The sequence below is a fragment of the Pseudomonas sp. LLC-1 genome, assembly GCF_002992185.1.
Classification (GTDB): Bacteria; Pseudomonadota; Gammaproteobacteria; order Pseudomonadales; family Pseudomonadaceae; genus Aquipseudomonas; species Aquipseudomonas monteilii.
In genome coordinates this window covers 55,520-168,278 of sequence record NZ_LUVY01000014.1, presented here as the reverse complement: position 1 = coordinate 168,278, position 112,759 = coordinate 55,520, and the positions used below count along the sequence as shown (strand labels likewise).

Sequence of the window (112,759 nt, the reverse complement as noted above, 5' to 3'; positions counted from 1 at the left end):
TGCGAGCAGCGCAGCATTGCGGGCTTTCTTGCTGAACATGGGCAGCCTTACAGGTAATTGGCGTTGGCAGCGTCCAGGGTACCCTGGGCCTGCATGATCAGTTCGCAGAATTCACGGGCCGCACCTTCGCCGCCGCGTGCCTGGGTCACGCCGTGGGCGTGCTGGCGAACGAACGGCGCGGCGTTGGCCACGGCCATGCCCAATGCTACCCGACGAATGACCGGCAGGTCCGGCAGGTCGTCGCCCAGGTAGGCTACTTGATCATAGCTTAGGCCCAGTTCGGCGAGCAGGCCGTCAAGCACGACCAATTTGTCCTCGCGGCCCTGGTACAGGTGCGGGATGCCGAGGTTTCTGGCGCGGCGCTCGACCACCGGGGTCTTGCGGCCGCTGATGATCGCGGTGGTCACGCCCGAATTCATGAGCATCTTGATGCCCTGGCCGTCGAGGGTGTTGAAGGTCTTGAATTCGCTGCCGTCTTCGAGGAAGTACAGGCGCCCGTCGGTGAGCACGCCGTCCACGTCGAACACTGCCAGCTTGATGTGCTTGCCGCGTTGCATGAGGTCCTGGTTCATTCCATCGCTCCTTACATTACGCCGGCGCGCAGCAGGTCGTGCATGTTCAGGGCACCGGTGGGGCGGTCTTCGCGATCCACCACAACCAGGGCACCGATCTTGTGGTCTTCCATGATCTTCAGGGCTTCGGCGGCAAGCATTTCGGCACGTGCCGTCTTGCCATGCACGGTCATGACCTGATCGATCAGGGTGGTGTGTACGTCGATGTTGCGGTCCAGGCTGCGGCGCAGGTCGCCATCGGTGAAGATTCCGGCCAGCTTGCCGTCAGCTTCGACAATCACGGTCATGCCCAAACCTTTGCGGGACATTTCAAGGAGCGCGTCCTTGAGCAGGGTGCCGCGCGGTACCTGAGGCAGTTCGTCGCCGGCATGCATCACGTTTTCGACCTTGAGCAGCAGGCGTCGGCCCAGTGCGCCGCCCGGGTGCGAGAAGGCAAAGTCCTCGGCGGTGAAGCCTCGGGCTTCGAGCAGGGCGATGGCCAGGCAGTCACCCAATACCAGCGATGCCGTGGTAGAGGAGGTGGGCGCCAGGTTCAGCGGGCAGGCCTCTTGCTCGACGCGGGCATCAAGGTTGACCTCGGCGGCCTGGGCCAGCGGCGAATCCGGGTTGCCGGTGAGGCTGATCAGCTTGATGCCCAGGCGCTTGATCAGGGGCAGCAAGGTGACGATCTCTGCGGTGCTGCCGGAATTCGACAGGGCAAGGATGACATCCTCGCGGGTGATCATGCCCATGTCGCCATGGCTGGCTTCGGCCGGGTGCACGAAAAATGCCGGGGTGCCGGTGCTGGCCAGGGTGGCGGCGATCTTGTTGCCGATGTGCCCGGACTTGCCCATGCCGACCACGACAACCCGGCCCTTGCAGGCCTGGATCAGTTCGCAGGCCTTGACGAAATTGTCGTCGATGCGCGCCAGCAGGGCCTCTACGGCCTCGAGTTCCAGGCGCAGGGTGCGTTGGGCGGATTGGATCAGCTCGCTGGATTGGCTCATGTCGAAAAAGCAATGCCTGATGAAAAGGCCGCGATTATACGCGCAATGACAAAAACCCTCACCCTTTCGATTGCTGTAGCGAATGTCATCAAAGCCTGTCTCAGGGCTGAACGACTCGTTGCCCGGCCTTGGGGCGGCGCTGTCAGCGGTGCTATAGTTCGCCGCTATTCGGCCTGCCAGGGGTGCGTGTGCCTTCCTGATGGAGGCCGGCGTCCATTAGGACGAGGCTGCACTAGCAAGGAGTCTAGATGAGTGTGGATAGCGCCTACGCGGTCGAGTTGAAGGGGGTTACCTTCAAACGCGGTTCGCGCAGCATTTTCAGCAACGTCGACATTCGCATCCCGCGCGGCAAGGTCACCGGCATCATGGGGCCATCGGGTTGCGGCAAGACCACGTTGCTCCGCCTGATGGGCGCGCAGCTGCGCCCCTCCAGCGGTGAGGTATGGGTTGCCGGGCAAAACCTGCCGACGCTGTCGCGCAGCGACCTGTTCGACGCCCGCAAGCAGATGGGTGTGCTGTTCCAGAGCGGCGCGCTGTTCACCGACCTCGATGTGTTCGAGAACGTCGCGTTCCCGCTGCGCGTGCACACCCAGCTGTCGGACGAGATGATCCGTGACATCGTGTTGATGAAGCTGCAGGCCGTGGGGCTGCGCGGTGCCATCGACCTGATGCCCGACGAGCTGTCTGGCGGTATGAAGCGCCGTGTGGCGCTGGCCCGGGCCATTGCCCTGGACCCGCAGATCCTCATGTACGACGAACCGTTCGTCGGCCAGGACCCGATCGCCATGGGCGTACTGGTGCGCCTGATCCGCCTGCTCAACGATGCGTTAGGCATCACCAGCATCGTCGTGTCCCACGATCTGGCAGAAACCGCCAGCATTGCCGACTACATCTATGTGGTGGGGGACGGCCAGGTGTTGGGCCAGGGCACGCCCGATGAGCTGATGGGGTCGGACAACCCACGGATTCGCCAGTTCATGAAGGGCGACCCGGACGGCCCGGTTCCCTTCCACTTTCCTGCGCCTGATTACCGCGCCGACCTGCTGGGGGCGCGTTGATGCGCAGAAGATCCTTACTTGAACGTGTCCGCCTGCTGGGTCGCTCGGCGATCGACGTGCTGGCGGTACTGGGGCGTTCCTGCCTGTTCCTGTTCCATGCACTGATCGGCCGCGGCGGCATCGGCGGCGGTTTCCAGTTGCTGACCAAACAGCTGTACTCGGTAGGCGTGCTGTCGCTGGCGATCATCGTCGTGTCCGGGGTGTTCATCGGCATGGTGCTGGCGCTGCAGGGCTACAGCATCCTGACCAAATACGGTTCGGAGCAGGCGGTGGGGCAGATGGTCGCCCTGACCCTGCTGCGCGAGCTTGGTCCGGTGGTGACGGCGTTGCTGTTCGCTGGCCGTGCAGGCTCCGCACTGACCGCTGAAATTGGCAACATGAAGTCCACCGAGCAGCTGTCGAGCCTGGAAATGATCGGCGTCGACCCGCTCAAGTACATCGTCGCGCCACGCCTTTGGGCCGGTTTCATCTCGCTGCCGCTGCTGGCGCTGATCTTCAGCGTGGTCGGCATCTGGGGTGGCTCGTGGGTGGCCGTGGACTGGCTGGGTGTATACGAGGGCTCGTTCTGGGCCAACATGCAGAACAGTGTTTCCTTTACCGACGACGTGCTCAACGGGTTGATCAAGAGCCTGGTGTTCGCCTTCGTCACGACCTGGATCGCCGTATTCCAGGGGTACGACTGTGAGCCCACCTCAGAAGGGATCAGCCGTGCCACCACCAAGACCGTGGTTTATGCCTCGTTGGCAGTGCTGGGTCTGGACTTTATTCTGACCGCCTTGATGTTTGGAGATTTCTGATGCAAAACCGCACCCTGGAAATCGGTGTCGGCCTGTTCCTCCTGGCCGGGATCCTGGCGCTGCTGCTGCTGGCCCTGCGTGTCAGCGGGCTGTCGGCCAGCCCGAGCAGCGATACCTATAAAGTTTATGCCTACTTCGACAATATCGCCGGTTTGACGGTCAGAGCTAAAGTGACCATGGCCGGTGTGACGATCGGCAAGGTTACCGCCATCGATCTGGACCGTGATTCCTACACCGGTCGGGTGACGCTGCAGCTGGACAAGTCGGTGGACAACCTGCCGACCGACTCCACTGCCTCGATCCTGACCGCCGGCTTGCTTGGCGAGAAGTACATCGGCATCAGCGTGGGCGGCGAAGACCAGGTGCTCAAGGACGGTGCGACCATCCACGACACCCAGTCGGCGCTGGTGCTGGAAGATCTGATTGGCAAGTTCCTGCTCAACTCCGTTGGCAAGGAACCGAAAGAAGCGCAACCGGCTAATTAAGGAGTTTCCATGATTTCGATCCTGCGACGTGGCCTGCTGGTCCTGCTGGCGGCTTTCCCTCTGATGGCCCTGGCCGCGCAGTCGCCGCACGACGTGGTGCAGAGCACCACCACCGAGCTGTTGGGTGAGCTCAAGGCCAACAAGGAGCAGTACAAGTCCAACCCGCAAGCTTTCTACGACACCCTTGACCGGATCCTCGCGCCGGTGGTCGATGCCGACGGTATTTCCAAAAGCATCATGACCGTCAAGTACTCGCGCAAGGCCACGCCCGAACAGATGCAGCGCTTCCAGGAAAACTTCAAGCGCAGCCTGTTCCAGTTCTACGGTAACGCGCTCCTGGAGTACAACAACCAGGGCATCGTCGTAGACCCGGCCAAAGCCGATGACGGCAAGCGCGCTTCCGTAGGTATGAAGGTCACCGGCAACAATGGCGCCGTATACCCAGTGCAGTACACCCTGGAAAACCTGGGTGGCGAATGGAAAGTGCGTAACGTCATCGTCAACGGCATCAACATCGGCAAGCTGTTCCGCGACCAGTTCGCCGATGCCATGCAGCGCAACGGCAACGACCTGGACAAGACCATCGATGGCTGGGCCGGTGAAGTGGCCAAGGCCAAGCAGGCTGCCGACAGCTCGCCAGAGAAGACCGTCAAATGAGTGAGGCCGCTGTAAGCATGGCCGAGCCGGGCGTGCTGCGCCTGGCCGGCGTGCTGGATTACCGTAGCGGCCCGGTCCTGCGCAAGCAGGGCAAGGCACTGATCGCGGCTTGCCGCGAGGCGCAGCTGGTGCTGGATTGCTCGGCGGTGCAGCACTCCACCAGCGTAGGTCTGTCGCTGTTGCTGGCATTCATGCGCGACGCCCAGGCCGCTGGCAAAGGCTGCCAGGTGCGCAGCATGCCCGACGACATGCGGGAAATTGCCGGGGTCTATGACCTCGATGAAGTGCTGGCAACCTGATGGCCCAGCGCGGATGATGGCCCCTCGGTCAGCGAAACCCTCGTTGGGCTTCGCAGGCGAGGGGCTTTTTTGTATGATGGCCGACCCGTGCGCATCGGGCGCCGATTGAGGTTGAGCATGCAGGCCGTAGAAGTTAAAAGCTTCCTTGAAGAGAAATTGCCGGGTTCCCGGGTCGAAGTTGAAGGCGAAGGCTGCAACTTCCAGTTGAACGTGATCAGCGACGAGTTGGCTGGCCTGAGCCCGGTCAAACGCCAGCAGGCGATCTATGCTCACCTGAATCCGTGGATTGCCAATGGCAGCATCCATGCGGTAACCATGAAATTTTTCAGCAGCGCAGCCTGGGCTGAGCGCACCTGAGCCAACTTGGCGGCGAGATTCCAATGGACAAACTGATTATTACTGGCGGCGCTCGCCTTGACGGCGAGATCCGCATTTCGGGCGCGAAGAACGCAGCCCTGCCAATTCTGGCGGCTACCCTGCTGGCTGACGGCCCGGTCACCGTGGGCAACCTGCCGCACCTGCACGACATCACCACCATGATCGAGCTGTTCGGCCGCATGGGCATCGAGCCTGTGATCGACGAAAAGCTGGCGGTGGAGATCGACCCACGCACCATCAAGACCCTGGTCGCGCCTTACGAGCTGGTCAAGACCATGCGTGCCTCGATCCTGGTGCTGGGGCCGATGGTTGCCCGTTTCGGCGAAGCCGAAGTGGCCCTGCCTGGCGGTTGCGCCATTGGCTCACGCCCGGTCGACCTGCACATCCGTGGCCTCGAAGCCATGGGCGCGAAAATCGAAGTGGAAGGCGGCTACATCAAGGCCAAGGCGCCTGAGGGTGGCCTGCGCGGTGCGCACTTCTTCTTCGACACCGTCAGCGTGACCGGTACCGAGAACATCATGATGGCCGCTGCCCTGGCCAAAGGCCGCAGCGTGCTGCAGAACGCCGCGCGTGAGCCGGAAGTGGTCGATCTGGCCAACTTCATCAATGCCATGGGTGGCAACGTCCAGGGCGCTGGCACCGACACCATCACCATCGATGGCGTCGAGCGCCTGCACTCGGCCAACTACCGCGTGATGCCGGACCGCATCGAGACCGGTACCTACCTGGTCGCTGCTGCCGTGACCGGCGGCCGTGTCAAGGTCAAGGACACCGACCCGACCATCCTTGAAGCCGTACTGGAAAAGCTCAAGGAAGCCGGCGCCGACATCAACACCGGCGAAGACTGGATCGAGCTGGACATGCACGGCAAGCGGCCGAAAGCCGTCAACCTGCGTACCGCTCCGTACCCGGCGTTCCCGACCGACATGCAGGCGCAGTTCATCTCGCTGAACGCCATTGCCGAAGGCACGGGTGCGGTGATCGAGACCATCTTCGAAAACCGTTTCATGCATGTATACGAAATGCACCGCATGGGCGCGCAGATCCAGGTCGAAGGCAACACTGCCATCGTCACTGGCGTAAAAGCGCTGAAGGGTGCCCCGGTCATGGCCACCGACCTGCGTGCTTCCGCCAGCCTGGTGCTGTCGGCGCTGGTTGCCGAAGGCGATACCCTGATCGATCGCATCTACCACATCGACCGTGGTTACGAGTGCATCGAAGAGAAACTGCAGATGCTCGGCGCGAAAATCCGCCGCGTACCGGGCTAGTAGCCCGAAGGTGCATGGACGCACCCTTTGAATTGAATGCGGCCAGGTCGATGACCTGGCCGGCAGCAGCCGCTTAAGGACCGACGTTCCAATGTTGACCATCGCGCTTTCCAAAGGCCGTATTCTCGACGATACCCTGCCGTTGCTGGCCGAGGCCGGTATCGTGCCGACCGAGAACCCGGACAAGAGCCGCAAACTGATCATCCCCACCACGCAGGACGACGTGCGCCTGCTGATCGTGCGTGCTACCGACGTGCCGACCTATGTCGAGCATGGTGCCGCCGACCTGGGTGTGGCCGGCAAGGACGTGCTGATGGAGTACGGCGGCCAGGGCCTGTATGAGCCCCTGGACCTGCAGATTGCCCAGTGCAAGCTGATGACGGCTGGCGCGGTTGGCGCTCCTGAGCCCAAGGGCCGCCTGCGCGTGGCCACCAAGTTCGTCAACGTAGCCAAGCGTTACTACGCCGAACAGGGGCGTCAGGTCGACATCATCAAACTGTACGGCTCGATGGAGCTGGCACCGCTGATCAACCTCGCCGACAAGATCATCGACGTGGTCGACACCGGCAACACCCTGCGTGCCAACGGCCTGGAACCCCAGGAACTGATCGCCACGATCAGCTCGCGCCTGGTGGTCAACAAGGCCTCCATGAAAATGCAGCACGCCCGTATCCAGAGCCTGATCGACACGCTTCGTCAAGCGGTCGAATCGCGACACCGCGGCTGACTCCTGCGCGCGGCCTTCGCTGTCGCGCCCGTCTATCCGCGTCATAGCCATTTTTCTCGGGTGCCCGCGCGGATGGACTGGTAGCCTAGGGCGCCTGAGCATTCGCTAATAATCGAGGCCCTCGCCATGACCGTGTCCACTGCAATTGCCCGTCTCAACGCCGCTGATCCGGATTTCGCCCGACATCTGGATCATCTGCTGAGCTGGGAAAGTGTGTCCGATGACGCGGTCAACCAGCGCGTGCTCGACATCATCAAGGCCGTGCGTGAGCGCGGTGATGCGGCGCTGGTCGAGTTCACCCAGCGCTTTGATGGCGTAGATGCCAAGTCGATTGACGACCTGATCCTCAATCGTGAACGCCTGGAACTGGCGCTGACCCGCATCACCCCGGCCCAGCGCGAAGCCCTGGAGACAGCCGCCAATCGCGTGCGCATGTACCACGAGCGGCAGAAGCAGGATTCCTGGCAGTACACCGAGGCCGACGGCACTGTGCTTGGCCAGAAGGTCACCCCGCTGGACCGTGCTGGCCTGTATGTGCCAGGCGGCAAGGCGTCGTACCCGTCGTCGGTGCTGATGAACGCCATCCCGGCCAAGGTTGCCGGCGTGGCCGAAGTGGTCATGGTGGTACCGACCCCGCGTGGTGAGGTCAACGAGCTGGTGCTGGCGGCCGCGTGCATTGCGGGTGTCGACCGCGTGTTCACCGTCGGCGGAGCCCAGGCTGTTGCCGCGCTGGCCTACGGTACCGAAAGCGTGCCGCAGGTGGACAAGATCGTCGGCCCTGGCAACATCTACGTTGCCACTGCCAAGCGCCATGTGTTCGGCCAGGTGGGTATCGACATGATCGCCGGCCCGTCGGAAATTCTTGTGGTGTGCGATGGCCAGACCGACCCCGACTGGATCGCCATGGACCTGTTCTCCCAGGCCGAGCACGACGAAGACGCCCAGGCCATTCTGGTCAGCCCGGATGCCGCCTTCCTCGACCGCGTTGCCGCCAGCATCGACAAGCTGATGCCGACCATGGAGCGTGCCGAAATCATCGAGAAGTCGATCAACGGCCGTGGTGCACTGATTCAGGTGCGTGACATGCAACAGGCAATGGAGGTGGCCAACCGCATTGCGCCGGAACACCTGGAACTGTCGGTGGCCGACCCGCAAGCCTGGTTGCCGCACATTCGCCACGCTGGCGCGATCTTCATGGGCCGCCACACCAGCGAAGCGCTGGGCGATTACTGTGCCGGTCCCAACCACGTGTTGCCGACCTCCGGCACCGCACGTTTCTCGTCGCCGCTGGGGGTGTATGACTTCCAGAAGCGTTCGTCGATCATTTTCTGCTCCGAGCAGGGTGCGTCCGAGCTGGGCCACACCGCGTCGATCCTGGCCCGTGGCGAGTCGCTGACCGCCCACGCCCGCAGCGCTGAATACCGTATCCTGACCCAAGAGAAGGGGAACTGAGCATGAGTCGATTCTGGAGCCCCTTCGTCAAGGACCTGGTGCCTTATGTGCCGGGCGAGCAGCCCAAGCTGGCCCGTCTGGTCAAGCTCAACACCAACGAAAACCCCTATGGCCCATCGCCCAAGGCGCTGGAGGCCATGCGCGGTGAGTTGAACGATAACCTGCGCCTTTACCCGGACCCGAACGGTGACCGCCTCAAGCAAGCGGTGGCCGACTACTACGGCGTAACCCCGGCGCAAGTGTTTGTCGGCAACGGCTCGGATGAGGTGTTGGCGCACATCTTCCACGGCCTGTTCCAGCACGATGCACCGTTGTTGTTCCCGGACATCAGCTACAGCTTCTACCCGGTCTACTGTGGCCTCTACGGTATTGCCTTCGAGCAGGTGGCGCTGGACGAGCAGTTCCAGATCCGCATCGAGGACTACAACAAGCCCAACGCCGGCATCATCTTCCCCAACCCCAACGCGCCGACAGGTTGCCTGATGCCGCTGCAGGCAGTGGAGCAGTTGCTGCAGGCCAACCGTGACTCGGTGGTGGTGGTGGATGAGGCTTACATCGATTTCGGCGGCGAGACGGCCATCAGCCTGGTGGACCGCTACGACAACCTGCTGGTCACCCAGACGCTGTCGAAGTCGCGCTCGCTGGCTGGCCTGCGGGTTGGCCTGGCGGTGGGGCATCCGGACCTGATCGAGGCACTGGAGCGGATCAAGAACAGCTTCAACTCCTACCCGCTGGACCGAGCGGCGATCGTAGGTGCTGCGGTGGCGTTCGAAGACCGTGAGTACTTCGAAGAAACCTGCCGTAAAGTGATCGACAGCCGCGAAGCCTTGGTCGGGCAGTTGCAAGCCAAGGGCTTTGAAGTGTTGCCTTCGGCCGCCAACTTCATCTTTGCCCGTCACCCTCAGCAGGATGCTGCCGAGCTGGCGGCACGCCTGCGCGAGCAGGGTGTGATCGTGCGTCATTTCAAGCAGCAACGTATTGCCCAGTTCCTGCGCATTACCATCGGCACGCCAGAGATGAACCAGGCGTTGCTTGATGCGTTGAACTGACCTGTCTGGGGCTGCTTTGCAGCCCATCGCCGGCAAGCCAGCTCCCACAGGTACAGTGCAGAACTTCAGCATTGCGCGGGCCATGTGGGAGCTGGCTTGCCGGCGATGGGCCGCAACGCGCCCCCAAAGGCCTAATAGCTACTCTCTTCAATGGCAAACGCCTTGCCCGCCGGCCGATTGCGCACCGCTGCCGGGGTGCCATCGAGCACCAGCACATAGTCGTTCTCCTGCCCCATGCCTTCCGGGTCGGTCCATTGCCCGTCCTTGGCCGGTACTTGCGCAACCACATGCCCGTTCTTGAGTATCGTCAGGTAGCCGCGCGCATTGCTGTTCCAGCGTACCCGCCCTTTGTTTTCGTCGACGCGTATCTTGCGCACGCCGGTATCACCCAGCAAGGGTGTGCCATCCAGTAGCCATTCCGGCAGCAGTTTCAGGCCCATGTGACGTAACACGGTGGGGGCGACCGAGGTTTGCGCGGGCAGGCTGTACAAGTGGTTCGGCCCAGGGTTTTCCGCTGGAATGCCGGGTTGCGAAAGCTCCTGGTTCAACGGCTTGTTACTGGCAATGAAAATGGTTTTTTCCTGCTCCGAAATGCCGCCATGCGCTTTGCCCCAGTAATCCCGCCCATGGTCCGTACTGACGATCACCAGCCAGTCTTCCTGCGGGTTCAGGCGTTGGCGCTCATCGACCTTGTCCAGCAAATGGCCGATCTGGCTGTCGAGGGTGCGCAACGACTGTTGATAGCGTTTGCCAAAGCCGCTGTCGTGGCCAGCCTGGTCCGCTTCATCGAGTTGAATGAAGGTGAAGTCGGCGGGTGTATTGTCCAGGATCTGCAGCGTTCGCTCGATGACTCGTGCATCTGATAAACCACTCTCACGTACATCCGCGCCATGGGCGTCTTCCAGCAGGTAGGCCGTGTTCAGCGGTGACCAGCCGACCACGCTGGACAGGTAGGCATTCGGCATGGCCAGTCGCAGCCGTTTGAACAGGCTGGGAAACGACGGGTCTACCCGCAATGACTCGGCATTGTTGCTGACGCCGTGCTTGTTGCTCCAGACACCCGTCAGCAACGTGACCCATCCCGGGCCGCTCAAGGTCAGTTGCTCGCTGGCCTTGCCGTTGATGCCACCCGTATAGGCCTTGCCGTAATACAGCCGCTGCCTCAGGTTGGTCGCGTCGCCCAATTGCAGGTAGCGATCAAGCTGCACCCCGTCGAGGCCGATTAACAAGGCCTTGGGGCGGCTTGGGTGTCGGGTCGGTTCGCAACCCGGGAGTATGGCCAGAAGCAGCAGTAACAGCAGGCTAGTGAGTCGCATGTCAGGACGCCCTTGAAAGTACACCGCGAGCGTTGCAACAACGGGGTTTGTTCACAACTGGCAGAAATGTCAGGTGGTTTGCGGCGTCGACTGCCCTCCAGTAAGCTGTGCAAATTCATCGGATGATTGGTTGAGTGCAATGAATACAGAGCTGACCAAACGTTCCCTGGTTGAGCTTGCCGTAGATCGCATGCGTGAGCGCATCGTGCTGGGCGACTGGCAGGTCGGCCAGCGACTGCCTACCGAGCCGGAGTTGGCCCTGCAACTGGGCATCAGCCGCAATACCGTGCGCGAAGCCATGCGTGTGCTGGCGTTCAGTGGCCTGGTGGAAATTCGCCAAGGTGACGGTAGCTACCTGCGCACGGCCCTGGACCCGCTGCAGGCGGTGCAGGCGATGTCTCGCTGCACCGCTGAGCAGGCCCGGGAAACCCGTCACATCCTCGAAGCCGAAGCCATCGGCTTGGCGGCGCTGCGCCGTACCGATGCCGATCTGCAGGCGCTGCGCGATGCGCTGGCCAGCAGCGCCGGGCACTTTCATGGGGATGTCGATGCTTATGTGGCCTGCGACCTGGTGTTCCACCAGCGGTTGGTCGATGCCGCCCACAACCCGGCGTTAAGCGAGCTGTATCGCTACTTTTCCGGGGTGGTGGCTGCCGCGCTGCAACGCAACATGGCGACTGTTCCGCGCTGCCAGGCCACGTTCGACCTGCACGGGCAGATCCTCGAAGCCATCGAACAACGCGACGCGGAGCGGGCCAAGCGCCTGAGCCGTACCCTCATCGAATCCTGACACCGAGAAGGCCATGGCTGAATCCATCACCCGCAATACCCCGCCGAACGAGCGGGACCTCGATGAGCTGCTGATCGATGCCGAGGCTGACGACGAGCAGGTGCAGCAGCAGCCTGTAGTGTTGCGGCGGCCCTGGCTGTTGCTGCTGGGCCTGGTGCTGGTGGCCCTGAACCTGCGCCCGGCGTTGTCGAGCATGGCGCCGGTGCTGGGGGGGGTGTCTGAAGGGCTGGGGCTGAGTGCCTCGCAGGCCGGCTTGCTGACCACCTTGCCGGTGCTGTGCCTGGGGCTGTTCGCCCCGCTGGCACCCGTGCTGGCGCGGCGTTTTGGCAGTGAGCGGGTGATCCTCGGCATTCTTGTCACGTTGGCGCTGGGTATCGGGGTGCGAAGCGCCTTCGGCGCCGTTGGCGTGTTCCTCGGCAGCCTGATGGCGGGGGCCAGCATTGGCATTATCGGCGTGCTGCTGCCGGGTATCGTCAAGCGCGACTTCCCGCAGCACGCTGGCACGCTGACCGGCGTGTACACCATGGCGTTGTGCCTGGGCGCCGCCATGGCGGCGGGGGCTACCGTACCGTTGGCCCAGCATTTTGGCGGTAGCTGGGCACTTGGGCTGGGCTTCTGGGTGCTGCCGGCCTTGCTGGCCATGCTGGTGTGGCTGCCACAGGCCCGCCAGGGGCATGGCCTGCACAAGGTGGCTTATCGTGTACGGGGTCTGTGGCGCGATCCGCTGGCCTGGCAGGTGACCTTGTACATGGGCTTGCAGTCATCACTGGCTTACATCGTGTTCGGTTGGTTGCCATCGATCCTGATAGGCCGTGGCCTGAGCCCGACCGAGGCTGGGCTGGTGCTGTCGGGGTCGGTGATCGTGCAGTTGATTAGCTCGCTGAGTGCGCCTTGGCTGGCCACCCGTGGCAAGGACCAACGCCTGGCGATCGTGCTGGTCATGTTGATTACCCTGGCGGGCCTGTTCGGTTGCCTGTATGCGCCGGTTTCGGGGCTGTGGGGATGGGCCGTGGTGCTGGGCCTGGGGCAGGGCGGTACTTTTGCCCTGGCGCTGACCCTGATTGTGCTGCGTTCGAAAGACGCGCATGTAGCGGCGAACCTGTCGAGCATGGCGCAGGGCGTGGGTTACACCCTGGCGTCGATGGGGCCGTTTGCGGTGGGGCTGGTACATGACCTGACCGGGGGCTGGGCGGCGCTGGGCTGGATTTTTGCGGTATTGGGGATTGGTGCCATCGTGTTCGGGCTGGGTGCCGGGCGGGCGTTGCATGTGCAGGTGACTAGCGAAAAAGTCTGAAGCCACTGTTGGCAACACTGGCCCTATCGCCGGCAAGCCAGCTCCCACAGGTATAGCGCATGCCTTGAAACCTGCGCCGTACCTGTGGGAGCTGGCTTGCCGGCGATAGGGCCGGTACTGGCATAAGCCATCGGGGCAGATTATCGTGCTGGTTTCGACCCCAGGACGGACCTGCCCCATGAGCGACGCCAACCGCGACCTGATCACCCGCTTCTACCAGGCCTTCCAGCGCCTGGACGCCGAGGCCATGGTAGCCTGCTACAGCGACGATATTGTTTTCAGCGACCCGGTCTTCGGTACCCTGCGCGGCAAGGATGCAGGCGATATGTGGCGTATGCTCACCCGCCGCGCCAAGAACTTCACCCTGACGTTCGACGGCGTCCGCGCCGATGAGCGCAGTGGCAGCGCGCACTGGGTGGCCACCTACCTGTTCACCCAGACCGACCGTGTTGTGGTCAACGACATCCAGGCGCGTTTTGTCATTCGTGATGGGCTGATCTGCCAGCATGACGACACCTTCGACCTGTGGCGCTGGTCGCGGCAGGCCTTGGGTATGCCTGGCGTATTGCTGGGCTGGTCGCCCCTGGTGCAGAACAAGGTTCGCCTGCAGGCATTCAAGGGACTGCGCGCATTCCAGCAGGCCCAAGGTGAGTGAAACCGTCGAATCCGTTGTTGGCAAACCCTGGTATGTCTATCTGGTAAGGGCCGCCAACGGCTCGCTGTACTGCGGCATCAGCGATGACCCTCAGCGGCGTTTTGCGGCGCACCAGAAGGGGCAGGGCGCCCGCTACTTCAAGACCAGTCCGGCCAAGGCACTGGTGTATGTGGAGCAATGGCCGGATAAAGGCGAGGCTTTGCGCCAGGAGCGGCTGGTAAAGCGGCTGCGCAAATCGGCAAAGGAGGCACTGGTGGCCTCCTTTACCGGCTTTGAGGGGATTAGTCTTTGCGCCGCTTCAACTGATCCACCAGCGTTGTCGGCAGCCCCTTGATGATCAGGGTGCCTGCCGCCTCGTCATACTCCACTTTGTCGCCCAGCAAGTGTGCCTCGAAGCTGATCGACAGGCCCTCGGCACGCCCGGTGAAGCGGCGGAACTGGTTGAGGGTGCGCTTGTCCGCCGGGATTTCTGGCGACAGGCCATAGTCCTTGTTGCGGATGTGGTCGTAGAACGCTTTGGGCCGGTCTTCGTCGATCAGGCTGGACAGCTCTTCCAGCGTTACCGGCTCGCCCAGCTTGGTCTGGGTGGTGGCGTACTCGACCAGGGTCTGGGTCTTTTCGCGGGCGGACTCTTCCGGCAGGTCTTCGCTCTCGACGAAGTCACTGAAGGCTTTGAGCAGGGTACGGGTTTCGCCCGGGCCGTCTACACCCTCCTGGCAGCCGATGAAGTCGCGGAAGTAATCCGACACTTTCTTGCCGTTCTTGCCCTTGATGAACGAGATGTACTGCTTGGAGTTCTGGTTGTTCTTCCACTCCGACAGGTTGATGCGTGCCGCCAGGTGCAACTGGCCAAGGTCGAGGTGGCGCGAAGGCATCACGTCGAGTTCGGCGTTCACCGCTACCCCTTCGCTGTGGTGCAGCAGGGCAATGGCCAGATATTCGGTCATGCCTTGCTGGTAATGGGCGAACAGGATATGGCCGCCAGTGGACAGGTTGGACTCTTCCATCAGCTTCTGCAGGTGTTCCACGGCAATGCGGCTGAAGGCGGTAAAGTCCTTTTCTTCGTCCAGATACTGCTTCAGCCAGCCGCTCAGTGGGTAGGCGCCCGACTCACCGTGGAAAAAGCCCCAGGCCTTGCCTTGCTTGGCGTTGTAGCTGTCATTGAGGTCGGCCAGCAGGTTCTCGATGGCATCGGAGGCGGCCAGTTCGGAGTCGCGAGCATGCAGCACCGCGGGGCTGCCATCAGGCTTTTTGTCGATCAGGTGAACGATGCAATGACGGATTGGCATGGGATTCTCGGCGAGCTGCAAAAGTTGCCAAGTTTACCCTAGACGCAAGGTGATGCAGTGGCCGTATGTTGGCAGATATGTCGGTTGTTCGTTTTTTGTTCAATTTTGTGCGTTTTAAGCTAAAACCCCCGAAAAACCTGCATTAAATCGAAGTGCGCAGCGGATATTTATCTGCTCCTGTGGTAGTTTTGCGCGGTCTTGTGCCCCTCGTGTGGCGCATTGCTGGCAGCGTGCTGTCGTCGTGTCGAACCAAACGCCGATTTACGTATCTACATACGCGATTGGCGCGGCCCTCCACTTTCAGGGGCTGGCCCGATAACGTCGTAGTTCGCTGCATAACCATCGAATTTGATAGGGAAGGAACACCACCATGGCATTGACCAAAGACCAACTGATTGCCGACATCGCCGAATCGATCGCCGCGCCAAAAGCCACCGCCAAGAACGCTCTGGAGCAACTGGGCCAGATCGTTGCCGACCAACTGGAAAACGGCGCTGAAATCACCCTGCCAGGCATCGGCAAGCTGAAAGTCTCCGAGCGTCCTGCCCGTACCGGCCGCAACCCTTCGACTGGCGCTGCCATCGAAATCGCTGCCAAGAAAGTCGTCAAGTTCGTTCCAGCCAAAGTGCTGACCGACGCCATCAACAAGTAATTGTTGAAGTGTTGACGAAACCGCGCCCGGCTTGCCCGGGCGCGGTTTTTTCATGCCTGTGATTTACGCTGGGCGTGCCAGGCCTGGCGCGTGGCATCGTCAAGGAAGCTCCAGGCGACCATGCGGCTCTGTTTCTGCCCCTGGCCCATTTCGATGATGCGTACGGCCTTGGCGCCTGCCTTCTTCAGTGCGGTCTCGATGCCCGGCAAGTTACTGGCCTTGGACACCAGGCTGGTGAACCACAGCACCCGCTCGGCGTATTGCACGCTCTCGCCGACCAGTTGGGTAACAAAGCGGATTTCGCCGCCCTCGCACCACAGTTCATTGTTCTGGCCACCGAAGTTGAGCACAGGCAGCTTGCGCTTGGGGTCTTGCTTGCCCAGGTTCTTCCACTTGCGCTGGCTGCCACGGGTGGCTTCTTCGCGTGAGGCATGGAAGGGCGGGTTGCACAGTGTCAGGTCGAAGCGTTCGTCATCCTGCAGCAGGCCGCTGAGGATGTGCGTGCGGTTGGCCTGCTGGCGCAGGGTGATGGCCTTGCCCAGCCCATTGGCCTGCACGATGGCCTTGGCCGATGCCAGGGCCACGGGGTCGATGTCCGAGCCGAGGAAGCGCCAGCGGTAGTCGCTGTGGCCTAGCAACGGGTAGATGCAGTTGGCACCCACGCCGATGTCCAGCGCACGCACCTGGGCGCCCTTGGGGATCTCGCCGGCATTGTCGTCGGCCAGCAGGTCGGCGGCCACATGGATGTAGTCGGCGCGGCCGGGAATCGGCGGGCACAGGTAGTCGGCGGGGATATCCCAGTGCTGGATGCCGTACTGGGCCTTGAGCAGGGCACGGTTGAACACTCGCACGGCTTCAGGGTTGGCGAAGTCGATGCTGGGTTTGCCGTGAGGGTTGGTGATGGTGAAGCGCGCGAGGTCCGGATGGGCCTTGATCAAGCTGGGGAAGTCGTAGCGGCCCTGGTGGCGATTACGCGGGTGCAGGGTGGGTTTCTGAGTCATGGTGGGGTCCTGAAAAGCATCGCCGGCAAGCCAGCTCCCACAGGTACGGTGCATTCCTGTGGGAGCTGGCTTGCCGGCGATGGGCTGCAAAGCAGCCCGCTATGGCTTCACTTTTGATTACAGCGCAGCGATGCGCGCATGCTGCTCGGTGAAGTTGGCCAGGGCCTGTTCAGATTCGGCCAGCTTGGCACGTTCCTTCTCGATCACCGCAGGCGGAGCCTTGTCGACGAAGGCGGCGTTGGACAGCTTGCCACCCACGCGTGCCACTTCGCCTTGCAGGCGCTGGATTTCCTTGTTCAGGCGCGCCAGCTCGGCATCCTTGTCAATCAGGCCGGCCATTGGCACCAGCACTTGCAGGTCACCGACCAGGGCGGTGGCCGACAGCGGCGCTTCATCGGCATCGCCGAGCACGGTGAACGACTCCACCTTGGCCAGCTTCTTCAGCAGCGCTTCGTTTTCCAGCAGGCGGCGCTGGTCGTCGGCGTTGGCGTTCTTCAGGAACAGCGGCAACGGTTTGCCTGGGCCGATGTTCATTTCGGCGCGGATGTTGCGCAGGCCGACCATCAGTTCCTTGAGCCACTCGATGTCACCTTCAGCGGCGGCGTCGATGCGGGCTTCATTGGCCACCGGCCACGGCTGCAGCATGATGGTCTTGCCTTCGATGCCGGCCAGCGGCGCGATGCGCTGCCAGATTTCTTCGGTAATGAACGGCATGAACGGGTGCGCCAGGCGCAGCGCCACTTCCAGCACGCGCACCAGGGTGCGGCGGGTGCCACGGGCGCGCTCGACCGGGGCGTTTTCGTCCCACAGTACCGGCTTGGACAGCTCCAGGTACCAGTCGCAGTACTGGTTCCAGATGAACTCGTACAGCGCCTGGCTGGCCAGGTCGAAGCGGAACTGCTCCAGCTGGCGGGTCACTTCGGCTTCGGTGCGCTGCAGTTGCGAGATGATCCAGCGGTCAGCCAGCGACAGTTCGTAAGCTTCGCCGTTCTGGCCACAGTCCTCGCCCTTGTCCAGCACGTAGCGGGCGGCGTTCCAGATCTTGTTGCAGAAGTTGCGGTAGCCTTCGACGCGGCCCATGTCGAACTTGATGTCGCGGCCTGTGGAGGCCAGCGAGCAGAAGGTGAAGCGCAGGGCGTCGGTGCCGTAGCTGGCGATACCTTCAGGGAACTCGGCCTTGGTCTGCTTGGCGATCTTCTCGGCCAGCTTGGGCTGCATCATGCCGCTGGTGCGTTTTTCCAGCAGGGCGTCGAGGGTGATGCCGTCGACGATGTCCAGCGGGTCCAGTACGTTGCCCTTGGACTTGGACATCTTCTGGCCCTGGCCGTCACGCACCAGACCGTGTACGTAAACGGTCTTGAACGGTACTTGCGGGGTGCCGTCCTCGTTCTTGATCAGGTGCATGGTCAGCATGATCATGCGCGCAACCCAGAAGAAGATGATGTCGAAGCCGGTTACCAGTACATCGGTGGAGTGGAACTTCTTGAGGAACTCGGTCTGTTCCGGCCAGCCCAGGGTGGAGAAGGTCCACAGGCCCGAGCTGAACCAGGTGTCGAGTACGTCGTCGTCCTGGCGCAGGACCACATCGGCGCCCAGGTTGTGTTTGGCGCGCACTTCTTCCTCGTTGCGGCCAACGTAGACCTGGCCGGCCTCGTCGTACCACGCCGGGATGCGGTGGCCCCACCACAGCTGGCGGCTGATGCACCAGTCCTGGATGTCACGCATCCAGGAGAAGTACATGTTCTCGTACTGCTTGGGCACGAACTGGATACGGCCATCTTCCACGGCGGCGATGGCAGGTTCTGCCAGCGGCTTGGTGGAAACGTACCACTGGTCGGTCAGCCACGGCTCGATCACGGTGCCCGAACGGTCGCCTTTCGGCACCTTCAGAGCGTGGTCGTCGATGCTCACCAGCAGGCCCTGGGCATCCAGGTCGGCAACGATCTGCTTGCGTGCGACGAAGCGGTCGAGGTTGGCGTACTGGGCTGGCAGTCGGGTATCAACCTGCTCGTTGATGCTGCCGTCGAGGTTGAAGGCCTGGGCGCTGGCCAGCACGAAGGCGTTCTTGTCGAAGATGTTCAGCAGCGGCAGGTTGTGGCGTTTGCCGACTTCGTAGTCGTTGAAGTCGTGGGCCGGAGTGATCTTCACGCAGCCGGTACCGAACGCAGGGTCGCAGTAGTCGTCGGCGATGATCGGGATGCGGCGGCCTACCAGTGGCAGTTCGACGAACTTGCCGATCAGTGCCTGGTAGCGTTCGTCATTCGGGTTGACCGCAACGGCCGCGTCACCCAGCAGGGTTTCCGGACGGGTGGTGGCAACCACCAGGTAGTCGTTGCCTTCGGCGGTCTTGGCGCCGTCGGCCAGCGGGTAGCGCAGGTTCCACAGGTGGCCCTTCTCGTCGTGGTTTTCCACTTCGAGGTCGGAGATGGCCGTGTGCAGCTTGGTATCCCAGTTGACCAGGCGCTTGCCACGGTAGATGAGGCCGTCTTCATGCAGGCGCACGAACGCTTCTTTAACGGCTTCGGAGAGGCCGTCGTCCATGGTGAAGCGCTCGCGGCTCCAGTCTACCGAAGAGCCCAGGCGGCGGATCTGGCGGCTGATGTTGCCACCGGACTGGTCCTTCCATTCCCAGACCTTTTCCAGAAACTTCTCGCGGCCCAGGTCATGACGGTTCTGGCCTTTGGCTTCGAGCTGGCGCTCGACCAGCATCTGCGTGGCGATACCGGCGTGGTCGGTGCCTGGCTGCCACAGGGTGTCGCGGCCTTGCATGCGGCGGAAACGGATCAGGGCGTCCATGATCGCGTTGTTGAACCCATGGCCCATGTGCAGGCTGCCGGTCACGTTCGGCGGCGGGATCATGATGGTGTAGGACTCGCCTGCACCTTGTGGGGCGAAATAGTTCTCGGACTCCCAGGTGTTGTACCAGGAAGTTTCGATGGCGTGCGGCTGGTAGGTCTTATCCATGCGCGGCGGGACCCTGTGCATTTATTCGGGAAAGCCGGGAAGTATAACCAAGGTGGGGGCCGCAGGCGACAAGCTGCTGCTATCTGGCAGTGCGTCGGCGTCTGCTTCGCGGGCAAGCCCGCTCCCACAGGATCACCACAGCCTTCAAGACTTGTGGCGACCCTGTGGGAGCGGGCTTGCCCGCGAAGCAGGCACCGCCGAAATTCAGGCTTACTCCGAACGCTTGATCAACCGCTCGATCCGCGCATCCAGCCGGCGCTTGATCTCGTTCTCGATGTGCGGGGTGAAGTCGTTGATCACGTCCTGCATGATCATCTGCGCCGCGGCACGCAGTTCGCTCTCCAGGTGCAGCAGGGTGTCCTGGCGGCGGGTTTGCGGGTCGTCCTCGGGTTCGGCAGCCACCGGTTCGGCAACCGGTGCTGGGTTGCCGGCAGGCTCTTCCAGCAGCAACGGAATCTGCTCCACCGTTTCGGTCAGCAGCGGCGGTTGCAGATCGGCGTCGCCAAGCAGCTGGCGGATCGACTCGAGGTCATCGAGCAGATGGGCGGAGTCGGGCAAAGGGGAGGGCTTGTCCATCGTCGTCAAAGTCGCTGTAAGCGGTGGTCTTGCAGAGCATAGCCCTGTTCACGGTAGAAACGGAATCGCTCTCGGGCCGATTGGCGGATGCCAGGCTCCTCAACCACGATTTCGGCCACCCGCTCGAACTGGCCGACAAAGCCCGGCACGCTGGCGCCCAGGTTGATCAGCAGGTCGCGGTGCTCGCCGGCGCTGTCTGCCAGCCCCAGGGCCACGCCGGCATCGGCATGCACTTCGGCCAGGTCGTGGGGCACGAACGCCTCGCCCTTGAAGCGCCACAAGCGTTGGTCCAGCTCGCTGCGCTGTTCCGCGTCCTGGCAGTGCAGGTAGACCCGGTGGCCGAGGCGCCAGGCCTTTTCGCACAGCTTGCAGGCGAAATCGAGCCGCGCCGACAGCGAGTCGGTGGGCAAGATGTAGAAGTCGACTTTGCTCATGGTGAGAATCGCCGGCCAGTGGCGCACAAGGCGCCACCGGCCTCACGGCGTCACGCGCCAGCGCGGTCCAGCAGGTACTGGGTCAGCAGAGGCACTGGGCGGCCGGTGGCGCCTTTGTCCTTGCCGCCACTGACCCAGGCGGTACCGGCGATGTCCATGTGCGCCCAGTTGTAAGCCTTGGCGAAGCGCGACAGGAAGCAACCCGCGGTGATGGTGCCGGCCTTCGGCCCGCCGATGTTGCCCATGTCGGCGAACGGGCTGTCCAGCTGTTCCTGGTACTCATCGAACAGCGGCAACTGCCAGGCACGGTCGTCGGCGCGCTTGCCGGCGTCGAGCAACTGGCCGACGAGGTCGTCGTTGTTGCCCATCAGGCCGGAGGTGTGGCTGCCCAGGGCGACGATGCAGGCGCCGGTCAGGGTGGCGATGTCGATCACCGCCTGCGGCTTGAAGCGCTCGGCGTAGGTCAGGGTGTCGCACAGCACCAGGCGGCCTTCGGCGTCGGTGTTGAGAATTTCCACAGTCTGGCCGCTCATGGTGGTGACGATGTCACCTGGGCGGGTGGCACCGCCGCTTGGCATGTTTTCGGCGCAGGCCAGCAGGCACACGAGGTTGATTGGCAGTTGCAGTTCCAGCACGGCACGCAGCGTACCGAACACGCTTGCGGCGCCGCACATGTCGTATTTCATTTCGTCCATGCCGGCACCTGGCTTGAGGCTGATGCCGCCGGTGTCGAAGGTGATGCCTTTACCGACCAGCACGAATGGCTTGTCGGCCTTTTTGCCGCCCTGGTAATTCAGCACGATCAGGCGTGGAGGCTGGTCGCTGCCCTGGCCCACGGCATAGAACGCACCCATGCCCAGGTCCTTGATCTTCTTCTCGTCCAGCACCTCGACCTTCAGCGCCTTGTGCGCCTTGCCCAGGTCCTTGGCCTGCTCGGCCAGGAAGCTTGGGTGGCAGAGGTTAGGTGGCAGGTTGCCCAGGTCGCGGGTGAAAGCCATACCGGTGGCGATGGCGCTGGCGTGTTTGACCGCACGCTCGACTTCGGCCTGGCCGGCCTTGTCGGCCAACAGGGTGACCTTTTTCAGGGCGCGCGGCTCGGCCTTCTGGCTCTTGAAACGGTCGAAGACGTATTCGCCATCGAGCAGGGTTTCGGCCAGCAGGCGGTATTTACCGTAATGGGCGTCGCGGTTGCTGACCGCCACATCGTCCAGGGCCAGCACTGCATCGGCGCCGTTCAGGCCCTTGAGTACGCCGGCCACGCTGGCAACCAGTTTGCGCCAGGCACGGTCGCCCAGGGCTTCATCCTTGCCGCTGCCTACCAGCAGCACGCGCTCGGCCTTCAGGCCCGCAAGGTTCTGCAGCAGCAGGGTCTGGCCCGGCTTGCCGGCCAGGTCGCCGCGCTTGAGCACGGCGCTGATGGCACCCTCGCTGGCCAGGTCGACAGCCTTGGCCACAGCACCGAGCTTGCGGTTTTCACCTACCGGAATGACCAGTGTGGCGGTTTTTACGGATGCAGCAGCTACGCTTTTTACAACCAGTTCCATGTCAGGATCCCCGAATGATCGATACGAATGGCGCTGTGTGTGCCAGCGCTCTGGACGGGCCTGGCCGCTTAGTCGCGCGCCAGCGGAAAAGCTGCCAGTTTGAGCCTGCGGCAAGCGTGCTGACAACCCCGTTATGCGCGTTCATGCGCGGCCAAGTGACAGGGGCGGTCAATCACAGGATAATGCGCGCACTTTACATGGAGGTTCGCCTTTGGCGAACCGGCATTGGTCTTGGATGTACTAAGTCATTGTTTGGCGCCATTGCATGGCAGTCCGCCCTGACAACCCAGGAGTGTCTGGTTTGATCGTCTTTCGTTATCTGTCCCGCGAGGTCCTGGTGACCTTGAGCGCCGTCAGCGCTGTGCTGCTGGTGATCATCATGAGCGGGCGCTTCATCAAGTACCTGGCCCAGGCTGCCCAGGGCGTGCTCGACCCGGGCGTGCTGTTCCTGATCATGGGCTTCCGGTTGCCGGGTTTCCTGCAGTTGATCCTGCCGCTGGGGCTGTTCCTTGGCATTCTCCTGGCTTACGGGCGCTTGTACCTGGAAAGCGAGATGACCGTGTTGTCGGCCACCGGCATGAGCCAGCAGCGCCTGTTGGGCCTGACCATGGTGCCGGCCGCGCTGGTCGCCCTGCTGGTGGCCTGGCTGAGCCTGAGCCTTGCACCGCTGGGCGTGGCCCAGGTGCAGCAGATCATCGCCCAGCAAGACGCGCTGACCGAGTTCGACACCCTGGTGCCTGGCCGCTTCCAGACGTTGCGTGACGGCTCGCGGGTAACCTATACCGAGCAGCTGTCGGATGACCGCATCAACCTGGCCGGGGTGTTCATTTCCGAGAAGCGCTTCAACCAGGACAAGACCAAGGACCGCGCGCCGTCGGTGCTGGTCGCGGAAAAGGGCCACCAGGAAATCCAGGCCGACGGCAACCGCTATCTGGTGCTGGAAAACGGTTACCGCTACGACGGTAACCCGGGCCAGGCCGACTACCGTGCCATCAAGTACGACACCTATGGCGTGCTGCTGCCCAAGCCGGAAGTCAGCGAGGAAGTCACCGAACGTGAAGCCATCCCTACCTCCGAGTTGATCGGCAAGAAGGGCCTGCGTGAGCGTGCCGAGTTGCAATGGCGGTTGTCGCTGCCGATCCTGGTGTTCGTCGTCACCCTGCTGGCGGTGCCACTGTCCCGGGTCAACCCGCGTCAGGGCCGCTTCCTCAAGCTGCTGCCGGCAATTCTTCTGTACATGGCCTACCTGACAATGCTGATTTCCGTACGCGGTGCCCTCGAGAAGGGCAAACTTCCGATCGGCCTGGGCATGTGGTGGGTCCACGGTCTGTTCCTGCTGATCGGCCTGGGGCTGATGTACTGGGAGCCGCTGCGCCTCAAACGCGCTGCCCGTCGTGCGGAGGTGGCCCATGGCTAAGCTCGACCGCTATATCGGCCAGAGCGTGCTGCTGGCCATCCTGGCTGTGCTGGGAATCATCCTCGGCCTGGCTTCGCTGTTCGCCTTCATCGACGAGATGAGCGACCTGAGTGATACCTACACGGTGATGGAGGCTGGCAACTTCGTCCTGCTCACCGCACCGCGGCGGCTGTACGAAATGCTGCCGATGGCGGCACTGATCGGCTGCCTGATCGGCCTGGGTAGCCTGGCCAGCAGCAGCGAGCTGACCATCATGCGTGCGGCCGGCGTTTCCATCGGCCGTATCGTCTGGGCGGTGATGAAGCCGATGCTGGTACTGATGCTGGTCGGCCTGCTGATCGGTGAATACGTGGCACCGGTGACCGAGAACAAGGCCCAGGCCGACCGCTCCCTGGCCCAGGGCGGTGGTGAGGCGCAAAGCTCCAAGCGCGGTATGTGGCACCGTCAGGGTGAAGAGTACGTGCATATCAACGCCGTGCAGCCTAACGGCTTGCTGCTGGGGGTGACCCGTTACCGCTTCGACAACGAGCGCAAGATCGTCACGTCGAGCTTCGCCCGCCGTGCCCAGTACCAGAACGACCACTGGCTGCTCGCCGACGTGCGCACCACCTACTTCCGTGGCGACCACACCGAAGTCGTCAGCGCGCCGCAAGAGCGCTGGGACGTTTCGCTCACGCCAGAGCTGCTCAATACCGTGATCCTGGCGCCGGAGTCGCTGTCGATTACCGGGCTGTGGGACTACATCCACTACCTGTCTGACCAGGGTTTGAACAATGCCCGCTACTGGCTGGCGTTCTGGACCAAGGTACTGCAGCCGATGGTGACTGCGGCACTGGTGCTGATGGCAATTTCCTTCATTTTCGGCCCGCTGCGCTCGGTAACCCTCGGGCAGCGCGTGTTCACCGGTGTGCTGGTGGGCTTCGTGTTCCGCATCGGCCAGGACCTGCTGGGGCCTTCAAGCCAGGTGTTCGGCTTCCCGCCGCTGCTGGCGGTGGTGATCCCGGCGGGCATCTGTGCCTTGGCCGGTGTGTGGTTGTTGCGCCGGGCGGGTTGATGGCCTGAGCTGCACAAGAAAGCCGACCTCAGGGTCGGCTTTTTCATGGGTGTTAACCTGTGCTCACTTCTTCTGCTTCGGCACCCGCACCAGCTGGCTCTCCGAATAGATGTCATGCCAGCCCCGCTTGCGCTTGTCGATCAACACCCAGAAGAACCCCAGCCCCAGGCACAGCCACGAGGCGATCGAGACCACAAAGCGCAACAGCGCCTGCCACAGGCTGATGGCCGAACCATCGGCGTTCTGCACTCGCACGCCCCATACCTGCATGCCCAGCGTTTGCCCGCCATGGGTCCAGAACTTGGCAAAGAAGCCGAACAGGGCGAACAGCAGCACCGTCGACAGCAGTGGGTCGCCATCCAGTGCCCCCGCCTCGGTCAGCTCGCGCATGCGTGCTTCGCCGATGATCGCCATCTGGATCATCTTGTAAGCGCCAGCGGTCACGATCAGCAGGGCCGTGCACAGCAAAAAGTCATAGAACATTGCCGCCAGGCGCCGGCCCAGGCCGACCGGTGGAAAATCTCCCTGAGGGGTGAGCAGAGGCTTGGACATGCGGGACGGCTCCAGAAGACGAAGCCGCTATTCTACGGGCAAAAAAAAGCCCCTGCACTTGGCAGGGGCTTTTCTCGAAGTCGGGTTCGGCTTAGCCGGCGACCTGAACTTTGTCAGCCTGCATGCCTTTCTGGCCCTGGACTGCTTCGAAGGTAACCTTCTGGCCTTCTTTCAGGCTCTTGAAGCCGTTGCCTTCGATAGCGCGGAAGTGCACGAACAGATCCGGACCGCTTTCTGGGGTGATGAAGCCGTAACCTTTTTCGTCATTGAACCACTTGACGGTACCGTTCTGACGCTCAGCCATTGTCTTATTTCCTATGAAGCTTAAATTTTGATGACAGTTTCTTTCGCACTTGTTTGTAAGCGAAAGATTACTGGGCTGGGTTGCAGGAAAGTAAGAGACGTCGAACGGGTTGTAGCAAATCTCGGCTACTGGCCCAGGTCACGAACTGTTGCGACCCATGCAAACACAGTGCAGTGACTCTACGCCAACTCCCGAGCGAAAAACAAGCCCTTGGTCGTATGGAAAATCAGCCGTTTGCCGATAACCGACCGATTTGACGGAAACGGCATGGCGCCTGGCCTGGCGCCATGTTCAAAAGTTATTGGGCAGGTTCGAAAACGAATATGTCGAACCTGCCCGTAACCTTCACAAAGCCGTTTCAACCACGGTAGTAACGTTGTGCTACGAAAGGCATTTTGCTGACTTTCAAGGCAACCTTCTTGCCCCGCACCACGGCAAACAGCGGGGTGTCGACTGCAGCATGTTCACTATCGATATAACCCATTGCTACAGGTGCACCGAGTGTCGGGCCAAAGCCGCCGCTGCAGACTTTACCGACCGGTTTATCGTTTGCATCGACAATATCCGCACCTTCACGAACGGGCGTACGTTCTTGCGGTAGCAGCCCGACGCGTTTGCGTGCCACGCCATCGCGCTGCTGGGTGTAGATGGCCTCGGCACCCGGGAACCCGGCAGCACGTGCACCGTCGGCACGGCGCACCTTGGAAATCGCCCACAGCAGGCTGGCCTCGACCGGGGTGGTCTCGGTATTCATGTCGTGGCCATACAGGCACAGGCCGGCTTCCAGGCGAAGCGAGTCGCGAGCCCCCAGGCCAATCGGCTGTACTTCCGGCTCGGCCAGCAGACGGCGGGCGAGGGCATCTGCAGCGTTTGCCGGCACCGAGATTTCGTAGCCATCTTCGCCGGTGTAGCCCGAGCGGCTGACGAAGCAGTCTTCGCCCAGCAGCTTCACCGGGCGGAACTGCATGAAGGTCATGCCGGTCACTTCCGGTGCCAGGCGTTCCAGCACCTTGACCGCAGCCGGGCCTTGCAGGGCCAGCAGGGCACGTTGCTCGAACAGCGGCTGCACCTCGCAACGGTTGCCGATGTGTTTTTGCAGGTGGGCCAGGTCCTGGTCTTTGCAGGCGGCGTTGACCACCAGGAACAGCGTGTTGTCACCCAGGTTGGCGACCATCAGGTCGTCGAGGATGCCACCCTGCTCGTTGGTGAACATGGCATAGCGCTGCATGCCTGCCGGGAGGTCGATGATGTCCACGGGTACCAGGCTTTCCAGGGCCTTGGCGGCATCAGCGCCGCGCAGAATGATCTGGCCCATGTGCGAAACGTCGAACAGGCCGGCCTGCTCGCGGGTGTGCAAGTGTTCCTTGAGCACGCCCAGCGGGTACTGCACCGGCATGTCGTAGCCGGCGAACGGCACCATGCGGGCACCCAGTTCCAGGTGCAGGGCGTGCAGAGGGGTCTTGAGCAGTGTTTCGGACATCGGTGACTCCTTGGTGTTGTTGTCGGGTCAACATTCGATGATGTTGACGGCCAGGCCGCCACGGGCGGTCTCTTTGTATTTGCTTTTCATGTCGGCGCCGGTCTGGCGCATGGTGCGGATGACCTTGTCGAGCGACACGTAGTGTTGCCCGTCGCCGCGCAAGGCCATGCGCACCGCGTTGATTGCCTTCACCGAGCCCATGGCATTGCGCTCGATGCACGGCACCTGGACCAGCCCGCCGATCGGGTCGCAGGTCAGGCCCAGGTTATGTTCCATACCGATTTCTGCAGCGTTCTCCACCTGCTGCACGCTGCCGCCCATCACCTCGCATAACGCGCCGGCAGCCATCGAGCAGGCCACACCGACCTCGCCCTGGCAGCCCACTTCCGCGCCAGAGATGGAGGCGTTTTCCTTGTACAGGATGCCGATGGCCGCAGCGGTGAGCAGAAAACGCACCACCCCGTCCTCGCTGGCGCCCGGCACGAAGCGCATGTAGTAGTGCAACACTGCCGGGACGATACCTGCCGCCCCATTGGTGGGTGCGGTGACCACGCGCCCGCCGTAGGCGTTTTCTTCGTTCACGGCCAAGGCGTAGAGGTTGACCCAGTCGAGCACCGACAGGGCATCGCGCAGGCTGGCCTCCGGGTGGCGGCTCAGTTGACGGTACAACGCGGGCGCCCGCCGCTTGACCTTGAGCCCGCCCGGCAATATGCCTTCATGCTGGCAGCCCGCTTCGACGCAATCCTGCATCACCTGCCAGATGCGCAGCAGCCCGGCGCGGGTTTCTGCCTCTGGGCGCCAGGCGGCCTCGTTGGCCAGCATCACTTGGCTTATCGACAGGTTTTGCGCGGTGCAATGGCCGAGCAGTTCCTTGGCGGTCTTGAACGGGTAGGGCAGCACGGTGCTGTCCTCGACGATGCGGTCGTGGCCGGCGGCGTCCTCGTCGACCACAAAACCGCCGCCCACCGAGTAATACTCGCGGCTGCGGATTTGCAGGCCGGCGTCGTCGAAGGCGCGGAAGATCATGCCGTTGGGGTGGTAATCCAGCGGCTTGCGGATCATCGACAGGTGTTGTTTTTCGATGAACGCGATGCTGTGCTCGCCCAGCAGGTTGAGGCGGCCGCTGTCGCGGATGGCCTGCAGGCGGGCGGGGATGCTTTCGGTGTCGATAATGTCCGGGTGTTCGCCTTCAAGGCCCAGCAGCACGGCCTTGTCACTGCCGTGGCCCTTGCCGGTGGCGCCCAGTGAGCCATACAGCTCGGCCTTGACGCTGGTGGTGCGGGTTAGCAGGCCATCACGGCGCAGCCCTTCGGCGAAGCGTGCAGCGGCGCGCATCGGGCCGACCGTGTGGGAGCTGGAGGGGCCGATGCCGATCTTGAACAGGTCGAAGACGCTCAAAGACATTGCTCGTTCCCTCCAGAGGGTAAAGGCGAGTGCTGCGCACTCGATCGCCGGCAAGCCAGCTCCCACAGGTACTGCACAAGCCTTGGGAGCAGTGGGAAGCCTGTGGGAGCTGGCTTGCCGGCGATGAGGCCAGTGAGCCGGATCAGGCGTCCTGATAGCTCTCGATCGACGGGCAGGCGCACACCAGGTTACGGTCGCCGAACACGTTGTCGACCCGGCCCACCGGCGGCCAGTACTTGGCTTCCACCAAGCTTGGCAGCGGGTAAACCGCCTGCTCGCGGCTGTAGCCGTGGGCCCATTCGCCAACCAGCTCGGCCGCGGTGTGCGGGGCGTTTTTCAGCGGGTTGTCGTCTTTGTCCAGGCTACCGTTTTCGACCGCACGGATTTCTTCGCGGATCTGGATCATCGCGTTGCAGAAGCGGTCCAGTTCTTCCTTGGACTCGCTTTCGGTCGGCTCGATCATCAGCGTGCCCGCCACCGGGAAGGACATGGTCGGGGCGTGGAAGCCAAAGTCGATCAGGCGCTTGGCCACGTCGTCGACGCTGATGCCGCTGGTGTCCTTCAGCGGGCGCAGGTCGAGGATGCACTCGTGGGCCACCAGGCCATTACCGCCGGTATATAGAACAGGATAGTGCTCTTCCAGGCGGCGGGCGATGTAGTTGGCATTGAGGATTGCCATCTGTGAAGCACGCTTGAGGCCGGCACCGCCCATCATGCGGATGTACATCCAGGTGATCGGCAGGATACTGGCGCTGCCGAACGGCGCGGCGCATACGGCCCCTTCGGTGTTATCAAGCTGCGCGTGGCCGGGCAGGAACGGCGCCAGGTGCGACTTGACGCCAATCGGGCCAACGCCCGGGCCGCCACCGCCGTGCGGAATGCAGAAGGTCTTGTGCAGGTTCAGGTGGGACACGTCGCCGCCGAACTTGCCCGGGGCGCACAGACCGACCATGGCGTTCATGTTGGCGCCATCGATGTACACCTGGCCACCGTTGTCGTGGATGATTGCGCAGATTTCGCCGATCGCTTCCTCGAACACGCCGTGGGTCGACGGGTAGGTGATCATGATCGCGGCCAGGCGCTCGCGGTGCTCGATGGCCTTGGCGCGCAAGTCTTCTACGTCGACGTTGCCGCGGGCGTCACAAGCGGTAACCACCACGCGCATGCCGGCCATGTGGGCGGTCGCAGGGTTGGTGCCGTGGGCCGACGACGGGATCAGGCAGATGTCGCGGTGGCTTTCGCCACGGCTGCGGTGGTAGGCACGGATGGCCAGCAGGCCTGCGTACTCGCCCTGGGAACCTGCGTTGGGCTGCAGCGATACGGCGTCATAGCCAGTGGCGGCGCACAGCATGGCTTCCAGCTCGGTGGTCATCTGCAGGTAGCCCTGGCTCTGCTCGGCCGGGGCGAACGGGTGCAGGTTGCCGAACTCGGCCCAGGTGACCGGGATCATCTCGCTGGCGGCGTTCAGTTTCATGGTGCACGAGCCCAGCGGGATCATGCTGCGGTCCAGCGCCAGGTCCTTGTCGGCCAGGCGGCGCAGGTACCGCATCAGCTCGGTTTCGCTGTGGTAGCGGTTGAACACCGGGTGCTCGAGGATGGCCGACTGGCGCAGCAGGGCGGTAGGCAGCAGCGAACCGGTGCTGGCGGCCAGCGCGGCGAAGTCTGGTTGAGCCTGGTCGCCAGCGAACAATTGCCACAGCGACTCGACGTCAGCCTGGCTGCTGGTTTCGTCCAGCGACAGGCCCAGGTGGGTGGCGTCGACCTGGCGCAGGTTGATGCCTTGGGCGCGGGCCTTGTCATGCAGGCTGGCGGTTGCAGTGCCGGTGGCCAGGGTCAGGGTGTCGAAGGCGCTGGCGCCCACTACCTGCACGCCCAACGCTTTCAGGCCGGCGGCCAGGATCGCGGTCAGGGCGTGGGTGCGCTCGGCAATGCGCTTGAGGCCGGCCGGGCCGTGGTACACGGCAAACATGCTGGCAATGTTGGCCAGCAGCACCTGGGCGGTGCAGATGTTGCTGGTGGCCTTTTCGCGGCGGATATGCTGCTCGCGGGTTTGCATGGCCAGGCGCAGGGCGGTCTTGCCGAAGCGGTCGATCGATACGCCGACCAGGCGGCCCGGCATGTCGCGCTTGAAGGCGTCACGGGTGGCGAAGTAAGCCGCGTGCGGGCCACCAAAGCCCAGTGGCACGCCGAAGCGCTGAGCGCTGCCGATGGCCACGTCGGCATCGAACTCGCCCGGTGGGGTCAGCAGGGTCAGCGCCAGCAGGTCGGCGGCCACGGCAACCAAGGCGTTGGCGGCGTGGAAGCGCTGTACCACGTCTCGGTAGTCGAACACGTCACCGTTGCTGGCCGGGTATTGCAGCAGGGCGCCGAAGAAGGCGCTGACATCGCCCAGTTCGCGCTCATCGCCGATCACGACCTCGATACCCAGCGGCTCGGCACGGGTGCGCAGCACGTCGAGGGTTTGTGGGTGGCAGTGCACGGAGGCGAAGAAGGCGTGGCTGGCCTTGTTCTTCGACAGGCGTTTGCAGAACGTCATGGCCTCGGCCGCCGCAGTGGCTTCGTCGAGCAGGGAGGCGTTGGCGATCGGCAGGCCGGTGAGGTCGCTGATCAGGGTCTGGAAGTTCAGCAGCGCTTCCAGGCGGCCTTGGGAAATTTCTGGCTGGTATGGGGTGTAAGCGGTGTACCAGGCCGGGTTTTCCAGCAGGTTGCGCAGGATCGGTGCCGGGGTGTGGGTGTTGTAGTAGCCCTGGCCGATGTAGCTCTTGAACAGTTGGTTCTTGCCGGCAATGGCCTTGAGTGCGGCCAGTGCATCGGCTTCGCTCTGGCCGTCGTGCGAACCGAGCACGCTGGTGCCCTTGATGCTGTCGGGGATGACCGCAGCGGTCATGGCTTCCAGCGAGTCGAAGCCCAGGGCGGCGAGCATGGCCTGCTCGTCAGCGGCGCGCGGGCCGATGTGGCGGGCGATGAATTCGTTGGCGGTGCCGAGGTTGATGGTCATGGCGGGGTTCCTCAGGCGTCGTCGTTGTTGGCTTTGAGCAGGCGGTCGTAGGCGTCCTGGTCGAGCAGGGCGGTTACGGCGCTGGCGTCGGCAGGGATGAAGCGGAAGAACCAGCCTTCGCCCATCGGGTCTTCGTTGACCAGTTCCGGGCTGTCTTCGAGCTGGCCGTTGACCTCGACCACTTCACCGGTCAGGGGCATATAGACACCGCTGGCGGCTTTTACCGACTCGACGGTGGACGCTTCGCTGCCTTTCTCATACTGCTGCAACTCTGGCAGTTGCACGAAAACCACATCGCCAAGGGCGTTCTGGGCGTAGGCGGTGATGCCCACGGTGACGCTACCATCGGCTTCGACGCGCAGCCATTCGTGATCTTCAGTGAAACGCAACTCGCTCATGGGGAATCCTCGGGAAGCAGGGCGTTGGGCGCGGTGGCTCCGCGCTCTTGGGGTTGCTTTCCCTTAGCAATAATGCGGCCAATCAAAGAAAATCCTTTAAAAACAATGTGTTATTGATTTTTGTAGAGTGGCCGTTTGTTCGTCTGGAACGAAAACGCTACAGAAGGTTGTGCATGAAAAAGGGTTTGGGGATCAAACCCTTGCGCAATAGCACCCGAACGGGTGTGTACTGATTTCATTACGGTGTATTGAAATCGATACGGTGCGTTGAGACGGTTCAGTTGTTGGCAAGCCGGAATGAATCAAGCAAGTTCGATACTTGCAAAACTTTGCGCACTTTCTTCTTGCACCTATACCGTGTCGCCATATCAACTATTTGTGTCACCTGCGTGATAGTTTTCAAATGGCTGAACTAAGTATTTGCCCTCAACGATTTTCCCGCCTATAGCGCGTCACCAGAATGGCCACCTTTCATGTTAGCCGTCAGCCTGAAGCAATAACCACAAAGTTGGTAATTCGGCTGTCGGCCAAGCATGTGCCTTGCTGCCAGGGCTCATGCAACCAGCACCGAATATCAGGAAGGGAAAGTGTCATGGGAATGACGAGGCGTAAATTTTTGATTGGCGGCGGCGTCGTGGCGATCGCAGGCGGAGCAGGGGTTCTGACCCCGTTGTTGACCCGGGAAGGCCGATTGATTCCCGGCAAACCGCGGTTTGGTTATGTCGCAGGCACCGAGGGGGCGCTTCCCAAGCAGGCAGACGTAGTGGTTGTTGGCGCTGGTATTCTGGGGCTCATGACTGCAATCAACCTTGTCGAGCGCGGCCTCTCGGTCGTTGTCGTTGAAAAAGGTGAAATTGCCGGCGAACAGTCTTGCAGGTTCTATGGCCAGGTCATGACCTACAAGATGCCTGATGCGACATTCCAGTTGCACCATCTTGCCAAGCAACGTTGGCGAGAGATGAATGCCAAAGTGGGGGCGGACACAAGTTACCGCACACAAGGCCGGGTCGAAGTACCTTTCGATGAAGAAGACCTGGAAGGCGTCAGAAAGTGGATCGATGTCAAAACGCGGGAAGTCGGCGCAGACATTCCCTTCAAGACGCGAATCATTCAAGGCAGTGAACTTGAACAGCGCCTGCGCGGTGCATCCTCGCGCTGGACGGTCGCAGGCTTCGAGGAAGACTCCGGTAGCCTGGATGCCGAGCGCGCTTCGTTCGTCATGGCCGAGTATGCCAAGAAAGTGGGGGTGCGGATCTACACCCACTGCGCCGCCAGGGGCCTGGAAACCCAGGCAGGTGCCATCTCCGACGTGGTGACGGAAAAGGGCGCCATCAGGGCGTCTCGCGTGATCGTGGCGGGTGGTGCATGGTCCCGGCTGTTCATGCAGAACCTGGGCGTCGATGTGCCTACCTTGCCCGCCTACCAGTCCCAGCAAATCATCAGCGCGGCACCCCGTGCACCCGGGGGCAACGTTGCACTGCCGGGGAATATCTACTTCCGCGAGCAGGCTGACGGCACATACGCCACCTCGCCACGCGTCGTCGTTGCCCCGGTGGTCAAAGAGTCGTTCATGTATGGCTATAAGTACCTGCCATTGCTGGCCATCCCCGACTTCCCGGTGCACATCTCACTCAACAAGCAACTGATCGATTCGTTCATTCAGCCAACGCACTGGAAGCTGGACGAGGTTTCGCCTTTCGAGAAAAACCGGCTGATGACCGCAGCCCCGGACCTGCCGGAACTGAATGCCTCGCTGGAAAAACTCAAGGTCGAGTTCCCCGCGTTCAGCGATGCGAAGCTGATCGATCAGTGGAGCGGTGCCATGGCTATCGCACCCGACGAAAACCCCATCATTTCGCAGGTCAATGAGTACCCGGGGCTGGTCCTCAACACCGCAACCGGTTGGGGGATGACCGAAAGCCCGGTGTCGTCCGAACTGTCGGCGGACTTGCTGCTTGGAAAGGCGCCGGTGCTGGACCCCAAACCCTTCAGCCTGTATCGGTTCTAAGCCCACCAGGCGCAATGGAATGACCCGTGCGCGCAGCATCGATGCGTGCACATTTTTGGCAATCATCAGGAGAACAGTATGAAAGTGGCTTTAACGACCGCAGCAATGGCCGTGGCACTCGCGGGTGCCGGGAGCGTTCATGCACAAGAAATCGTGCGCCATGGCGCAGGTAGTTTCCCTATCTCGTCGGCTGTAGAGGTGCCTGCCGGGAAGACGGTTGTCTACCTGAGTGGTTCTGTCCCTTCGGTTATTCACCCTGACGCACCCAAGGGTTCGCTGGAAGCCTACGGTGATACCAAGGCACAAACCATCAATGTGCTTGGAAACATCCAGCAGCAGCTGAAAGAACTGGGCCTTGGTCTTGCCGATGTGGTGAAGATGCAGGTGTTCCTGGTGGGCGGCCCGGAGAACGGCGGGAAGATGGACTTCGACGGTTTCATGGCCGGTTATACCCAATTCTTCGGGCCTGCCGCCAAGCAGCCAGTCCTTCCTGCCCGCTCGGCGTTCCAGATTGCCGGCCTGGCCGACCCTGCCTGGCGTGTCGAGATCGAAGTGACAGCGGTTCGCCCCTGAACCCAGGCAGGCGACGGTCCCGGGCTAGCCATGCCCGGGATTGGCCGGTGGGTTTAGCCAGTGATAAATGGCAATGCCAGGTACAGTTTGATCACGATCACGTTGATGATGTCGATGAAGAACGCACCCACCATCGGCACCACCAGGAAGGCGATGTGCGAGGCGCCGTAACGTTGGGTCACCGCTTGCATGTTGGCGATCGCCGTGGGTGTTGCACCCAGGCCGAAGCCACAGTGCCCCGCCGCCAGCACGGCTGCATCATAGTTGCGGCCCATGACCCGGAATGTCACGAAGATCGCAAACAGTGCCATGACCAATGTCTGCGCAGCCAGCAGTATGAAGAACGGCAAGGCCAGTGCTGCCAGGTCCCACAGTTTGAGTGACATCAAGGCAATCGCCAGGAACAGCGACAGACTGACGTTGCCCAGTACCGAGACTTCCCGTTCGAAGACATGATAAAAACCGAACGCCGAAAGGCCGTTGCGCAACAATACGCCCACGAACAGTACGCAAACGAATGTCGGTAGTTCGAATGCCGTACCTTTCAACAGGCTATTGAGTAACGTACCGGCCAGTAAGCTGACGGCAATAAGAGCCAAGGTTTCGATAAAAGAAAACGATGTAATCAACCGCTCTTTGTCCGGCTGTTCAAAGCCCTTGGGTAACTGCGGTACTTCTTCTTCCACACCCGGTGTTTTGACACGCTTGATCAGCAACCGGGCGACCGGGCCACCAATCAAACCGCCCAGCACCAGGCCGAACGTGGCAGAGGCCAGTGCAAGTTCCGAGGCCGAAGCCAACCCAAACTTTTCAGTGAAGGTCGCGCTCCAGGCAGCGCCAGTGCCGTGGCCACCTGACAGGGTGATCGAACCGGCCAGCAGGCCCATCAGTGGGTCGAGCCCCAATGCCGTTGCCAGCCCGATACCCATGGCGTTCTGAACCAGCAGCAGGCCCGTCACCACCAGCAGGAACACGGCAACCACGCGTCCGCCCTTCTTCAGGCTGGCAAAGTCTGCACTCAAACCGATGGTGGCGAAGAATGCCAGCATCAATGGTGCTTGCAACGAGGTATCAAACTGGACCTGTACATCGAAACTGCGCAATGCCAAGAGTGACAGGGCAACGACCAAACCACCTGCAACAGGCTCCGGAATATTGTAAGCGCGCAGGAAGCCAATACGTGCGACCAGACCGCGCCCCAGTAACAGTACCAAGGAGGCGGCTACAAGTGTCCCGTAAAAATCGAGTTCAAACATCAGGGTACTCTTCGCTCAGGGTGACATGCAAAATTACAATGTCACCATTCTACGGCGAGCACTCCAGTCAATTGCGGCTGAGCGGCTAGGAAAAATCTGAATCAACGGTAAGTTTTGACGACAAGTGTCAGGCTTTTCCGGGTATTCCATATTTACGCAGTCGCTGGGCAATAGCGGTATGTGAAGTTTGCAAACGCCCGGCCAACTGCCGCGTCGACGGATAGCTGGCATACAAGCGCTGCAACAGCTCACGCTCGAAGTCACCCACGGCCTGCTCCAGGCTGGCTACGTCGCCATCCAGCCCACGCGCCACCGAAGTACCGGCGATGTCCAGGTCGCCGATGTCCACCAGGTTGCCCTCACAAATAGCCGCTGCGCGGAAAATCACGTTCTGCAGTTGGCGTACATTGCCCGGCCAAGGGTTGGCCAGCAGCGCCGAATGGGTGGCTGGCGTCAATCGGCAGGGCGGGCGCTGAATCTGCGTGCAGGCTTGCTGCATGAAGAAGTGCGCCAGCATCAGGATATCCTGGCCCCGGTCGCGCAGTGGCGGTACCTGCAGGTTGAGCACGTTCAGGCGGTAGAACAGGTCTTCGCGGAAGCTGCCGTCGGCAACCATGCGTTCCAGGTCGCGGTGGGTGGCGCTGATGATGCGCACATCCACCTTCACTTCGCGGTCACCGCCCACCCGGCGGAAGCTGCCGTCACTGAGAAAGCGCAGCAGTTTGGCCTGAAGGTAAGGCGACATTTCGCCAATTTCATCGAGGAACACCGTGCCCTGGTTGGCCAGCTCCATCAGCCCGGGCTTGCCACCCCGTTGCGCGCCGGTGAAGGCGCCAGGGGCGTAACCGAACAGCTCGCTCTCGGCCAGGCTCTCGGGCAGCGCGGCACAGTTAAGGGCCAGGAACGGTGCTGCGTGGCGGCTGCTGATGGCATGGCAGGCGCGGGCTACCAGTTCTTTGCCGGTGCCGGTTTCGCCATGCACCAGCAATGGCGCATCGAGCGCCGCCACGCGCAGGGCGCGGGCCTTGAGGGTGCGGATGGCCGGTGACTCGCCGAGCAGGGCATCGAACCCTTCGGCGTGGTCGTGGTGCAAGGCTGACAGGCGTTCGCCCATGCGTGAAGGTGGGTACAGCGTCAGCAGGCCGCCGGCATTGGTGATCGGCATGGCGTCCAGCAGCAGGCTCTGGCCGTTCAGCTGCATCTCGCGCATGGGCAGGTGGAAGTTGTTGTCCAGCAGGGCTTGCAGCAGCGCCGGGTCTCCAAACAGTTCGCCCACCGAGCGCCCGGCGGATTCGCGGCCACACAGTTCGATCAGTGCCGGGTTGGCCAGCAGCACCAGCCCTGCGCTGTCCACCGCCAGCACCGGGTCGCTCATGGCGGCCAGCAGGGCATCCAGTTGCAGGTGGCGGCGTTGGCCAGGGAGGATGTCGACCACGTCCACCGATTGCACGCCATGCACCTCGAAGAGCGCGTCGTGCAGTTCTTCAAGCACGGCGGGGCTTAGGGTGGGGGCGTCGATGTAGACGTTCGGCGGGACCATCTCCACAGCGTCCAGGTTGAGGTTGCGGGCACCGAGCAGGGCGAGGACTTCCTGGGTGATGCCGACGCGGTCGATGAAGCTGACGTGGATGCGCATGGGGGAGGGTGAGGTGGTGGCCGGGGAGGGCGGTAGTATGCCTTAACATCGCCGGGGCCGCTGTGCGGCCCCGGTTCTTGAAATCACTCCAGATGTTCAGGCTTGATCGGATCGCCCGATTTCACATCGAGCTTTTCGCGAATGTCGGCGAACATGTAGTCATAGAGCTTGTGCGGCGAACTCAGGGTCTCGAATTTCTTCGGCGGCGCCAGATACGACTGGGCCTTGCGGCTCAGTTGCATGAGAAAGCTGGGCAACACCTGGTCCTTGGCGAGGAAGAACTTTTCTTCCACCGTTTTGCCTTCGATGCTGCCATGCATGTGGAACTGAATGCCTCTGCCTTCCTTGGGATCAGACACTGCCTCGTACTCGATGTTCAGGTCGTAGCTGTGGTCTGCCGCGTTCAGCGCAGTGCGCTCGATGTGTACATGACCGGGGTGGTACTGGGCCATGGCTAACTCCTCTGGAAGGTCGAAAATGGCGGGCGCCAGGCGCCCGCCCACTGCATTCAACGGTAGCTGATCCCCGGCTTCGCGGTGGAGACCCGAGTGCCGGCAGTGCCTTTGACGATGTCTTCGATGTTTTCGAGCGAACTGATCACCGCCACTTTGCCGGTATTGCGGGCGAAGTCACTGGCAGCCTGCACCTTTGGCCCCATGGAGCCGGCGGCGAAGCCAAGCCGTTCGAGTTCGTCAGGGTGTGCCTGGGCGATGGCTTTTTGCGTAGGCTTGCCCCAGTCAATGTACGCCGCATCGACGTCAGTGGCGATTATCAGAAGGTCGGCATCCAGTTGCTCGGCCAGCAAAGCCGAGCACAGGTCCTTGTCGATCACCGCCTCGATGCCCTTGAGCTTGCGGTTTTCATCGTACATGGTGGGGATGCCACCACCGCCTGCGCAAATCACGATGCTGCTCTTTTCCAGCAGCCACTTGATCGGGCGGATTTCGAAGATGCGCTTGGGTTTGGGGCTGGCCACCACGCGGCGGTACTTGTCGCCGTCGGCCTTCACCACCCAGCCCTTTTCCTTGGCCAGCCGTTCGGCTTCGTCCTTGCTGTAGACCGGGCCGATGAACTTGGTGGGGTCTTTGAAGGCGGGGTCATTGGCGTCCACTTCCACCTGGGTCAGCAGGGTGGCGAATGGCACTTCGAAGGCCAGCAGGTTGCCCAGTTCCTGCTCGATCATGTAGCCGATCATGCCCTCGGTTTCAGCGCCCAGCACGTCCAGCGGGTAGGCCTCGTCGGGTTTGTAGGACAGTGCCTGAAGTGACAGCAGGCCAACCTGCGGGCCGTTGCCGTGGGCAATGACCAGCTCGTTGCCAGGGTGGATCTTGGCGATCTGTTCGGTGGCGGTGCGGATATTGGCGCGCTGGTTCTCAGCGGTCATGGGCTCGCCGCGACGCAGCAGGGCGTTGCCGCCCAATGCAACAACGATACGCATGGGGAATGTCCTTTAACTAAAAGAATGAGCTGCCGCTGCACGGAGGCTGCCGGGTTCCCTGTGGGAGCGGGCGTGCCCGCGAAGAGGCCAGGCCAGACACCTTCAATGGTGCGGCTGACGCATTCGCGGGCATGCCAGCTCCCACAAGTACAGTGCAATCCTCCGGTAGGCGGATATGGCTTACAGATCAGCCAGGGTCGACACCAGGATCGCCTTGATCGTGTGCATGCGGTTTTCCGCCTGCTCGAAGGCGATGCAGGCCGGCGACTCGAACACGTCGTCGGTCACTTCGATACCGTTGGCCAGGTCCGGGTACTGTTCGGCGATCTGCTTGCCTACCTTGGTTTCGGAGTTGTGGAACGCCGGCAGGCAGTGCATGAACTTGGTCCGCGGGTTGCCAGTGGACTTCATCAGCTGTGCATTCACCTGATAAGGCTTGAGCTGCTTGATGCGCTCGCCCCACGCCTCGATCGGCTCGCCCATCGATACCCACACGTCGGTGTGCACGAAGTCCACACCCTTGACCGCAGCAACCGGGTCTTCGGTGAGGGTGATGCGGGCGCCACTTTCTTCAGCGTACTTCTTGCAACGCTCGACCAGGTCATCATGCGGCCACAGCGCCTTCGGTGCGGCGATGCGCACGTCCATGCCCAGCTTGGCGCCAATCAGCAGCAGGGAGTTACCCATGTTGTTGCGGGCGTCGCCCAGGTAGGCGTAGCTGATGTCGTGCAGCGGCTTGTCGCTGTGCTCGCGCATGGTCAGCACGTCAGCGATCATCTGGGTGGGGTGATATTCGTCAGTCAGTCCGTTGAACACCGGCACGCCGGCAAACTTGGCCAGCTCTTCGACGATTTCCTGCTTGAAGCCACGGTATTCGATGGCATCGTACATGCGCCCGAGCACGCGGGCGGTGTCCTTCATGCTCTCTTTGTGGCCAATCTGCGAGGAATTGGGGTCGATGTAGGTGACGTTGGCGCCCTGGTCATAGGCCGCCACTTCGAAGGCGCAGCGGGTACGGGTAGAGGTCTTTTCAAAGATCAGGGCGATGTTGTTGCCCTTCAGGTGCTGCTGCTCGGTGCCGGTGTACTTGGCGCGCTTCAGGTCGCGGGACAGGTCCAGCAGGTAGCGCAACTCGCGCGTGGTGTGGTGTTCCAGGCTGAGCAGGTTGCGGTTGTGAATGTTGAACGCCATGACTTTTCTCCTTGAGTTTGGTGAACGCACCGGCCGCCGCTTTGTGAGGGCGGCCGGGGGTAATGGGCGTTAGTAATCGATAGGGTCGCGCACGATCGGGCAGGTCATGCAGTGGCCGCCGCCACGGCCCCGGCCCAGTTCGCCGGCGCTGATGGTGATGACCTCGATACCGGCCTTGCGCAGCAGGGTATTGGTGTAGGTGTTACGGTCGTAGCCGATGACCACACCCGGCTCGATGGCCACCACGTTGTTGCCGTCATCCCACTGTTCGCGCTCGGCGGCGAAGCTGTTGCCGCCGGTCTCGACCACGCGCAGTCCACCCTTGAGACCGAGCTGCTCGCCGACCACTTCAATGAACGACTTGTTGATGCGGCGTACGTCCATGCCGTATGGCTTGCTTTCGTCCGGGCGGATGATGAACGGCACGATCTCTTTCACCACTTCCGGGAAGACTGTGACCAGGTCGCGGTCGCAGAAGCTGAACACGGTGTCCAGGTGCATGGCGGCGCGGGACTTCGGCAGGCCGGCGACGATCACTTCCTTGACGGCGCCCTTGGCGAACAGGTTCTGTGCCAGCTGGCCGATGGCCTGGCGCGAGGTGCGCTCGCCCATGCCGATGAGCACGATGCCATTGCCGATCGGCATCACGTCACCGCCTTCGAGGGTGGCATTGCCGTGGTCTTTGTCAGGGTCGCCGTACCACACCTGGAAGTCGGCGCCGGTGAACTCCTTGTGGAACTTGTAGATGGCTGTGGTCAGCAGGGTTTCCTGGCGTCGCGCCGGCCAGTACATCGGGTTTAGCGTCACGCCACCGTAGATCCAGCAGGTGGTGTCGCGGGTGAACTGGGTGTTGGGCAATGGCGGCAGGATGAAGCTGGAATGGCCCAGGTAGTCGTTGTACATCTTGACCACATCGGCGCCTTCGCTTTGTGGCAGGTCCTGGCCCGCCACGCCACCGATCAGGAATTCGGCCAGGTGGCGAGGATCAAGGCCTTCGAGCCAGCTGCGTACTTCGTTGGTCAGGCCGACACCCACGGTGTCGGGGGTGATCTTGCGGTCGAGGATCCACTTCAGTGCTTCGGGTTGCTGGACGATGTCGGTCAGCAGGTTGTGCATTTCCAGCACATCTACGCCGCGCTCGCGCATCTTGGTGACGAAGTCGAAATGGTCACGCTTGGCCTGGTCGACCCAGATCACATCGTCGAACAGCAGTTCATCACAGTTGCTCGGCGTCAGGCGCTTGTGCGCCAGGCCCGGGGCGCAAACCATCACTTTGCGCAGTTTGCCGGCTTCGGAGTGGACACCGTACTTCTGTTTTTCAGCGGACATGGTTTCATTCCTCCAATTGAACGAAGACGTGGGTCAAAGGGTCAGGAAGCCGTCATACAGGCCAAAGGCTGCCACCAGGGCGCCGATGACCACGGCTGCGAAGATCAGTTTTTCCACGTTGGTGAAGACAGGTTGGCCTACCTCACGCTTGGCCTTGGCGAACAGGATGGCGCCAGGTGCGTAGAGCAGGGCCGAGAGCAGCAGGTATTTCACGCCGCCGGCGTACAGCAGCCAGATGGCGTACAACAGGGCGATACCGCCGATGATCAGGTCTTTCTTGCGTTCGGCCAGGGCCTGTTCGTAGGTTTCGCTGCGCAGTGCCAGCAAGAAGGCGTAGGCCGCCGACCACAGGTAAGGCACCAGGATCATCGAGGTGGCGAGGTAGATCAGCGACAGGTAGGTGCTGTTGGAGAACAGCGTGATTACCAGGAAGATCTGCACCATGGCGTTGGTCAGCCACAGGGCGTTGGCCGGCACCTGGTTGGCGTTTTCGCGGCGCAGGAACTCCGGCATGGTGTGGTCCTTGGCGGCGGCGAACATGATCTCGGCGCACAGCAGTACCCACGACAGCAGGGCCCCCAGCAGCGAGATGATCAGGCCGACGCTGATCAGCACCGCACCCCAGTGGCCGACCACATGTTCCAGCACGGCCGCCATCGACGGGTTCTGCAGCTTGGCCAGCTCCGGTTGGGTCATGATGCCCAGCGACAGCACGTTGACCAGCACCAGGAACAGCAACACGGTGACGAAGCCGATGACCGTGGCCTTGCCCACGTCAGAGCGTTTTTCCGCCCGGGACGAGAAGATGCTCGCACCTTCGATGCCGATGAACACCCATACGGTGACCAGCATCATGTTGCGGACCTGGTTCATCACACTGCCAAGCTCTGGTGTGCCTACGGCCCAGATGTCGGCGGTGAAGATGTCGAGCCTGAAGGCGAACAGGCAGATCAGTGCGAACAGCACCAGCGGCACCACTTTGGCCACGGTGGTGACCAGGTTGATGAATGCCGCTTCCTTGATGCCGCGCAGCACCAGGAAGTGCACGGCCCACAAGAGGATCGACGCGCCAATGATGGCGGCCGGTGTGTTGCCTTCACCGAAGATCGGGAAGAAGTACCCCAAGGTACTGAACAGCAACACGAAGTAGCCAACGTTGCCCAGCCAGGCACTGATCCAGTAGCCCCAGGCCGAGGAAAAGCCCATGTAGTCGCCGAAACCGGCCTTGGCGTAGGCATACACCCCGCCGTCCAGGTCAGGCTTGCGGTTGGCCAGGGTCTGGAACACGAAGGCCAGGGTCAGCATGCCGACGGCGGTGATGCCCCAGCCAATCAACACCGCACCAACCCCAGCGCTGGCGGCCATGTTTTGTGGTAGCGAGAAGATCCCGCCGCCAATCATTGAACCGACGACAAGTGCAACTAACGCGCCGAGCTTTAGTTTTCCGGATGAATCAGACATTTAACAACTCCTGCCAGGAGAAAGTTGACATCAGCATAAATCTGACGCCTCTGCCGTAACCTGACTTGTGTCAGTTTAAGGCGACGTGAAGGTAGGAAATTTCCTTCACGGGTGCTCCTGGAGAGTGCCGACAGCTTAAGCTGCAGGCCTTGCGCGCTGGCACCTCCATGTCGTTCTAGAGCAAACGCTCTGTTCAGCCTGCGATGCTTGAAGCTAGCCGCTTTTGCCGCTTTCGCAAATTTTTCACAAGAATTTCGAGTTTTATCAGTTTCTTTTCTAGTTGCCGCGCAGCTGCTAGTTTTTACAGGGTAGGTGCATAGACAAAGCAGTTATTAGTGCTATAGCTTCAATGCCATGCTTCATTATAAGTAACAGCATTTATATGGCCCGAAACGCTGTTTCAAATGCGTGACAGTGCAAAAAAAAGGGAGGCTCATGAGCGATCCGGGACAGAAGCTGCGCCTTGGCGCGCTGATCGCGCTGGTGGTCGGCTCGATGATTGGTGGCGGCATCTTTTCGCTGCCGCAGAACATGGCGGCGCGTGCCGATGTAGGGGCGGTTTTGATCGGCTGGGGCATCACGGCTGTCGGCATGCTGGCGCTGGCCTTCGTGTTCCAGACCTTGGCCAACCGCAAGCCGGAGCTCGATTCGGGGGTGTACGCCTACGCCAAGGCGGGCTTCGGTGAATACATGGGTTTCTCCTCGGCCTGGGGTTACTGGATCAGCGCCTGGCTGGGTAACGTCGGTTACTTCGTACTGCTGTTCAGCACCCTGGGCTTTTACTTCCCGGTGTTTGGCGAAGGCAACACGCCAATCGCCATCGGCTGTGCTTCGCTGCTGCTGTGGGCGGTGCATTTCCTGGTGCTGCGCGGCATCAAGGAGGCAGCGTTCATCAACCAGGTGACCACCGTGGCCAAGGTGGTGCCATTGCTGATGTTCGTGGTGATTGCCGCGTTTGCCTTCCGCGCCGATATCTTCACCCGGGATATCTGGGGCATGAGCAACCCGCAGTTCGGCAGCGTGCTGGAGCAGGTGCGCAACATGATGCTGGTGACCGTGTTCGTGTTCATCGGTATCGAGGGGGCCAGCGTGTATTCCGGGCGAGCCGAGCGCCGTTCGGACGTGGGTAAGGCTACGGTCATCGGTTTTCTCGGTGTGCTGGCGTTGCTGGTGCTGGTCAACGTGTTGTCGCTGGGGGTGATGACCCAGCCGGAACTGGCCGGGCTGCAGAACCCCTCACTGGCCTCGGTGCTGGAGCACATTGTCGGCCCTTGGGGTGCGTTGCTGATCAGCCTTGGGCTGGCGGTCTCTTTGCTTGGTGCCTTGCTGTCCTGGGCGCTGCTGTGCGCCGAGATTCTGTACGCCACGGCGCGGGACAAGACCATGCCGCGCTTCCTGGCCAAGGAAAACGCCAACCATGTGCCGGCCAACGCCCTGTGGCTGACCAACTGCATGATCCAGGGCTTCCTGTTGATCACGCTGTTCTCGGCCGGTACCTACACCAGCCTGATCTACCTGGCTTCTTCGATGATCCTGGTGCCCTACCTGTGGTCGGCGGCTTATGCCGTGCTGCTGGCGGTGCGTGGGGAAACCTACGCCGGGCAACCGGGCCTGCGCCGCAAGGACCTGCTCGTGGCGCTGGTTGCCCTGCTGTATGCCGTTTGGCTGCTGTACGCGGGGGGGCTGAAGTACCTGCTACTTTCTGCGCTGTTGTACGCACCCGGTGTGATCCTGTTCGCCAGGGCCAAGCATGAGCAGGGGCAAACCTTGTTCACCACCTGGGAAAAGCTGATTTTTGCTGCCGTGCTTGTGGGTGCTGCACTGGCGGCCTACGCCTTGTATTCAGGGCTGCTGAGCTTGTGACGGGGCAGGGCAGGCATGCTCCGGGCGCGACCAGATCCACAGGTTGCCCAGGGTCATGCCGGCGATGGCCAGGAACACCGGCCAGCGGTGTTCGAGAAAGGTCAGCATCAGGCCAGCACACAGCAGCATGCTGAGGGTTGCGCTTACCTTGGCCCGGCGCTGGATCACCTTGCCATTGCGCCAGTTGTAAAGGATTGGCCCGAACAACCGGTGGTTTTCCAGCCAGGCTGAAAGGCGCGGTGAGCTGCGCGTGGCAGCCCAGGCGGCCAGCAGGATGAACTCGGTGGTCGGCAAGCCGGGAATCACGATGGCGACCAGGCCCACGCCCAGGCTCACGTAAGCCAGTATTCCATACAGCAGGCGGGCGAGTTTGGAGCGGGCGGGTCGGGTCATGGTCTCACTGCATAAAACGGTGCGGCCACCGGAAGGGTGGCCGGCTACGGCGTATCAAACCAGCGCGGCATCTGCAGCATAGGCGTGCTTGAGCAGCTCGGTGAAGCGTTCGAAGGCGGCAACGGCGCCACGTTCGGCAGCGGCTTCCTCTTCGGCCGACAATTCCAGGCCATCGAGGATGCGGGTGAACTGCTTCCAGCCTTCGGCACGGCCACCGGCCGGTTCGCCCAGGTGGCGGGCACCGAAGCTGTCGGACAGTTCCAGGGCCACGGCACGCTTGATCAGAAACGCAGCGCCCAGTTTGGAGCCTTCGGAGACGAAGATCCAGCCCATTGCCTCACCCAGGCTCGGTTTACCCAGGGCACCCGGCACGGCTGCCGGTACTTCGGTGTCGAGGTCGGCGAGGTCCAGGCGGGCCTGATCGGCGCGGCAGCGCTCGGCCAGGTCGGGGACGATGGCGATCAGTTGCGGGTCGTTGTACAGGGCCTGCAATTCAGACTGGAACAGGTACTGGGCAACGACGAAGCGGGCAAAGCTTTCGCGGCTGTCGAAGGGCGCGTGGGATTTGACCAGGGCATCCAGCTCGGCGTGCGGGGCGTGGGTGATCTGGTTCAGGCGCTGGGAGCGCAGGGCTGGGCGTTCGGTCATGGGGGCAGTCCTTGGAAAAAGGGGCGTCTAGATACAAGACGAAGCAGCGGGGGCGGGACAGTAAAAAAAGCCAGTATTTGTGTTGCCTGAACCGGCCTCTTCGCGGGTTCACCCGCGAAGAGGCCGGTTCAGGCGAGTGGAATCAGATATCCCAAACCACATTGATACCAAAGTTGCGCCCCGGCATGGTCAGGCGGTCGATGTTGGCGGGCTGGGTAACAGCCGCTTCACCCTGGCCGTCGTAGCTGCGCACCGAGTCCCACTGCCAGTACTTCTTGTCGGTGAGGTTGTACAGGCCGGCGTTGATGGTCACGTCGTCGGTGACTTTGTAATAACCGGTCAGGTCCAGCACACCGTAGCCCGGGGTACGGAACTTCGAGGTCGAGCCGTCCGGCGAGTAGAAGGTGCTATCGTCGACACGGGTCTTACGCTTGACCAGCGTCCAGCTCAGCAGGCCGCCATAGTTCTGCTGCTCGTAACCCAGGCCGAACACGCCTTTCAGCGGATTGACGCTGTTCAGCGGCTGACCGGTGTCATCGTTGCGGCCGTAGGTGTAGGCAATCGAGCCCTGGGTATACAGGCCTTGCGGCGCACCGAAGTGGTCGAGGTTCAGGCGGCCCTTGACCTCGGCACCCTTGATGGTGGCGTGCTTGATGTTGTTGGCCTGGAAGGTTTGTTCCAGGTTGGCGCTTTGCACGGCGTCTTCATCGATGAAGTCGCGGTACTTGTTGTAGAACACCGCCACGTCGAAGTTACCGGCGTCGAAGTTGCCACGCAGGCCGGTTTCGTAGCTTTTGCTCTTCTCCGGTTCGAGGTTCGGGTTGCCCTCTACACGGTAGCCTTGCTCGATGTTTTCAAAGCGACCGTACATGGCCTTGGCGGTCGGGGTGCGGAAGCCTTCGGCATACTGGCCGTACCAGGTGTAGTTGTCGTTGAAGGCGTAGGTCAGGCCGAATTTGGGCGAGACGCGGTGCCACTTCTTGTCCGAGTCGTCCTGGGACGTAGGCGCTGTACCGGTCGACGCCAGGCCACGCAGGAATTCGTCGGTGAACTTGGGCTCCATGCGCGTGTAGTCGTAGCGGGCGCCGGGCATGAAAGTCCAGTTGTTCCAGCGGATCTCGTCCTGCACGAACAGGCTGTAGGTGTTCACGGTCGGGTCCGGGAAGTCGCTGACCAGTGCCTGGCCGTCTGCCGGGCGGTCGGCGCCGATGGCGGTGCAACCGGAGCCAATGGTCAGGCAGGTACCGGTGCCGCTGCGCGATCCGGTGACTTTCTCATGCTTGAGTGTGGTGCCGTAGGTCAGCAAGTGGTCGGTGGCGCCGATGCTGAAGGCCTTGTCCAGCTGAGCGTCGAACACCCACTGGCGGTCCTTGTAGGTGGTGTCGCGGGTACGCAGAACCTGGCGGCCAGGCGGTGCGTAGACTTCCTCGGTGTGCTGGTCGGTCTTGGCGATCTGGTAGTTCAGGCTCCATTTCACATGGTCGGCGACCAGCGAGTCCAGGCCGAATTCGTGATTGATGCCAAAGCGCTCGCGGGTGATGGTGTCGTTGCCATTACGCGCCTTGTAGTAGCCCATGCCGCCAAAACCGGGAATGAACGGCCCACCCACTGCGCTGAGGATGTTCTGGTCGCGATCATCCTTGTAACGCTCGTAGGTCACGCCCAGGCGTGCGTCGTCGGCGTAGTTCCAGCCCAGTTTGGCCAGCACGTTGGTGGTGCGTACGTCCATCGGGTTGGCTTCGGTGCGCGACAGGCCGTCACCGCTGTGGCTGCCGTGGGTCTCGGTTTCATGGCCATTGCGCTGGCTCAGGTGCAACAGGCCGTCGAAGTCGCCCTCGCGGCCGGCGACGGTGGCAGAGGTCAGCCAGCTTTCGTCGGCCGAGCTGTAGCCGGTTTTGAGGCGTGCGCCTACATCTTTGCCGGGCTTGATGATGTCGTCGGGGTCGAGGGTGAAGTAGCTTACCGCGCCGCCGATGGCGTTGCTGCCGTACAGCACCGAGGCCGGGCCACGCAGGATTTCCACGCGCTTGACGATTTCCGGGTCGACGTAGTTACGCTGGGTCTGGGCGTAGGGGCCGTAGAAGAAGCTGTCCGGGATCGACACGCCGTCGACCTGGGTGAGGATGCGCTCGCCGTCGATACCGCGGATGTTGTAGCCGTTCAGGCCGCTACGCTGGCCGGTACCGGCCACCGATACGCCCGGCTCGTAGCGCACCAGGTCCTGGATGTTGTTGACGTTCTGGCGGTCCAGTTGCTCGCGGGTCTGCACGCTGACGGTGCTCGGCACCTGGCTGACGTCCTGGGCGCTACGGGTGGCGCTGACGGTCACCTGCTGCAGGGCGATCACATTGCCGCTGGCCTGGCGTTCGAGCACCACGTTGCCGTTGCTGATCTTGCGGAAACCCAGCCCGGTACCGTGCAGCAGGCGCTTGAGCGCCGCTTCGGGTGCCAGCGAGCCTTGTACACCCGGCGAAGCCACGCCGTCGGCCAGTTCGGCGCTGAAGCCGACTTGCCAACCGGTGACCTGGCTGAAGGCATTGATGGCCGACACCAGCGGCTGCTGGCTGATACTGAAGCGGTAGTCACCCATGCGCGGGCTGCTGGCCTGGGCCGGTTCTGCGGCCATTGCAGGCAGGCTGCAGGCGCCGCTGGCAAGCAGGGCCAAGGTCAACAAGGACAGGCGGGGAAGGGTGGACGAGCGGGTAGGACCAGTGGACATCGGAAGCGCTCCCAGACGCGCGGGCTGTTATAGGTGATGGCTGTTCTCGTTTTCAAACAAGAATCAGTTGCATTGGCTATAACGAGACGGGCGGGGTAGCGCGATTGCGTAAAAATAATTTTCGGGTCAGTTCAGAATGACCAACGCCGGGTACTCATGCAGCTGTGCCGAGGTGATGTGGGCCAGCGCGCGCAGGGTTTCCAGCGGCTGGTCGAGGCGGTAGTTGCCAGTGACGGCCACGTCTTCCAGCTGCGCATTGCGGTTGATGATCCAGCCGGGGTAGTAGCGCCGCACTTCGGCCAGCACCTGGCTCAAGGGGCAGTTCTCGAACACCAGGCGGCCATCGATCCACGCCAGGTCCTTGTGCATATCGGGGCGCTGGCGTTGGCCAAAGCCCTGCGGGCCGACGCTGATGCTGTCACCGGCACTCAGGCGGATGCGCTGATCGCGCGCGCCCTGCAGGTCGACATCGCCGCGTTGCACCCGCACTTGAGCCTCGCCGTCCAGGTAGCGCACGGCAAAGTCGGTGTCGCGCACCTGGGCACGCAACGGCCCGGCTTCTACCTCCAACGGCAGCAGCGCGTCCTCGGGTACCTGGAAGTAGGCCTCGCCTTGCAGCAGGCGGGCGACCTGGCGGCCGTCGCGGCGGTCGCTGGCAAAGGCCGAATTGGTGTTGAGCAGCACTTTTGCGCCGTCTTCCAGTTGCAGGCGCTGGCGCTCCCCCACCACGGTCAGGTGGTCAGCCTGCAGGCGCATGGGCAGGTTACCGACGGTGAACAGCCCGACCAGCAGCACAGCCGCAGTGGCCAGGGGTTTCCAGTGGCTGCGCAGGCGCCCGCGCCATGAGCGGCGCTGCTGCTGGTGCATCTGCGCGGCTGCGTGGTGCAGTGGGGCACCGTTCCACAGCGCTTCTGCCTCGACATAGGCCTCGGCGTTTTCGGGAGCCGCGCTCAGCCAGGCTTCGAAAGCCTGGGTATCTGCAGCATCGGCACATTGCAGGCGCACCAGCCAGTCCAGCGCCTCGTCCATGGCACGAGCACGGGCGCTGGGCCCGGCGGGTGACGGGCGAGGGGCGGGGCTGTCGGTCACGGGAAATCCTTGAATGGTTTTTCGCGAATGATCAAGGCTAAGGCGGGGTGTGGCAAGGGCTTTGCGTAACCGCCGGGCAGCGGTCGGCTCACTTGAGGCGGTCGGCGACACCCATGCAGATCGCCATGATCAGTTTCAGCTCCTTCTGCACCGTGCTGGGCGACACATTCAGCTGTTCGGCGATTTCCAGGTAGGTGGCGCCATGCAGCCGGCTGAGGATGAAGATGCGCTGCTGGCGCTCGCTCAGCTGGTTGAGGCTGATGCTGAGTTGCTTGAGCAGTTGCTCGGCATGGGCGGCGTCCTCGCTGCTGGTGGCGGGGGCAGCCACACTGTGCAGGACCTCGTCGGGCACGTCGTCGACCAGCATCCGTGCCTGCACCCGGCGTGCGCGCAGATGGTCCAGTGCCAGGTTGCGCGCGGTCTGGAACACGAACGGCTCGATATGCTCGATGGGCCGCTCGCCCAAGGCGCGGGACACCCGCAGGTAGGTTTCCTGCAGCAGGTCTTCGGCCGTGCTGGGGTTACCGACCATGCGTTGCAGGGTGCGCAGCAGGGTAAGGCGCTGGACGAGGAAGACGGAGTTGAACCGGGACTGACTCACGGGGGGACCTGGTCGACGAAAGGTTAATGATAATGCTTATCATCTGTGCCGGAGGTCAAGTGTGGAAGTGTTAGGAAAAGGTAAAGATTGTGTATCTCAGGCGGTCGCTACGCTTTTGTGGGAGCGGCCTTGTGTCGCGAAAGGGCCGCAAAGCGGCCCCGGTAATTGTTGCATCAACGCTGAAATCCGGGGGCTGCGATGCAGCCCTTTCGCGACACAAGGCCGCTCCCACAAAGTACGCGTCAGCCTGCCCGGCACAACGCCAGACAGTTATCCAGCATCCGGTTGCTGAACCCCCACTCATTGTCATACCACGCCAGCACCTTGAGCATGCGCCCGTTGGCACGGGTATGGTTGGCATCGAAAATGGACGACAGCGGGTTGTGGTTGAAGTCGCAGGAAACCAACGGCAAGGCGTTGTAGCCCAATACCCGGGAATGCTTGCTGGCTTCAAGGAACAGCTGGTTGACCTGCTCGGCGGTAGCCTCGCGCTTGAGGTTGACGGTGAGGTCCACCAGCGACACGTTGATCACCGGCACTCGCACCGCCATGCCCGTCAGCTTGCCGGCCAGCTCCGGCAGCACCAGGCCCACGGCCTCGGCAGCGCCGGTCTTGCTCGGGATCATCGACTGGGTGGCCGAGCGCGCACGGTACGGGTCGCTGTGGTACACGTCGGTCAGCACCTGGTCGTTGGTGTAGGCGTGAATCGTGGTCATCAGGCCTTGTTCGATGCCGAACTCGCGGTGCAGCACCTGGGCAATCGGCGCCAGGCAGTTGGTGGTGCAGGAGGCGTTGGAAATGACCTGGTGCGAAGCACGCAGGATGTCATGGTTGACCCCGTACACCACGGTGGCATCGGCACCCTTGGCCGGCGCCGAAACAATCACCTTGCCAGCCCCTGCGGCCAGGTGTGCAGCGGCCTTGACACGGTCGGTGAACAGCCCGGTGCATTCGAACACCACGTCGATCGCCTCGGCCTTCCAGGGCAGTTCGGCCGGGTTGCGGATGGCACTGACCGCGATACGGTCACCATTGACCGTCAGGCTTTCGTGGTCGGCCTCGACCGTGGCGTCGAAGGTGCCGTGCACGCTGTCGTACTTGAGCAGGTGGGCATTCATGGCGCTGTCGCCCAGGTCGTTGATGGCGACGACCTGCAGGTCCTGGCGGTAGCCTTGGGTATACAGTGCGCGCAGAACGTTGCGCCCGATGCGGCCGAATCCATTGATGGCGATGCGTAGGGTCATGGCAGTACCTCTGGCAGTCCGAGTGAAACCTGTGGCAAAAAGGAGCTTCACTGAAACGGTTTTGTTGTTGGAATTACAAGATTATTCACTGGCTGATAGAAAACAAGCCTTTTTAGTGGCAGTATTTTGTTTAAACATACAACGAGTGGTCGGGCGATGTGCCTCCACCGATGCAGCGGGCTCCTTACCTTGAGCCTAGGCCGCAATCGTTTGGAGGGGAAATGCCTGGTAAACCGCCCTTACAATTAGCCTGGAGTCCAGTACATGCATCCGCGCATCCTTGAGGTCACCCAACGGCTGGTCGAACGCAGCCGTGCCACCCGCGAACGCTACCTGCAGCTGATTCGCGGTGCGGCCAGTGAAGGCCCCATGCGTGCCAGCCTGCAGTGCGCCAACTTCGCCCATGGCGTGGCCGGTTGCGGCAGCGAGGACAAACAGACCCTGCGCCTGATGAACGCGGCCAACGTGGCCATCGTCTCGGCCTACAACGACATGTTGTCTGCCCATCAGCCGTACCTGCACTTCCCCGAGCAAATCAAGCAGGCCCTGCGCGAAATCGGCTCGGTCGGCCAGTTTGCGGGTGGCGTGCCGGCCATGTGCGACGGCGTGACCCAGGGCGAGCCAGGCATGGAGCTGGCCATCGCCAGCCGCGAAGTCATCGCCATGTCCACTGCGGTAGCGCTGTCGCACAATATGTTCGACGCGGCGCTCATGCTGGGCATCTGCGACAAGATCGTCCCCGGGCTAATGATGGGGGCGCTGCGCTTCGGCCACCTGCCGACCATCTTCGTCCCTGGCGGGCCGATGGTGTCCGGCATCTCCAACAAGCAGAAAGCCGACGTGCGTCAGCGCTATGCCGAAGGCAAGGCCAGCCGTGAAGAGCTGCTGGAGTCGGAGATGAACTCGTACCACAGCCCTGGCACCTGCACCTTCTACGGCACCGCCAACACCAACCAGCTGGTGATGGAAGTGATGGGCCTGCACCTGCCGGGTGCTTCGTTCGTCAACCCGTACACGCCGCTGCGCGACGCCCTTACCGCCGAGGCCGCGCAGCAGGTCACGCGCATGACCAAGGCCAGCGGCAGCTTCATGCCGCTGGGTGAAATCGTCGACGAGAAGGCGCTGGTCAACTCCATCGTCGCCCTGCACGCCACGGGCGGCTCGACCAACCACACCTTGCACATCCCGGCGATTGCCCAGGCGGCAGGTATCCAGCTGACCTGGCAGGACATGGCCGACCTCTCCGAAGTGGTGCCGACTCTGTCCCACGTCTACCCCAATGGCAAGGCCGACATCAACCACTTCCAGGCTGCCGGTGGCATGGCCTTCCTGATCCGCGAGCTGCTCGATGCCGGGCTGCTGCACGAAGACGTCAACACAGTGGCCGGCCATGGCCTGCGCCGCTACACCCAGGAACCGTTCCTCGACAACGGCAAGCTGGTGTGGCGCGAAGGGCCGCTGCAGAGCCTGGACGAAAGCATCCTGCGCCCGGTGGCGCGGCCGTTCTCGGCCGAAGGCGGCCTGCGGGTGATGGAGGGCAACCTGGGCCGTGGCGTGATGAAGGTGTCTGCCGTGGCACCTGAGCACCAGGTGGTCGAGGCCCCGGCGCGGGTGTTCCACGATCAACAGTCGCTGGCCGACGCGTTCAAGGCCGGCGAGCTGGAACGTGACTTTGTCGCGGTGGTGCGTTTCCAGGGCCCGCGTTGCAACGGCATGCCCGAACTGCACAAGCTCACGCCGTTCCTCGGGGTGTTGCAGGACCGTGGCTTCAAGGTGGCGCTGGTCACCGACGGGCGCATGTCCGGTGCCTCGGGCAAGATCCCGGCTGCGATCCACGTATGCCCCGAAGCCTATGATGGCGGCCCGCTGGCGCGGGTGCGCGATGGTGATATCGTGCGGGTCGACGGTGTCGAAGGCACGTTGCGGGTGATGGTATCGGCCGAAGAACTGGCCAGCCGCGACCTGCCGCCAGCGCCTCAGGGCAACGACCTGGGTTGCGGGCGTGAGCTGTTCGGCTTCATGCGCATGGCGTTCAGCCCGGCAGAGCAGGGCGCAAGCGCCTTCACCTCGGCCCTGGAGAACCTCAAATGAAGGACCTCCTGGTTGGCGACATCGGCGGCACCAATGCCCGTTTTGCGTTGTGGCGTGACAACCAGTTGCATGAAGTCAAAGTCTTCGCCACGGCGGATTACACCAGCCCGGAGCAGGCCATCGAAGCCTATCTGCAAAGCCAGGGCATTGCCCGCGGCGGCCTGGCGGCGGTATGCCTGGCAGTGGCCGGGCCGGTCGATGGCGACGAATTTCGCTTCACCAACAACCACTGGCGCCTGAGCCGCGCGGCCTTCTGCAAGACCTTGCAGGTCGAGCGGCTGTTGCTGATCAACGATTTCACGGCCATGGCGCTGGGCATGACTCGCCTGCGCGAGGGCGAGTTCCGCGAAGTGTGCCCAGGCCAGGCTGACCCGTCACGGCCGGCGCTGGTGATCGGGCCCGGTACGGGGCTGGGTGTGGGTTCGCTGTTGCGCCTTGGCGAACAGCACTGGCAGGCCTTGCCGGGGGAGGGCGGGCATGTCGACCTGCCGGTGGGCAATGCCCGTGAAGCGGCGATCCATCAGCAAATCCATGGCCAGATCGGCCATGTCAGCGCTGAAACTGTGCTCAGTGGTGGCGGCTTGGTGCGCCTGTATCAGGCAATCTGCGCGCTGGACGGCGACACACCCAGGCACACAACCCCGGCGCAGGTCACCGATGCCGCATTGGGCGGCGAGCCGCGGGCGCTGGCGGTGGTCGAACAGTTCTGTCGGTTCCTTGGGCGTGTGGCCGGTAACAATGTGCTGACGCTGGGCGCACGGGGCGGGGTTTATATTGTTGGCGGCGTGATCCCGCGCTTTGCCGAATTGTTCTTGCGCAGTGGGTTTGCGGCGAGTTTTGCAGACAAGGGTTGCATGAGTGGCTACTTTGCCGGGGTGCCGGTGTGGCTGGTGACGGCGGAGTTTTCCGGGTTGCTTGGGGCTGGGGTGGCCCTGCAGCAAGCGTTGGATCAGAGATAGGTGTACGGGGGCCGCTTCGCGCCCCATCGCGACACAAGGCCGCTCCCACAGGGGCCTGTGTACGCCGATCAGTGTGGGAGCGGCCTTGTGTCGCGATGAGCTGCAAAGCAGCCCAAGAAGGCAACACCCGACAGCAGGCAAAAAGACCTGTAACCAACAAGAGGAAGGACCACCTTGAGCACTGCCGGCAAATCGATCCTGATGGTCGACGACGACCAGGAAATCCGTGAACTGCTGCAAACCTACCTGAGCCGTTCCGGCTTCCAGGTGCATGCCGAAGCCGACGGCAAGGGCTTTCGCCATGCGTTGGAAACCACCCCCTTCGACCTGGTCATCCTCGACGTCATGCTCCCTGACGAAGACGGCTTCAGCCTGTGCCGCTGGGTACGCCAGCACCCGCGTCAGGCGCGGGTGCCGATCATCATGCTCACGGCCAGTTCCGATGAAACCGACCGGGTCATTGGCCTGGAGCTGGGTGCCGATGACTACCTGGGCAAACCCTTCAGCCCTCGCGAACTGCAAGCGCGAATCAAGGCCCTGCTGCGCCGCGCCGAATTCGGCACGGCGGCACCCGGCAATGCCGTGCTGGCCTTCGATGACTGGCGCCTGGACACGGTCAGCCACCGGCTGTTCCATCGCGACGGCGAAGAGGTGATTCTGTCGGGCGCCGACTTTGCCCTGCTCAAGCTGTTCCTCGACCACCCGCAGCAGATTCTCGACCGCGACACCATCGGCAATGCCACCCGTGGCCGCGAGCCCATGCCGCTGGACCGCATTGTCGACATGGCGGTCAGCCGCTTGCGTCAGCGCCTGCGTGATACCGAAAAACCACCCCGGCTGATCCGCACGGTGCGCGGCAGTGGCTACCTGCTGGCGACGCATGTCTGCAATGCGCCCTGAGCGGCACTGGCGCTTGCTGCCGCGTTCGCTGCTGGGGCGCATGCTGCTGCTGACCCTGTTGGTGGTGCTGCTGGCCCAGGGCCTGTCGAGCATCATCTGGGTGGCCCAGCTGCGTGCCAGCCAGTTGCAGGGCCTGCGTGCCAGCGCCAGCAGCCTGGCCCACTCGATGAGCGCCAGTGTCAGTTACTTCCGCTCGCTGCCGGTGGCCTACCGGCCCATGGTGCTCGACCAGTTGCGCAGCATGGGGGGGACGCGCTTTTTCGTGTCACTCAATGCCAAACCACTGGATATGCCGGTGCTGCCCGTTACCCCGCGCAAGCAGGCGGTGATCGATGTGTTCCAGCAGGTGCTGCATGAGCGCCTGGGTTCGCAGATGGACATTTCCGTGGAATTCGTCGGGCCCGATGACCTGCGCATCTTCAACAGCGGCCTGAAGCTCGACGAGCTGCCACGTTCCTGGGCGCATTACTCGTTGACCCTGGAACCGCTCAACCCGCCGGTGCTGGTAACGCAGATCCGCCTGGGCGAGGGCGAGTGGCTGTACATCGCCTCGCTGTTGCCCGAACCCTACACCAGCCTTGAGGCCGAACGCCTGCCTCGCCAGCAGATCGGTTTCATCGTGCTCACCACGGCCTTGCTGTTGCTGTTCATCGGCTTGCTGGTGCACTGGCAAAGCTGGCCGCTCAAGCGCCTGGCGCGGGCCGCGCGGGAGATGTCGCTGGGCGCCGATGTGGCGCCGGTGGCCGAAGGCGGTGGCAGCGAGGTGGTTGAGGTGGGCCGGGCGTTCAACAGCATGCGCGAGCGCATCAGCCGCTACCTGACGGAGCGCAGCCAGCTGTTCAGCGCCATTTCACATGACCTGCGCACCCCGATTACGCGCCTGCGCCTGCGCGTCGAACTGCTGGAAGACGAACACTTGCAGGCCAAGTTCAGCCAGGACCTGGATGAACTGGAACTGCTGGTCAAAGGCGCCTTGCAGTGCGTGAAAGACACCGACATCCACGAAAACATCGAGCCGGTGGACCTCAACCAGGTGCTGGAAATCCTGGCCGAGCCCTACCTGCGCGATGGCCGTATCACGGTTGAAGGCCGCGCGCTGGCGCCATACCCCGGCAAGCCGCTGGCGCTGCGCCGCTGCATCGGCAACCTGATCGACAACGCCATCAAGTACGGCGAGCGGGCACGGTTGCGCATCATCGACAGTGCCGAGGGGTTTGTGCTGCAGGTGGACGATCAGGGGCCGGGGGTGCCGCAGCAGCAGCTGGAGCAGGTGTTCGAGCCGCATTTCCGTCTGGCCGCGCAGCAGCAGGGTTATGGGCTGGGGCTGGGGATTGCCCGCAACATCGCCCACAGCCATGGGGGGGAGGTGAGCCTGCTGAACCTGAGGGAGGGTGGTTTGCGGGTGACCTTGTATCTGCCGCGTGGCTTGGAGTGAGTCTGTGTGTGGCGTGTGCCGGCAATGTAACCAAACGATGACATTCACGCATCGCTTCGTTACCTGGCGAGGTGGGCAGGCTGTTTAGACTTCAAGCAACGCAAGCGCTCGACTTGCACGGCATAACAACAAGAAAGGTGCTTCGATGAATTCCACGCTCCGGCTCGCTGCCGCAATCTCCCTGGCTTCCCTACTCCCGCTCAGTGCCCAGGCTGCCGAACCCAAAGGCAGTGTCGAGGTCGTGCATTGGTGGACTTCGGGTGGTGAAAAAGCCGCTGCCGATGTGCTCAAGGCCCAGGTCGAAAAAGACGGCTTTACGTGGAAAGATGGCGCCGTCGCGGGTGGTGGCGGTGCCACGGCCATGACCGTGCTCAAGAGCCGCGCTGTAGCCGGCAACCCACCGGGTGTCGCGCAGATCAAAGGGCCTGACATCCAGGACTGGGCGGCCACCGGCTTGCTCGATGGCGATGTGCTCAAGGATGTGGCCAAGGCCGAACAGTGGGACACACTGCTCGACAAGAAAGTCGCCGACACCGTGAAGTACGACGGTAACTACGTCGCCGTACCGGTAAACATCCACCGTACCAACTGGCTGTGGATCAACCCGGAAGTCTTCAAGAAAGCCGGTATCGACAAGGCGCCCACCACCCTCGACGAATTCTACGCCACCGCCGACAAACTCAAGGCTGCCGGCTTCATCCCGCTCGCCCATGGCGGCCAGCCGTGGCAGGACAGCACCGTGTTCGAAAGCGTGGTGCTGTCGGTAATGGGCACCGACGGCTACAAGAAGGCCATGGTCGACCTCGACAGCGCCGCGCTGACCGGCCCGGACATGGTCAAGGCGTTGACCGAGCTGAAAAAGGTCGCCACCTACATGGACCCGGACGGCAAAGGCCAGGACTGGAACCTGGAAGCGGCCAAGGTCATCAACGGCAAGGCCGGCATGCAGATCATGGGTGACTGGGCCAAGAGTGAGTGGACCCTGGCGAAGAAAACCGCCGGCAAGGATTACCAGTGCGTGCCGTTCCCCGGCACCGAAAAGGCCTTCCTCTACAACATCGACTCGCTGGTGGTGTTCAAGCAGAACAACCCCGGCACGGCTGCCGGCCAGCAGGACATTGCCCGCAAGGTGCTGGGCGAGGACTTCCAGAAGGTCTTCAGCACCAACAAAGGGTCGATCCCGGTGCGCAACGACATGCTGGCCGACATGGGCAGGTATGGCTTTGATGCCTGCGCGCAGGCGTCTGCCAAGGACTTCCTGGCGGATGCCAAAACCGGCGGCCTGCAGCCAAGCATGGCGCACAACATGGCCACCACGCTGGCCGTGCAGGGCGCGTTCTTCGATGTGGTGACCAACTACATCAACGACCCCAAGGCCGACCCGGCCGATGCGGCGAAGAAGCTGGCGGCGGCGATCAACGCCGCCCAGTAACGATCTGATGGCCTCATCGCCGGCAAGCCAGCTCCCACAAGGTATTCACTGCATCTGAATACTGTGGGGTACCTGTGGGAGCTGGCTTGCCGGCGATAGGGCCAGTACAGACAACACAAAAGGCAGTGCCCCACACTGCCCGGGCTCTGGGTACCACATCATGACCACAACAACCGCCCAACTGCGGGCCTCACCCCTGGACGCGCTTCAGCGCTGGCTGCCCAAACTGGTGCTGGCGCCCAGCATGTTCATCGTCCTGGTGGGCTTCTACGGCTACATCCTCTGGACCTTCGTGCTGTCTTTCACCACCTCGACCTTCCTGCCCACCTACAAATGGGCCGGCCTGGCGCAATACGCCCGGCTGTTCGACAACGACCGCTGGTGGGTGGCCAGCAAGAACCTGCTGCTGTTCGGTGGCCTGTTTATCGCCATCAGCCTGGCCATCGGTGTGTTGCTGGCGGTGCTGCTGGACCAGCGCATCCGCCGCGAAGGCTTCATCCGCACCATTTACCTCTACCCCATGGCGCTGTCGATGATCGTCACCGGCACCGCCTGGAAGTGGCTGCTCAACCCCGGCATGGGCCTGGACAAGCTGCTGCGCGACTGGGGCTGGGAGGGCTTTCGGCTGGACTGGCTGATCGACCCCGACCGGGTCGTGTACTGCCTGGTGATCGCGGCCGTGTGGCAGGCCTCGGGCTTCATCATGGCGATGTTCCTGGCCGGCCTGCGCGGTGTCGACCCTTCGATCATCCGCGCGGCGCAAATGGATGGCGCCAGCATGCCGCGCATCTACTGGACCGTGGTGCTGCCCAGCCTGCGCCCGGTGTTTTTCAGTGCGCTGATGATCCTTTCGCACATCGCCATCAAAAGCTTCGACCTGGTGGCGGCGATGACCGCTGGCGGCCCGGGTTACTCATCCGACCTGCCTGCGATGTTCATGTACGCGTTCACCTTCAGCCGCGGCCAGATGGGTATGGGCTCGGCCAGTGCCATTCTCATGCTCGGGGCGATCCTGGCGATCCTCGTGCCTTACCTGTACTCGGAGCTGCGGAGCAAACGCCATGCATAGCCCTGTCGAAAAGCCCGTGCTCAGCATGAGCCGTATCGCCATCCATGCGGTGCTGCTGCTGGCCGTGGCGCTTTACCTGGTGCCGCTGGTGGTGATGCTGCTGACCAGCTTCAAGACCCCGGAAGACATCAGCACCGGCAACCTGCTGAGTTGGCCGCAGGTGATGACCGGCATTGGCTGGGTCAAGGCCTGGGGCACGGTCAGCGGTTACTTCTGGAACTCGATCATGATCACTGTGCCCGCAGTGCTGATTTCCACCACCATTGGGGCGTTGAACGGCTATGTGCTGTCGATGTGGCGCTTTCGCGGCTCGCAGCTGTTCTTCGGCCTGCTGCTGTTCGGCTGCTTCCTGCCGTTCCAGACCGTGCTGCTGCCCGCCTCGTTCACCCTTGGCAAGCTCGGCCTGGCCAGCACGACTGGCGGCCTGGTGCTGGTGCACGTGGTCTATGGCCTGGCCTTCACCACGCTGTTCTTCCGCAACTTCTACGTGAGCATCCCCGATGCGCTGGTCAAGGCTGCACGCCTGGACGGTGCCGGCTTCTTCACCATTTTCCGCCGCATCATCCTGCCGATGTCCACGCCCATCATCATGGTCTGCCTGATCTGGCAGTTCACCCAGATCTGGAATGACTTCCTGTTCGGCGTGGTGTTCTCCAGTGGCGACTCGCAACCGATCACCGTGGCCCTGAACAACCTGGTCAACACCAGCACCGGGGCCAAGGAATACAACGTCGACATGGCGGCGGCGATGATCGCCGGCCTGCCAACCCTGCTGGTCTATGTGGTGGCAGGCAAATATTTCGTGCGCGGGCTGACGGCCGGCGCGGTCAAGGGGTAAGCCATGGCAACGCTCGAACTTCGCAATGTGAACAAGACCTACGGCAGTGGCCTGCCGGACACCCTCAAGGACATCCAGCTGTCGATCAGGGATGGCGAGTTCCTGATCCTGGTCGGCCCCTCGGGCTGCGGCAAGTCAACCTTGATGAACTGCATTGCCGGCCTGGAGCAGATCACTGCCGGTGCGATTCTCATCGACGAGCAGGACGTCAGCGGCATGAGCCCCAAAGACCGCGACATCGCCATGGTGTTCCAGTCCTACGCGCTGTACCCGACCATGAGCGTGCGCGAGAACATCGAGTTTGGCCTGAAGATCCGCAAGCTGCCCCAGGCCGCCATCGACGAAGAGGTGGCGCGGGTGGCCAAGCTGCTGCAGATCGAGCACCTGCTGGCGCGCAAGCCGGCGCAGCTGTCCGGTGGCCAGCAGCAACGGGTAGCCATGGGCCGTGCGCTGGCGCGGCGGCCGAAGATCTACCTGTTCGACGAACCGCTGTCCAACCTCGATGCCAAGCTGCGCGTCGAGATGCGCACCGAAATGAAGCTGATGCACCAGCGCCTGAAAACCACCACCGTGTACGTCACCCATGACCAGATCGAGGCCATGACCCTGGGCGACAAGGTGGCGGTGATGAAGGACGGCATCATCCAGCAGTTCGGCACCCCCCAGCAGATCTACAACGACCCGGCCAACCAGTTTGTCGCCAGCTTCATCGGTTCGCCGCCGATGAACTTCATCCCGGTGCGCCTCACGCAGCAGGAGGGGCGCTTGTTGGCCGTGCTCGACAGCGGCCAGGCACGCTGTGAGCTGCCCTTGGGCGTAGCCGGTGACGAACTGGAGGGCCGCGAGATCATCCTCGGCATCCGCCCCGAGCAGATTGCCTTGGGCACCGTCGAGGGCAACGGCCTGCCGGGCATTCGTGCCGAGGTGCAGGTAACCGAGCCCACCGGGCCGGACCTGCTCGTATTCGTCACCCTCAACCAGACCAAGGTGTGCTGCCGCCTGGCGCCCGATGTGGCGTGCCGGGTGGGGGACACCCTCAACCTGCAATTCGACCCGGCCCGGGTGCTGATGTTCGATGCCGGCACGGGCGCGCGCCTGCACCCGGCCAGCCCAGGCGCAGCGGTGAAGGACAACGTGGCTCACTTCAAAGGCCGTTGACTCGTCTACACCATCAATAAGAAAAAAGAGGACGCAAAGGGATGGAACAGCGCAAACGCATCAGAACATTGGGCTCGCTGGCTTTGCTCGCCGTTGTCGGCAGCAGCGGCGCGCAGGCTGCCGAGGCCTTTTCCAGCGAATCGAAATGGATGACCGGCGACTGGGGCGGCACCCGCACCGAGCTGCTGGAGAAGGGCTACGACTTCACCCTCGACTACGTCGGCGAGGTGGCTGGCAACCTGCACGGCGGCTACAACGACGACAAGACGGCGCGCTACAGCGATCAGTTTGCCCTTGGTGCACACCTGGACTTGCAAAAAATCCTTGGCTGGCACGATGCCGAGTTCAAGCTGGCGATCACCGAGCGCAGTGGCCGCAACCTGTCCAACGACCGCATCAGCGACCCGCGCGCCGGGCAGTTCAGTTCGGTGCAAGAGGTGTGGGGCCGTGGCCAGACCTGGCGCCTGACCCAGATGTGGATCAAGCAGAAGTACTTCGATGGCGCGCTGGATGTGAAATTCGGGCGCTTCGGCGAGGGCGAGGACTTCAACAGCTTCCCCTGCGACTTCCAGAACCTGGCCTTCTGCGGCTCGCAGGTGGGCAACTGGGTGGGCGGCATCTGGTACAACTGGCCGGTCAGCCAGTGGGCGCTGCGGGTGAAATACAACATCACCCCGGAATTTTTCGTGCAGGTCGGCGCCTTCGAGCAGAACCCCTCCAACCTGGAAACCGGCAACGGCTTCAAGCTCAGCGGCAGCGGTACCAAGGGTGCGATCCTGCCGGTAGAGGCGGTGTGGTCGCCCAAGGTCAACGGCCTGCCGGGTGAGTACCGCCTGGGGTACTACTACAGCACGGCCAAGGCCGACGATGTGTTCGACGACGTCAACGGCAACCCGCAGGCGTTGAGCGGCGAGGCCTTCAAGTCGCACTCCAGCAAGCATGGCTGGTGGGTGGTGGCGCAGCAGCAGGTCACTGCACAGGCGGGTGACGTCAACCGTGGCCTTAGCCTGTTCGCCAACTTCACCGTGCACGACAAGGCCACCAACGTGGTCGACAACTACCAGCAGGTGGGGCTGGTCTACAAAGGCGCCTTCGATGCCCGGCCCAAGGATGACATCGGCTTCGGCGTGGCGCGTATTCATGTGAATGACGACGTGAAGAAGCGTGCCGAACTGCTCAATGCCCAGAGCGGTATCAGCGATTACGACAACCCAGGCTTCGTGCCGCTGCAGCGCACCGAGTACAACGCCGAGCTCTATTACGGCTTCCACGTCACCAACTGGCTGACCGTGCGGCCCAACCTGCAGTACATCAAGAGCCCTGGCGGGGTGGACGAGGTGGACAACGCGCTGGTCGCAGGTTTGAAGATTCAGTCGTCATTCTGAGGGCAATTGTTGTAAATTTACGCCAATCCCTTTTCGGTTCCCGGCACCCACTGGCCTGCAGTGGGTGTCAGGGATAGGCCGAGACAGCGCTATCTCAAACAACAAGAGCTCTGAACCATGCCCGAACATCCGCTCCATCGCTTCTTTTCCTCGCAGCGGCCCAGGCCGACATTCGAGTGGGAGCGTTACCAGCAGCGCGATGTGCTGATCATCGATCACCCCCGTTGCCAGGCGGTATTCAGTCGCCAGGGCGCGCAACTGCTGCACTTTCAGCCAGCGGGTGAGCGCCCCTGGCTGTGGTGCGCCGAGCAGTGGCCGCAGGTGGGGGCGATCCGTGGTGGCGTGCCGGTGTGCTGGCCGTGGTATGGCCGCCACCCCAGTGAGGATTTGTGGCCAGCCCATGGCTGGGCACGGTTGCTGGACTGGAAGCTGGTGGACAGCCGCGAGGACGAGGAGGGCGTGACCCTGAAGTGGCGGCTGGACCTGTGTGACTGGCAGGTAGACCTGCATGCCCGGCTGGGTAGCCGCATGGAACTGAGCCTGAGCACCGAGCATCAGGACAGCGAACCCTGTCAGTTGAGCCATGCGCTGCTGGCCTACTGGCGCATCAGTGACGTGTCCGAGATAGCGCTGTCCGGGCTTGAGGACATCGAAGGTTACGACCGCTTGAACCGCCAGGCCTGCCGAGAAGATGGCGCGCTGAAGCTCAAGGGGGGCTGCCAGAAGGTCTATCCCGGCACACCGCGTGTGCAACTGCAGGACCCGGCCTGGCAGCGTGAGCTATGCATCGATACGGGTGACAGCGACGACACCGTGGTCTGGCACCCGGGCAACCGCCCGTTGATGGGCGTGACCGGCCGCGAAACTCAGCATTTTGTCTGCGTCGAGGCCGCCAGCGGCAGTGGCGAGGGCCTGAGCCTGGCGCCGGGGCAGCGTGCCCACCTGCGCTTGCAGGCGCACCGGCTCAGTTGAGTTCGTCGTCCTCGATCGGGTAGCGGCTGGCGTTCAGGCTTTCCTTGATCTTGCGCAGGTGTGGCTGGAAGTCCACGCCGCGGCGCAAGGTCATGCCGGTGGCCAGCACATCGAGCACCGTCAGCTGGATGATCCGCGAAGTCATCGGCATGTAGATGTCGGTATCTTCCGGCAGCGGAATGTGCAGGCTCAGGCTGCAGGCGTTGGCCAGTGGCGAGCCGGCGGCGGTCAGGCCCAGTACCGAGGCGCCGTTTTCACGGGCCAGGCGGGCCACTTCGACCAGTTCGCGGGTGCGCCCGGTGTAGGAAATGATCACGAACAGGTCGCCGGTGTGCGCCACCGAGGCCAGCATGCGCTGCATCAGCACGTCAGCATGGGCCGACACGGCCAGGTTGAAGCGGAAGAACTTGTGCTGCGCATCCAGGGCTACCGGCGCCGAGGCGCCCAGGCCGAAGAAGTGGATCTGCCGGGCCTGGATCATCATGTCCACGGCGCGGCTGACCTGTTGCGGGTCCAGTTGCTGGCAGGCGCTGTCGAGCGAGGCGATGGCACTGGCGAAGATCTTCTGGGTGTAGGCGGCCGGGTCATCGTCGGCCTCTACTGCGCGGCTGACGTAGGCGGCGCCGCTGGCCAGGCTCTGTGCCAGCTGCAGCTTCAGTTCGGGGTAGCCGCTGACGCCGAACGAGCGGCAAAAGCGGTTGACGGTCGGTTCGCTGACCTTGGCCGCCTGGGCCAGCGCAGCAATGCTGAAACGGGTGGCTTGTTGCGGGTTGAGCAGGATGACTTCGGCGACTTTGCGTTCGGCCTTGTTCAGCTCGTCGAGGCGTCCCTGGATCTGCTCCAGGAGGTTTCGCACGCGGTCCATGGGTGTGTCCTTGGGTCGGGAAGACAGCCGGCTGTGGAAGCAGCAGGCTTTTTGCACGGTCGTCTATCGTACTGTCGGCGCGGTTGGCGTACCACTTGTCTGTAACACTTGTGTGTAATGTTGTGGTTTTTACTACATTATCCCTTGAAAACCGCATGTGAAAGCGGTATTCCTAGACCAACTTTAGGAAAGAACCAACATCATGGCTGCGATCAGTGTCGAACCTTGCACCTTTGCCCTGTTTGGCGCCCTCGGCGACCTGGCATTGCGCAAGCTGTTTCCTGCGCTTTACCAGCTTGACCGGGCCAACCTGTTGCACCCGGACACCCGCTTGTTGGCGTTGGCCCGCGAAGCCGGCAGCGCGCAGGAGCACCTGAACAGCATCGAGGCGCACCTGCGCCGGCATGTGCCCGAGGCGGATATCGAGCCAGCAGCGCTGGGGCGCTTTCTCGCCAGGCTAAATTACCAACATCTGGATTTTCTTCAGCCCGAGGGCTACCAGGCCCTGGCCGAGCAATTGCCAGGCGAACTGCCGCTGATCGCTTACTTCGCCACGGCGGCAGCGGTGTATGGGGCAATCTGTGAAAACCTCGACAAGGCCGGGTTGGCCCCGCGCACCCGTGTGGTGCTGGAAAAGCCTATTGGCCACGACCTGGAGTCGTCGCGTCGGGTCAACGATGCCGTAGCACGGTTCTTCCCCGAAAGCCGGGTTTACCGTATCGATCACTACCTGGGCAAAGAGACGGTGCAAAACCTCATTGCCCTGCGCTTCGCCAACAGCCTGTTCGAAACCCAGTGGAACCAGAATTCCATCTCCCACGTGGAGATCACCGTTGCCGAAAAAGTCGGTATCGAAGGCCGCTGGGGCTATTTCGACAAGGCTGGCCAACTGCGTGACATGATCCAGAACCACCTGCTGCAGCTGCTGTGCCTGATCGCCATGGACCCGCCCAGTGAACTGTCGGCCGATGCCATTCGCGACGAAAAGGTAAAAGTGCTCAAGGCCCTGGCACCGATCACCGGCGACGGGCTAAGCACCCGTGTGGTGCGTGGCCAGTACATTGCCGGCTACAGCGAAGGCAAACCGGTGCCCGGCTACCTGGAAGAAGACAACGCCAATGCCCAGAGCGACACCGAAACGTTCGTCGCACTGCGTGCCGACATTCGCAACTGGCGTTGGTCGGGCGTGCCGTTTTACCTGCGTACCGGCAAGCGCATGCCGCAGAAACTGTCGCAGATCGTTATCCACTTCAAGGAAACGCCGCACTACATCTTCGCCCCGGAACAGCGTTTGCAGATCGGTAACAAGCTGATCATCCGCCTGCAACCGGACGAAGGCATTTCTTTACGGGTAATGACCAAGGAGCAGGGCCTGGACAAGGGCATGCAACTGCGCAGCGGCCCGTTGCAGCTGAATTTTTCCGACACCTGGCGCAGTGCGCGGATTCCGGATGCCTACGAGCGCTTGCTGCTCGAAGTGATGCGTGGCAACCAGAACCTGTTCGTGCGCAAGGACGAAATCGAATATGCCTGGAAATGGTGCGACCAGTTGATCGCCGGCTGGCGTAATGCGGGCGATGCGCCCAAGCCTTACGCGGCGGGCTCCTGGGGGCCGATGAGCTCGATTGCACTGATCACACGCGATGGGAGGGCGTGGTATGGGGATATCTGAACTGAAATTGCCAGCGGCTGTGAAGGTACACGCGCTGGCAGATGCCAAGGCGCTGGCCGCCACTCAAGCCCACGACGTGGCCGAGCGCCTGCGTGCGGCGATTGCTGCCAAGGGCCAGGCCTGCCTGGTGCTGTCCGGCGGCCGCAGCCCGGTGCCGTTCCTGGAGAAGCTGGCCAGCGAAAACCTGGACTGGTCCAAGGTCACCGTCAGCCTGGCCGATGAGCGCTGGGTGCCCGTGGAGCACGCTGACAGCAATGCTGGCCTGCTGGCCCGCCACCTGCTGAAGGGTGCAGCGGCCAAGGCCCGCTTTGTTGGCCTGTACCAGCAGGCGGAGAACCTCGATGCCGCCGCGCTCAAGGCCGACCAGGCCTTGGCCGGGCTGCCACTTATCGATGTGTTGGTGCTGGGCATGGGCGACGATGGCCATACCGCCTCGCTGTTCCCGGCCAGCCCCAACCTGGAAGCAGGCCTGGACCTGTCCAGCCCGCGCCGCTGCCTGCCGTTGCTGGCACCGAGCGTGCCGCACCAGCGTCTGTCGATGACCCGCTCGCTGCTGGCCAGTGCCGCCTTTACTGCGCTGTCCGTGCAAGGCCAGGGCAAACTCGCTACCCTGCGCGCCGCGCTGGCTGGCAACGACCTCACTGAAATGCCGATTCGCGCTTTTCTTCACGACCCCCTGGACATCTACTGGTGCCCATGAGCCAAGGATCCACAGTCATGACCACCCTTGAACGCCCGCAGCCCAAGCTCTCGATGGCCGATAAAGCCGCGCGGATCGATGCCATTTGCGAAAAGGCGCGCATCCTGCCGGTGATCACCATCGCCCGTGAGGAAGACATCCTGCCACTGGCTGATGCCCTGGCCGCCGGCGGCATCCGTACCCTGGAAGTGACCCTGCGTTCGCAGCATGGCCTGAAGGCCATCCAGGTGCTGCGTGAACAGCGCCCGGAGCTGTGCGTCGGCGCCGGTACCGTGCTTGATCGCAGCATGTTCGCTGCTGTCGAAGCGGCCGGTGCGCAGTTCGTCGTTACCCCGGGCATAACCCAGGACATTCTGGAAGCCGGTGTGGACAGTGAAATCCCGTTGCTGCCAGGCATCAGCACACCGTCCGAAATCATGATGGGCTACGCCCTGGGTTACCGCCGCTTCAAGCTGTTCCCGGCGGAAATCAGCGGCGGTGTTGCAGCGATCAAGGCCTTTGGCGGGCCGTTCGGTGATATCCGCTTCTGCCCAACCGGTGGCGTCAACCCGGCCAACGTGCGCAATTACATGGCCTTGCCTAATGTGATGTGCGTGGGCGGGACCTGGATGCTCGACAGCAGCTGGATCAAGAACGGCGACTGGGCGCGGATCGAGGCGTGCAGTGCCGAGGCGATGGCGTTGCTGGACGCCAACTGAATTTGTTGTGTGCTTTACGGCTTATGGGGCGCTTGGTCGGCGCCCCTTTTTTTTGCCTGGAATTCTTCTGTTGCCTGTACCGGCCTCTTCGCGGGCTTGCCCGCTCCCACAGGTATCGCGCCGCTCTCAGGTGCTGTGCAGTACCTGTGGGAGCGGGCGAGCCCGCGAAGAGGCCGGCACAGGACAACAAAAAAGCCCGCATCAAACGATGCGGGCTTTTTCATTCACGCAAAGGCTCAGGCCGCTTTGGCTTCCTGCTGGCTCAACGAGCGGTTCAGTGCGCTGAACAGCGCCTTGAAGCTGGCGGTGGTGATGTTTTCATCGATACCCACACCATGCACCGGACGGCCACCGGCCACGCGCAATTCAATGTAGGCAGCAGCCTTGGCATTGGTGCCTGCGCCAATGGCATGCTCGTTGTAGTCCATGATCTCCACCGAGATCGGCAGGCCGGCTACCAAGGCTTCCAGGGCGCCATTGCCCTTGCCGCGCCAGTGCAGGGTGGTTTCGCCTTCGCCGGCAACTTCCACTTCCACGGCGCTGTGGCCGTTTTCTTCCTGCAGGCGGTGGCTGACCAGCGCGTACGGCGCGTTGGCCTGGAGGTATTCCTTGTGCAGCAGGCTGTAGATCTGCTGGGCGGTCATTTCCAGGCCCAGGCGGTCGGTTTCACCCTGGACGACCTGGCTGAATTCGATCTGCATGCGGCGTGGCAGGCTGATGCCGTATTCCTGCTCGAGCAGGTAGGTGATGCCGCCTTTGCCCGACTGGCTGTTGACGCGGATGACCGCCTCGTAGCTGCGGCCGATGTCGGCCGGGTCGATCGGCAGGTAAGGCACTTCCCACAGCTCGCCTTCCTGCTGCTTGGCGAAGCCTTTGCGGATGGCGTCCTGGTGCGAGCCGGAGAACGCGGTGTGGACCAGATCGCCCACATACGGGTGGCGTGGGTGCACCGGCAGCTGGTTGCACTCTTCGACCACTTTGCGCACGCCGTCGATGTCGGAGAAGTCCAGCAACGGGTCGATGCCTTGGGTGTAGAGGTTCAGTGCCAAGGTCACCAGGTCGACGTTACCGGTACGCTCGCCGTTGCCGAACAGGCAGCCTTCGGCGCGGTCGGCACCCGCCATCAGGCCCAGTTCGGTGGCGGCGATGCCGGTGCCACGGTCGTTGTGGCAGTGCAGGCTGATGATCACGCTGTCGCGACGGCTGACGTTACGGCAGAACCACTCGATCTGGTCGGCATAGATGTTCGGCGTGGACACTTCCACGGTGGCCGGCAGGTTGAGGATGATCTTGTGCTCAGGCGTCGGGTTCCACACCTCGATGACTGCGTCACAGACTTCCTTGGCGAACTCCATTTCGGTGGCGCTGAAGGTTTCTGGCGAGTACTGGAAGGTCCACTGGGTTTCCGGCTGCTGGGCAGCGTATTTGACGAACAGCTTGGCCGCGTTCACCGCGATGTCCTTCACGCCTTGCTTGTCCTGGTTGAAGACGATGCGGCGGAACGACGGGCTGGTGGCGTTGTACAGGTGGACGATGGCTTTCTTGGCACCGCGCAGCGATTCGAAGGTACGGGCGATCAGGTCTTCACGGGCCTGGGTGAGCACCTGGATGGTGGTGTCGTCCGGAATATGGCCGTCTTGAATCAGGGTGCGCACGAAGTCGAAGTCGGTTTGCGAGGCAGACGGGAACGAGGCTTCGATTTCCTTCACGCCCACCTGCACCAGGGTCTTCCAGAAGCGCAGTTTCTTCTCCGAATCCATCGGCTCGATCAGCGACTGGTTGCCATCACGCAGGTCGGAGCTGCACCAGATCGGCGCGGCAGTGATGGTTTTCGACGGCCAGGTGCGGTCAGGCAGGTCGATGGTCGGGAAAGCGCGGTACTTCTTCGAAGGGTCTTTGAGCATGGTCATGGAAGCAATCCTTTTGTGTGCGGCCGAGATCGGGCCTGCCGAGCGATAACGAGATGAAGAGGCGAGGCGACGCGATTCAACCTGGTAGTCGGGCGCTGACCAGGCAGAGGCTGCGATGTTGTCGGAGCAGGATGAGGGTGCTGAAGGTTTTCATGCCTTCAAACTTAACCAGTGGGGTGGGGGATGGCAAGCGTTCGAAGAAAATTGAGAGGAATGCTTAAAAAAAGCCTAGGAGCGAGATTTTATAGCTTGGGTTCTTTTGGAGCTTCTTGATTATTGCGCGGTATTTTTCGATGGCGCAACATGATGGAATTGATATTGGCAGTGCTGGCCTCTTCGCGGGCTCGCCCGCTCCCACAGGTACAGCGCAGCCTTCGAGAGCGGCGCAATACCTGTGGGAGCGGGCATGCCCGCGAAGCAGGCGCCGCCGATACTAGGGCTGGAACGCCCCAATGAAAATCGCCGGATCCACCCGCGCATCATTCAGGCTGACGTTCCAGTGCATATGCGGCCCGGTCGCCCGTCCGGTGGAGCCCACACGCCCGACCACCTCGCCACGGCGCAGCTGCTGGCCCACCTGCACATCGATCTTCGACATGTGGCAGAACATGCTGATGAAGCCCTGCCCATGGTCGACGAATACTGTGCGGCCATTGAAGAAGTAGTCCCCCACCAGAATCACCTTGCCATTGGCCGGGGTCTTGATTGGCGTGCCCGCCGGCACCGCGAAGTCCAGCCCGGCATGCGGGTTGCGTTCTTCGCCATTGAAGAAGCGGCGCACGCCAAACTTGCTCGACAGCGGGCCGTTGACCGGCTTGTCGAGGATCAGGTTGCTCGGCAGGCTCGGGCTGAAGCTGCGGTAGGCCTTGATCTGCTCGGCCAGTTCGCGGTCGATGCGCTTGAGGTCGGCCGGGTTCGGGTTGACCTGGCGGGTGTTCTTCAGGGTGATGCGCTGCTCGGGGTATTTCTTGCTCCCCACGCTGAAGGGCAGCGTGCGGCCGCCCTGGTTCAACGTGGCAGTGCCGGGCTTCTGGGTCAGCGGGATGCCGACGATGGCCAGCCAGGTATCCTGCTCTTTCACCACCAGCACCGGCTTGCCGTCGAAGCGGGCACTCGGCGCGCTGGCGGCGGGGCCCAGGTCGACCACTGCAACGCCGCCGGGCACCGGCTTGTTCAGCGTGCGGGTGATGTAGCTGGCCTGAGCACCGCCGGCCAGCAGCAACAGGGAAAGGGCAAGCAGGGGCGCAAGCAGGCGGGGCATGTGTCAGTCCAGTAGTGAGAGGGTGACCGGGGTCAGGTGGTTGTCTTCGACCCGCACCAGCAGCTCGCCTTCGTTCAGGCGAGCGGTCAGGCGCTGGCCGTTGCGGGTCTGTTCGGCGCTGCGGATGGCCTGGCCTTGTTCATCCAGCAAAATGCTGTAGCCGCGGGCGAGGGTGGCCAGCGGGCTGACCACCTGCAGGGTTTGCAACTGAGCCTGGAAGCGTTGGCGGCGATCTTTGAGCACGTCACGCATGGCCCGTGGCAGGCGCTCGGCCAGGCTGTCCAGGCGCTGGCTCAGCAGTTTCAGGTTACGCCCCGGGTGCTGTGCGGCCAAGCGCGTATCCAGGCGTGCCAGGCGCTCGCGGCGCTGGTTGAGGCTGAGCATGAAGGCGCGGCGCAGGCGCATGTCCAGGTCGTCCAGGCGCTGGGCTTGCTGGCGCAAACGCTCGCCCGGGTGACGCAGGCGCCGGGCCAGGGATTCCAGGCGCAGGCGGTCGTGGGTCAGGCGGTTCTGCATGCGCAGCAGCAGGCGCCGTTGCAGGCCATCCAGGCGTTGCTGCAGGCCACTGTTGTCGGGGGCCAGCAGTTCGGCGGCAGCAGACGGTGTGGGCGCGCGCACGTCAGCGACAAAGTCGCTGATCGACACATCGGTTTCATGGCCCACTGCGCTGACAATCGGCGTGACGCAAGCGGCAACCGCACGCGCCACGGCTTCTTCGTTGAAACACCACAGGTCTTCCAGCGAGCCGCCTCCGCGGGCCAGGATCAGCGCATCGAAACCGAGGCTGTCGGCGAGGCGGATGGCACGCACGATCTGCGCGATGGCTTCGCGGCCCTGTACCGCTGTCGGGATCAGGTTCAGCTCTACCTGGGGGGCACGGCGGCCGAACACACTGATGATGTCGCGGATCACTGCACCGGTGGGTGACGTGACGATGCCGATGCGCTGTGGGTGGGCCGGTAGCGGCTTCTTGCGTTCGGCGCTGAACAGCCCCTCGGCACCGAGCTTTTCCTTCAGGGCTTCGAACGCCAGGCGCAGCGCGCCATCGCCGGCCGGCTCGACGGTGTCGAGAATCAGCTGGTAGTCGCCACGCCCCTCGAACAGCGAAACCTTGCCGCGCACACGAACGGCAAGGCCGTCTCGCAGGGCCTGGCGTACGCGGGTGGCATTCTGCCGGAACAACGCACAGCGCACCTGGGCGCCGCTGTCCTTGAGGGTGAAGTACATGTGGCCGGACGCCGGGCGGGCGAGGTTGGAAATCTCGCCTTCCACCCACACGCTGCGGAACACGTCTTCCAGCAGCACGCGGGCGCGGCCGTTGAGTTGGCTGACGGTAAGGACCTCACGGTCCAGGCCGAGTCGTTCGAAGGGGTCTTTGATCATGGCGGGCATCATAAAGGACATCGGCCCCGGTTGTCTGTCCCGGCCCTATCGCCTTCACGAACTGGCGCACCATCTGCCCTGCATCACGTCGGCAAGCCAGCGCTACGGTGCTCTCGCAGCCCCCTTCCAGCGCCACGAAACTGACCGAAGCCGGCGCAATTTCACGCATGCACGCTGGCAGTAACGCCACCCCGAAACCCGCCTGAATCAGCTGCAATTGCGTAGTTTTGCGCGACAGCACCTGCGCCGCGCGTGGAAAGAAGCCTGCCTCCATGCACAACGAAGCGGAAAGGTAACTCAGCCCGCCACGGTCCCGGTGCGGGATGGAAATAAAACGTTCTTCCCTCAATTGCTCCAGTTGAACGTGCGGCGCGTTGGCCAACGGGTGCCCAGCGGCGACCGCCAGCAACAGCGGTTCGCTGAACAGTTCGTGCAGCACCACGCCTTCGTGCTGGCGCAGCACCGGCAAGCGCAGCAGGCCGATATCCAGCCGCCCGGCCGCGATATCTTCCAGCTGGGCCTCCGACGACTGCTGCGCGATCTCCAGTGAAACCCCCGGGTTTTCCCGCAGATAGATCCCCAGGCGAGCCAGCAACGGGCCGATCAGCGGCACGGTACTGGAATGGTTCAGGCGCAGGCTGCCCTGCAACCCCTTGCCAATGTCGCGCGTTACGCGCTCTGCTTGCGCCAGGTCGGCCAGCAAGCGGCGTGCCCGTTCGAGAAAGGCTTGCCCGGCCAGCGTCAGGCGCGGCAGGCGTGCCGTGCGCTCGAACAGCGGTGTGCCCAGCTGCTGCTCCAGCTCCTTGATCTGCCGGCTCAGCGCCGATTGGGCGATGTACAGCCGTTCGGCGGCGCCGCTGAAGCTGCCACACTCGGCAATTTCCACGAAGTAACGCAACTGGCGGATCGACGTCATGTCATGCCTTTTCAAGATAGCTATGGCGATAAAGGCATATTAGTCGGCATGGCTCATGGCTGGCTAACCTTGGCCTGTCTTTTCAGGAACTGCTGCCATGCTTGCCCAACTGTCGTTTTCCGGCCTTGACTGGCTGCCCATCCTGCTCGGTGTCGGTGCCGCCTACATCGTTTTTGGCATCGCCGGTTTCGGCACGGCGCTGGTGGCCGGCCCTGTGCTGATCCACTTCATGCCGTTGTCACGCATCATCCCGCTGTTGGTGCTGCTGGACTTCGTTGCCGCGTTCGGCAACCTGCTGCCATCGCGCCGGGATGTGGTGCGCAGCGAGTTGTTGCGGCTGCTGCCGTTCATGGCGCTGGGCTGCACGCTGGGCGTGGTATTTCTCCTGCAACTGAAATCCGACCTTTTGCTGCTGCTGATGGGCTTGTTCGTCACGGCCTACGCGCTGTACGGGTTGGCGGTGAAGGTGCGGCCGGCCCGGTTGTCCGGCGTGTGGGCGGTGCCGATGGGTACGGCAGGTGGTTTGTTCGGTGCGCTATTTGGCAGCGGCGGTTTCTTGTACGCCCTTTACCTGAGCGCACGGCTGGAGGTAAAGGAGCAGGTACGTGCCACCCAGAGCGCGCTGATCAGTTGCAGCACGGTGGTGCGCCTGACGCTGTTCCTGGTCGCCGGTGTCTATGCCGACCAAAGCTTGCTGCTGCTTGCCGCCTGCTTGCTGCCGGTCATGTTCGTCGGCCTTTGGCTGGGGCGCAGGCTGACCCACCGGCTGTCCCGTGAGGCATTTGTACGCCTGGTCACCTGGCTGGTGCTGGCCAGCGGGCTGGCGTTGATCGGTCGCTACCTGAGCGCCTGAGCGGTAGAATTGCGTCATTACCGCAGTTTTTCAGGCTTTTCCCGTTCATGAACACCCAGAGCATCATCGTTCCCAAGCTGTCCACTGTCCCGGTGCATGAAGCCCGCGCCCGCGCCATCCTGCGCTGGCTGGTGCGCGAAAAGGTCGTCGAGGAGCAACTGACCACCTGTGGCCGCACCGGCAACCGCATGGGTCATGCCTTGGCTGCAGGCGCGCGCAAAGTGGCCCTGTTCCCGGAAAAACTGCCCTTCGGCCAGCAGGTCAACGGCCTGGAAGTGATGCTCAAGCGCTGCATCTATACCCCGACCGATGGCTTTCTTGAAGAAGCCGGTTGCCCGGAATGCCGGCGCGAAGTGGGCGAGCCGCTGTTCGAAAGCCTGGAAGAGTGGATGCCGGGGGTAAGTGACAACTTCACCTGCCCGCTGTGCGGCTTCGAAGATGACATCAATGGCTTCATTTACCTGCAGCCATGTGCCTTTTCCAACCTGGGGTTCATCTTCAACAACTGGGGCGAGGCCGGGTTCACCCAGGCCTTTCTCGACAGCTTCGCCGACTGGCTCGACCAGCCGGTGGCCGTGGTGCAGGTAAAACTGCCACAAGGCTGACCGAAGGCCCTTATTTTGCATTGAGCGGCGCGCCGTGCATGAGTATAATGGCGCGCTTCCATTTTTCCCGCCCGGGAGCCCCCGCGATGCTGCGTATCAGCCAAGAAGCCCTGACCTTCGACGATATCCTCCTTGTACCTGGTTATTCCGAGGTACTGCCCAATGAAGTCAGTCTCAAGACCCGTTTGACCCGTGGCATCGAGCTGAACATTCCGCTGGTTTCCGCCGCCATGGATACCGTGACCGAAGCGCGCCTGGCCATTGCCATGGCCCAGGAAGGCGGTATCGGCATCATCCACAAGAACATGACCATCGAACAGCAGGCCGGCGAAGTGCGCAAGGTCAAGAAGTTCGAGGCTGGCGTGGTCAAGGACCCGATCACCATCGACGCCGACGCCACCGTGCGCGACCTGTTCGACCTGACCCGCCTGAACAACATCTCCGGCGTACCGGTGCTGGCGAACGGCGACCTGGTCGGTATCGTCACTTCCCGTGACGTGCGCTTCGAAACCCGCCTGGACGCCAAGGTCCGCGACGTGATGACGCCAAAAGAGCGTCTGGTCACCGTCCGCGAAGGCGCCGACAAGAACGAAGTGCGCGAGCTGCTGCACAAGCACCGCCTGGAAAAGGTCCTGATCGTTGACGACAAGTTCAACCTCAAGGGCATGATGACCGTCAAGGACATCGAAAAAGCCAAGGCTTACCCGCTGGCCAGCAAGGACGACCAAGGTCGCCTGCGCGTTGGCGCTGCGGTCGGCACCGGCAAGGATACCGGCGAGCGCGTTGCTGCCCTGGTAGCCGCTGGCGTTGACGTGGTGGTTGTCGACACCGCGCACGGCCACTCCAAAGGCGTGATCGACCGCGTTCGCTGGGTAAAAGAAACCTACCCGCAAGTGCAGGTTATCGGCGGCAACATCGCCACCGGCGCCGCTGCCAAGGCCCTGGCCGAAGCGGGCGCTGACGCCGTCAAGGTCGGTATCGGCCCAGGCTCCATCTGCACCACCCGTATCGTTGCCGGTGTCGGCGTGCCGCAAATCAGCGCCATCGCCAACGTTGCCGCCGCACTGGAAGGCACTGGCGTGCCACTGATTGCCGACGGCGGTATCCGCTTCTCCGGTGACCTGTCCAAGGCCATCGTTGCCGGTGCTTCCTGCGTGATGATGGGTTCGATGTTCGCCGGTACCGAAGAGGCTCCGGGTGAAGTCGAGCTGTTCCAGGGCCGTTCTTACAAGGCCTACCGTGGCATGGGCTCGCTGGGTGCCATGGCACAGGCGCAAGGCTCGTCCGACCGTTACTTCCAGGACTCCTCGGCCGGCGCCGAGAAGCTGGTACCGGAAGGCATCGAAGGCCGTGTTCCTTACAAAGGCGCCCTGGCTGCGATCATCCACCAGCTGATGGGCGGCCTGCGTTCGTCCATGGGCTACACCGGCAGCGCAACCATCGAAGAGATGCGCACCAAGCCGGAATTCGTGCGCATCACCGGTGCCGGCATGGCCGAGTCCCACGTGCATGACGTGCAGATCACCAAAGAAGCCCCTAACTACCGCGTAGGCTGAGGCTTCCAGCAATATAAGCATGCGGGGCTGTCACGACAGCCCCGCGTCGTTTCCGATTTCCACTGACGAGATTGAGTCATGGCCCTCGACATTCACGCTCACCGCATCCTGATCCTCGATTTCGGTTCCCAGTACACCCAGCTGATCGCCCGCCGCGTGCGCGAAATCGGCGTGTACTGCGAACTGCACCCGTTCGACATGGACGATGAAGCGATCCGCGAATTCAACCCGCGCGGCATCATCCTCGCCGGCGGCCCCGAGTCGGTCCACGAAGCCAACAGCCCACGCGCTCCGCAGGCCGTGTTCGACCTGAACGTACCGGTGCTGGGCATCTGCTACGGCATGCAGACCATGGCCGAGCAGATGGGCGGCAAGGTAGAAGGTTCCGACCTGCGTGAATTCGGTTATGCCCGCGTAGACGTGGTCGGCAAGAGCCGCCTGCTCGACGGCATCGAAGACCACGTTGACGACGACGGCGTACTGGGCCTGGACGTGTGGATGAGCCACGGCGACAAGGTTACCCAGATGCCGGGCAACTTCCACGTGCTGGCCAGCACCCCAAGCTGCCCGATCGCCGGCATGTTCGACGATTCCCGTGGCTACTACGGCGTGCAGTTCCACCCGGAAGTGACCCACACCAAGCAAGGCGGTCGCATCCTGTCCCGCTTCGTGCAGGACATCTGCGGCTGTGAAGCCCTGTGGACCCCGTCCAACATCGTCGAAGACGCCATCGCCCAGGTGCGTGAGCAAGTCGGTTCGGCCAACGTCCTGCTGGGCCTGTCCGGCGGCGTCGACAGCTCGGTGGTTGCCGCGCTGCTGCACCGCGCCATCGGCGACCAGCTGACCTGCGTATTCGTTGACAACGGCCTGCTGCGCCTGCACGAAGGCGACCAGGTGATGGCCATGTTCAAAGAGAACATGGGCGTCAAAGTGATCCGCGCCGATGCTGAAAAGCAGTTCCTCGACAACCTGGAAGGCGAAGCCGACCCGGAGAAGAAGCGCAAGATCATCGGCCGTACCTTCATCGACATCTTCGATGCCGAAGCCAGCAAGCTGGAAAACATCCAGTTCCTCGCCCAAGGTACTATCTACCCGGACGTGATCGAGTCGGCTGGCGCCAAGAGCGGCAAGGCCCACGTGATCAAGTCGCACCACAACGTGGGTGGCCTGCCGGAAGAAATGAACCTCAAGCTGGTCGAGCCGCTGCGTGAGCTGTTCAAGGACGAAGTGCGCAAGATCGGCCTGGAACTGGGCTTGCCGTACGACATGGTCTACCGCCACCCGTTCCCGGGCCCGGGCCTGGGCGTGCGCATCCTGGGTGAAGTGAAGAAGGAATACGCCGACATCCTGCGTCGCGCCGACCACATCTTCATCGAAGAACTGCGCAAGGCCGACTGGTACCACAAGACCAGCCAGGCGTTCGTGGTGTTCCAGCCGGTCAAGTCGGTTGGCGTCGTTGGCGACGGCCGTCGCTACGCCTGGGTCGTGGCCCTGCGTGCCGTCGAGACCGTGGACTTCATGACCGCGCGCTGGGCACACCTGCCGTACGAACTGCTGGAAACCGTCAGCGGCCGTATCATCAACGAAATCGACGGTATCTCCCGCGTTACCTACGACGTGTCGAGCAAGCCGCCGGCGACTATCGAGTGGGAATGATCCCGCACCAATAGCCGGAAACACCCAAAAGCCCGCTTGAATGCGGGCTTTTGCATTTTTTGGCGCTACATCGAACCGAGCTGCAGGATCTCGTCTCCCGCTTCATCCTGCTCACCTGTCGGTTTCCAGCCCAGATGACGATAGAAGCCATATGAGCGTACGTTAGGGTCGCTGGAGCAAGCCAGGAAAGGGCGTTCGAACCCCAGCTCCCGCAGCAGATCGACAACCATCTGAAGCAAACGCTTGCCGGTTCCCTGGCCCTCGTATGCGGGTAGCAGGGCAAGTACGGTGACCTCGCCGCTGTCCTTGTCGGCGAAGCAGTAGCCGACTATCTCATCAGCATTGCAAGCCACGAACCCAGGGGAGCCCCCGTCGCGAATGCCGCTGCTCCAGGTGTCGACGGTGATGCCCAGGGCGCGCAGGTCCTCTTCCGTGAATGCGTTCTCTCTGGTCTGGGCCCGGATGGCTATACAGGTTGCGGCGTCTTCGGGTACTGCAGGGCGAAAGCTAATGGCTGCCATGATGTCGGCCTTGCTGAATAAAAAAACCATTGTGCGTGTACAGCGGTTTGCGAATCTGTAAACAAGCGTAAACACCAGGGACAGGGTGGCTTAGGCCATTGAAACAACACTTCACTTAATCTTTCCTATTTGCAGGTGTATCGTATTCGCCCTTCATCGCCAGCCGCTGCTGGCAGCTTGATTGCGCAGAACACGAGGTACCCGCACCGATGTCCTTCACCCGTCGACAAATGCTCAAGGGCCTCACCGGCCTGGTTGTGGTTGGCCTGGGCGCCGGTGGCGCGGCGCGTTACTGGCTGGGCAAGGTCGAAGACGACAATGCCGGGCATGATTACGAGCTGATCGCAGCGCCGCTGGATGTCGAGCTGGTACCGGGCTTCAAGACCGAGGCCTGGGCTTTCGGCCCTTCGGCACCAGGCACCGAGCTTCGCGTGCGCCAGGGCACCTGGCTGCGGGTACGCTTCATCAACCACCTGCCGGTGGAAACCACCATTCACTGGCACGGTATTCGCCTGCCGCTGGAAATGGACGGCGTGCCCTACGTCTCGCAACTGCCGGTCAAGCCGGGCGAGTATTTTGACTACAAGTTCCGCGTACCGGATGCCGGCAGCTACTGGTATCACCCGCATGTCAGCAGCTCCGAAGAGCTGGGGCGCGGCCTGGTCGGCCCGCTGATCGTCGAGGAGCGTGAGCCGACCGGCTTCCAGCATGAGCGCACCCTGAGCCTGAAGAACTGGCACGTGGACGAGCAGGGCGCCTGGCTGCCCTTCAGCATCCCGCGTGAGGCCGCGCGCAATGGCACCGCCGGGCGCTTGATCACCATCAATGGCCAGCCCGACTCGGTGACCGAGCTGCCGGCCGGCCAAGTGGTGCGGGTGCGTCTGCTGAACCTGGACAACACCTGGACCTACCGCCTCAACCTCAAGGGCAACTGCGAGGCAAAAATCTATGCCCTCGACGGCAACCCGGTGACCCCGCGCCCATTGGAAGACGAGTACTGGCTCGGCCCGGGCATGCGTATCTGCCTGGCCATCCGTATTCCCGAGGCGGGTGAGGAGATTTCCCTGCGAGACGGTTTCGTGCGCCTGGGCACCCTGCGTTCGGTGGCCAGCAACGACGTGCCGGGTGACTGGCCGCCAGCGCTGCCGCCCAACCCGATCGCCGAGCCGGACCTGGAGAATGCCGAAAAGCTCAACTTCAATTTCGAATGGGCGGCCAACGTCACTGTCACCCCTGACCCGGACAAGCCATCGAGCATGTGGCAGATCAACGGCCAGGCCTGGGACATCACCGACAAGACCTGCGCCGACCGCCCCATCGCCACGTTGAAGAAGGGCAAGAGCTACATCTTCGAGCTGAAGAACATGACCCAGTACCAGCACCCGATCCACCTGCACGGCATGAGCTTCAAGGTGATCGGCTCCAATCGCCACGACATCAAGGAGCCGTGGTTCACCGACACCTACCTGCTGGGCAAGAACGAACGCGCCCAGGTAGCCCTGGTGGCGGATAACCCGGGCACCTGGATGTTCCACTGCCACGTCATCGACCACATGGAAACCGGCCTGATGGCCGCGATTGCGGTGGTTTGATGCGCCCGCAGATCATCGATCGCAGCCGCGATCAGGAATTCATGCGCCTGGCACTGGCCCTGGCTGCTGAAGGCGCAACCATGGGGGAAGTGCCGGTGGGGGCGGTGCTGGTGCAGCATGGTCAGGTGATCGGCCAGGGCTTCAACCGGCCGATCATCGACAGCGACCCCAGTGCGCATGCCGAGATGGTGGCCATCCGCGCAGCGGCGAAGTCTGCCAGTAATTACCGGCTGCCCGGCAGCACCCTTTACGTGACCCTGGAGCCGTGCAGCATGTGTGCGGGGCTGATCGTGCATTCGCGGGTGATGCGCGTGGTGTTTGGGGCGCTGGAGCCCAAGGCAGGGATTGTGCAGAGCCAGGGGCAGTTCTTCGGGCAAGGGTTCCTGAACCATCGGGTGATGGTGGAGGGCGGGGTGCTGGCTGAAGAGTGCGGGCAGATCCTCAGTGATTTCTTCAAGGCTCGCCGGGCCAAGGCTTAACCTGTACCGGCCTCTTCGCGGGCGCCCGCTCCCACAGGAATATCACTGCCCTTAAAACCTGTGGTGTACCTGTGGGAGCGGGCATGCCCGCGAAGAGGCCGGTGCAGGCTTACATCGGCGGCGACTGATCCGCCGGCTTGTCCTTGTTCACCCCGGGCACATGCAGGTTGCCCTCGGCCACCTGGCCTTCGAGCTGCGGCTGGGTCACCCAGGTGAGGATGTCGTAGTAGCGGCGGATGTTGGCCACGAAGTGCACCGGCTCGCCGCCACGCGCATAGCCGTATTTGGTCTGGCGATACCACTGCTTCTGCGACAGGCGCGGCAGCATCTTCTTCACGTCCAGCCATTTGTTCGGGTTGAGCTTCTCGCGCTTGGCCAGGGTACGGGCGTCTTCCAGGTGGCCGCTGCCGACGTTATAGGCAGCCAGTGCGAACCAGGTGCGGTCCGGCTCCTGAATGCTGTCGTCCAGCTCTTCCTTGATCTTCATGAAGTATTTGGCGCCGCCCTGGATGCTCTGTTTCGGGTCCAGGCGGTTGGATACGCCCATGGCCTGGGCAGTGCGCTGGGTCAGCATCATCAAGCCGCGCACGCCGGTCTTGGAGGTAACCTCAGGCTGCCACATCGATTCCTGATAGCCGATAGCGGCCAGCAGACGCCAGTCCACCTGCTCGACCTTGGCGTAGCTCTTGAAGTGCTTCTCGTACTTGGGCAGGCGTTGCTGCAGGTGCTGGGCGAAGGTGTAGGCGCCCACATAGCCCAACACGTCGACATGGCCGTAATAACGGTCTTTCAGGCGCTGCAGGGTGCCGTTCTTCTGCGCCTTGTCGAGAAATTCGTTGATCTCGTTGAGCAGGCTGTTGTCTTCGCCCGCAGCCACTGCCCAGCGCTGGTCACGGGTATCGCCCAGGTCGAAGGCAACCCGCACGTTGGGGAAGTACACCTGGTTCATCGCCAGCTCGTTGGAGTCGACCAGGGTCAGGTCGATCTGCCCTTCGTCGACCATGCGCAACAGGTCGACCACCTCGACGGCGTCTGACTCTTCGTATTGCAGGCCCGGGTACTGCTTCTTCAGCTCGGCCAGTTGGTCGGCATGGCTGCTGCCCTTGAGTACCATGATCTTCTTGCCGACCAGGCCCTTGGCGTCTGTGGGGCGCGGGCGGCCGTTGCGGTAGATGACCTGCGGGGTCACCTCCAGGTACGGGTGAGAGTATCTGACCTGGGCCTTGCGCCGCTCGCTGCTGACCAGGCCGGCAGCGGCCAGCACCGGGCCGGAGGGCTTGCCGAGGGCGTCGTACAGCTCGTCGAGGTTGTCGGCGGTCTCGATTTGCAGCTTTACGCCGAGATCTTCGGCGAAATGCTGGACCAGCTCGTATTCGAAGCCGGTTTCGCCGTTGCGGTCCTGGAAGTAGGTGGCCGGGCTGTTGCGGGTGATGACGCGCAGCACGCCATCCTCCTTCACGCGCTCGAGGGTGCTGGGTTTTTCAACGCAGGCACCGAGCAGCAGAAAGAGTCCGGTTGCGAGAAGCCATTTGGCGCAACGCTGGCGCAAAGCAGTGTGGGCGAACATAGGTTGCAGTATACGCAAAGGACCGGCCCAACCATATCTCGACAACTGTTAGCTTGTCTGGTAGCACTTTATGTGCTGCACCGGCCTCATCGCCGGCAAGCCAGCTCCCACAGGTACAACACCGACCTTGAAACCTGTGGTGCACCTGTGGGAGCTGGCTTGCCGGCGATGAGGCCGGTGCAGGCAATACAGGGCAAATTTTCTGACCCGAAAGTCCGGTTCCACCGCCCGGCAGCCGTGGCGTAGAGCGGGTGCCGAAAGCCATCGAATTAGGCTAGAATGCACGGCCTCTAAGCACACCCCTTCCTGAGGCTGTCCCGACGATGTTGATCCTGCGCGGCGCTCCTGCCCTTTCTGCCTTTCGCCACGGTAAATTACTCGAGCAACTGAGCCAGAAAGTCCCCGCTGTTACTGGTTTGTATGCCGAATTTGCCCACTTCGCCGATGTTGACGGCGAGCTGACCGCCGACCAGCAGCAGGTGCTGGGCCGTCTGCTCAAGTACGGCCCGAGCGTGCCGGTACAGGAGCCGACCGGCCGCCTGTTCCTGGTCGTACCGCGCCTGGGCACCATTTCGCCTTGGGCCAGCAAGGCCAGCGACATCGCCCACAACTGCGGCCTGCAGTCGATCCAGCGCCTGGAGCGCGGCATCGCCTACTACGTCGCCGGCACCCTGAGCGATGCTGACGCTGCCTTGATCGCCGCCGAGCTGCACGACCGCATGACCCAGCGCGTGCTGGCTCAGCTGGAGCAGGCGGCCGACATGTTCAGCCACGCCCAGCCCAAGCCGATGACCTCGGTCGACATCCTGGCCGGTGGCCGCGACGCCCTGGCCAAGGCCAACATCGACCTGGGCCTGGCCTTGGCCGAAGACGAGATCGATTACCTGGTCAACGCCTTCCAGGGCCTCAAGCGCAACCCGAACGACATCGAACTGATGATGTTCGCCCAGGCCAACTCCGAGCACTGCCGCCACAAGATCTTCAACGCCAGTTGGGACATTGACGGCCAGGCTCAGGAAAAGAGCCTGTTCGGCATGATCAAGAACACCTACCAGATGCACAACGAAGGCGTGCTGTCCGCCTACAAGGACAACGCCTCGGTCATCGTCGGTAACGTGGCCGGCCGCTTCTTCCCGAACCCTGAAACCCGCCAGTACGGCGCGGTGCAGGAGCCGGTGCACATCCTGATGAAGGTGGAAACCCACAACCACCCGACCGCCATCGCCCCGTTCTCTGGCGCCTCCACCGGCTCCGGCGGCGAAATCCGCGACGAAGGTGCTACCGGCCGTGGCGCCAAGCCCAAGGCTGGCCTCACCGGCTTCACCGTATCCAACCTGCGCATCCCAGGCTTCGAGCAGCCATGGGAGCAGGCTTACGGCAAGCCTGAGCGCATCGTCGACGCCCTCGACATCATGATCGAAGGCCCTCTGGGTGGCGCGGCGTTCAACAACGAATTCGGTCGCCCGGCCCTGACCGGTTACTTCCGTACCTTCGAGCAGGCCATCAACACCCCGCACGGCGAAGAAGTGCGCGGTTACCACAAGCCGATCATGCTGGCCGGTGGTATGGGCAACATCCGTGAAGACCACGTGCAGAAGGGCGAGATCACCGTCGGCGCCAAGCTGATCGTGCTCGGTGGCCCGGCCATGCTGATCGGCCTGGGCGGCGGCGCCGCTTCGTCGGTGGCGACCGGTGCCAGCTCGGCAGACCTGGATTTCGCCTCGGTGCAGCGCGAAAACCCTGAAATGGAGCGCCGTTGCCAGGAGGTCATCGACCGCTGCTGGCAGCTGGGCGACGCCAACCCGATCGCCTTCATCCACGACGTTGGCGCCGGCGGTATCTCCAACGCCTTCCCTGAGCTGGTCAACGACGGTGGTCGTGGTGGCCGCTTCGAACTGCGTAACGTGCCCAACGACGAGCCGGGCATGGCCCCGCACGAAATCTGGAGCAACGAATCGCAAGAGCGTTACGTACTGGCCGTCAGTGCCGTTGACTTCGACCGCTTCCAGGCCATCTGTGAGCGCGAGCGCTGCCCGTTTGCCGTAGTCGGTGAAGCGACTGAAGAGCAACACCTGACCGTCAGCGACAGCCACTTCGGCAACACCCCGGTGGACATGCCGCTGGACGTGCTGCTGGGCAAGCCGCCACGCATGCACCGTTCGGTTACCCGCGAAGCCGAGCTGGGCGATGACTTCGACCCGAGCAAGCTGGACCTGGACAACGCCGTCCAGCGCGTTCTTAGCCACCCGGCCGTGGCCAGCAAGAGCTTCCTGATCACCATCGGCGACCGCACCATCACCGGCCTGGTTGCCCGCGACCAGATGGTCGGCCCGTGGCAGGTACCGGTAGCTGACTGCGCCGTCACCGCCACCAGCTTCGACGTGTACACCGGTGAAGCCATGGCCATGGGTGAGCGTACCCCGTTGGCACTGCTGGATGCCCCGGCGTCCGGCCGCATGGCCATCGGCGAAACCCTGACCAACCTGGCTGCCTCGCGCATCGAGAAGCTGTCCGACATCAAACTGTCGGCCAACTGGATGTCCGCTGCTGGTCACCCGGGTGAAGACGCCCGCCTGTACGACACCGTCAAGGCTGTCGGCATGGAGCTGTGCCCGGAGCTGGGCATTACCATTCCGGTCGGCAAAGACTCGATGTCGATGAAGACCAAGTGGAGCGATGAAGGCGTCGAGAAGAGCGTTACCTCGCCAATGTCGCTGATCATCACCGGCTTCGCCCCGGTCACCGACATCCGCAAAACCCTGACCCCGCAACTGCGCATGGACAAGGGCGAGACCGACCTGATCCTGATCGACCTGGGCCGTGGCAAGAACCGCATGGGCGCCTCGATCCTGGCCCAGACCTACGGCAAGATCGCTGCCCAGGCGCCGGACGTCGACGACGCCGAAGACCTCAAGGCCTTCTTCGCGGTCATCCAGGGCCTGAACGCCGACGGCCACCTGCTGGCCTACCACGACCGTTCCGACGGCGGCCTGGTCACCACCGTGCTGGAAATGGCCTTCGCCGGCCACTGCGGCCTCGACCTGCACCTCGACCCGCTGACCGACAGCAAGGGCGACGTGCCGGCCATCCTCTTCAACGAAGAGCTGGGCGCAGTCATCCAGGTTCGCCAGGATGCCACTCCGGACGTACTCGCACAGTTCAGCGCTGCCGGCCTGGGCGAAGGTTGCGTCGCGGTGATCGGCAAGCCGGTCAACAACGGTGAAGTGTCCATCAGCCTGAACGGCGAAGTGCTGTTCGACGACGACCGCCGCATGCTGCAGCGCCAGTGGGCCGAAACCAGCTACCAGATCCAGCGCCTGCGCGACAACGCCGACTGCGCCGACCAGGAATTCGACCTGCTGCTCGAAGAAGACAACCCGGGCCTGTCGGTGAAGCTGGGCTTCGACGTAAACGACGACATCGCCGCACCGTACATCAAGAAGGGCGTGCGCCCGCAAGTGGCCATCCTGCGCGAGCAGGGTGTCAACGGCCAGGTCGAAATGGCTGCTGCCTTCGACCGCGCCGGCTTCGCCGCCATCGACGTGCACATGAGCGACATCCTCGCTGGCCGTGTCGACTTCGAAGCCTTCAAGGGCCTGGTCGCCTGCGGTGGTTTCTCGTACGGTGACGTACTGGGTGCCGGCGAAGGCTGGGCCAAGTCGGCGTTGTTCAACGCCCGTGCCCGTGACGCCTTCCAGGCCTTCTTCGAGCGTACCGACAGCTTCGCCCTGGGCGTGTGCAACGGTTGCCAGATGATGTCCAACCTGCACGAGCTGATCCCGGGCACCGAGTACTGGCCGCACTTCGTGCGTAACCGCTCGGAGCAGTTCGAAGCCCGTGTGGCCATGGTCGAGGTGCAGAAGTCCAACTCGATCTTCCTGCAGGGCATGGCCGGTTCGCGCATGCCGATCGCCATCGCCCACGGCGAAGGCCACGCCGAGTTCGCCAACGAAGCGGCACTGCTGGAAGCCGACGTGTCCGGTTGCGTGGCCCTGCGCTACGTCGACAACCACGGCAAGGTCACCGAAGCCTACCCGGCCAACCCGAACGGCTCGCCGCGTGGTATCACCGGCCTTACCAGCCGCGACGGCCGCGTGACCATCATGATGCCGCACCCGGAGCGTATGTTCCGCGCCGTGCAGAACTCCTGGCGCCCGGACGAGTGGCAGGAAGATGCCGCGCTGATGCGTATGTTCCGCAACGCACGGGTGTGGGTGAACTAAGGCGTGTACAAGCTCGCCTTCTTCGTCCCCGCCAGCCATGTCGAAGTGGTCAAGGCCGCCGTATTCGCCGCCGGTGGCGGGCGCATCGGTGACTATGACCACTGCGCCTGGCAAACCCTGGGCCAGGGCCAGTTTCGCCCGTTGGACGGCAGCCAGCCGTTCCTCGGGCAAGCCGGCCAGGTTGAGGTGGTAGAGGAATGGAAGGTGGAGCTGGTGGTGGCTGACGATCTGATTACCCAGGTCGTCGCTGCGCTCAAGCAGAGCCACCCGTACGAGACGCCAGCCTATGAAGTCTGGCGGCTCGCCGAGTTCTAGACCGCATCAAGGCAATCGCCGGCAAGCCAGCCCCCACAGGGATATCACCCTTTCAAGATCTTGTGATATCCCTGTGGGAGCTGGCTTGCCGGCGATAGGGCCCTATCAACTCGCCACAATCTCTCGGTTTTGCTCCGGTTTCTTCAACCCGCCACAAGCCAGCAACCCCACCTCGAACAGCACCCACATCGGCACCGCCAGCATCGTCTGCGAAAACACATCCGGCGGCGTCAATATCATCCCCACCACAAAGCACCCGACAATCACGTAGGGCCTGCTGCGCCGCAACGTGGCCACATCGGCCAACCCCACCCAGACCACGATGAACGTCGCCACCGGGATCTCGAACGCCAGCCCGAACGCCAGGAACAGCGCCAGAATAAAGTCCAGGTACTGGCTGATGTCGGTCATCATCGCCACGCCGTCCGGCGTCACGCTGGCAAAAAAGCCGAACATCATCGGGAACACCAGGAAGAACGCGAACGCCATGCCGGCATAGAACAGCACGATGCTCGACACTAGCAGCGGCAGGGCAATGCGCCGTTCACGGCGGTACAGCCCCGGCGCCAGAAAGCCCCAGGCCTGGTGCAGCAGCAGCGGCATGGCCACGAACAGCGCACACATCGCGGTCAGCTTGAACGGTGTCAGAAACGGCGAGGTGACGCTGGTAGCGATCATGCTCGCGCCTTCTGGCAAAAAGCGCCGTAGCGGTTCGGAAATGAGCGTGTACAGCGTTTGAGCAAAGGGGAACAGGCCGGCAAACACCAGCGCCACCAACGCCAGGCAACGCACCAGGCGTTTGCGCAGGTCGCGCAGGTGTTCGGTCAACGGCATGCTGGCCGCCGGGTCCATGGCAATACTCATGAGGCGTTTTCCTTGGGCAGGGCGACCGTGGCTGCATCATTGGCCGGCTCCGCGTTCAGGCTTATGCCTTGGCGGATCTCCTGCTCCAGGCGCTGTAATGGGGCGCTGTCGAGGTTCGGCATGTCGATTTCGCGTTCTACCTGCGTGCGTAAGGCGTGCATGGCCCGGCGCGCCTGACCCAGTCCGCGCCCCAGGGTACGCGCCGCCACTGGCAGGCGTTCCGGGCCCAGCACCAGCAACGCGACGATGCCGACCAACAGCAACTCGCTGAAGCCTACCTCGAACATCAGGCCTGACGATCCGCTTGAGGCTGCTGAGTGGCCTGGCCGTTCAGCGGCGCCTGCTGCTGTACCTGTGCCTGGCCAGCGGCATTGACATCGTTGTCACCGCCCATGGATTTGCGAAAACCCTGGATCGCCTCACCCACATCGCTGCCCAGGCCCTTGAGGCGCTTGGTGCCAAACAGCAGGAATACGATCAGCAGTACGATCACCAGTTGCCAGATTCCAATGCCACCCATTGCGACCACTCCTGTAAGGTCATGAAAAGGAAGGCTAATCCTGCCTCGTGTAGATGACGTACACATGACGGATGGGCATTGCCATCTACCTGCAACACGCCGCGTGTTGACTGGCGTCTTTATTCTGCGAGCGAGGCACGCACGGATGGGTGGCAGGCAACAGCAGGGGGCGGCCCTGTTGATGGTGATGGTGGTGCTGGCAATGTTGGCGGCGGGCATGGCCTGGCTGGTGGAAGACGGCCGGCGCCAAGTGGATGAGGTGCGCCTGCTGCGCCAGCGGGTGCAAGCGCGGGCCATGGAGCAGGCCGGCCTGGCCTACGCCGAGCAAGCCCTGCGCGACCCCGCCTGGCGGCTTAGCCCGTTGTTCTGGCAGGCCCTGCGTGGGCAGCCGTTGAACTATGACTTTGGCGCCGGCCAGGCGCAGTTGCGGGTGCGCGATCAGCACACCTGTTTTAACGTCAATGCGTTGTTAGGTGCTGATGGCGAGCGAGCCGAGCGTCAGTTGCGCTATTTGCTAGGCGACGACATGGCGGCAGAGCGACTGGTCGATGCGCTGGCCGACTGGCTCGACGCCGACAGCGATACTCGCCTGCAAGGCGCCGAAAGCGCCCAGTACCTGCGTCAGCAGCCGGCTCGGTTGGCGGCCAACCAGCCGATGCTCGACACCAGCGAACTGAACCTGCTGCTGGAGCCGGACGCCAGCCGGCAGGCCCGCTACCCGATGCTATGTGCCTTGCCGCAGGTAACCGGCTGGCGGCTGAACGCCAATGCGCTTGGGCTGGAGCATTTGCCGTTGCTGGAGGCGTTGTACGAAGGGCGCTATTCGCGCTCGTTGCTCAGCCGCATCATCAGCGGGCGGCCGGCGTCGGGGTATGTGGATGCAGGTGCCTTGCGTCAGGCGTTGGGAGCGGTGGATGACGAAACGTTCGAACGGCTGAGCGAAGGGTTGTTGCTGAACAGCGGGTATTTCCTGTTGCAGTTGTCGTTCGAGGAAGAAGGGCGGGTGATACGCAGCGAGTTCCAGGTGGAGGCGTTGGGGGTGGTGCAATGGCATGCCCGGGTGCCAGCGCAGCAAGTGCGGGTGCGTAGCCGGGAGCCGATGGCCTGGTAAGGATTGAAATTGCCGGGGCTGCTTTGCAGCCCAATCGCCGGCAAGCCAGCTCCCACAGGAGTACCACAGCATTCAGAGGCTGCGGTTTCCCTGTGGGAGCTGGCTTGCCGGCGATTGGGCCGCAAAGCGGCCCCCGTGCGCAGATCTATCAGGCAGTCCCGATCTCCCCGCCATCATTACGCTGAATCACCACCGTCGAAGCCCGCGGCCGTACTGTGGCCCCGGCCGGGGTAGCATCGGTCGCCTTGTCGGTATACGGCCAGTTCCCCGGGTGCTGAATGTTCACGAACATTGTCTTGTTGTCCGGGGTAAAGGTAATCCCGGTCACCTCACACTCATTCGGCCCAACGAAGAAGCGGCGCAGGTTCACCTGATTCTGCGCGTTCACCGGCACCTGCTTGCCACTGGCATCCACCAGGTCAGAAGGAATCACTGCCAGCAGCTGGTCGTTGGTGTAATCAGTGAGGGTGCTTTCACCGTTGTCAGTCTCGAACCACAGCACGCCACGGCTATCGAAGCTCATGCCGTCGGGGCTGGCGAACTGGTTCAGTTCGGTCAGGCCGGAACGGTTGATATCGGCAGTACCGGCGGCGTTGGCGCCGAACACGAAGATGTCCCAGGTGAAGCTCAGCTGGTCGTCGCTGTCGTGCCAGCGAATGATGTGGCCATGGCGGTTCGGGCCGCGCGGGTTGGCCGCATCGACCTTTTCCGGGGTGCGCGCGCTGTTGTTGGTCAGGGTCAGGTATACATCGCCGTTCAGCGGGTTGACCGTGGTCCATTCCGGGCGGTCCATCGGCGTTGCGCCCACGGCATCGCCGGCGCCACGGGTGTTGAGGATGATGCCTGGCAAGTCACCATACAGCGCACCCAGGGTGCTGCCGTTAGTGGTAGCGGTGTTCACATCCAGCAGCAGCCATACGCCGGTGCCGTCGGCATTGAAGCGGGCCACGTAGAGCTTGCCCTGGTCAAGGTACTTGGCACCGGTGGCCAGGCGGTCGGCCGGGGTGGCGTCGGCGGCGTCCCACACGGCGGTGGACACCCACTTGTACAGGTACTCGTTGTTCGAGTCGTCACCCATGTACCACACCAGCGGCTTGCCGGCGACCGGCAGGCCTGGGGCGCAGCCCTCGTGGCGGAAGCGGCCCAGGGCGGTGCGCTTGGTGGCCAGGGTGCTGCTGTTGTACGGGTCGATTTCGACGATGTAGCCGTAGGTGCTGGCTTCGTTGCGGTAGTCGTCGGTAGCGCTGGTGCCTTTGACGGTAACGTCGAAACGGGCAAATTCGTCGGCCACCTCAGTGCTGTCGCCAGCTGCGGTTTCCCATTTGTATTGGCCGCTGGAGGTGCCCACGCCAATGCGGCGCTGGTCTTCGGGGCGGGTACCCTTGTTGACGAAAATGCCTGGCCAGTTCTCTTCGCAGGTCAGGTAGGTGCCCCACGGGGTGTAGCCGTTGCCGCAGTTGTTGTTGGTGCCACGGCAATGGGTGCCGGCGGTGGAGTACTTGGTTTTGACGTGGTCGGTACCGCGCAGCGGGCCAGTGATTTCCATGCGCGAGGCGGTGGTGAAGCGGCGGTTCAGCGGGTCGTTGTCGACCACCTGCCAGCGTCCGCTGACTTTCTGCAGGCGCACCACGCCAGCCCCGTGGGCGTTGATTTCCTTGCGTACTTCCTCGACCGGACGCTTGCCATTCACGTCGGTGGTGGGGCCGGCCGGGTGCAGGGCAGCGGTGTCGATGTATTCGAAGTTGATCGCCAGCAAGCCGTCTTCCGAGCTGCCGTTGATGGGGAAGAAGTGCATGCCGTCATGGTGCATGCCCATGGCATTGGCCTGGTCGGTCGAGGTGTTGCTGCCGTCAGACTTCCACGGGTTGCCGTTGCTGTTGATTGGCGTACCCCACGGCGCCAGCACATAGGCGCTGTAGCCGGCGGCCACCACGCAGGCGTCGGTGCGCGAGCCCGGGATGGACTGGAAGCCCAGCGCCAGTTTCGGTACCTCTGGTTCGGTAACAGGCGGCTCGGTCACCGGTGGCTCGGTGACCGGATCATCGTGATCGGAACCACCACCGTCGAAGCAGCCTGTCAGGCCGGTACCGGCGATCATGGCGATGGCGGCGCCCAGGCTGCCACGCATCACGCTGCGGCGGCTGAGGTAGGCGTCCATGACGTTGGCCATCGGCAGGTTGCCGCTTTGGTTCCGGTTCAGGTTGTCGCCGGTATCTCGACTCATCAGGGTGTCCTTATATTGGCTGAGTTAGAGGAAACCGCGACTTTAGTGCGCAAATATGATGATTCATTGGCAGAAATGTTAACGGGGTTTTAAAACGGCCCGCTCTTAGAACATTCGCTGACAGATCGATTTGGAATGACTGTCGGAATTCTGCCATCAAACTGTAATGCCAACGCCGCAACATCCGGAGCCCTGAATGAACATGGATAAGGATGGCGGGTTCGATGGCAAGCAGCATGCACAGGCGCGAAGTGATCAGCTGGATGGGTGTCGGGGCCATGGCCCCGCTGCTCGGCGCCTGTTCTGCTTTCCCTGCACAGCAGGGCGGTAACGCCCACCTCGACCTGCTGTACGTGGCCGATACCCTCGATGCCCGCCAACCTGGCCAGGCGGTGGTGCCGGCGACTCGGCTGGGGCCGGTCAGCCACCTGGGCCGCGCACCTTGGATGACCGGCAGCAGCGCCAGCCTGGCCTACCCGCAACTGGCGCCGTTGCTCGATGCCAGCCAGGCAACTGCAGCCCAGCTGGGCGGTTTTGCCGTGCTGGCGGCGTTGCTGGAGCAACTGCGGGCGGAGGCCGGTGCAGGTAACAGCCTGACCCTGGAAAACGGCCAAGGCTGGAATGGCAGTGGCCTGGCCTACCTGACTCAAGGTGAGAGCGGCGTTCAAGGCAGCCAGCTGCTGGGCAGTGAGGTGCGTGTCAGCAGCGATGAACGCGTGCTGTGGCCGCAGCGTAGCCATGGGCTGTATCGCCAGGCTAGCGCTATTACCTTGGGCGCCGGGCTGGCGGACGCGCAACGTCAGGCACTGGGGCTGGAGGCCTTGCACGTCTTCGAGCGCGGCGGTGCCCGCATTGCCGTGGTCGGCGTGACTGACCCTTACGCCCAGGACCAGAAAGCCTCCCTGAAACTGTGGTACCAATCATTACAACCCGTGTTCGAGCAAGCCCGGCGCGAAGCCGACCTGGTGGTGGCCATGGCCGACATAGGCACAGGCCCTGGCTTGTGGCTGGCCGAGCGGGTGCCGCAAATCGACGTGTTGTTGTGTGCCCGTGGCCAGGACCTGTGGCCGGCGCCGGTCGAGGTCACCCAGGCCAGTGGCCGGCGCGTGCCGGTGCTGTTCGCCGGTTGCCGGGGCAGCGGCGCCTTCCGCCTGCGTTGTCAGCGAGTGGCTGGCGCATGGCAATTCGATGGGCGTTTCTTCCCGGCCTTCGAACAGCAACTGTCACCCGCCGCGCAACTGCGGGTGGGGCAACTGCAGGCTACCTTGCGCCAGCAACGCGCCGGCCATGCGGCCTGGCTCGACCAACCGCTGGCCCGTGCGCCACAGGCTTTGTGGCGCCGCGACACCCGTGGCGGCAGCTGGGACCGCTTGCTGCATCAAGCGTTGGCCGATGAAAGCAGCATGCCCGTGCTGCTGCCGGGCCTGCGCTATGACTACCCGCTGCCCGCAGGTGCCCCCATCACCCGCGAACACCTGATCAGCCTGACTGGTGGCTACCCGGCCCCGGTGGTCGAAGCGCCGGCCCGGCAGGTGGAGCAAGTACTGGAGAACGCCGCAGAGCAACTGTTCGGCGACCCGCTACTGCTGGACAACAGCCAAGACCTGCCACGCTGGCAGAGCCAGGCCTGGGGGGTCAGCTACAGCCCGCAAGGCAAGCGCATCACAGGGCTGGAGCCGGTGCAGGGCTTGTGCCGCACCTTTGGCCTGCAGTTTGAAAGCCAGGCGGGCGAGCCCCTGTGGCAGCGGGTTGAAGCCTGGCTCGCCCGTCAGGCACCCGGCTGGCAACTGATGCCGTTGCAATGGCCAGACGTGCGCTATGTGCAGGGGCACCCGGGCTGGCACCCACGGCAGTTGGCTTCGTGACGTTCGCTTCGCGCCTGCTCTCGGGCGCAGGCCTGACCTTGGCAGGCTGGCTGGCTGCCCAGTGCGTGCTGCAACTGAGCCGCCAGCCACAACCGGCGACAGCACCTGCGGTGGCTGTCGGTCCGTTGCCTGGGCTGATGGCCGGTCACTGGCAGGCGCCCATCGACGACGGTGCAATCGCCATTACCCGCCTGCCACTGCAATACCTCGGGGGCCTGAAGGCTGAGCCACTGGCCTCCAGCGTGGTGGTGCTGCGCTACGGCGAGCAAGTACGCACGCTGGCGCGTGGCCAACGCCTGGCGCCGGGGATCGTGCTGCAGGACATCGACAGTGATGGCCTGATTTTCAACAACCAGGGGCGGCGCGAACGCCTGCCCTGGCCGCCACGCCCCGCCGTGACCGGCTTCAAGCGGCAAGGATGAAAGATGCCTGTTAGATACTGCGTGGCGGCTGCGCTGAGCCTGGTGCTGTCCCTGGCCTGCGCCGAAGAGCCGGTGTTCGATGACAACGGTACGCCAATGTACGAGGTGAACTTCGTCGACACCGAACTGGGCGAGTTCATCGACAGCGTGTCGCGCATTACCGGTACCACGTTCATCGTCGACCCTCGGGTAAAGGGCAAGGTCACTGTGCGCACCGTCGACCTGCACGATGCCGATGCCATCTACGACATCTTCCTCGCGCAGTTGCGCGCCCAGGGCTATGCCACCGTCGACCTGCCCAACGGCAGCGTGAAGATCGTCCCCGACCAGGCCGCGCGCCTGGAACCGGTGCCGGTGGAGGCGGGCGGGCAGCAAGGCGAAGGCAGCGACAGCGTGGCTACCCGCGTATTCAATGTGCGCAACGCCGCCAACGAACAGGTGCTGGGCATCCTCAAACCCCTGATCGACCCACGCGTTGGAGTGATCACCCCGTACCCGGCAGCGCACCAGTTGGTGGTTACCGACTGGCGCAGCAACCTCGACCGCATCGGTAGCCTGCTGCGCCAGCTCGACCGCCCGCAAGAGGCGCCAAGCAATGGCAGCACCCAGGTGATCTACCTGCGCCATGCCAATGCCGGTGAAGTGGTCAAAGTGTTACGCGGGCTCAGCCAGGAGGGTGCGGTGCCGGCTGAAGGAGCGGGTGAAGGTGAGGGTAAGGACAGGCCCGTGGTGGCTACCAGTGGTGGCCCGGGCATTCGCCTTGAATACGAAGAAGGCACCAACGCTGTGGTGATGGTCGGCCCCGACAGCGAACTGGCCGCCTACCGCGCCATCGTCGAGCAGTTGGATATTCGCCGTGCCCAGGTGGTGGTGGAAGCGATCATTGCCGAGGTGTCCGATAGCAGCGCCCAGGAGCTGGGCGTGCAATGGCTGTTTGCCGACGAAAAGTTCGGTGCCGGTATCGTCAACTTCGGCAGTAACGGGGTGAACATCGCCAACATCGCCGGGGCGGCTGCCAGTGGCGACAACGAGGCGCTTGGTGACTTGTTGTCCGCCACTACCGGCGCCACGGCGGGCATTGGCCATTTCGGCGGCGGGTTCAACTTCGCCATGCTGGTCAATGCGCTAAAGGGCAAGAGTGGTTTCAACCTGCTGTCTACACCTACGTTGCTGACCCTGGACAACGCCGAGGCCTCCATCCTGGTCGGCCAGGAGGTGCCCTTTGTCACCGGTTCGGTCACACAGAACAACGCCAACCCGTACCAGACCATCGAGCGTAAAGAGGTCGGGGTGAAGCTGCGTATCAAGCCGCAGATCAACGTCGACAACAGCGTGCGCCTGGACATTGTCCAGGAGGTGTCATCGATCGCCGAGTCCAGCGCGGCCAGCGATGTGATCACCAACAAGCGCGAGATCAAGACCAAGGTCATGGTCGAGGACAACGGCCTGGTGATCCTCGGCGGCCTGATCAGCGACGAACTGAGCACCAGCAACCAGCGCGTGCCGCTGCTCGGCGACATCCCTTATCTGGGCCGGCTGTTCCGCTCCGACGCCACCAAGAATACCAAGCAGAACCTGATGGTGTTCATCCGCCCGCGCATCTTGCGGGACGGGCCGAGCCTGGCCGGGCTTAGCGAAGACAAGTACCGCACCTTGCAGCAGACCACGCCGCTGCAACTGCCGGACCTGGCCGAGGGCACCCCTTTGTTGCAGGTATTCCCCGCCAGCCGCGCGCGCCTGGAAGGCGGTGACTGGTGATGCTGCCATATCGCCAGGCACGGCAAAGCGGGGTGGCCATGGCCCCGGCGGCGGAGGGCTGGCAGCTGTGGCTACGGCGTGATGCCGACAGCGCCCAGTTGCAGGAGCTGCTGCGTGTACATGGCCAGCCCAGTGCGCTGGAATATCTGGAACCCGCCGTGTTCGACGAGCGCCTGGGCCAGTTGTATGAGGTGGGTGATGCCGCCACTGAAGCGCTGATCGAAGGCATCGGTGACCAGGTCGACCTGGACAGCCTGATGAGCGAGATGCCGCGCATCGAAGACCTGCTGGAAAGCGATGACGAAGCCCCGGTCATCCGCCTTATCAATGGCCTGTTCGGCCAGGCCCTGCGCCTGCGCGCCTCGGACATCCATATCGAAACCTTCGAGCAGAGCCTGGTGGTGCGCCTGCGGGTCGATGGGCACCTGCGCGAAGTGTTGCGCCCACCGCGAGCGCTGTCGGCCATGCTGGTGTCGCGGATCAAGGTCATGGCGCGCCTGGACATCGCCGAAAAGCGCCAGCCCCAGGACGGCCGTATCACCTTGCGTGCAGCAGGCCGTGAAGTGGATGTGCGGGTTTCGACCTTGCCCGGCATTCATGGCGAGCGGGTGGTCATGCGCGTGCTCGACAAGCAGGCCAGCCTGCTGGCGCTGGATAACCTGGGCATGCCGCCCGCCGTGTTACAGGGCCTGCGCAGTTGCCTGGCGCGCCCCAACGGCATCGTGCTGTCCACTGGCCCGACCGGCTCGGGCAAGACCACCACCCTGTACGCCAGCCTCAATAGCCTCAACGATGGCAGCCGCAATATCCTCACGGTCGAGGACCCGGTCGAATATGCCATCGCCGGCATTGGCCAGACAGCCATCAACCCGCGTGCCGGGCTGACGTTTGCCAGTGGCCTGCGCGCCATCCTGCGCCAGGACCCGGACGTGATCATGCTCGGTGAAATCCGCGACCAGGAAACCGCGCAGATCGCGGTACAGTCCAGCCTTACCGGCCATCTGGTGCTGTCCACCCTGCACACCAACAGCGCCGTGGGGGCGGTAACCCGTCTGCGCGACATGGGCATCGAGCCGTTCCTGATCGCCTCGTGCCTGCGTGGTGTGCTGGCCCAGCGCCTGGTACGGCGCTTGTGCCGTTGCGCCGTGTCGTACCCGCTGCAACCTGCCGAGCGTGAGCTGTGGCCAGAACTGGCGGCACTGGGCAGCAGCTACCACGCGGTGGGCTGCGAACAGTGCCAGGGCAGCGGTTATGTCGGGCGCCTGGGCCTGTACGAATTCATCGAGCTGGATGCCGGTTTGATCGGTCTGCTCTACGACGGCGCCAGTGAACTGGCCATGCAGGATTACCTGGCCGAGCGCCGCCAGAGCCTGGTGGCGATGGCCAGTGATTGTCTGGCGCGTGGCGAAACCAGCCTGGCCGAAGTGCTGCGTGTGGTGCAGGGCTAAGGCATGCCGACGTATCGCTACCAGGCCGTCGACCTCGCCGGCAAAGCGCACAAAGCCAGCCTGCAAGCCGACAGCGAGCGCCATGCACGCCAGTTGTTGCGTGAGCAGGGCCTGTTCGCCCGCCAGTTGCAGCGCCAGGAAGCCGGAGCCCGGCAAGCCAGGCGCCAGCGTTTAAGCCGCGCCCAGCTCTGTGAACTGACCCGCCAGCTGGCGACCCTTATCGGGGCTGGCATCCCCTTGGTCGATGCGCTGGCTACCCTTGAACGCCAACTGCGCCAGCCGGCCCTGCACAGTGTGCTGGTGGCCCTGCGTGGATCGCTCGCCGAAGGCCTGGGCCTGGCCCGCAGCCTGGCGCGCCAAGGGGCGCCGTTCACGGGTTTGTATTGCGCACTGGTCGAGGCCGGCGAGCGTTCCGGGCGCCTGGCACAGGTGCTTACACGGTTGGCCGACCACCTGGAGCAGGTACAGCGCCAGCAACACAAAGCCCGTACTGCGCTGATCTACCCCACCGTCTTGATGGGCGTGTCACTTGCCGTGGTCGTCGGCCTGATGACCTTCGTCGTGCCCAAACTCACCGAACAATTCGCCCACGCGGGGCAAAGCCTGCCGCTGATCACCTCGCTGCTGATCGGCCTGAGCCAGGGGCTGGTACACGCCGGGCCGTGGTTGTTGGGGGTGGCGTTGGTGCTTGGCGTGCTCGGCGGCTGGTTGCTGCGCAAGCCGCATTGGTGCTTGCGCCGCGACCAGTTGCTGCTGCGCCTGCCGCGCATCGGCAGCCTGCTGCAGGTGCTGGAAAGCGCCCGCCTGGCGCGCAGCCTGGCGATTCTCAGTGGCAGTGGCGTGGCCCTGCTAGAAGCCTTGCAAGTGGCCACTGAAACCGTCGGCAACCGGCGCATCCGGCTGGCCATGGAGCAGGTGCGCCAGCAAGTGCAGGGCGGTACCAGCCTGCACCGAGCGCTGGATGCCAGCCAGCAATTCCCGCCGCTACTGGTGAACATGGTTGGCAGCGGCGAGGCCAGCGGCACCCTGGCCGACATGCTCGAACGCGTGGCCGACGACCAGGAGCGCGGCTTTGCCCGCCAGGTGGATACCGCCATGGCGCTGTTCGAACCCCTGATGATCCTGGTGATGGGCGCCGTGGTGCTGTTCATCGTGCTGGCGGTGCTGTTGCCGATCATGCAACTCAACCAGGGCCTGCAACTGTGACGACAAGGAGCTTTGCCATGCTGCATCGACGCAACCGCCAGCGCGGTTTCACCCTCATGGAAATCATGGTGGTGATCTTCATCATCGGCCTGCTCATCGCCGTGGTCGCGCCCAGCGTGCTGGGCAACCAGGACAAGGCCATGAAACAGAAAGTGATGGCCGACCTGGCCACCCTGGAGCAGGCGCTGGACATGTACCGGCTGGACAACCTGCGCTTTCCCAGCAGCGAGCAGGGCCTGGCCGCCCTGGTGAAAAAACCGAGCCAGGAACCGCTGCCACGGGCCTGGCGCAGTGATGGTTATGTGCGCCGCCTGCCGGAAGACCCGTGGGGCACTCCGTACCAGTACCGCATGCCCGGTGAGCATGGTCGGGTGGATGTTTACTCGCTGGGTGCGGATGGCCTGCCGGGCGGTGAAGGCCAGGATGCCGACCTGGGTAACTGGGAACTGTAAAGGTGCGCCGTCAGCGGGGCTTCAGCCTGATCGAATTGCTGGTGGTGCTGGCCATCGCCGGCCTGATGACGGGCCTGGCGGTGGCCGGGCTTGGCAGCGGTCAAGCCAATGTCGACCAGGTGTTGCAGCGCCTGGCGGCCGAAACCCGAGCGCAGGCCGCGTTGGCCCGACATGCCGGGCAACTGCGCGGGCTGCGCTGGAATGGCCAGCGTCCGGAGTTTGTGCGGCGCGAGGGGAATGCCTGGGTCGTCGAAGCCGTTGCGGTGGGCGACTGGCCCAAGGGCCTGCACCCGGACTGGCCCGCCAGCCCGCAGCCGCGCCTGATGTTCACTCCGCATGGCTGGGCACAGCCGGGCAGCGTGATCTGGCGCTGGGCCGATGGAAGCCAGCAATGGGCCTGGGGCCGCGATGGTCGCTTGCAGGTGGCGCCATGAAGCAACGTCAGCGTGGCTTCACCTTGCTGGAGGTGACCGTAGCCTTGGCGATCGCTGCTGTGCTGGCGGTGATCACCAGCCAGGTACTGCGTCAGCGCCTGGCTGTGCAGGACAACCTGCAGCAGCATCGCCTTGGCCTGCTGTGTGCGCGTGAGCTGCAAACCCGCTTCGCCGTCGAGCAGTTCTGGCCTGCCGCCAATCAGGCTAACGGCGAGCTGAGCCAGGGCGGCCAGCCGTGCCATTGGCAACTGCACCTGCGCCGCACCGGCGTGCGCGACCTGCGCCGGGGCGAGCTGCAACTGTTCGCCGACCGTGACCAGCGCCTGCCGCTGGGCCAGTACACCGTGTTTCTGGAGCGCCCATGAAGCGCCGCCAGGCCGGCCTGACCCTGATCGAGCTGATGGTGGCCCTGGCCCTGACAGCCTTGCTCGGCATCATGCTCGCCGCCTTGGTCAACGGCTGGCTCAAGGTACGCGAACGCCTTCAGGTGACCACCCAACAAACCTCGGTGCTGGACTTCTGCCTGGCCTTGGAGCGCCGCTTCGACAGCCCGGTGCTGCGCCGGCTCTATGACCAGCGCCTGCCCTTGGCCAGCCGCTGGCTGGACTGGCAACCGGCAAGCCATCAGTTGCAATGGGTCGCTGCCACCGGCCTGCCAGAGGCCGAGGGCGGCTCGCGCCTGCAGCGCCAACGCTTGCGCTTCGAGGCCCGCGACCAACGCCTGTTGCTGGAAAGCTCGGCCGAGCTGTACGCGGTCGCCGCCCCGCGCTGGATACAACGCGAACAGCTCGACCGTGTCAGCGGGATGAACGTTCTTTATTACCAGGGCGGCCGCTGGCTGACCTGGCCTTCCGACCAGCCCGCGCATCCCGGCCGCGGTGTGCGCCTGGAATTGCAGCGTGATGGAGCACCCTATGTCTGCACGTTCGCCCTCCCGTGGGGGCGCTCATGAAATTTGAATGGCGGCGACGAACGCCGGCTCAGCCGTGGTTGTTGCTGCGCCCCGGCGTTGTCTGGCACTGGGCACTGACCGAGAGCGGCGTCGTGCAGCGCCAAGGGCAGGGTGAGCCACCGGCGAACCTGCAAGCCCGGGTTGCACTGATTCTGCCTGCCGAGGCGTGCAGCTGCTTCCGCGTACCGGCTCCACCGGGGCTCAAGCGTGAAGAGTGGTCGTTGCTGCTTGAGGACTGCTTGCTGCAACCGCCGGACGAAGTGGCCTGTGCCTGCCTGGCCCGAGAACCCGGCCACCTTCGTCTGCTGGTGGTGGCACGCCAGAAACTGGAGGGCTGGCGCGGGCAGTGTGCCGCATGGGGCTTGCAAGTGGAGCGTTGCTGGGCAGAGCCGCAGTTGCTACCTGCGGTAGAAGCAGGCACTGCCTGGCACTGGCAGCGCCCACCCGGCATGTCCTTGTACACAGGGTTGGGCGAGGACGAACAGGAGCACTGGCTGGCGTGGCCGGATGCACTGGGAGAAATGCCGCAGCAACCTTGGGCACACCTGCAAAAGGTGCCACTGAGTGGCGACTGGCCAAGCGCGCTGGCGCCCCTCGATTCGCTGCCTGGCTTGTTCGAGCGTGGCCGCAAGGCACCTTCATTGCCTGTTGTTTCGCGTCCGCAGCAACGGCTGTTGGCGGCTTGCCTGGTACTGGCGGCAGTATGGGGCAGCCTGTGGTTGAGCCAGCAATGGCGCCAGGCGCAACTCTGGCGCGCCCAGGTCATTGCCGTGACCGGCGAACAGGCCAGCCCACGGCATGCCGCTCAGGCCCTCAAGCGCCTGCGTGAAAGTGGGTTGCAACAGCAAGTGCGCACACGCCAGCTCGAAGACCTGCAGGCAACGTTGCAGGCGTGGCTGCGGGATCACCCCGGCTGGCGCCTGCAAGCCGTGCGCTTCGATGGCCAGCGCTGGCAGCTGCGCCTGGAAGGCGACGGCGCAGCGCCACCCTGGCAGGAAATCGCCAAGGCCGCCGATGCTGCCGTTGAGGTTCAAGGTGGCGAAGTGGTCTTCGATTTGGGAGCCGCAGCATGAACCGGGACTGGATACAGCGTCATCGGCTGAAGTTGGCCTGGTTGCTGATTGCCGTGTTGCTGGCCTTCCTGGCGCTGCGCTGGGGCTTGGCGCAATGGCGTGAAGTCAGCCAGTGGCGAGGGTTGGCTGAGCAAGCCGCCAGTTTGCAGGGGGGGCCTGGCTTGAGCATGGAACGTCTGAAGCAGTCGGCCGAGGCGCGGCGGGTGGCGCTGGCCGAGGTCGATGAGCAAGGCAAAACCTGGCACCTGCGCGGGCAGGTGGCCGATGAGCGGTCGCTGCAGGACTGGTTGCAGGTCCTGCGCACCGAAGGCGTACAGCCGCTGCAATGGGGGCTGGAGCAGGATGGCAAGGTGTTGCACTTCGATCTGGTGGTGCAGCCATGAGCCGTAAAGCTGCGGCGTGGGTGCTGCTCGTGTTCGCCGTGACACTGCTGGTGGAGCTACCTGCTAGCTGGTTGGCACGCGGGCTTGGCCTGCCAATGCAGGATGCCCGTGGCAGCCTGTGGCAAGGTCACGCACAACAGTTGGGGCCAGTCGGGCCATTGCGTTGGTCGGTGGAGCCTTGGCGCATGCAGGCCACTGCGCAGCTGGGGTTCCAAGGGCAAGCCTGGCAGCTGCGTGCCGAAGGCTGGCCTTGGCGTTGGCGGCTGGAAGCAGCAGCCATGGGGCCCCAGGCTACGGTGGCGGCTGATTACCGCTTGGCTGGGCAGTGGCAGGGCGCAGTGCACCTGAACGGGGTAGGGCGCCAGTGCCTGACCAGCGAGGGCCGCGTAACAGTGAGTGATCTGGCACTGAGCGAACCCTGGTCGCTGGGCCTGGGGCAGGGCTGGCTGGAAATGGACTGCCGCAGTGGCTGGCGCCTGCGTGGTCAACTGGCGCAGCAGGGGCAACATCAGTTGGCCGTGGATGCTGACCTTCCAGGGCGTCGGGCGCAGCTGGTATTCGAGTTGCAACCGGAGGCTGCGTTGACGCCTTTGTTGCGGGGGGCGCAGTGGCTGGGGCCGCAGGCGTTGGCAGGGCAACGCGACTTGCAGTGGTAGCAGCCCGTGCCAGGCGTGCAGCGCTCGACGCCAGAGGCGCTACAAGGCGCCAATCTGAGCTGTAAGTAACTTCCTACGCTTCACGCGTAATGAGTGAACGCATGGTTCATTTAAAAAAATCCCCTCCCTGCTTAGTCTTCGAGCAGCCTTCACTTTTCGCCCCGCAGGCGGGTTCAAAGGCGGGCGAACCGTGGATTGCAGCGCTAAGCCGTTGTAGTCCGCCATTGCTGCCATTCATACATGTGGGAAGAAAAGGCAATGTACAGGCAGTCGGACTTGAGCTTCAGTTTTCAGCCCCTTGCCAGCAAGGTCGGGTTCGAGGTGGTCTCCTTCACCCTGGACGAAGCTGTCAGCACTCCCTTCCAGTTGAGCCTGGAACTGGTCAGCTATGAAGACACCGTTGATTTCGGCCACGTCCTGGACAAGCCTGCGCTTTTTACCATCTGGGGTCGCGAGGGCCCGCTGCGCCATGTGCATGGGCTGGTGAGTACCTTCACCCAAGGTGAAACGGGGTTTTGCCGCACGCGTTATCGTGCCGTGGTCGAGCCGCTGCTGGCCCGCGCCAACCTGCGCTCGAACTGGCGTATTTTTCAGCAGAAATCCGTCCCGCAAATACTTGAGCTGATGCTCAAGCGCCAGGGCATCACCCAGTACGAACTGCGTGCCAGCAAGGATCATCAGGTCCGCGAGTTCTGTGTGCAGGCGGGTGAAACAGACCTTGCGTTCATCGCACGGTTGGCGGCAGAGGAAGGCTTCGTCTATCGCTTCGCACACAGTGAAAAGCTGCACAAGCTGATCATTACCGACCGGCTGCAATCATTGGGGCTTATCAGCCATGGGGCCATCAAGGCTGAGGATGAAGACGAGGGCTTCGACCAAGGCGACACCCCTTTAACCCCTGACACCGTGCTGTACCAGTCCGACAGTGGGGGCGACCAGCCAATCCCCTGCCTGCGCCGCTTGCACTACAGCGAGCAGGTACGCACCGCGCGCCAGGTACAGCGTGACTACACCTTCACCAACCCGGCCTACCGCCAGGAGCACAGAGCGTCTGGCCCCTTCCTGGAACACCAGTCTGGCGAGTACGAACGCTTCGATTACCCAGGCCGCTACAAACGTGACGTGGCAGGTAAGCCATTCACCGAAAATCGCATTACCGCCCTGCGCCATGATGTGCGAATCGCCGAGGTACAAGGTGACGATGTGCGCTTGCAGCCGGGGCTCAGTTTCACCCTGGCAGGTCACCCGCGCGACGACCTCAACGCGCATTGGCGGGTCAACACCGTCACCCATGAAGGCAGCCAGTTCACCAGCCTGCAAGAAGAAGCCGCCGGTGCCGACCAAGGCACGCGGTACGTGCAAACCGCACAACTCGTGCCCGGCAGAACCGAGTGGCGCCCCGCCCCGCTGAAGCAGCCTCGGGTCGATGGGCCGCACATGGCCACCGTGGTCGGCCCGCCCGGTGAAGAGATCTATTGCGATGAGTGGGGTCGGGTCAAAGTAAGTTTCCCTTGGGACCGTGAGAGCCAGGATAACGAGTACAGTTCTTGCTGGGTGCGAGTGTCCCAAGGTTGGGCCGGCGGTAGCTGGGGCTCGATGGCCATCCCGCGCATCGGCCAGGACGTGATCATCCAGTACGTCAACGGCGACCCGGACCAGCCGATGATTACCGGGCGTACCTATTGCGGCAACCAGTTGCCGCCCTATGACCTACCCGACCACAAGACCCGCATGACCATCAAGAGCCAGACCCACAAGGGCGATGGCTTCAATGAACTGCGTTTCGAGGATGAGCTGGGTAAACAAGAGGTTTTCATTCATGCCGAAAAGGACCAGAACAATGTGGTCAAGCATGATGAAACAACCCGCGTTGGGCATGACCGTTGCGAATGGGTGGGGAATGACGAGCGTGTTGAAGTCGGGCATGACCGCTCGAAACAGGTGAAGAATGACGAGCTCACGGTCGTTGGGCGCGACCAGCGAATAGAAATTACCCAGGACCGTATCCAGGTGACCGGGCGTAATCAGGAAACGATCACCAGGCAGCACTCAACCAGCCATGTGGGCGGCGATCGTCATGAAAAGACGGTTGGGCATCATGTGTGTTCGACCGAGGGTAATTCAACCCATGAGGTAGCAGGGCGCTTTAAGTTGACCGTTGAAGAGTCCATCGAGTCGCGCTCAACCGAAATAACCGTGCGTGCAGGCCAACGGCTGTCGTTGGTAGGGCCAACGGGGCGGATTCTGATTGATGAAAATGGCGTAACGATAGAGGCAACGGCAATCAACCTGAAAGGCAGGGTCAATGTTCAAGCACAGCCTGTCGGTAACGCTCACTGGGTAGGAGAAGGTGTATCACCGTCTGGGCCTCTTCAGGAATTTTTCCGATTTATTAGTCCCGATACCGGGCTACCTATGGCCGGTCACCCCTATGAAGTCAAACGGGCTAACGGGAAAATATTTCGAGCGATGACGGATGAGTCAGGAAGAACGCTAACTTTCAACTCGAGCTTCAATGAAGTGTTTGAGGTTTCTCCATTATCTAATACGTCTAATTCGCTAACGTTGCAAGCCAGTTATTGGGATGACGATGTAGAGGGGCTGGAAATCGATTTCAAGCGCTGAATCAAGGTGAGTGTAGAGATGGAAGAACGGAATGAAAGGAAGATGGCAGGCCGCCCTAGAAACGGCCGGGCGTTGACCACTGCAAAACCCACTGCTGTTGGTGTAATCGTCCCCGTCACCGACCCGCCAGACCTGTGGTACCTGTGCGAGAAAGCCCGCTATGCACGGCGCTTTCCTTATATTCGGAGTGATGGCGAACGTGCCATGTATCAGCGTCGCGTTTCAACCTGGGTTCGCCTTGATAATGAGAATTTTGCCTACCGTTTTCCCTATTGCGGGGAAGTCGGATTCAATATGAGCCACAGGCCGCCAAGCCCGGTCATGAGCAAGGATGAACCTTTTCGGCCAAGTACATTTCCGCTATCAAAATACAGTTTGATGAAGAACCGGCTTCTGGACGGTGTGTCGGCATTGTTGGTGGAAGTTGATTTGCTTGACAAGGTGGAGTTGGAAAGTGCCCTGTCGTGGACCTTGGAGGAGGACGGCAAGAAAGTTGAGGTTGACCCACGAATTGTGAGGATCCTTAAGGGTGGCAAGGTCAAGGGGCTTTTGCGAATTCCCGATGTGCTGCGTTTGAAGGTTTATGACAACCCTGGTGAAGCTCAGTACAGCCAGGCGAATTTAAAGTCTGTCATTGAAATGAAATTCCCGGGTGACGTGTTGTCTCCTGCTCAGCAGGAAGCTTACGAAATCATTGCAGGGCCTGCTGGCCTGCGCGTGCTGTATACCGAGACTTGTGACTGTGCAGACAGGGAGCAGTGGCGTGAGTGGGTAAAAGGCAGCGAGAAAGACCCGGTGTACAAGCCTGTTCAGCAAGTGACCAGCCTGGCTTCTCGAATGAGCATCGAAAAAAACAAACTGCTGGTTGGGCGCATTGATGAAGAACATGAAAAAGCGCGTCGGCTTCTGGGCGGCCAGTTACCGCACGTTGAAGGCCCGCAATGGGAGGCCGCACCCGACCCCAGGCTGGTTGAGGCCCAGAATCGCCGAGCGATTGCTGGCCTTGAAATGGTTTTAGCCGCTCCTTTTGTTGCTGCAGCGGCAGGCGCTGCTGCCAACGTTGTGGTACCAGCCAGAGTCGTGGCTACAGGAACAGTTGTAGCGAAAAGTGCAGGTCAAAGCGTTCCCTATCGCGCTGTTATAGAAGCAGTTGCGAGAAAGGTTCTACCCGCTTCAGCAGCTGTGTCTGCACCTGCTTTCGCCGATCCACCCGATGAGGTTACGCAGCCGCAGAAGTACCCTGCGATTGACTGGAACGTGTATCAGATGCCCGCTTCTGCACAGAATTATGTCATTTGGGAAAATGCTTCGGTGAATATCAATGAGTGAAGATGAGTTCAACAAAGCGTTCGCTTCCCATCGTAATGACTTCATCTATTACGATGAGCTGGATGGGGAGTCTGTAGTCATCAATGTGGGTCTGGTTGCATCCTTTCAGATAACTAAATCCTACACACCCGAAGGGCGGCAGCGCATCGTTGATGCCGTGGAAATATTCTGTCGTCACCACGGTGACAAACTGAAGTGGGGATACAGGGGCGCGGAGGACATGCTGGCGCATGACTACTCCCCAGCCAGCGTGAAAGCAACGCTGGCTTACTTGGCAGGTGACGGATTCGCCGAGCCGCTGGCTTTTCGCTGGGCGTCTGTAGAGGGCTATGGCAACGTGCCGGATTACATGATCGACGGCTATTCGCCTGCCGGTTGGATGGAGGAAGTTCATGGCACCTTTACTACCCTCCGTTTCTATTTGCCTGTGGAGGAGATTCTGCAAGGCAGAAAGGAACGATTTGAAGCGTTGCTGCATGAAATGTGCTGCGCGCTTGAACCCCTGCATGCCGCTGCGGGCCTGGGGGTGCAACATACTTATCAGTGGGAGGATTTCCAACACGTTGAATATGAAGTGGCTATGACCTACCAAGGCCTGGATCTCGCACGGCCTCGGGGCAACCCAAGTTGGCGGTCAGGCTATAGCAACCTGAATTGGTACACCTACATCAACAGCGCCTGGATGAGCAAGCTGGGTACTCAGGACGCGTTATTGGCGAAGTTGGATGACATCAGGATAGGCGTTCAGTATTTGCCTAAAGGCACTTTGCTGCGTGCCGGGGACTGGCCTGCACTCTGGAAGGTTGGCTTTAATGAAAAACCTGAACACTATGTCAGGGTCAATGAGCTGATCAAAAGCCTGCGAGTGGAAGATATAGGCGCGCTGCATTACGGTTCCATCGCGGGAGAAACGCGCATGACCCAGCTCATCAGCAATGCCTGGCTCAGAAGGTTTGATCTGCCTCCGGGGAAAGCGCTGCCCACAACGCCTCTGCGCTATCGGTATGTTTCCGCAGCCGAAAGAGAGCAAGTGGCCAATCGCAAGCGCACTCTTGATGACTTTCTGGCAACTTCAAACACTAAGCTGCCAGGCAGTTAGCAAGCGCCTTTGTCTGAAAAAGCTGTTTTTGGCCTCAAGGCCGAATCTCGATCAACGTCCCATCCCGCACCAGGTCCCACACTTCCTGCATGTCACGGTTACGCATGGCAATGCAGCCATCGGTCCAGTCCAGGGTGTGGAAGTACCATTCCGGGTATTCGTCGTTGATCGGCGTGCCGTGGATCATGATCATGCTGCCGGCACTCACCCCTTCGCGTGTGGCACGGGCGGCGTCGCTGATGTTCGGGTAATTGATGTGCATGGCCAGGTTGAAGCGGTCGCTTTGCTTGCGCCAGTCCAGCCAGTACAGGCCTTCGGGGGTTTTCTTGTCGCCTTCGCGCTCTTTGGCGCCCTTGGGCTGCTTGCCCAGGGAAATGCGGTAGGTTTTCAGCGGCTCGCCACGGCTGATCAGCTGCAGGCGGCGCTCGGACTTGATCACCAGCACCTTGTCGATCAGCGGTTGCATGGCCTGCTGCGAAGGCGAAGGCGTTTGCGCTGCCGGTACGGGCTTGCGGATGATGGTCTCGGTGAAGGCCGCCTGGGACACCGAGGTAACGCAAAGGCAGAAAAGGGCAAGCAACCAACGCATGTAACGGTATCCCTGAAGGCTTTTTCTATGTAGAGGTCGTGGTCGAGACGTTCATCGGCGGCAGGTACTCATGGCCAATGGGGTAGTGCTGCCCGATGCGGTCGCGATAGTAGCATTCTAGTGTGCGCGTGACGGTGCGGAAAGCCAGCTCGCCCCACGGTATCTCATGTTCTTCGAACAAGCGCACCTCAAGGCTTTCGACACCCACATCAAAGGCAAGGTCCGCCAGCTCGGCGCGGAAGAACACATGCACCTGGTTGATGTGCGGCAAATCGAACAGTTGGTACAGGCTCATCGACCCGACCCGGGCGCAGGCTTCCTCGACCGTTTCGCGACGGGCGGCCTGGTCGAGGGTTTCGCCGTTCTCCATGAAGCCGGCGGGCAAGGTCCAGTAACCCCGGCGTGGCTCGATGGCGCGCCGGCACAGCAGCACCTGGCTGCCCCAGGTGGGCAACACGCCAGCAACGATGTTGGGGTTCTGGTAGTGGATGGTCTGGCAAGACTCGCAGACATACCGCAGGCGGCTGTCGCCTTCGGGGATCCGCTGTATGACTGGCTGGCCGCACGCGCTGCAGAATTTCATGTGTAGGTCCTTTTGCCTGGGGCTATCTTGGCGTGTCGGCAAGGCCGCCGCAAGCGCAGGGGCTTGGGTGCTTCGCGGCTTTGGTGCATCATGCAAGGCAGGCCTTGGATACGAGTGTGCGCAATGCTGGACGAGCTACTTCGCCGAATGAGCAACCACCAACCCGCATCATTGGAAACCGACCGGCGGTTCCCTGAAGCGGCGGTTCTTTTGCCCATTACCCGCAGCGAAGCGCCCGAACTGGTCCTTACCTTGCGCGCCAAGGGCCTGTCCACACATGGTGGAGAAGTGGCCTTTCCCGGTGGCCGCCGCGACCCGGAAGACCCGGACCTGGTGTTCACCGCGCTCCGTGAAGCCGAAGAAGAAATCGGCCTGCCGCCGGGGCTGGTGGAAGTGATCGGCCCGCTCAGCCCGCTGATTTCGCTGCATGGCCTTAAAGTGACGCCATTCGTCGGGGTTATTCCCGACTTCGTCGAATACCGCGCCAACGACGCCGAAATCGCGGCAGTATTCACCGTGCCGCTGGAATTCTTCCGCCAGGACCCACGCGACCATACCCACCGTATCGATTACCAGGGGCGCAGCTGGTATGTGCCCAGCTACCGCTATGGCGAATACAAGATCTGGGGGTTGTCGGCGATCATGATCGTGGAACTGGTCAACGTGTTGTTCGATGCCGGCATCAGCCTGCACCAGCCCCCTGAGCGTTACATCGAAAACTGAGCGGGGCCAACCCCGCCGTCTGCGTTCCAGCCTGAGGAGCAAGCATGAAATACCGCCTGGGCGACCTGCGGGTCGAGAGCCACCCCACCAGTTGGGCTGCACCCAACGCCACACTGATTGGCAACGTGCGCCTGCAGGCCGATGCCAGCGTATGGTTTGGCGCGGTACTGCGCGGGGATAACGAGCTGATCGACATTGGCGAGGGCAGCAACGTGCAGGATGGCACGGTGATGCACACCGACATGGGCTCGCCGCTGACCTTGGGCAAGGGCGTGACCGTTGGCCACAATGCCATGCTGCATGGCTGCACGGTGGACGACTACAGCCTGGTCGGTATCAATGCGGTGATCCTCAACGGCGCGCGTATCGGCAAGCACTGCATCATCGGCGCCAATGCACTGATCGCCGAGGGCAAGGAAATCCCCGATGGGTCGCTGGTGATGGGCTCGCCGGGCAAGGTGGTACGTGAGTTGACCGAGCAGCAGAAGCGCATGCTCGAAGCCAGCGCCGCGCACTATGTGCATAATGCCCGGCGTTATGCGCAGGAACTGGTGGTTGATGATGAGTGATGTTGGAGAGCGGCCGGTAGCCTCGCCGTGCGTGAGCATTTGTGCGCTCGACGAGCAGGATATCTGCACCGGGTGCCAGCGTACCGTGGCGGAGATTGGCCGCTGGGGGCGGATGGACAATGAAGAGCGGCGGGCGGTGTTGAGGCTGTGCCATGAACGGGCAGTAGCCGCCGGCCTCATCCTCTAGGCTCCTACAGGGAGTGCCGTTGCCTGTCGAAGAAGCCAGCGGTAATCTGTAGGGCTTGCCCACAGACGACTCGCCATGTTCTATCTGATTGCCTACATCAGCAGCGTAGTGCTGATCAACTACGCCTTCTCTAGCGCCCCGCACCTGGACATCATCTGGTCCGCCTGGGGCGGCCTGGTGTTCATCCTGCGCGACATGGTGCAGACCCGCTTCGGCCACGGCGCCCTGGTGGCCATGCTGGTGGCCCTGGTGCTGTCCTACGTCACCTCGGAGCCGGCCATCGCCTTGGCCAGTGCCACCGCGTTCTTCATTTCCGAGCTGATCGACTGGCTGGTGTTCAGCATCACCCGCCGGCCGCTGCGCGACCGTCTGTGGCTGAGCTCGGCACTGAGCATTCCGGTGGATACCTTCATCTTCTTCGGCATGATCGGCGCCCTGACGCCTGCGATAGTCGGTACCGCCATGGCCTCGAAGTTTGCCGGTGTCACCGCCGTGTGGCTGGCCATGGCATTTCGCGCCCGGCGGGCCGCCGTTGCGGGCTGATGGTGTAGAATAGCGGTCCTTTTTCAGCGGGCAGTACCAAGCCTGGTGCGGCCCCGGATGCCTTCGAGGACCTGAAATGACCCGTATCGGAACCCCCTTGTCGCCCACCGCGACCCGTGTACTGCTGTGCGGCTGTGGCGAGCTGGGCAAGGAAGTGGTGATCGAGCTGCAGCGCCTGGGCGTCGAAGTGATCGCCGTCGACCGCTACGCCAATGCCCCGGCCATGCAGGTGGCGCACCGCAGCCACGTGGTCAACATGCTCGATGGCGTGGCCCTGCGGGCCGTGATCGAAGCCGAAAAACCGCACTACATCGTTCCGGAAATCGAAGCCATCGCCACCGCCACCCTGGTCGAGCTGGAGAACGAAGGCTTCAACGTGGTGCCGACTGCCCGTGCCACCCAGCTCACCATGAACCGCGAAGGCATTCGTCGCCTCGCCGCCGAAGAGCTGGAGCTGCCAACCTCGCCCTACCACTTCGCCGACACCTATGAAGACTTCGCCAAGGGCGTGGCCGATGTCGGCTACCCGTGCGTGGTCAAGCCAGTAATGAGTTCGTCGGGCAAGGGCCAGAGCCTGCTGCGCAGCGATGCCGACTTGCAGAAAGCGTGGGACTACGCCCAGGAAGGCGGCCGCGCTGGCAAGGGCCGGGTGATCGTCGAGGGCTTTATCGACTTCGAATACGAAATTACCCTGCTGACCGTGCGCCATGTGGGGGGTACCACGTTCCTGGAGCCGGTTGGTCATCGCCAGGAGAAGGGCGATTATCAGGAATCGTGGCAGCCGCAGGCCATGAGCCCGAAAGCGCTGGCCGAATCGCAACGCGTGGCCAAGGCGGTCACCGATGCGTTGGGTGGTCGCGGCCTGTTTGGCGTTGAGCTGTTCGTGAAGGGCGACCAGGTGTGGTTCAGCGAAGTGTCGCCACGCCCGCATGACACAGGTCTGGTCACCCTGATTTCCCAGGACCTGTCGCAGTTTGCCCTGCATGCCCGTGCCATTCTCGGCCTGCCGATTCCGGTGGTGCGCCAGTTTGGCCCGTCGGCCTCGGCGGTGATCCTGCCGGAAGGGCAGTCGCAGCAGACCAGCTTCGCCAACCTGGGCGCAGCGCTGAGCGAGCCGGATACCGCCATTCGTCTGTTCGGCAAGCCAGAAATCAACGGCACCCGCCGCATGGGCGTGTGCCTGGCGCGTGATGAGTCGGTCGAGCTGGCGCGGGCCAAGGCGACCCGTGCATCGCAGACGGTCAAGGTCGAGTTCTGATCTGAGACCGTAAGGGGCCGCGTTGCGGCCCATCGCCGGCAAGCCAGCTCCCACAGGGTCTTCACAAGGTTCGAGGGCTGTGTGGTCCCTGTGGGAGCTGGCTTGCCGGCGATGGGCTGCAAAGCAGCCCCGGCTTTCTCAAAGTTCGGTATTGCGGGTCTCTTTCAGGCACAACACGGCAATCAGGCTGATCACCGCCGCCGCCGATACATAACCCCCCACCCAGCTCAACCCACCCATGCTCACCAGCTTCTGGGCAAAGAACGGTGCCGCCGAAGCCCCGACAATCCCGCCCAGGTTATACGCCGCCGAAGCGCCGGTATAACGCACGTGGGTCGGGAACAGTTCAGGCAGCAGTGCCCCCATCGGCGCAAAGGTCACGCCCATCAGGAACAGCTCGATGGCCAGGAACAGCGCCACACCGGTGGTCGAGCCCGAGGTCAGCAGCGGTTCCATGGTAAAGCCCGAAGCCACCGCCAGCAGGCCACCGACGATCAGCACCGGCTTGCGCCCGTAACGGTCGCTGAGCCAGGCCGACAGCGGTGTGGCCAAGGCCATGAACACCACCGCGAAGCACAGCAGGCCAAGGAACGTCTCGCGGCTGTAGCCCAGTGTGGTCACGCCATAGCTCAGCGAGAACACTGTAGAGATGTAGAACAGCGCGTAGCACACCACCATGGCCGCAGCGCCCAGCAGGGTTGGCACCCAGTACTTGGAAAACAGGTCGACTACCGGCATTTTCACCCGCTCGTGACGGGCAACGGCCTTGGCGAATACCGGGCTTTCTTCAAGCTTCAGGCGCACATAGAGCCCCACCAGCACCAGCGCGGCGCTGAGCAGGAACGGAATGCGCCAGCCCCACTCACGGAACTGCTCGTCGCTGAGCACCAGGGCCAGGGTCAGGAACAGGCCGTTGGCAGCCAAAAAGCCGATCGACGGCCCAAGTTGCGGGAACATGCCGAACCAGGCGCGTTTGCCTGCCGGGGCGTTCTCGGTGGCCAGCAGCGCCGCGCCACCCCATTCGCCGCCCAGGCCCAGGCCTTGGCCAAAGCGCAGCAGGCAGAGGATGATCGGCGCCCACACGCCAATGCTGTCATAGCCTGGCAGCACGCCAATGGCCGTGGTGGACACACCCATCAGCAGCAGCGAGGCGACCAAGGTTGATTTACGGCCGATGCGGTCGCCGAAATGGCCGAACAGCGCCGAGCCCAATGGGCGGGCAAGGAAGGCAATACCAAAGGTGAGGAACGCCGCCAGCATCTGCGCAGTGCCCGACCCCGACGGGAAGAACACCGGGCCGATCACCAGGGCAGCGGCGGTGGCGTAAACGTAAAAGTCGTAGAACTCGATGGCGGTGCCGATAAAGCTGGCAGTGGCCACCCGTGCCGGCGAGTTGACCGGCGCGGCAGGCGCTTCGGCATAGGTGCTGCTGGTTGTCATTAAGTAGGTCCCTAACAGTCTGGTCCGGCTCCATGGGCTTTGCCCGCGACGATGTGCAATGCAAAAGGGCAGGCACAGATGCGCGGACGCCGGAGCGTTTTGTTGTTGTGTGCGCCCGACTGACGATAGCCCAAGG

At 62.7% G+C, this 112,759-nt stretch carries 105 protein-coding genes (1 of these 105 only partly in view); 62 read left to right on the top strand and 43 right to left on the bottom strand.

Translation table 11 applies throughout. The features are described from left to right. The 3 genes in view from lptC to A0O30_RS14125 are tightly spaced (at most 11 nt apart) and all read right to left on the bottom strand, a layout consistent with a single transcriptional unit that may run on beyond the window. Positions 1-39: the start of an LPS export ABC transporter periplasmic protein LptC gene (gene lptC / locus A0O30_RS14135; RefSeq protein WP_019099457.1), read on the bottom strand. Its footprint begins 534 nt before the window's first position; the window shows 39 of its 573 coding nt (coding positions 1-39); its start codon is at positions 37-39; the stop codon falls past the left edge of the window. 8 nt (positions 40-47) lie between these two features. Beyond that, the gene (locus A0O30_RS14130; protein WP_060501748.1) at positions 48-572 is read right to left on the bottom strand and encodes an HAD family hydrolase; all 525 of its coding nucleotides are present in this window, start codon (positions 570-572) and stop codon (positions 48-50) included. An 11-nt stretch (positions 573-583) separates the two neighbouring features. After that, positions 584-1,558: an SIS domain-containing protein gene (locus A0O30_RS14125; protein WP_016713135.1), complete on the bottom strand. Its 975-nt coding sequence runs from the start codon at positions 1,556-1,558 to the stop codon at positions 584-586. Between the two features lie 248 nt (positions 1,559-1,806). Between A0O30_RS14125 and A0O30_RS14120 the strand changes: the two genes are divergently transcribed. The 10 genes from A0O30_RS14120 to hisC all read left to right on the top strand — a co-directional run bounded on the left by A0O30_RS14120 (position 1,807) and on the right by hisC (position 9,728). Next, entirely contained in the window at positions 1,807-2,616 is an 810-nt protein-coding gene (locus A0O30_RS14120; protein ID WP_012270662.1) for an ATP-binding cassette domain-containing protein, read from the top strand. Then, positions 2,616-3,413: a lipid asymmetry maintenance ABC transporter permease subunit MlaE gene (mlaE, locus tag A0O30_RS14115; protein WP_016713133.1), complete on the top strand. Its 798-nt coding sequence runs from the start codon at positions 2,616-2,618 to the stop codon at positions 3,411-3,413. Before A0O30_RS14120 ends, mlaE begins: the two co-directional genes overlap by 1 nt. After that, positions 3,413-3,898: an outer membrane lipid asymmetry maintenance protein MlaD gene (gene mlaD, locus A0O30_RS14110; protein WP_016485045.1), complete on the top strand. Its 486-nt coding sequence runs from the start codon at positions 3,413-3,415 to the stop codon at positions 3,896-3,898. The genes mlaE and mlaD overlap by 1 nt, the downstream gene beginning before the upstream one ends. Before the next feature lie 9 nt (positions 3,899-3,907). After that, on the top strand, positions 3,908-4,555 hold the full coding sequence (locus A0O30_RS14105; protein WP_105946927.1) for a phospholipid-binding protein MlaC: 648 nt from the start codon (positions 3,908-3,910) through the stop codon (positions 4,553-4,555). Further along, positions 4,552-4,854 (top strand): lipid asymmetry maintenance protein MlaB, encoded by a 303-nt coding sequence (locus A0O30_RS14100; RefSeq protein ID WP_105946926.1) that lies wholly within the window; start codon positions 4,552-4,554, stop codon positions 4,852-4,854. The genes A0O30_RS14105 and A0O30_RS14100 overlap by 4 nt, the downstream gene beginning before the upstream one ends. Positions 4,855-4,971: 117 nt before the next feature. Then, entirely contained in the window at positions 4,972-5,211 is a 240-nt protein-coding gene (locus A0O30_RS14095; protein WP_003255121.1) for a BolA family protein, read from the top strand. Positions 5,212-5,234: 23 nt separating this feature from the next. Further along, positions 5,235-6,500, top strand: a complete 1,266-nt coding sequence (gene murA, locus A0O30_RS14090; RefSeq protein ID WP_016713130.1) for a UDP-N-acetylglucosamine 1-carboxyvinyltransferase — start codon at positions 5,235-5,237, stop codon at positions 6,498-6,500. Between the two features lie 91 nt (positions 6,501-6,591). Further along, positions 6,592-7,227: an ATP phosphoribosyltransferase gene (gene hisG, locus A0O30_RS14085; protein ID WP_016713129.1), complete on the top strand. Its 636-nt coding sequence runs from the start codon at positions 6,592-6,594 to the stop codon at positions 7,225-7,227. A 126-nt stretch (positions 7,228-7,353) separates the two neighbouring features. Further along, entirely contained in the window at positions 7,354-8,679 is a 1,326-nt protein-coding gene (gene hisD, locus A0O30_RS14080) for a histidinol dehydrogenase (protein WP_105946925.1), read from the top strand. Positions 8,680-8,681: 2 nt separating this feature from the next. After that, positions 8,682-9,728 carry a histidinol-phosphate transaminase gene (gene hisC, locus A0O30_RS14075; RefSeq protein WP_105946924.1) on the top strand — a complete coding sequence of 349 codons (1,047 nt, stop codon included), beginning with the start codon at positions 8,682-8,684 and terminating at the stop codon, positions 9,726-9,728. A gap of 131 nt (positions 9,729-9,859) precedes the next feature. Here hisC and A0O30_RS14070 read toward each other — a convergent pair whose 3' ends face one another. Beyond that, positions 9,860-11,044, bottom strand: a complete 1,185-nt coding sequence (locus A0O30_RS14070; RefSeq protein ID WP_105946923.1) for an alkaline phosphatase family protein — start codon at positions 11,042-11,044, stop codon at positions 9,860-9,862. Between the two features lie 139 nt (positions 11,045-11,183). Here A0O30_RS14070 and A0O30_RS14065 point away from each other — a divergent pair, with 139 nt between their 5' ends. The 4 genes from A0O30_RS14065 (at position 11,184) to A0O30_RS14050 (ending at position 14,117) form a co-directional block, all read left to right on the top strand. Next, the gene (locus tag A0O30_RS14065) at positions 11,184-11,834 is read left to right on the top strand and encodes a FadR/GntR family transcriptional regulator (protein ID WP_105946922.1); all 651 of its coding nucleotides are present in this window, start codon (positions 11,184-11,186) and stop codon (positions 11,832-11,834) included. Between the two features lie 13 nt (positions 11,835-11,847). Further along, complete coding sequence (locus tag A0O30_RS14060) at positions 11,848-13,128, top strand: MFS transporter (RefSeq protein WP_105946921.1); 1,281 nt, start codon at positions 11,848-11,850, stop codon at positions 13,126-13,128. Positions 13,129-13,306: 178 nt separating this feature from the next. Then, positions 13,307-13,783: a nuclear transport factor 2 family protein gene (locus tag A0O30_RS14055; protein ID WP_105946920.1), complete on the top strand. Its 477-nt coding sequence runs from the start codon at positions 13,307-13,309 to the stop codon at positions 13,781-13,783. Next, positions 13,776-14,117, top strand: a complete 342-nt coding sequence (locus A0O30_RS14050; RefSeq protein ID WP_105946919.1) for a GIY-YIG nuclease family protein — start codon at positions 13,776-13,778, stop codon at positions 14,115-14,117. The genes A0O30_RS14055 and A0O30_RS14050 overlap by 8 nt, the downstream gene beginning before the upstream one ends. Here the strand turns inward: A0O30_RS14050 and yejK are convergent. Continuing rightward, on the bottom strand, positions 14,065-15,072 hold the full coding sequence (gene yejK / locus A0O30_RS14045) for a nucleoid-associated protein YejK (protein ID WP_019098188.1): 1,008 nt from the start codon (positions 15,070-15,072) through the stop codon (positions 14,065-14,067). The genes A0O30_RS14050 and yejK overlap by 53 nt on opposite strands. A 370-nt stretch (positions 15,073-15,442) precedes the next feature. On the opposite strand from yejK, the gene A0O30_RS14040 reads away from it, so the two are divergent. Beyond that, complete coding sequence (locus A0O30_RS14040) at positions 15,443-15,724, top strand: HU family DNA-binding protein (RefSeq protein WP_003255106.1); 282 nt, start codon at positions 15,443-15,445, stop codon at positions 15,722-15,724. 50 nt (positions 15,725-15,774) lie between these two features. On the opposite strand, the gene rlmF is transcribed toward A0O30_RS14040, so the two are convergent. The 5 genes from rlmF to A0O30_RS14015 all read right to left on the bottom strand — a co-directional run bounded on the left by rlmF (position 15,775) and on the right by A0O30_RS14015 (position 22,243). Further along, the gene (gene rlmF, locus A0O30_RS14035) at positions 15,775-16,725 is read right to left on the bottom strand and encodes a 23S rRNA (adenine(1618)-N(6))-methyltransferase RlmF (RefSeq protein ID WP_105946918.1); all 951 of its coding nucleotides are present in this window, start codon (positions 16,723-16,725) and stop codon (positions 15,775-15,777) included. A gap of 117 nt (positions 16,726-16,842) precedes the next feature. Beyond that, entirely contained in the window at positions 16,843-19,689 is a 2,847-nt protein-coding gene (locus A0O30_RS14030; RefSeq protein ID WP_105946917.1) for a valine--tRNA ligase, read from the bottom strand. A 210-nt stretch (positions 19,690-19,899) separates the two neighbouring features. After that, a complete protein-coding gene (locus A0O30_RS14025) occupies positions 19,900-20,265 on the bottom strand; it encodes a DNA polymerase III subunit chi (RefSeq protein ID WP_105946916.1) in 366 nt (121 codons plus the stop codon). Between the two features lie 5 nt (positions 20,266-20,270). Further along, positions 20,271-20,699 carry a DNA polymerase III subunit chi gene (locus tag A0O30_RS14020; protein ID WP_019098191.1) on the bottom strand — a complete coding sequence of 143 codons (429 nt, stop codon included), beginning with the start codon at positions 20,697-20,699 and terminating at the stop codon, positions 20,271-20,273. Positions 20,700-20,749: 50 nt separating this feature from the next. Further along, positions 20,750-22,243, bottom strand: coding sequence for a leucyl aminopeptidase (locus A0O30_RS14015; protein ID WP_105946915.1), 1,494 nt, complete (start codon positions 22,241-22,243; stop codon positions 20,750-20,752). A 301-nt stretch (positions 22,244-22,544) separates the two neighbouring features. Between A0O30_RS14015 and lptF the strand changes: the two genes are divergently transcribed. Continuing rightward, a complete protein-coding gene (gene lptF, locus A0O30_RS14005) occupies positions 22,545-23,660 on the top strand; it encodes an LPS export ABC transporter permease LptF (RefSeq protein WP_016713115.1) in 1,116 nt (371 codons plus the stop codon). After that, positions 23,653-24,714: an LPS export ABC transporter permease LptG gene (gene lptG, locus A0O30_RS14000; protein WP_016713114.1), complete on the top strand. Its 1,062-nt coding sequence runs from the start codon at positions 23,653-23,655 to the stop codon at positions 24,712-24,714. Before lptF ends, lptG begins: the two co-directional genes overlap by 8 nt. Positions 24,715-24,777: 63 nt before the next feature. On the opposite strand, the gene A0O30_RS13995 is transcribed toward lptG, so the two are convergent. The 6 genes from A0O30_RS13995 to gcvH form a co-directional block, all read right to left on the bottom strand. Continuing rightward, positions 24,778-25,266 (bottom strand): RDD family protein, encoded by a 489-nt coding sequence (locus A0O30_RS13995; RefSeq protein WP_009687037.1) that lies wholly within the window; start codon positions 25,264-25,266, stop codon positions 24,778-24,780. A 91-nt stretch (positions 25,267-25,357) separates the two neighbouring features. Continuing rightward, positions 25,358-25,570: a cold-shock protein gene (locus A0O30_RS13990; RefSeq protein ID WP_003257941.1), complete on the bottom strand. Its 213-nt coding sequence runs from the start codon at positions 25,568-25,570 to the stop codon at positions 25,358-25,360. Positions 25,571-25,928: 358 nt separating this feature from the next. Beyond that, complete coding sequence (gene gcvT / locus A0O30_RS13985) at positions 25,929-27,050, bottom strand: glycine cleavage system aminomethyltransferase GcvT (RefSeq protein ID WP_105946914.1); 1,122 nt, start codon at positions 27,048-27,050, stop codon at positions 25,929-25,931. A 27-nt stretch (positions 27,051-27,077) separates the two neighbouring features. Next, positions 27,078-28,454, bottom strand: coding sequence for an L-serine ammonia-lyase (locus A0O30_RS13980; RefSeq protein ID WP_105946913.1), 1,377 nt, complete (start codon positions 28,452-28,454; stop codon positions 27,078-27,080). 142 nt (positions 28,455-28,596) lie between these two features. After that, positions 28,597-31,452 carry an aminomethyl-transferring glycine dehydrogenase gene (gcvP, locus tag A0O30_RS13975; protein WP_105946912.1) on the bottom strand — a complete coding sequence of 952 codons (2,856 nt, stop codon included), beginning with the start codon at positions 31,450-31,452 and terminating at the stop codon, positions 28,597-28,599. An 11-nt stretch (positions 31,453-31,463) separates the two neighbouring features. Further along, on the bottom strand, positions 31,464-31,850 hold the full coding sequence (gcvH, locus tag A0O30_RS13970) for a glycine cleavage system protein GcvH (RefSeq protein WP_105946911.1): 387 nt from the start codon (positions 31,848-31,850) through the stop codon (positions 31,464-31,466). 616 nt (positions 31,851-32,466) lie between these two features. Here gcvH and A0O30_RS13965 point away from each other — a divergent pair. Further along, a complete protein-coding gene (locus A0O30_RS13965) occupies positions 32,467-33,858 on the top strand; it encodes an FAD-binding oxidoreductase (protein ID WP_218274920.1) in 1,392 nt (463 codons plus the stop codon). Positions 33,859-33,936: 78 nt separating this feature from the next. Next, entirely contained in the window at positions 33,937-34,431 is a 495-nt protein-coding gene (locus A0O30_RS13960) for a RidA family protein (protein WP_060497447.1), read from the top strand. Between the two features lie 53 nt (positions 34,432-34,484). Here A0O30_RS13960 and gltS read toward each other — a convergent pair whose 3' ends face one another. The 7 genes from gltS to arcD (A0O30_RS13925) form a co-directional block, all read right to left on the bottom strand. After that, the gene (gene gltS / locus A0O30_RS13955; protein WP_105946909.1) at positions 34,485-35,687 is read right to left on the bottom strand and encodes a sodium/glutamate symporter; all 1,203 of its coding nucleotides are present in this window, start codon (positions 35,685-35,687) and stop codon (positions 34,485-34,487) included. A 127-nt stretch (positions 35,688-35,814) separates the two neighbouring features. Further along, positions 35,815-37,323 carry a sigma-54-dependent transcriptional regulator gene (locus tag A0O30_RS13950; RefSeq protein WP_016713105.1) on the bottom strand — a complete coding sequence of 503 codons (1,509 nt, stop codon included), beginning with the start codon at positions 37,321-37,323 and terminating at the stop codon, positions 35,815-35,817. 83 nt (positions 37,324-37,406) lie between these two features. Beyond that, complete coding sequence (locus tag A0O30_RS13945; protein ID WP_105946908.1) at positions 37,407-37,775, bottom strand: DUF5064 family protein; 369 nt, start codon at positions 37,773-37,775, stop codon at positions 37,407-37,409. Positions 37,776-37,831: 56 nt separating this feature from the next. Further along, entirely contained in the window at positions 37,832-38,761 is a 930-nt protein-coding gene (gene arcC / locus A0O30_RS13940; protein ID WP_016713103.1) for a carbamate kinase, read from the bottom strand. A gap of 180 nt (positions 38,762-38,941) precedes the next feature. Continuing rightward, positions 38,942-39,952 carry an ornithine carbamoyltransferase gene (locus tag A0O30_RS13935; RefSeq protein WP_016713102.1) on the bottom strand — a complete coding sequence of 337 codons (1,011 nt, stop codon included), beginning with the start codon at positions 39,950-39,952 and terminating at the stop codon, positions 38,942-38,944. 69 nt (positions 39,953-40,021) lie between these two features. Continuing rightward, complete coding sequence (gene arcA / locus A0O30_RS13930; protein WP_105946907.1) at positions 40,022-41,281, bottom strand: arginine deiminase; 1,260 nt, start codon at positions 41,279-41,281, stop codon at positions 40,022-40,024. A gap of 33 nt (positions 41,282-41,314) precedes the next feature. Next, positions 41,315-42,742, bottom strand: coding sequence for an arginine-ornithine antiporter (arcD, locus tag A0O30_RS13925; protein WP_105946906.1), 1,428 nt, complete (start codon positions 42,740-42,742; stop codon positions 41,315-41,317). 435 nt (positions 42,743-43,177) lie between these two features. Here arcD (A0O30_RS13925) and arcD (A0O30_RS13920) point away from each other — a divergent pair, with 435 nt between their 5' ends. After that, positions 43,178-44,605 (top strand): arginine-ornithine antiporter, encoded by a 1,428-nt coding sequence (arcD, locus tag A0O30_RS13920; protein ID WP_105946905.1) that lies wholly within the window; start codon positions 43,178-43,180, stop codon positions 44,603-44,605. Here arcD (A0O30_RS13920) and A0O30_RS13915 read toward each other — a convergent pair. From A0O30_RS13915 to gap, 6 genes are all read right to left on the bottom strand, one after another. Next, positions 44,585-44,998, bottom strand: a complete 414-nt coding sequence (locus A0O30_RS13915) for a YbaN family protein (RefSeq protein WP_105946904.1) — start codon at positions 44,996-44,998, stop codon at positions 44,585-44,587. The two genes, arcD (A0O30_RS13920) and A0O30_RS13915, sit on opposite strands and share 21 nt — an antisense overlap. Positions 44,999-45,052: 54 nt before the next feature. Continuing rightward, entirely contained in the window at positions 45,053-45,646 is a 594-nt protein-coding gene (locus tag A0O30_RS13910) for a biliverdin-producing heme oxygenase (RefSeq protein ID WP_105946903.1), read from the bottom strand. A 142-nt stretch (positions 45,647-45,788) separates the two neighbouring features. Continuing rightward, a complete protein-coding gene (locus A0O30_RS13905; protein WP_105946902.1) occupies positions 45,789-48,365 on the bottom strand; it encodes a TonB-dependent receptor in 2,577 nt (858 codons plus the stop codon). Positions 48,366-48,491: 126 nt separating this feature from the next. Beyond that, entirely contained in the window at positions 48,492-49,454 is a 963-nt protein-coding gene (locus A0O30_RS13900) for a FecR domain-containing protein (RefSeq protein ID WP_105946901.1), read from the bottom strand. An 88-nt stretch (positions 49,455-49,542) separates the two neighbouring features. Next, entirely contained in the window at positions 49,543-50,055 is a 513-nt protein-coding gene (locus A0O30_RS13895) for an RNA polymerase sigma factor (RefSeq protein WP_105946900.1), read from the bottom strand. 242 nt (positions 50,056-50,297) lie between these two features. Continuing rightward, positions 50,298-51,299 carry a type I glyceraldehyde-3-phosphate dehydrogenase gene (gene gap, locus A0O30_RS13890; protein ID WP_105946899.1) on the bottom strand — a complete coding sequence of 334 codons (1,002 nt, stop codon included), beginning with the start codon at positions 51,297-51,299 and terminating at the stop codon, positions 50,298-50,300. Positions 51,300-51,563: 264 nt separating this feature from the next. Here gap and edd point away from each other — a divergent pair, with 264 nt between their 5' ends. The 10 genes from edd to A0O30_RS13840 all read left to right on the top strand — a co-directional run bounded on the left by edd (position 51,564) and on the right by A0O30_RS13840 (position 63,538). After that, entirely contained in the window at positions 51,564-53,390 is a 1,827-nt protein-coding gene (gene edd, locus A0O30_RS13885) for a phosphogluconate dehydratase (protein ID WP_105946898.1), read from the top strand. Continuing rightward, positions 53,387-54,349, top strand: a complete 963-nt coding sequence (locus A0O30_RS13880) for a glucokinase (protein WP_105946897.1) — start codon at positions 53,387-53,389, stop codon at positions 54,347-54,349. Before edd ends, A0O30_RS13880 begins: the two co-directional genes overlap by 4 nt. Positions 54,350-54,523: 174 nt before the next feature. Beyond that, positions 54,524-55,249 (top strand): two-component system response regulator GltR, encoded by a 726-nt coding sequence (gene gltR / locus A0O30_RS13875; RefSeq protein ID WP_105946896.1) that lies wholly within the window; start codon positions 54,524-54,526, stop codon positions 55,247-55,249. Next, entirely contained in the window at positions 55,230-56,684 is a 1,455-nt protein-coding gene (locus tag A0O30_RS13870; protein WP_105946895.1) for an ATP-binding protein, read from the top strand. Before gltR ends, A0O30_RS13870 begins: the two co-directional genes overlap by 20 nt. 145 nt (positions 56,685-56,829) lie before the next feature. Next, positions 56,830-58,116, top strand: a complete 1,287-nt coding sequence (locus A0O30_RS13865; RefSeq protein ID WP_105946894.1) for an ABC transporter substrate-binding protein — start codon at positions 56,830-56,832, stop codon at positions 58,114-58,116. A gap of 160 nt (positions 58,117-58,276) precedes the next feature. Further along, positions 58,277-59,185: a carbohydrate ABC transporter permease gene (locus A0O30_RS13860; protein ID WP_019098213.1), complete on the top strand. Its 909-nt coding sequence runs from the start codon at positions 58,277-58,279 to the stop codon at positions 59,183-59,185. Then, the gene (locus A0O30_RS13855; RefSeq protein ID WP_105946893.1) at positions 59,178-60,023 is read left to right on the top strand and encodes a carbohydrate ABC transporter permease; all 846 of its coding nucleotides are present in this window, start codon (positions 59,178-59,180) and stop codon (positions 60,021-60,023) included. Before A0O30_RS13860 ends, A0O30_RS13855 begins: the two co-directional genes overlap by 8 nt. Positions 60,024-60,026: 3 nt before the next feature. Continuing rightward, a complete protein-coding gene (locus tag A0O30_RS13850; RefSeq protein WP_105946892.1) occupies positions 60,027-61,181 on the top strand; it encodes an ABC transporter ATP-binding protein in 1,155 nt (384 codons plus the stop codon). 41 nt (positions 61,182-61,222) lie between these two features. After that, a complete protein-coding gene (locus tag A0O30_RS13845) occupies positions 61,223-62,566 on the top strand; it encodes a carbohydrate porin (RefSeq protein ID WP_019098215.1) in 1,344 nt (447 codons plus the stop codon). 117 nt (positions 62,567-62,683) lie between these two features. Continuing rightward, positions 62,684-63,538 (top strand): D-hexose-6-phosphate mutarotase, encoded by an 855-nt coding sequence (locus tag A0O30_RS13840; protein ID WP_104834050.1) that lies wholly within the window; start codon positions 62,684-62,686, stop codon positions 63,536-63,538. Here A0O30_RS13840 and hexR read toward each other — a convergent pair. Continuing rightward, positions 63,531-64,394: a DNA-binding transcriptional regulator HexR gene (gene hexR, locus A0O30_RS13835; protein WP_169774905.1), complete on the bottom strand. Its 864-nt coding sequence runs from the start codon at positions 64,392-64,394 to the stop codon at positions 63,531-63,533. The genes A0O30_RS13840 and hexR overlap by 8 nt on opposite strands. A gap of 211 nt (positions 64,395-64,605) precedes the next feature. On the opposite strand from hexR, the gene zwf reads away from it, so the two are divergent. From zwf to A0O30_RS13820, 3 genes are read left to right on the top strand one after another with little or no spacing between them, the layout of a single operon-like run. Then, positions 64,606-66,075, top strand: a complete 1,470-nt coding sequence (gene zwf / locus A0O30_RS13830; protein ID WP_105946891.1) for a glucose-6-phosphate dehydrogenase — start codon at positions 64,606-64,608, stop codon at positions 66,073-66,075. Beyond that, positions 66,062-66,775, top strand: a complete 714-nt coding sequence (gene pgl / locus A0O30_RS13825; protein ID WP_105946890.1) for a 6-phosphogluconolactonase — start codon at positions 66,062-66,064, stop codon at positions 66,773-66,775. The genes zwf and pgl overlap by 14 nt, the downstream gene beginning before the upstream one ends. A 17-nt stretch (positions 66,776-66,792) precedes the next feature. Then, positions 66,793-67,473: a bifunctional 4-hydroxy-2-oxoglutarate aldolase/2-dehydro-3-deoxy-phosphogluconate aldolase gene (locus A0O30_RS13820; RefSeq protein WP_049275724.1), complete on the top strand. Its 681-nt coding sequence runs from the start codon at positions 66,793-66,795 to the stop codon at positions 67,471-67,473. A 236-nt stretch (positions 67,474-67,709) separates the two neighbouring features. Here A0O30_RS13820 and leuA read toward each other — a convergent pair whose 3' ends face one another. The 4 genes from leuA to A0O30_RS13800 all read right to left on the bottom strand — a co-directional run bounded on the left by leuA (position 67,710) and on the right by A0O30_RS13800 (position 72,943). Further along, entirely contained in the window at positions 67,710-69,383 is a 1,674-nt protein-coding gene (gene leuA / locus A0O30_RS13815; RefSeq protein WP_060497425.1) for a 2-isopropylmalate synthase, read from the bottom strand. A 433-nt stretch (positions 69,384-69,816) separates the two neighbouring features. Beyond that, entirely contained in the window at positions 69,817-70,644 is an 828-nt protein-coding gene (locus A0O30_RS13810; protein WP_019098217.1) for a M23 family metallopeptidase, read from the bottom strand. A 3-nt stretch (positions 70,645-70,647) separates the two neighbouring features. Further along, positions 70,648-72,027 carry an exodeoxyribonuclease VII large subunit gene (xseA, locus tag A0O30_RS13805; protein WP_105946889.1) on the bottom strand — a complete coding sequence of 460 codons (1,380 nt, stop codon included), beginning with the start codon at positions 72,025-72,027 and terminating at the stop codon, positions 70,648-70,650. Then, a complete protein-coding gene (locus tag A0O30_RS13800; protein ID WP_371921625.1) occupies positions 71,987-72,943 on the bottom strand; it encodes a LysR family transcriptional regulator in 957 nt (318 codons plus the stop codon). Before A0O30_RS13800 ends, xseA begins: the two co-directional genes overlap by 41 nt. 97 nt (positions 72,944-73,040) lie before the next feature. On the opposite strand from A0O30_RS13800, the gene A0O30_RS13795 reads away from it, so the two are divergent. From A0O30_RS13795 to guaA, 4 genes are all read left to right on the top strand, one after another. Beyond that, on the top strand, positions 73,041-73,796 hold the full coding sequence (locus tag A0O30_RS13795; protein WP_105946888.1) for a sulfite exporter TauE/SafE family protein: 756 nt from the start codon (positions 73,041-73,043) through the stop codon (positions 73,794-73,796). Positions 73,797-73,843: 47 nt separating this feature from the next. Further along, the gene (locus A0O30_RS13790; RefSeq protein ID WP_105946887.1) at positions 73,844-74,401 is read left to right on the top strand and encodes a sugar ABC transporter ATPase; all 558 of its coding nucleotides are present in this window, start codon (positions 73,844-73,846) and stop codon (positions 74,399-74,401) included. 86 nt (positions 74,402-74,487) lie between these two features. Beyond that, positions 74,488-75,957, top strand: a complete 1,470-nt coding sequence (gene guaB, locus A0O30_RS13785) for an IMP dehydrogenase (protein ID WP_016713074.1) — start codon at positions 74,488-74,490, stop codon at positions 75,955-75,957. A gap of 78 nt (positions 75,958-76,035) precedes the next feature. Beyond that, positions 76,036-77,613 carry a glutamine-hydrolyzing GMP synthase gene (gene guaA, locus A0O30_RS13780; protein ID WP_105946886.1) on the top strand — a complete coding sequence of 526 codons (1,578 nt, stop codon included), beginning with the start codon at positions 76,036-76,038 and terminating at the stop codon, positions 77,611-77,613. Positions 77,614-77,678: 65 nt separating this feature from the next. On the opposite strand, the gene A0O30_RS13775 is transcribed toward guaA, so the two are convergent. Then, entirely contained in the window at positions 77,679-78,134 is a 456-nt protein-coding gene (locus A0O30_RS13775; RefSeq protein WP_177410279.1) for a GNAT family N-acetyltransferase, read from the bottom strand. Between the two features lie 209 nt (positions 78,135-78,343). Between A0O30_RS13775 and A0O30_RS13770 the strand changes: the two genes are divergently transcribed. Next, complete coding sequence (locus A0O30_RS13770; RefSeq protein WP_105946884.1) at positions 78,344-79,726, top strand: multicopper oxidase family protein; 1,383 nt, start codon at positions 78,344-78,346, stop codon at positions 79,724-79,726. Further along, entirely contained in the window at positions 79,726-80,205 is a 480-nt protein-coding gene (tadA, locus tag A0O30_RS13765) for a tRNA adenosine(34) deaminase TadA (protein WP_105946883.1), read from the top strand. Before A0O30_RS13770 ends, tadA begins: the two co-directional genes overlap by 1 nt. A gap of 109 nt (positions 80,206-80,314) precedes the next feature. Here the strand turns inward: tadA and mltF are convergent, their stop codons facing one another. After that, a complete protein-coding gene (gene mltF, locus A0O30_RS13760) occupies positions 80,315-81,772 on the bottom strand; it encodes a membrane-bound lytic murein transglycosylase MltF (RefSeq protein WP_019098095.1) in 1,458 nt (485 codons plus the stop codon). A 323-nt stretch (positions 81,773-82,095) separates the two neighbouring features. Between mltF and purL the strand changes: the two genes are divergently transcribed. Beyond that, complete coding sequence (gene purL / locus A0O30_RS13750) at positions 82,096-85,995, top strand: phosphoribosylformylglycinamidine synthase (protein WP_104834059.1); 3,900 nt, start codon at positions 82,096-82,098, stop codon at positions 85,993-85,995. A 3-nt stretch (positions 85,996-85,998) separates the two neighbouring features. Further along, positions 85,999-86,310 (top strand): NGG1p interacting factor NIF3, encoded by a 312-nt coding sequence (locus tag A0O30_RS13745; protein ID WP_105946882.1) that lies wholly within the window; start codon positions 85,999-86,001, stop codon positions 86,308-86,310. Positions 86,311-86,415: 105 nt separating this feature from the next. On the opposite strand, the gene tatC is transcribed toward A0O30_RS13745, so the two are convergent. Genes tatC through tatA form a run of 3 tightly spaced genes read right to left on the bottom strand, consistent with a single transcriptional unit; the run spans position 86,416 to position 87,694 of the window. Next, a complete protein-coding gene (tatC, locus tag A0O30_RS13740; protein WP_105946881.1) occupies positions 86,416-87,174 on the bottom strand; it encodes a twin-arginine translocase subunit TatC in 759 nt (252 codons plus the stop codon). Continuing rightward, a complete protein-coding gene (gene tatB / locus A0O30_RS13735; protein WP_028698967.1) occupies positions 87,171-87,461 on the bottom strand; it encodes a Sec-independent protein translocase protein TatB in 291 nt (96 codons plus the stop codon). The genes tatC and tatB overlap by 4 nt, the downstream gene beginning before the upstream one ends. Then, a complete protein-coding gene (tatA, locus tag A0O30_RS13730; RefSeq protein WP_025753757.1) occupies positions 87,461-87,694 on the bottom strand; it encodes a twin-arginine translocase TatA/TatE family subunit in 234 nt (77 codons plus the stop codon). The genes tatB and tatA overlap by 1 nt, the downstream gene beginning before the upstream one ends. Before the next feature lie 145 nt (positions 87,695-87,839). Between tatA and gspK the strand changes: the two genes are divergently transcribed. Then, positions 87,840-88,805: a type II secretion system minor pseudopilin GspK gene (gene gspK / locus A0O30_RS13725; protein WP_105946880.1), complete on the top strand. Its 966-nt coding sequence runs from the start codon at positions 87,840-87,842 to the stop codon at positions 88,803-88,805. A 148-nt stretch (positions 88,806-88,953) separates the two neighbouring features. On the opposite strand, the gene A0O30_RS13715 is transcribed toward gspK, so the two are convergent. Next, entirely contained in the window at positions 88,954-91,029 is a 2,076-nt protein-coding gene (locus tag A0O30_RS13715) for a PhoX family phosphatase (protein WP_105946878.1), read from the bottom strand. 224 nt (positions 91,030-91,253) lie between these two features. On the opposite strand from A0O30_RS13715, the gene A0O30_RS13710 reads away from it, so the two are divergent. The 15 genes from A0O30_RS13710 (at position 91,254) to A0O30_RS13640 (ending at position 106,731) form a co-directional block, all read left to right on the top strand. After that, complete coding sequence (locus A0O30_RS13710) at positions 91,254-92,894, top strand: lipoprotein UxpA (RefSeq protein WP_105946877.1); 1,641 nt, start codon at positions 91,254-91,256, stop codon at positions 92,892-92,894. Continuing rightward, positions 92,891-93,316: a pilus assembly protein PilZ gene (locus tag A0O30_RS13705; protein ID WP_105946876.1), complete on the top strand. Its 426-nt coding sequence runs from the start codon at positions 92,891-92,893 to the stop codon at positions 93,314-93,316. Before A0O30_RS13710 ends, A0O30_RS13705 begins: the two co-directional genes overlap by 4 nt. A gap of 3 nt (positions 93,317-93,319) precedes the next feature. Then, positions 93,320-95,074: a type II secretion system secretin GspD gene (gspD, locus tag A0O30_RS13700; protein ID WP_156867974.1), complete on the top strand. Its 1,755-nt coding sequence runs from the start codon at positions 93,320-93,322 to the stop codon at positions 95,072-95,074. After that, on the top strand, positions 95,074-96,522 hold the full coding sequence (locus tag A0O30_RS13695) for a GspE/PulE family protein (protein ID WP_105946875.1): 1,449 nt from the start codon (positions 95,074-95,076) through the stop codon (positions 96,520-96,522). The genes gspD and A0O30_RS13695 overlap by 1 nt, the downstream gene beginning before the upstream one ends. 3 nt (positions 96,523-96,525) lie before the next feature. After that, on the top strand, positions 96,526-97,728 hold the full coding sequence (gspF, locus tag A0O30_RS13690) for a type II secretion system inner membrane protein GspF (protein WP_105946874.1): 1,203 nt from the start codon (positions 96,526-96,528) through the stop codon (positions 97,726-97,728). Positions 97,729-97,745: 17 nt separating this feature from the next. Beyond that, positions 97,746-98,180, top strand: a complete 435-nt coding sequence (gspG, locus tag A0O30_RS13685) for a type II secretion system major pseudopilin GspG (RefSeq protein ID WP_016713017.1) — start codon at positions 97,746-97,748, stop codon at positions 98,178-98,180. 2 nt (positions 98,181-98,182) lie between these two features. Continuing rightward, positions 98,183-98,614, top strand: coding sequence for a type II secretion system minor pseudopilin GspH (gspH, locus tag A0O30_RS13680; RefSeq protein WP_105946873.1), 432 nt, complete (start codon positions 98,183-98,185; stop codon positions 98,612-98,614). Continuing rightward, a complete protein-coding gene (locus A0O30_RS13675) occupies positions 98,611-98,979 on the top strand; it encodes a type II secretion system protein GspI (RefSeq protein WP_105946872.1) in 369 nt (122 codons plus the stop codon). Before gspH ends, A0O30_RS13675 begins: the two co-directional genes overlap by 4 nt. Then, positions 98,976-99,566 (top strand): prepilin-type N-terminal cleavage/methylation domain-containing protein, encoded by a 591-nt coding sequence (locus tag A0O30_RS13670; RefSeq protein WP_105946871.1) that lies wholly within the window; start codon positions 98,976-98,978, stop codon positions 99,564-99,566. The genes A0O30_RS13675 and A0O30_RS13670 overlap by 4 nt, the downstream gene beginning before the upstream one ends. After that, entirely contained in the window at positions 99,563-100,639 is a 1,077-nt protein-coding gene (gene gspL / locus A0O30_RS13665) for a type II secretion system protein GspL (protein WP_105947039.1), read from the top strand. Before A0O30_RS13670 ends, gspL begins: the two co-directional genes overlap by 4 nt. Continuing rightward, positions 100,636-101,022, top strand: a complete 387-nt coding sequence (gspM, locus tag A0O30_RS13660) for a type II secretion system protein GspM (RefSeq protein WP_105946870.1) — start codon at positions 100,636-100,638, stop codon at positions 101,020-101,022. The genes gspL and gspM overlap by 4 nt, the downstream gene beginning before the upstream one ends. Next, positions 101,019-101,678 carry a general secretion pathway protein GspN gene (locus tag A0O30_RS13655; protein WP_105946869.1) on the top strand — a complete coding sequence of 220 codons (660 nt, stop codon included), beginning with the start codon at positions 101,019-101,021 and terminating at the stop codon, positions 101,676-101,678. The genes gspM and A0O30_RS13655 overlap by 4 nt, the downstream gene beginning before the upstream one ends. Positions 101,679-101,936: 258 nt before the next feature. After that, positions 101,937-104,303: a type VI secretion system Vgr family protein gene (locus A0O30_RS13650; RefSeq protein WP_256589677.1), complete on the top strand. Its 2,367-nt coding sequence runs from the start codon at positions 101,937-101,939 to the stop codon at positions 104,301-104,303. A gap of 18 nt (positions 104,304-104,321) precedes the next feature. Then, the gene (locus tag A0O30_RS13645) at positions 104,322-105,632 is read left to right on the top strand and encodes a VRR-NUC domain-containing protein (RefSeq protein WP_146232454.1); all 1,311 of its coding nucleotides are present in this window, start codon (positions 104,322-104,324) and stop codon (positions 105,630-105,632) included. After that, complete coding sequence (locus A0O30_RS13640) at positions 105,625-106,731, top strand: type VI immunity family protein (protein WP_105946867.1); 1,107 nt, start codon at positions 105,625-105,627, stop codon at positions 106,729-106,731. Before A0O30_RS13645 ends, A0O30_RS13640 begins: the two co-directional genes overlap by 8 nt. 34 nt (positions 106,732-106,765) lie before the next feature. Here A0O30_RS13640 and A0O30_RS13635 read toward each other — a convergent pair whose 3' ends face one another. Beyond that, positions 106,766-107,320 (bottom strand): murein L,D-transpeptidase family protein, encoded by a 555-nt coding sequence (locus A0O30_RS13635; RefSeq protein ID WP_105946866.1) that lies wholly within the window; start codon positions 107,318-107,320, stop codon positions 106,766-106,768. A gap of 25 nt (positions 107,321-107,345) precedes the next feature. Next, positions 107,346-107,903: an NUDIX hydrolase gene (locus A0O30_RS13630; protein ID WP_105946865.1), complete on the bottom strand. Its 558-nt coding sequence runs from the start codon at positions 107,901-107,903 to the stop codon at positions 107,346-107,348. Between the two features lie 123 nt (positions 107,904-108,026). Between A0O30_RS13630 and A0O30_RS13625 the strand changes: the two genes are divergently transcribed. The 5 genes from A0O30_RS13625 (at position 108,027) to purT (ending at position 111,183) form a co-directional block, all read left to right on the top strand. Then, positions 108,027-108,626: a CoA pyrophosphatase gene (locus A0O30_RS13625; protein WP_105946864.1), complete on the top strand. Its 600-nt coding sequence runs from the start codon at positions 108,027-108,029 to the stop codon at positions 108,624-108,626. A gap of 44 nt (positions 108,627-108,670) precedes the next feature. Next, on the top strand, positions 108,671-109,195 hold the full coding sequence (locus A0O30_RS13620; RefSeq protein WP_105946863.1) for a gamma carbonic anhydrase family protein: 525 nt from the start codon (positions 108,671-108,673) through the stop codon (positions 109,193-109,195). Then, a complete protein-coding gene (locus tag A0O30_RS13615; RefSeq protein WP_105946862.1) occupies positions 109,185-109,382 on the top strand; it encodes a DUF1289 domain-containing protein in 198 nt (65 codons plus the stop codon). The genes A0O30_RS13620 and A0O30_RS13615 overlap by 11 nt, the downstream gene beginning before the upstream one ends. Before the next feature lie 75 nt (positions 109,383-109,457). Beyond that, entirely contained in the window at positions 109,458-109,925 is a 468-nt protein-coding gene (locus A0O30_RS13610) for a VUT family protein (protein ID WP_060497399.1), read from the top strand. Positions 109,926-110,001: 76 nt separating this feature from the next. Next, positions 110,002-111,183 carry a formate-dependent phosphoribosylglycinamide formyltransferase gene (gene purT / locus A0O30_RS13605; RefSeq protein WP_105946861.1) on the top strand — a complete coding sequence of 394 codons (1,182 nt, stop codon included), beginning with the start codon at positions 110,002-110,004 and terminating at the stop codon, positions 111,181-111,183. Between the two features lie 138 nt (positions 111,184-111,321). On the opposite strand, the gene A0O30_RS13600 is transcribed toward purT, so the two are convergent. Continuing rightward, positions 111,322-112,623, bottom strand: a complete 1,302-nt coding sequence (locus A0O30_RS13600; protein WP_105946860.1) for an MFS transporter — start codon at positions 112,621-112,623, stop codon at positions 111,322-111,324. Between the last annotated feature and the right edge of the window lie 136 nt (positions 112,624-112,759).

What these genes read in the sequence shown, in the direction of transcription:
- A0O30_RS14130 (WP_060501748.1), bottom strand. Translation starts at nt 572, where the DNA reads ATGAACCAGGACCTCATGCAACGCGGCAAGCACATCAAGCTGGCAGTG.
- A0O30_RS14125 (WP_016713135.1), bottom strand. Translation starts at nt 1,558, where the DNA reads ATGAGCCAATCCAGCGAGCTGATCCAATCCGCCCAACGCACCCTGCGC.
- A0O30_RS14120 (WP_012270662.1), top strand. Translation starts at nt 1,807, where the DNA reads ATGAGTGTGGATAGCGCCTACGCGGTCGAGTTGAAGGGGGTTACCTTC.
- mlaE (WP_016713133.1), top strand. Translation starts at nt 2,616, where the DNA reads ATGCGCAGAAGATCCTTACTTGAACGTGTCCGCCTGCTGGGTCGCTCG.
- mlaD (WP_016485045.1), top strand. Translation starts at nt 3,413, where the DNA reads ATGCAAAACCGCACCCTGGAAATCGGTGTCGGCCTGTTCCTCCTGGCC.
- A0O30_RS14105 (WP_105946927.1), top strand. Translation starts at nt 3,908, where the DNA reads ATGATTTCGATCCTGCGACGTGGCCTGCTGGTCCTGCTGGCGGCTTTC.
- A0O30_RS14100 (WP_105946926.1), top strand. Translation starts at nt 4,552, where the DNA reads ATGAGTGAGGCCGCTGTAAGCATGGCCGAGCCGGGCGTGCTGCGCCTG.
- A0O30_RS14095 (WP_003255121.1), top strand. Translation starts at nt 4,972, where the DNA reads ATGCAGGCCGTAGAAGTTAAAAGCTTCCTTGAAGAGAAATTGCCGGGT.
- murA (WP_016713130.1), top strand. Translation starts at nt 5,235, where the DNA reads ATGGACAAACTGATTATTACTGGCGGCGCTCGCCTTGACGGCGAGATC.
- hisG (WP_016713129.1), top strand. Translation starts at nt 6,592, where the DNA reads ATGTTGACCATCGCGCTTTCCAAAGGCCGTATTCTCGACGATACCCTG.
- hisD (WP_105946925.1), top strand. Translation starts at nt 7,354, where the DNA reads ATGACCGTGTCCACTGCAATTGCCCGTCTCAACGCCGCTGATCCGGAT.
- hisC (WP_105946924.1), top strand. Translation starts at nt 8,682, where the DNA reads ATGAGTCGATTCTGGAGCCCCTTCGTCAAGGACCTGGTGCCTTATGTG.
- A0O30_RS14070 (WP_105946923.1), bottom strand. Translation starts at nt 11,044, where the DNA reads ATGCGACTCACTAGCCTGCTGTTACTGCTGCTTCTGGCCATACTCCCG.
- A0O30_RS14065 (WP_105946922.1), top strand. Translation starts at nt 11,184, where the DNA reads ATGAATACAGAGCTGACCAAACGTTCCCTGGTTGAGCTTGCCGTAGAT.
- A0O30_RS14060 (WP_105946921.1), top strand. Translation starts at nt 11,848, where the DNA reads ATGGCTGAATCCATCACCCGCAATACCCCGCCGAACGAGCGGGACCTC.
- A0O30_RS14055 (WP_105946920.1), top strand. Translation starts at nt 13,307, where the DNA reads ATGAGCGACGCCAACCGCGACCTGATCACCCGCTTCTACCAGGCCTTC.
- yejK (WP_019098188.1), bottom strand. Translation starts at nt 15,072, where the DNA reads ATGCCAATCCGTCATTGCATCGTTCACCTGATCGACAAAAAGCCTGAT.
- A0O30_RS14040 (WP_003255106.1), top strand. Translation starts at nt 15,443, where the DNA reads ATGGCATTGACCAAAGACCAACTGATTGCCGACATCGCCGAATCGATC.
- rlmF (WP_105946918.1), bottom strand. Translation starts at nt 16,725, where the DNA reads ATGACTCAGAAACCCACCCTGCACCCGCGTAATCGCCACCAGGGCCGC.
- A0O30_RS14030 (WP_105946917.1), bottom strand. Translation starts at nt 19,689, where the DNA reads ATGGATAAGACCTACCAGCCGCACGCCATCGAAACTTCCTGGTACAAC.
- A0O30_RS14025 (WP_105946916.1), bottom strand. Translation starts at nt 20,265, where the DNA reads ATGGACAAGCCCTCCCCTTTGCCCGACTCCGCCCATCTGCTCGATGAC.
- A0O30_RS14020 (WP_019098191.1), bottom strand. Translation starts at nt 20,699, where the DNA reads ATGAGCAAAGTCGACTTCTACATCTTGCCCACCGACTCGCTGTCGGCG.
- A0O30_RS14015 (WP_105946915.1), bottom strand. Translation starts at nt 22,243, where the DNA reads ATGGAACTGGTTGTAAAAAGCGTAGCTGCTGCATCCGTAAAAACCGCC.
- lptG (WP_016713114.1), top strand. Translation starts at nt 23,653, where the DNA reads ATGGCTAAGCTCGACCGCTATATCGGCCAGAGCGTGCTGCTGGCCATC.
- A0O30_RS13995 (WP_009687037.1), bottom strand. Translation starts at nt 25,266, where the DNA reads ATGTCCAAGCCTCTGCTCACCCCTCAGGGAGATTTTCCACCGGTCGGC.
- A0O30_RS13990 (WP_003257941.1), bottom strand. Translation starts at nt 25,570, where the DNA reads ATGGCTGAGCGTCAGAACGGTACCGTCAAGTGGTTCAATGACGAAAAA.
- gcvT (WP_105946914.1), bottom strand. Translation starts at nt 27,050, where the DNA reads ATGTCCGAAACACTGCTCAAGACCCCTCTGCACGCCCTGCACCTGGAA.
- A0O30_RS13980 (WP_105946913.1), bottom strand. Translation starts at nt 28,454, where the DNA reads ATGTCTTTGAGCGTCTTCGACCTGTTCAAGATCGGCATCGGCCCCTCC.
- gcvP (WP_105946912.1), bottom strand. Translation starts at nt 31,452, where the DNA reads ATGACCATCAACCTCGGCACCGCCAACGAATTCATCGCCCGCCACATC.
- gcvH (WP_105946911.1), bottom strand. Translation starts at nt 31,850, where the DNA reads ATGAGCGAGTTGCGTTTCACTGAAGATCACGAATGGCTGCGCGTCGAA.
- A0O30_RS13960 (WP_060497447.1), top strand. Translation starts at nt 33,937, where the DNA reads ATGAAAGTGGCTTTAACGACCGCAGCAATGGCCGTGGCACTCGCGGGT.
- gltS (WP_105946909.1), bottom strand. Translation starts at nt 35,687, where the DNA reads ATGTTTGAACTCGATTTTTACGGGACACTTGTAGCCGCCTCCTTGGTA.
- A0O30_RS13950 (WP_016713105.1), bottom strand. Translation starts at nt 37,323, where the DNA reads ATGCGCATCCACGTCAGCTTCATCGACCGCGTCGGCATCACCCAGGAA.
- A0O30_RS13945 (WP_105946908.1), bottom strand. Translation starts at nt 37,775, where the DNA reads ATGGCCCAGTACCACCCCGGTCATGTACACATCGAGCGCACTGCGCTG.
- arcC (WP_016713103.1), bottom strand. Translation starts at nt 38,761, where the DNA reads ATGCGTATCGTTGTTGCATTGGGCGGCAACGCCCTGCTGCGTCGCGGC.
- A0O30_RS13935 (WP_016713102.1), bottom strand. Translation starts at nt 39,952, where the DNA reads ATGGCGTTCAACATTCACAACCGCAACCTGCTCAGCCTGGAACACCAC.
- arcA (WP_105946907.1), bottom strand. Translation starts at nt 41,281, where the DNA reads ATGTCCGCTGAAAAACAGAAGTACGGTGTCCACTCCGAAGCCGGCAAA.
- arcD (WP_105946906.1), bottom strand. Translation starts at nt 42,742, where the DNA reads ATGTCTGATTCATCCGGAAAACTAAAGCTCGGCGCGTTAGTTGCACTT.
- arcD (WP_105946905.1), top strand. Translation starts at nt 43,178, where the DNA reads ATGAGCGATCCGGGACAGAAGCTGCGCCTTGGCGCGCTGATCGCGCTG.
- A0O30_RS13915 (WP_105946904.1), bottom strand. Translation starts at nt 44,998, where the DNA reads ATGACCCGACCCGCCCGCTCCAAACTCGCCCGCCTGCTGTATGGAATA.
- A0O30_RS13910 (WP_105946903.1), bottom strand. Translation starts at nt 45,646, where the DNA reads ATGACCGAACGCCCAGCCCTGCGCTCCCAGCGCCTGAACCAGATCACC.
- A0O30_RS13905 (WP_105946902.1), bottom strand. Translation starts at nt 48,365, where the DNA reads ATGTCCACTGGTCCTACCCGCTCGTCCACCCTTCCCCGCCTGTCCTTG.
- gap (WP_105946899.1), bottom strand. Translation starts at nt 51,299, where the DNA reads ATGACCCTACGCATCGCCATCAATGGATTCGGCCGCATCGGGCGCAAC.
- edd (WP_105946898.1), top strand. Translation starts at nt 51,564, where the DNA reads ATGCATCCGCGCATCCTTGAGGTCACCCAACGGCTGGTCGAACGCAGC.
- A0O30_RS13880 (WP_105946897.1), top strand. Translation starts at nt 53,387, where the DNA reads ATGAAGGACCTCCTGGTTGGCGACATCGGCGGCACCAATGCCCGTTTT.
- A0O30_RS13870 (WP_105946895.1), top strand. Translation starts at nt 55,230, where the DNA reads ATGTCTGCAATGCGCCCTGAGCGGCACTGGCGCTTGCTGCCGCGTTCG.
- A0O30_RS13865 (WP_105946894.1), top strand. Translation starts at nt 56,830, where the DNA reads ATGAATTCCACGCTCCGGCTCGCTGCCGCAATCTCCCTGGCTTCCCTA.
- A0O30_RS13860 (WP_019098213.1), top strand. Translation starts at nt 58,277, where the DNA reads ATGACCACAACAACCGCCCAACTGCGGGCCTCACCCCTGGACGCGCTT.
- A0O30_RS13855 (WP_105946893.1), top strand. Translation starts at nt 59,178, where the DNA reads ATGCATAGCCCTGTCGAAAAGCCCGTGCTCAGCATGAGCCGTATCGCC.
- A0O30_RS13850 (WP_105946892.1), top strand. Translation starts at nt 60,027, where the DNA reads ATGGCAACGCTCGAACTTCGCAATGTGAACAAGACCTACGGCAGTGGC.
- A0O30_RS13845 (WP_019098215.1), top strand. Translation starts at nt 61,223, where the DNA reads ATGGAACAGCGCAAACGCATCAGAACATTGGGCTCGCTGGCTTTGCTC.
- A0O30_RS13840 (WP_104834050.1), top strand. Translation starts at nt 62,684, where the DNA reads ATGCCCGAACATCCGCTCCATCGCTTCTTTTCCTCGCAGCGGCCCAGG.
- zwf (WP_105946891.1), top strand. Translation starts at nt 64,606, where the DNA reads ATGGCTGCGATCAGTGTCGAACCTTGCACCTTTGCCCTGTTTGGCGCC.
- pgl (WP_105946890.1), top strand. Translation starts at nt 66,062, where the DNA reads ATGGGGATATCTGAACTGAAATTGCCAGCGGCTGTGAAGGTACACGCG.
- A0O30_RS13820 (WP_049275724.1), top strand. Translation starts at nt 66,793, where the DNA reads ATGACCACCCTTGAACGCCCGCAGCCCAAGCTCTCGATGGCCGATAAA.
- leuA (WP_060497425.1), bottom strand. Translation starts at nt 69,383, where the DNA reads ATGACCATGCTCAAAGACCCTTCGAAGAAGTACCGCGCTTTCCCGACC.
- A0O30_RS13810 (WP_019098217.1), bottom strand. Translation starts at nt 70,644, where the DNA reads ATGCCCCGCCTGCTTGCGCCCCTGCTTGCCCTTTCCCTGTTGCTGCTG.
- xseA (WP_105946889.1), bottom strand. Translation starts at nt 72,027, where the DNA reads ATGATCAAAGACCCCTTCGAACGACTCGGCCTGGACCGTGAGGTCCTT.
- A0O30_RS13800 (WP_371921625.1), bottom strand. Translation starts at nt 72,943, where the DNA reads ATGACGTCGATCCGCCAGTTGCGTTACTTCGTGGAAATTGCCGAGTGT.
- A0O30_RS13795 (WP_105946888.1), top strand. Translation starts at nt 73,041, where the DNA reads ATGCTTGCCCAACTGTCGTTTTCCGGCCTTGACTGGCTGCCCATCCTG.
- A0O30_RS13790 (WP_105946887.1), top strand. Translation starts at nt 73,844, where the DNA reads ATGAACACCCAGAGCATCATCGTTCCCAAGCTGTCCACTGTCCCGGTG.
- guaB (WP_016713074.1), top strand. Translation starts at nt 74,488, where the DNA reads ATGCTGCGTATCAGCCAAGAAGCCCTGACCTTCGACGATATCCTCCTT.
- guaA (WP_105946886.1), top strand. Translation starts at nt 76,036, where the DNA reads ATGGCCCTCGACATTCACGCTCACCGCATCCTGATCCTCGATTTCGGT.
- A0O30_RS13775 (WP_177410279.1), bottom strand. Translation starts at nt 78,134, where the DNA reads ATGGCAGCCATTAGCTTTCGCCCTGCAGTACCCGAAGACGCCGCAACC.
- A0O30_RS13770 (WP_105946884.1), top strand. Translation starts at nt 78,344, where the DNA reads ATGTCCTTCACCCGTCGACAAATGCTCAAGGGCCTCACCGGCCTGGTT.
- tadA (WP_105946883.1), top strand. Translation starts at nt 79,726, where the DNA reads ATGCGCCCGCAGATCATCGATCGCAGCCGCGATCAGGAATTCATGCGC.
- mltF (WP_019098095.1), bottom strand. Translation starts at nt 81,772, where the DNA reads ATGTTCGCCCACACTGCTTTGCGCCAGCGTTGCGCCAAATGGCTTCTC.
- purL (WP_104834059.1), top strand. Translation starts at nt 82,096, where the DNA reads ATGTTGATCCTGCGCGGCGCTCCTGCCCTTTCTGCCTTTCGCCACGGT.
- tatC (WP_105946881.1), bottom strand. Translation starts at nt 87,174, where the DNA reads ATGAGTATTGCCATGGACCCGGCGGCCAGCATGCCGTTGACCGAACAC.
- tatB (WP_028698967.1), bottom strand. Translation starts at nt 87,461, where the DNA reads ATGTTCGAGGTAGGCTTCAGCGAGTTGCTGTTGGTCGGCATCGTCGCG.
- tatA (WP_025753757.1), bottom strand. Translation starts at nt 87,694, where the DNA reads ATGGGTGGCATTGGAATCTGGCAACTGGTGATCGTACTGCTGATCGTA.
- gspK (WP_105946880.1), top strand. Translation starts at nt 87,840, where the DNA reads ATGGGTGGCAGGCAACAGCAGGGGGCGGCCCTGTTGATGGTGATGGTG.
- A0O30_RS13715 (WP_105946878.1), bottom strand. Translation starts at nt 91,029, where the DNA reads ATGAGTCGAGATACCGGCGACAACCTGAACCGGAACCAAAGCGGCAAC.
- A0O30_RS13710 (WP_105946877.1), top strand. Translation starts at nt 91,254, where the DNA reads ATGGCAAGCAGCATGCACAGGCGCGAAGTGATCAGCTGGATGGGTGTC.
- gspD (WP_156867974.1), top strand. Translation starts at nt 93,320, where the DNA reads ATGCCTGTTAGATACTGCGTGGCGGCTGCGCTGAGCCTGGTGCTGTCC.
- A0O30_RS13695 (WP_105946875.1), top strand. Translation starts at nt 95,074, where the DNA reads ATGCTGCCATATCGCCAGGCACGGCAAAGCGGGGTGGCCATGGCCCCG.
- gspF (WP_105946874.1), top strand. Translation starts at nt 96,526, where the DNA reads ATGCCGACGTATCGCTACCAGGCCGTCGACCTCGCCGGCAAAGCGCAC.
- gspG (WP_016713017.1), top strand. Translation starts at nt 97,746, where the DNA reads ATGCTGCATCGACGCAACCGCCAGCGCGGTTTCACCCTCATGGAAATC.
- A0O30_RS13675 (WP_105946872.1), top strand. Translation starts at nt 98,611, where the DNA reads ATGAAGCAACGTCAGCGTGGCTTCACCTTGCTGGAGGTGACCGTAGCC.
- A0O30_RS13670 (WP_105946871.1), top strand. Translation starts at nt 98,976, where the DNA reads ATGAAGCGCCGCCAGGCCGGCCTGACCCTGATCGAGCTGATGGTGGCC.
- gspL (WP_105947039.1), top strand. Translation starts at nt 99,563, where the DNA reads ATGAAATTTGAATGGCGGCGACGAACGCCGGCTCAGCCGTGGTTGTTG.
- gspM (WP_105946870.1), top strand. Translation starts at nt 100,636, where the DNA reads ATGAACCGGGACTGGATACAGCGTCATCGGCTGAAGTTGGCCTGGTTG.
- A0O30_RS13655 (WP_105946869.1), top strand. Translation starts at nt 101,019, where the DNA reads ATGAGCCGTAAAGCTGCGGCGTGGGTGCTGCTCGTGTTCGCCGTGACA.
- A0O30_RS13650 (WP_256589677.1), top strand. Translation starts at nt 101,937, where the DNA reads ATGTACAGGCAGTCGGACTTGAGCTTCAGTTTTCAGCCCCTTGCCAGC.
- A0O30_RS13645 (WP_146232454.1), top strand. Translation starts at nt 104,322, where the DNA reads ATGGAAGAACGGAATGAAAGGAAGATGGCAGGCCGCCCTAGAAACGGC.
- A0O30_RS13640 (WP_105946867.1), top strand. Translation starts at nt 105,625, where the DNA reads ATGAGTGAAGATGAGTTCAACAAAGCGTTCGCTTCCCATCGTAATGAC.
- A0O30_RS13635 (WP_105946866.1), bottom strand. Translation starts at nt 107,320, where the DNA reads ATGCGTTGGTTGCTTGCCCTTTTCTGCCTTTGCGTTACCTCGGTGTCC.
- A0O30_RS13630 (WP_105946865.1), bottom strand. Translation starts at nt 107,903, where the DNA reads ATGAAATTCTGCAGCGCGTGCGGCCAGCCAGTCATACAGCGGATCCCC.
- A0O30_RS13625 (WP_105946864.1), top strand. Translation starts at nt 108,027, where the DNA reads ATGCTGGACGAGCTACTTCGCCGAATGAGCAACCACCAACCCGCATCA.
- A0O30_RS13620 (WP_105946863.1), top strand. Translation starts at nt 108,671, where the DNA reads ATGAAATACCGCCTGGGCGACCTGCGGGTCGAGAGCCACCCCACCAGT.
- A0O30_RS13615 (WP_105946862.1), top strand. Translation starts at nt 109,185, where the DNA reads ATGATGAGTGATGTTGGAGAGCGGCCGGTAGCCTCGCCGTGCGTGAGC.
- A0O30_RS13610 (WP_060497399.1), top strand. Translation starts at nt 109,458, where the DNA reads ATGTTCTATCTGATTGCCTACATCAGCAGCGTAGTGCTGATCAACTAC.
- purT (WP_105946861.1), top strand. Translation starts at nt 110,002, where the DNA reads ATGACCCGTATCGGAACCCCCTTGTCGCCCACCGCGACCCGTGTACTG.
- A0O30_RS13600 (WP_105946860.1), bottom strand. Translation starts at nt 112,623, where the DNA reads ATGACAACCAGCAGCACCTATGCCGAAGCGCCTGCCGCGCCGGTCAAC.